General features: G+C 69.8%; 81 protein-coding genes and 5 pseudogenes (1 of these 86 cut by a window edge). 41 read left to right on the top strand and 45 right to left on the bottom strand.

From position 1 onward, the window contains the following. Together ACFY0T_RS38750 and ACFY0T_RS38755 are read right to left on the bottom strand one after the other, a co-directional pair. Window positions 1-90 carry the 5' portion of a GDSL-type esterase/lipase family protein gene (locus ACFY0T_RS38750; protein ID WP_388882207.1) on the bottom strand. The gene continues 1089 nt to the left of window position 1, outside the view, so 90 of the gene's 1179 nt are visible here — the first part of the coding sequence; its start codon is at window positions 88-90; the stop codon falls past the left edge of the window. Window positions 91-315: 225 nt separating this feature from the next. Then, window positions 316-1797 carry an MFS transporter gene (locus ACFY0T_RS38755; protein ID WP_388881968.1) on the bottom strand — a complete coding sequence of 494 codons (1482 nt, stop codon included), beginning with the start codon at window positions 1795-1797 and terminating at the stop codon, window positions 316-318. An 85-nt stretch (window positions 1798-1882) separates the two neighbouring features. Between ACFY0T_RS38755 and ACFY0T_RS38760 the strand changes: the two genes are divergently transcribed. Continuing rightward, a complete protein-coding gene (locus ACFY0T_RS38760) occupies window positions 1883-2296 on the top strand; it encodes a MarR family winged helix-turn-helix transcriptional regulator (protein WP_388881971.1) in 414 nt (137 codons plus the stop codon). 65 nt (window positions 2297-2361) lie between these two features. On the opposite strand, the gene ACFY0T_RS38765 is transcribed toward ACFY0T_RS38760, so the two are convergent. The 9 genes from ACFY0T_RS38765 to ACFY0T_RS38805 form a co-directional block, all read right to left on the bottom strand. Next, complete coding sequence (locus ACFY0T_RS38765; RefSeq protein WP_388881974.1) at window positions 2362-3099, bottom strand: maleylpyruvate isomerase family mycothiol-dependent enzyme; 738 nt, start codon at window positions 3097-3099, stop codon at window positions 2362-2364. Window positions 3100-3327: 228 nt separating this feature from the next. Further along, window positions 3328-3606, bottom strand: coding sequence for a DUF3500 domain-containing protein (locus tag ACFY0T_RS38770; protein ID WP_388881977.1), 279 nt, complete (start codon window positions 3604-3606; stop codon window positions 3328-3330). A gap of 34 nt (window positions 3607-3640) precedes the next feature. Then, window positions 3641-5278, bottom strand: coding sequence for an FAD-binding oxidoreductase (locus ACFY0T_RS38775; RefSeq protein WP_388881980.1), 1638 nt, complete (start codon window positions 5276-5278; stop codon window positions 3641-3643). 180 nt (window positions 5279-5458) lie between these two features. Continuing rightward, window positions 5459-6490, bottom strand: a complete 1032-nt coding sequence (locus ACFY0T_RS38780) for an NAD-dependent epimerase/dehydratase family protein (protein ID WP_388881983.1) — start codon at window positions 6488-6490, stop codon at window positions 5459-5461. Further along, window positions 6481-7521 carry a ScbA/BarX family gamma-butyrolactone biosynthesis protein gene (locus tag ACFY0T_RS38785; RefSeq protein WP_388881986.1) on the bottom strand — a complete coding sequence of 347 codons (1041 nt, stop codon included), beginning with the start codon at window positions 7519-7521 and terminating at the stop codon, window positions 6481-6483. The genes ACFY0T_RS38780 and ACFY0T_RS38785 overlap by 10 nt, the downstream gene beginning before the upstream one ends. A 49-nt stretch (window positions 7522-7570) precedes the next feature. Next, window positions 7571-9205 (bottom strand): FAD-dependent monooxygenase, encoded by a 1635-nt coding sequence (locus tag ACFY0T_RS38790; RefSeq protein WP_388881989.1) that lies wholly within the window; start codon window positions 9203-9205, stop codon window positions 7571-7573. Next, on the bottom strand, window positions 9202-9864 hold the full coding sequence (locus ACFY0T_RS38795) for an HAD family hydrolase (RefSeq protein ID WP_388881992.1): 663 nt from the start codon (window positions 9862-9864) through the stop codon (window positions 9202-9204). Before ACFY0T_RS38795 ends, ACFY0T_RS38790 begins: the two co-directional genes overlap by 4 nt. Further along, window positions 9861-10220: a hypothetical protein gene (locus ACFY0T_RS38800; RefSeq protein ID WP_388881995.1), complete on the bottom strand. Its 360-nt coding sequence runs from the start codon at window positions 10218-10220 to the stop codon at window positions 9861-9863. The genes ACFY0T_RS38795 and ACFY0T_RS38800 overlap by 4 nt, the downstream gene beginning before the upstream one ends. Window positions 10221-10235: 15 nt before the next feature. Beyond that, window positions 10236-11234 (bottom strand): phosphotriesterase, encoded by a 999-nt coding sequence (locus ACFY0T_RS38805; protein ID WP_388881998.1) that lies wholly within the window; start codon window positions 11232-11234, stop codon window positions 10236-10238. Window positions 11235-11453: 219 nt separating this feature from the next. On the opposite strand from ACFY0T_RS38805, the gene ACFY0T_RS38810 reads away from it, so the two are divergent. Both ACFY0T_RS38810 and ACFY0T_RS38815 read left to right on the top strand, forming a co-directional pair. Beyond that, a complete protein-coding gene (locus ACFY0T_RS38810; protein ID WP_388882210.1) occupies window positions 11454-12329 on the top strand; it encodes an SDR family NAD(P)-dependent oxidoreductase in 876 nt (291 codons plus the stop codon). 423 nt (window positions 12330-12752) lie between these two features. After that, the gene (locus ACFY0T_RS38815; protein ID WP_388882221.1) at window positions 12753-12899 is read left to right on the top strand and encodes a hypothetical protein; all 147 of its coding nucleotides are present in this window, start codon (window positions 12753-12755) and stop codon (window positions 12897-12899) included. Here ACFY0T_RS38815 and ACFY0T_RS38820 read toward each other — a convergent pair. Then, complete coding sequence (locus ACFY0T_RS38820; protein ID WP_388882000.1) at window positions 12885-13751, bottom strand: helix-turn-helix transcriptional regulator; 867 nt, start codon at window positions 13749-13751, stop codon at window positions 12885-12887. The two genes, ACFY0T_RS38815 and ACFY0T_RS38820, sit on opposite strands and share 15 nt — an antisense overlap. Window positions 13752-13929: 178 nt before the next feature. Here ACFY0T_RS38820 and ACFY0T_RS38825 point away from each other — a divergent pair, with 178 nt between their 5' ends. The 7 genes and pseudogenes from ACFY0T_RS38825 to ACFY0T_RS38855 form a co-directional block, all read left to right on the top strand. Then, on the top strand, window positions 13930-15180 hold the full coding sequence (locus ACFY0T_RS38825) for a cytochrome P450 (RefSeq protein ID WP_388882003.1): 1251 nt from the start codon (window positions 13930-13932) through the stop codon (window positions 15178-15180). A gap of 14 nt (window positions 15181-15194) precedes the next feature. Further along, on the top strand, window positions 15195-16403 hold the full coding sequence (locus ACFY0T_RS38830; RefSeq protein WP_388882006.1) for an MFS transporter: 1209 nt from the start codon (window positions 15195-15197) through the stop codon (window positions 16401-16403). 112 nt (window positions 16404-16515) lie between these two features. After that, the gene (locus ACFY0T_RS38835; RefSeq protein WP_388882009.1) at window positions 16516-17499 is read left to right on the top strand and encodes an aldo/keto reductase; all 984 of its coding nucleotides are present in this window, start codon (window positions 16516-16518) and stop codon (window positions 17497-17499) included. Window positions 17500-17552: 53 nt separating this feature from the next. After that, window positions 17553-18443: an SDR family NAD(P)-dependent oxidoreductase gene (locus tag ACFY0T_RS38840; protein WP_388882012.1), complete on the top strand. Its 891-nt coding sequence runs from the start codon at window positions 17553-17555 to the stop codon at window positions 18441-18443. A gap of 31 nt (window positions 18444-18474) precedes the next feature. Further along, window positions 18475-20727 (top strand): MMPL family transporter, encoded by a 2253-nt coding sequence (locus tag ACFY0T_RS38845; protein WP_388882015.1) that lies wholly within the window; start codon window positions 18475-18477, stop codon window positions 20725-20727. Next, window positions 20724-20951: a ferredoxin gene (locus ACFY0T_RS38850; RefSeq protein WP_388882018.1), complete on the top strand. Its 228-nt coding sequence runs from the start codon at window positions 20724-20726 to the stop codon at window positions 20949-20951. The genes ACFY0T_RS38845 and ACFY0T_RS38850 overlap by 4 nt, the downstream gene beginning before the upstream one ends. A 279-nt stretch (window positions 20952-21230) precedes the next feature. After that, window positions 21231-21623 (top strand): annotated as a pseudogene (locus ACFY0T_RS38855) (IS1380 family transposase); the annotation flags it as partial. 892 nt (window positions 21624-22515) lie between these two features. Here the strand turns inward: ACFY0T_RS38855 and ACFY0T_RS38860 are convergent. After that, complete coding sequence (locus ACFY0T_RS38860; protein WP_388882021.1) at window positions 22516-23688, bottom strand: MFS transporter; 1173 nt, start codon at window positions 23686-23688, stop codon at window positions 22516-22518. Between the two features lie 440 nt (window positions 23689-24128). Beyond that, a pseudogene (locus ACFY0T_RS38865) lies at window positions 24129-24218 on the bottom strand (IS5/IS1182 family transposase); the annotation flags it as partial. Window positions 24219-24305: 87 nt separating this feature from the next. On the opposite strand from ACFY0T_RS38865, the gene ACFY0T_RS38870 reads away from it, so the two are divergent. After that, on the top strand, window positions 24306-24644 hold the full coding sequence (locus ACFY0T_RS38870) for a hypothetical protein (RefSeq protein ID WP_388882024.1): 339 nt from the start codon (window positions 24306-24308) through the stop codon (window positions 24642-24644). A 209-nt stretch (window positions 24645-24853) separates the two neighbouring features. Continuing rightward, window positions 24854-25144 (top strand): annotated as a pseudogene (locus ACFY0T_RS38875) (GNAT family N-acetyltransferase); the annotation flags it as partial. A 123-nt stretch (window positions 25145-25267) separates the two neighbouring features. On the opposite strand, the pseudogene ACFY0T_RS38880 reads toward ACFY0T_RS38875, so the two are convergent. The 3 genes and pseudogenes from ACFY0T_RS38880 to ACFY0T_RS38890 form a co-directional block, all read right to left on the bottom strand. Further along, a pseudogene (locus ACFY0T_RS38880) lies at window positions 25268-25511 on the bottom strand (IS5/IS1182 family transposase); the annotation flags it as partial. A 21-nt stretch (window positions 25512-25532) separates the two neighbouring features. Then, window positions 25533-25775, bottom strand: a complete 243-nt coding sequence (locus tag ACFY0T_RS38885; RefSeq protein WP_388882224.1) for an ABC transporter permease — start codon at window positions 25773-25775, stop codon at window positions 25533-25535. A 37-nt stretch (window positions 25776-25812) separates the two neighbouring features. Continuing rightward, window positions 25813-28257 carry a WD40/YVTN/BNR-like repeat-containing protein gene (locus ACFY0T_RS38890; RefSeq protein WP_388882027.1) on the bottom strand — a complete coding sequence of 815 codons (2445 nt, stop codon included), beginning with the start codon at window positions 28255-28257 and terminating at the stop codon, window positions 25813-25815. A gap of 774 nt (window positions 28258-29031) precedes the next feature. Between ACFY0T_RS38890 and ACFY0T_RS38895 the strand changes: the two genes are divergently transcribed. From ACFY0T_RS38895 to ACFY0T_RS38925, 7 genes are all read left to right on the top strand, one after another. Next, window positions 29032-29178 carry a hypothetical protein gene (locus ACFY0T_RS38895; RefSeq protein ID WP_388882030.1) on the top strand — a complete coding sequence of 49 codons (147 nt, stop codon included), beginning with the start codon at window positions 29032-29034 and terminating at the stop codon, window positions 29176-29178. A gap of 394 nt (window positions 29179-29572) precedes the next feature. Then, window positions 29573-29821, top strand: a complete 249-nt coding sequence (locus tag ACFY0T_RS38900) for a hypothetical protein (RefSeq protein WP_388882033.1) — start codon at window positions 29573-29575, stop codon at window positions 29819-29821. Then, window positions 29818-30201 carry a hypothetical protein gene (locus tag ACFY0T_RS38905; RefSeq protein WP_388882036.1) on the top strand — a complete coding sequence of 128 codons (384 nt, stop codon included), beginning with the start codon at window positions 29818-29820 and terminating at the stop codon, window positions 30199-30201. Before ACFY0T_RS38900 ends, ACFY0T_RS38905 begins: the two co-directional genes overlap by 4 nt. After that, window positions 30198-32663 carry a thiopeptide-type bacteriocin biosynthesis protein gene (locus tag ACFY0T_RS38910; RefSeq protein WP_388882039.1) on the top strand — a complete coding sequence of 822 codons (2466 nt, stop codon included), beginning with the start codon at window positions 30198-30200 and terminating at the stop codon, window positions 32661-32663. The genes ACFY0T_RS38905 and ACFY0T_RS38910 overlap by 4 nt, the downstream gene beginning before the upstream one ends. Then, complete coding sequence (locus ACFY0T_RS38915) at window positions 32663-33937, top strand: lanthionine synthetase C family protein (protein ID WP_388882042.1); 1275 nt, start codon at window positions 32663-32665, stop codon at window positions 33935-33937. The genes ACFY0T_RS38910 and ACFY0T_RS38915 overlap by 1 nt, the downstream gene beginning before the upstream one ends. A 21-nt stretch (window positions 33938-33958) precedes the next feature. After that, complete coding sequence (gene fxlM / locus ACFY0T_RS38920) at window positions 33959-36040, top strand: methyltransferase, FxLD system (protein ID WP_388882045.1); 2082 nt, start codon at window positions 33959-33961, stop codon at window positions 36038-36040. 87 nt (window positions 36041-36127) lie between these two features. After that, the gene (locus ACFY0T_RS38925; RefSeq protein WP_388882048.1) at window positions 36128-37264 is read left to right on the top strand and encodes a hypothetical protein; all 1137 of its coding nucleotides are present in this window, start codon (window positions 36128-36130) and stop codon (window positions 37262-37264) included. A gap of 69 nt (window positions 37265-37333) precedes the next feature. On the opposite strand, the pseudogene ACFY0T_RS38930 reads toward ACFY0T_RS38925, so the two are convergent. Beyond that, window positions 37334-38749: pseudogene (locus tag ACFY0T_RS38930) on the bottom strand (mobilization protein); the annotation flags it as partial. Here ACFY0T_RS38930 and ACFY0T_RS38935 point away from each other — a divergent pair. The 6 genes from ACFY0T_RS38935 (at window position 38645) to ACFY0T_RS38960 (ending at window position 44618) form a co-directional block, all read left to right on the top strand. After that, window positions 38645-39346, top strand: a complete 702-nt coding sequence (locus tag ACFY0T_RS38935) for a tyrosine-type recombinase/integrase (RefSeq protein ID WP_388882051.1) — start codon at window positions 38645-38647, stop codon at window positions 39344-39346. The pseudogene ACFY0T_RS38930 and the gene ACFY0T_RS38935 sit on opposite strands and share 105 nt — an antisense overlap. 259 nt (window positions 39347-39605) lie before the next feature. Continuing rightward, the gene (locus ACFY0T_RS38940; protein WP_388882054.1) at window positions 39606-40511 is read left to right on the top strand and encodes an SMI1/KNR4 family protein; all 906 of its coding nucleotides are present in this window, start codon (window positions 39606-39608) and stop codon (window positions 40509-40511) included. 719 nt (window positions 40512-41230) lie between these two features. Continuing rightward, on the top strand, window positions 41231-42037 hold the full coding sequence (locus ACFY0T_RS38945) for a hypothetical protein (RefSeq protein ID WP_388882057.1): 807 nt from the start codon (window positions 41231-41233) through the stop codon (window positions 42035-42037). A gap of 691 nt (window positions 42038-42728) precedes the next feature. After that, window positions 42729-43352 carry a DUF6230 family protein gene (locus tag ACFY0T_RS38950; protein WP_388882060.1) on the top strand — a complete coding sequence of 208 codons (624 nt, stop codon included), beginning with the start codon at window positions 42729-42731 and terminating at the stop codon, window positions 43350-43352. Window positions 43353-43429: 77 nt separating this feature from the next. Further along, window positions 43430-43912: a DUF6114 domain-containing protein gene (locus ACFY0T_RS38955; RefSeq protein ID WP_388882063.1), complete on the top strand. Its 483-nt coding sequence runs from the start codon at window positions 43430-43432 to the stop codon at window positions 43910-43912. Further along, window positions 43902-44618: a hypothetical protein gene (locus tag ACFY0T_RS38960; RefSeq protein WP_388882065.1), complete on the top strand. Its 717-nt coding sequence runs from the start codon at window positions 43902-43904 to the stop codon at window positions 44616-44618. The genes ACFY0T_RS38955 and ACFY0T_RS38960 overlap by 11 nt, the downstream gene beginning before the upstream one ends. A gap of 309 nt (window positions 44619-44927) precedes the next feature. Here ACFY0T_RS38960 and ACFY0T_RS38965 read toward each other — a convergent pair whose 3' ends face one another. The 3 genes from ACFY0T_RS38965 to ACFY0T_RS38975 all read right to left on the bottom strand — a co-directional run bounded on the left by ACFY0T_RS38965 (window position 44928) and on the right by ACFY0T_RS38975 (window position 49747). Continuing rightward, window positions 44928-47393, bottom strand: a complete 2466-nt coding sequence (locus ACFY0T_RS38965; RefSeq protein WP_388882068.1) for a GH92 family glycosyl hydrolase — start codon at window positions 47391-47393, stop codon at window positions 44928-44930. A 187-nt stretch (window positions 47394-47580) separates the two neighbouring features. Further along, on the bottom strand, window positions 47581-48714 hold the full coding sequence (locus ACFY0T_RS38970; RefSeq protein WP_388882212.1) for a S1 family peptidase: 1134 nt from the start codon (window positions 48712-48714) through the stop codon (window positions 47581-47583). A 154-nt stretch (window positions 48715-48868) separates the two neighbouring features. Continuing rightward, window positions 48869-49747 (bottom strand): alpha/beta fold hydrolase, encoded by an 879-nt coding sequence (locus ACFY0T_RS38975; RefSeq protein WP_388882071.1) that lies wholly within the window; start codon window positions 49745-49747, stop codon window positions 48869-48871. A 153-nt stretch (window positions 49748-49900) separates the two neighbouring features. On the opposite strand from ACFY0T_RS38975, the gene ACFY0T_RS38980 reads away from it, so the two are divergent. Both ACFY0T_RS38980 and ACFY0T_RS38985 read left to right on the top strand, forming a co-directional pair. Beyond that, window positions 49901-51886 (top strand): BTAD domain-containing putative transcriptional regulator, encoded by a 1986-nt coding sequence (locus ACFY0T_RS38980; protein WP_388882074.1) that lies wholly within the window; start codon window positions 49901-49903, stop codon window positions 51884-51886. A gap of 606 nt (window positions 51887-52492) precedes the next feature. Further along, complete coding sequence (locus tag ACFY0T_RS38985) at window positions 52493-52906, top strand: DUF6069 family protein (RefSeq protein ID WP_388882076.1); 414 nt, start codon at window positions 52493-52495, stop codon at window positions 52904-52906. Between the two features lie 73 nt (window positions 52907-52979). On the opposite strand, the gene ACFY0T_RS38990 is transcribed toward ACFY0T_RS38985, so the two are convergent. From ACFY0T_RS38990 to ACFY0T_RS39030, 9 genes are all read right to left on the bottom strand, one after another. Then, entirely contained in the window at window positions 52980-53627 is a 648-nt protein-coding gene (locus tag ACFY0T_RS38990; protein ID WP_388882079.1) for a CoA transferase subunit B, read from the bottom strand. Next, window positions 53624-54379, bottom strand: coding sequence for a CoA transferase subunit A (locus ACFY0T_RS38995; protein ID WP_388882081.1), 756 nt, complete (start codon window positions 54377-54379; stop codon window positions 53624-53626). The genes ACFY0T_RS38990 and ACFY0T_RS38995 overlap by 4 nt, the downstream gene beginning before the upstream one ends. A 36-nt stretch (window positions 54380-54415) precedes the next feature. Next, window positions 54416-55168, bottom strand: coding sequence for an SDR family oxidoreductase (locus ACFY0T_RS39000; RefSeq protein ID WP_388882084.1), 753 nt, complete (start codon window positions 55166-55168; stop codon window positions 54416-54418). Further along, complete coding sequence (locus ACFY0T_RS39005) at window positions 55165-56136, bottom strand: fumarylacetoacetate hydrolase family protein (protein WP_388882087.1); 972 nt, start codon at window positions 56134-56136, stop codon at window positions 55165-55167. Before ACFY0T_RS39005 ends, ACFY0T_RS39000 begins: the two co-directional genes overlap by 4 nt. 107 nt (window positions 56137-56243) lie before the next feature. After that, a complete protein-coding gene (locus tag ACFY0T_RS39010; RefSeq protein ID WP_388882090.1) occupies window positions 56244-57182 on the bottom strand; it encodes a VOC family protein in 939 nt (312 codons plus the stop codon). A gap of 11 nt (window positions 57183-57193) precedes the next feature. Beyond that, window positions 57194-58201, bottom strand: a complete 1008-nt coding sequence (locus ACFY0T_RS39015) for an amidohydrolase family protein (protein WP_388882093.1) — start codon at window positions 58199-58201, stop codon at window positions 57194-57196. Beyond that, window positions 58198-59382, bottom strand: a complete 1185-nt coding sequence (locus tag ACFY0T_RS39020) for an FAD-dependent oxidoreductase (RefSeq protein ID WP_388882096.1) — start codon at window positions 59380-59382, stop codon at window positions 58198-58200. The genes ACFY0T_RS39015 and ACFY0T_RS39020 overlap by 4 nt, the downstream gene beginning before the upstream one ends. A 193-nt stretch (window positions 59383-59575) precedes the next feature. Continuing rightward, window positions 59576-60538 (bottom strand): cyclase family protein, encoded by a 963-nt coding sequence (locus ACFY0T_RS39025; RefSeq protein ID WP_388882099.1) that lies wholly within the window; start codon window positions 60536-60538, stop codon window positions 59576-59578. Continuing rightward, window positions 60535-61518, bottom strand: coding sequence for a fumarylacetoacetate hydrolase family protein (locus ACFY0T_RS39030; protein WP_388882102.1), 984 nt, complete (start codon window positions 61516-61518; stop codon window positions 60535-60537). The genes ACFY0T_RS39025 and ACFY0T_RS39030 overlap by 4 nt, the downstream gene beginning before the upstream one ends. A 132-nt stretch (window positions 61519-61650) precedes the next feature. Here ACFY0T_RS39030 and ACFY0T_RS39035 point away from each other — a divergent pair, with 132 nt between their 5' ends. Continuing rightward, entirely contained in the window at window positions 61651-62565 is a 915-nt protein-coding gene (locus ACFY0T_RS39035; protein WP_388882105.1) for a LysR family transcriptional regulator, read from the top strand. A 166-nt stretch (window positions 62566-62731) separates the two neighbouring features. On the opposite strand, the gene ACFY0T_RS39040 is transcribed toward ACFY0T_RS39035, so the two are convergent. Both ACFY0T_RS39040 and ACFY0T_RS39045 read right to left on the bottom strand, forming a co-directional pair. Continuing rightward, window positions 62732-64054, bottom strand: coding sequence for an MFS transporter (locus ACFY0T_RS39040; protein ID WP_388882108.1), 1323 nt, complete (start codon window positions 64052-64054; stop codon window positions 62732-62734). Window positions 64055-64371: 317 nt separating this feature from the next. Next, window positions 64372-65505: an ABC transporter substrate-binding protein gene (locus ACFY0T_RS39045; RefSeq protein ID WP_388882111.1), complete on the bottom strand. Its 1134-nt coding sequence runs from the start codon at window positions 65503-65505 to the stop codon at window positions 64372-64374. Window positions 65506-65621: 116 nt separating this feature from the next. Here ACFY0T_RS39045 and ACFY0T_RS39050 point away from each other — a divergent pair, with 116 nt between their 5' ends. After that, complete coding sequence (locus ACFY0T_RS39050) at window positions 65622-66128, top strand: MarR family winged helix-turn-helix transcriptional regulator (protein WP_388882114.1); 507 nt, start codon at window positions 65622-65624, stop codon at window positions 66126-66128. A gap of 159 nt (window positions 66129-66287) precedes the next feature. Here the strand turns inward: ACFY0T_RS39050 and ACFY0T_RS39055 are convergent, their stop codons facing one another. The 3 genes from ACFY0T_RS39055 to ACFY0T_RS39065 all read right to left on the bottom strand — a co-directional run bounded on the left by ACFY0T_RS39055 (window position 66288) and on the right by ACFY0T_RS39065 (window position 69482). Next, window positions 66288-67250, bottom strand: a complete 963-nt coding sequence (locus ACFY0T_RS39055) for a lipoprotein (protein ID WP_388882117.1) — start codon at window positions 67248-67250, stop codon at window positions 66288-66290. Between the two features lie 153 nt (window positions 67251-67403). Next, entirely contained in the window at window positions 67404-67667 is a 264-nt protein-coding gene (locus ACFY0T_RS39060) for a hypothetical protein (protein WP_388882120.1), read from the bottom strand. A gap of 945 nt (window positions 67668-68612) precedes the next feature. Continuing rightward, window positions 68613-69482 (bottom strand): LysR family transcriptional regulator, encoded by an 870-nt coding sequence (locus ACFY0T_RS39065; RefSeq protein WP_388882124.1) that lies wholly within the window; start codon window positions 69480-69482, stop codon window positions 68613-68615. A 126-nt stretch (window positions 69483-69608) separates the two neighbouring features. Between ACFY0T_RS39065 and ACFY0T_RS39070 the strand changes: the two genes are divergently transcribed. Both ACFY0T_RS39070 and ACFY0T_RS39075 read left to right on the top strand, forming a co-directional pair. Further along, entirely contained in the window at window positions 69609-70871 is a 1263-nt protein-coding gene (locus tag ACFY0T_RS39070; RefSeq protein ID WP_388882127.1) for an MFS transporter, read from the top strand. Between the two features lie 125 nt (window positions 70872-70996). Then, window positions 70997-71476, top strand: coding sequence for a hypothetical protein (locus tag ACFY0T_RS39075; protein WP_388882130.1), 480 nt, complete (start codon window positions 70997-70999; stop codon window positions 71474-71476). A gap of 120 nt (window positions 71477-71596) precedes the next feature. Here ACFY0T_RS39075 and ACFY0T_RS39080 read toward each other — a convergent pair whose 3' ends face one another. Continuing rightward, entirely contained in the window at window positions 71597-72787 is a 1191-nt protein-coding gene (locus ACFY0T_RS39080; protein WP_388882133.1) for a CdaR family transcriptional regulator, read from the bottom strand. A gap of 233 nt (window positions 72788-73020) precedes the next feature. Between ACFY0T_RS39080 and ACFY0T_RS39085 the strand changes: the two genes are divergently transcribed. From ACFY0T_RS39085 to ACFY0T_RS39100, 4 genes are read left to right on the top strand one after another with little or no spacing between them, the layout of a single operon-like run. Then, on the top strand, window positions 73021-73941 hold the full coding sequence (locus ACFY0T_RS39085) for a substrate-binding periplasmic protein (protein ID WP_388882136.1): 921 nt from the start codon (window positions 73021-73023) through the stop codon (window positions 73939-73941). 9 nt (window positions 73942-73950) lie between these two features. After that, on the top strand, window positions 73951-74706 hold the full coding sequence (locus tag ACFY0T_RS39090) for an amino acid ABC transporter permease (protein ID WP_388882139.1): 756 nt from the start codon (window positions 73951-73953) through the stop codon (window positions 74704-74706). Then, window positions 74703-75497, top strand: coding sequence for an amino acid ABC transporter ATP-binding protein (locus tag ACFY0T_RS39095; RefSeq protein ID WP_388882142.1), 795 nt, complete (start codon window positions 74703-74705; stop codon window positions 75495-75497). Before ACFY0T_RS39090 ends, ACFY0T_RS39095 begins: the two co-directional genes overlap by 4 nt. Next, complete coding sequence (locus ACFY0T_RS39100; protein WP_388882145.1) at window positions 75494-76783, top strand: NAD(P)/FAD-dependent oxidoreductase; 1290 nt, start codon at window positions 75494-75496, stop codon at window positions 76781-76783. The genes ACFY0T_RS39095 and ACFY0T_RS39100 overlap by 4 nt, the downstream gene beginning before the upstream one ends. Window positions 76784-77005: 222 nt before the next feature. Here the strand turns inward: ACFY0T_RS39100 and ACFY0T_RS39105 are convergent, their stop codons facing one another. Then, complete coding sequence (locus ACFY0T_RS39105) at window positions 77006-77716, bottom strand: hypothetical protein (protein ID WP_388882148.1); 711 nt, start codon at window positions 77714-77716, stop codon at window positions 77006-77008. Between the two features lie 599 nt (window positions 77717-78315). On the opposite strand from ACFY0T_RS39105, the gene ACFY0T_RS39110 reads away from it, so the two are divergent. Then, window positions 78316-80277, top strand: coding sequence for a DUF1996 domain-containing protein (locus tag ACFY0T_RS39110; RefSeq protein ID WP_388882215.1), 1962 nt, complete (start codon window positions 78316-78318; stop codon window positions 80275-80277). Between the two features lie 85 nt (window positions 80278-80362). On the opposite strand, the gene ACFY0T_RS39115 is transcribed toward ACFY0T_RS39110, so the two are convergent. Together ACFY0T_RS39115 and ACFY0T_RS39120 are read right to left on the bottom strand one after the other, a co-directional pair. Next, window positions 80363-80503, bottom strand: a complete 141-nt coding sequence (locus ACFY0T_RS39115; protein ID WP_388882151.1) for a hypothetical protein — start codon at window positions 80501-80503, stop codon at window positions 80363-80365. A gap of 61 nt (window positions 80504-80564) precedes the next feature. Then, window positions 80565-82037: a dihydrolipoyl dehydrogenase family protein gene (locus ACFY0T_RS39120; RefSeq protein ID WP_388882153.1), complete on the bottom strand. Its 1473-nt coding sequence runs from the start codon at window positions 82035-82037 to the stop codon at window positions 80565-80567. Window positions 82038-82299: 262 nt separating this feature from the next. Between ACFY0T_RS39120 and polX the strand changes: the two genes are divergently transcribed. Beyond that, window positions 82300-84060, top strand: a complete 1761-nt coding sequence (polX, locus tag ACFY0T_RS39125) for a DNA polymerase/3'-5' exonuclease PolX (protein ID WP_388882156.1) — start codon at window positions 82300-82302, stop codon at window positions 84058-84060. Between the two features lie 23 nt (window positions 84061-84083). Here the strand turns inward: polX and ACFY0T_RS39130 are convergent, their stop codons facing one another. Further along, window positions 84084-85151, bottom strand: coding sequence for a glycerophosphodiester phosphodiesterase family protein (locus ACFY0T_RS39130; protein ID WP_388882159.1), 1068 nt, complete (start codon window positions 85149-85151; stop codon window positions 84084-84086). 321 nt (window positions 85152-85472) lie between these two features. On the opposite strand from ACFY0T_RS39130, the gene ACFY0T_RS39135 reads away from it, so the two are divergent. Then, window positions 85473-86117 carry a phosphoribosyltransferase gene (locus ACFY0T_RS39135; RefSeq protein WP_388882162.1) on the top strand — a complete coding sequence of 215 codons (645 nt, stop codon included), beginning with the start codon at window positions 85473-85475 and terminating at the stop codon, window positions 86115-86117. 189 nt (window positions 86118-86306) lie between these two features. Here the strand turns inward: ACFY0T_RS39135 and ACFY0T_RS39140 are convergent, their stop codons facing one another. Next, window positions 86307-86942, bottom strand: coding sequence for a hypothetical protein (locus tag ACFY0T_RS39140; RefSeq protein ID WP_388882165.1), 636 nt, complete (start codon window positions 86940-86942; stop codon window positions 86307-86309). Beyond that, window positions 86939-88075, bottom strand: coding sequence for a CapA family protein (locus ACFY0T_RS39145; RefSeq protein ID WP_388882168.1), 1137 nt, complete (start codon window positions 88073-88075; stop codon window positions 86939-86941). Before ACFY0T_RS39145 ends, ACFY0T_RS39140 begins: the two co-directional genes overlap by 4 nt. Before the next feature lie 166 nt (window positions 88076-88241). Between ACFY0T_RS39145 and ACFY0T_RS39150 the strand changes: the two genes are divergently transcribed. Further along, the gene (locus ACFY0T_RS39150; protein ID WP_388882171.1) at window positions 88242-89654 is read left to right on the top strand and encodes an RtcB family protein; all 1413 of its coding nucleotides are present in this window, start codon (window positions 88242-88244) and stop codon (window positions 89652-89654) included. Between the two features lie 156 nt (window positions 89655-89810). Here the strand turns inward: ACFY0T_RS39150 and ACFY0T_RS39155 are convergent, their stop codons facing one another. Together ACFY0T_RS39155 and ACFY0T_RS39160 are read right to left on the bottom strand one after the other, a co-directional pair. Further along, a complete protein-coding gene (locus ACFY0T_RS39155; RefSeq protein ID WP_388882174.1) occupies window positions 89811-90266 on the bottom strand; it encodes an archease in 456 nt (151 codons plus the stop codon). 35 nt (window positions 90267-90301) lie between these two features. Next, the gene (locus ACFY0T_RS39160) at window positions 90302-90595 is read right to left on the bottom strand and encodes a hypothetical protein (RefSeq protein ID WP_388882177.1); all 294 of its coding nucleotides are present in this window, start codon (window positions 90593-90595) and stop codon (window positions 90302-90304) included. Between the two features lie 192 nt (window positions 90596-90787). Here ACFY0T_RS39160 and ACFY0T_RS39165 point away from each other — a divergent pair, with 192 nt between their 5' ends. After that, complete coding sequence (locus tag ACFY0T_RS39165; RefSeq protein WP_388882180.1) at window positions 90788-91498, top strand: dienelactone hydrolase family protein; 711 nt, start codon at window positions 90788-90790, stop codon at window positions 91496-91498. 5 nt (window positions 91499-91503) lie between these two features. On the opposite strand, the gene ACFY0T_RS39170 is transcribed toward ACFY0T_RS39165, so the two are convergent. Continuing rightward, the gene (locus ACFY0T_RS39170; RefSeq protein ID WP_388882218.1) at window positions 91504-92010 is read right to left on the bottom strand and encodes a hypothetical protein; all 507 of its coding nucleotides are present in this window, start codon (window positions 92008-92010) and stop codon (window positions 91504-91506) included. 412 nt (window positions 92011-92422) lie between these two features. On the opposite strand from ACFY0T_RS39170, the gene ACFY0T_RS39175 reads away from it, so the two are divergent. Further along, the gene (locus ACFY0T_RS39175) at window positions 92423-92902 is read left to right on the top strand and encodes a MarR family winged helix-turn-helix transcriptional regulator (RefSeq protein WP_388882183.1); all 480 of its coding nucleotides are present in this window, start codon (window positions 92423-92425) and stop codon (window positions 92900-92902) included. Window positions 92903-93107 lie beyond the last annotated feature (205 nt).

Genomic DNA, 93107 nt, shown 5'->3' on the forward strand with positions numbered 1-93107 from the left:
CGGGAGCACGCCCTGCGCGGTGCGCTCCAGGTCGAGCGCACCGCGCAGGAGGTCCGCGGTGATGGGCGTGGTGACGGGCGTGGTGATCAAGTCCGCAGGCCGGGGCGTGGCGGAGGAGCCGGGGATGTCGGCGTGCTCGTGGTTCACGATCTCAGCCTGTCAACCGGAGCGCCGATCCGCACATGATTTCCGCCCACCACACTCGCGGTTGAGGCGATGACGGTCGCCGTCCGCCGGGCGATCAGCGGGATCCCCCACGGCTCGGCGCCGTCTGCCGTCGTGCAAGCCAACCGCCCCTGATCGAGGGGGCAGCGCCTAGTCGCGGACCGCCACGCGTTCCACTTCCGCCTCCTCCTGAAGGGACTTGGCGACGACGATGGACTGCTGCGTACGCCGAGTGCGCAGTCCGGGCAGAGTGATCAGCAGACCCGCGAGGGCGATGCCGGTCACCACGATCAGGCCGGGCCGGTAGCTGTCGAGGACCGCCTGGGGCGAGGAGCCCTCGGACGAGTTCGCGGTCACGACCGCCGTCACCACGGCCAGGAAGATCGCGCCGCCGACCTGGACCGAGGTGTTGAGCAGACCGGAGACCATGCCCTGCTCGTGGTCGTCGACCCCGTTGGTGGCCTGGATGTTGAGCGAGGGGAAGACCAGCGCGCAGGCCGCGCCGATCAGCAGCATGGTCGGCAGGATGACCGCCGCGTACACGGGGTCGAGGTCGACGCGCAGGAAGAGCGCGTACCCGACGACCATCAAGGCGAAGCCCACCGCGATGAGCCGCGGGGTCCCGAACCGGTCCACGATGGCCCCCACCTTCGTGGAGGAGAGCGCCACCAGCGCCCCGGCGGGCAGGAAGGCGAGCGCGGTGTGCAGGGCCGACCAGCCCAGCAGCGACTGCATGTACAGCGTCACCAGGAACTGGAATCCGACGTACGAGCCGAAGAACGCCATCGCGCCGAGCTGGGCCCGGATCTGGCTGCCCGAGCGCAGGACGCCCAGCCGGATCAGCGGGCTCGGGCTGCGTCGCTCAACGGTCACGAAGACGCTGAGCAGCACGGCGACGGCGAGGAAGGAAAGCAGGGTGCGGGCGGAGCTCCAGCCCACCTCGGGCGCCTGTACGACGGTGAAGACGAGCAGCAGCATCGAGGCGGTGCCGAGGATGGCGCCCGGGATGTCGTAACCGCGGTGGTCCTTCTCGCGCTCGCTGCGCGGGATGAGCTTCAGCCCCGCGAGCAGCGCGATGACCGCTATGGGCGCCGGCAGCAGCATGGTCAGCCGCCAGCTCGCCTCCGTGAGCAGACCGGACAGGACGAGGCCCATGGAGAAACCGGTGGCCGCGCAGGTGGTGTAGATCGAGAGCGCGCGGTTGCGCAGCGGGCCCTCGGCGAAGGTCGTGGTGATGATCGACAGGCCGGCGGGCGCGGTGAACGCCGCGCTCAGGCCCTTGATGAAGCGGCTGGCGATCAGCAGCGGGCCCGAGTCGACGAGTCCGCCGAGCAGCGAGGCGAGCGCGAAGACACCCAGGGCCACCAGGAAGACCTGGCGGCGGCCCAGCAGGTCGGCGGTGCGTCCGCCGAGGAGGAGCAGTCCGCCATATCCCAGGATGTAGCCGCTGACGATCCATTGGAGCGTCGAGGTGGAGAGATCGAGTTCGGAGCCGATGGACGGCAGGGCGACGCCGACCATCGACACGTCCAGCGCGTCCAGGAACATCGCGGCGCAGAGCACCAGCAGGGTGCCCCAGAGCCGAGGGGTCCAGCGTCCCTGGGACGCGGGGTGGGTGAGCGGAGAGGTCATGACCCCGACACTACATGCGCATGCATCCAATGCAAATGCATTTAATTCCGATGCAACAAAGCAGATTTTTTGCTACGGTGCGCCCATGGCGGCGAAGAAGGCCGAGCAAGGGCTCGTGAACCAGTGGCGCGACATCCTCGCGGTGCATGCCCGCACCCTCTGCGAGCTCGACCGCGCACTGCATCGACACGGCCTCGGCGCCAGCGACTTCGAGGTGCTCGACGTCCTGGCCGAGGGCACCGCGTCGGACGGCGGCGCCTCGTACCGCGTCCAGGAGATCTCCGAGCGCGTCCACCTGAGCCAGAGCGCCCTGTCCCGGCTGATCGGCCGCCTGGAGAAGGACGGCCTCGTGACACGCGGGATGTGCGAGGAGGACCGGCGGGGCGTGCGCGTGTGCCTCACGCCGAAGGGGCGCGACCTGCACGGCGAGGTGCTGCCGGTGCAGCGCGCGGTGCTGACCCGGATGCTGGCGGGCGGTCCGGCCACCGCTTGCGAGTGACCGGGCCTGGAGCCGAGTGACCGGGCGCGATTCGCTCAACTCCACTTGCCCCCGGACTTCTCCCGTCAGCTCCAGGTCACTCCCGACCTCTCCCGCCACAGCGCCGCGAGCGAGGCGTCACCCGTCACGCTCGGGAACGGCTGCCGGTTCCAGAGCGCCAGGTAGAGCCGTCCGGCCGGTCCGGTCAGTTCACAGTCCGCGTCTCCTGCCTCGCCCCGGTCGCTGACCGGCGGCTGCGCCGACAGCCGTACGGTCCACACCGCGTCCGAATCGGTCGCCCGCACCCGCAGGACGCGCGGCTCCTCCGTCCGCACGCTGCTCCTCGCGCGCGCGTGGAAGCCGCGCAGCAACTCGTCGATCCCGTCCACCGCGAAATCGGTGGCCACCGCCGTCGGCTCCCCGCCGAGCGCCGACTCGGCGTCGACCCGGTGCACCGTCGTCTCGTGCGCCTGGCGTCGCGCCCAGAAGGCGAGCGGCGAGGGTGCCGGCAGAAAGCTCCAGCACTCCACGTCGGGGGAGGCACCGGCCAGCGTCTCGACGAGCCGCCGGTGGCCCTCCCGGAACCAGGACAGGAGTTCGCCGCCGTCGAGATCCGGCAGGCCGCCGTCGGGGTGGTACGAGGTGTACCCCTCGGCGACGAACGCGGCGGCCCACCGGTGCACCATCCCCGTGTGCCGCACCAGATCCCGCACCTGCCAGCCCGGGCAGGTCGCGACCTTGGCGTCGACCCCCGCCTCCTCGGCCGCCGCGGCCAGCAACCGGCCCTCCCTGTCCAGGTTTCCCACAAACTCCGGAATCTCCATGCGGCGAGTGTGCCGGATGAAGTGCGGTTCAAGGCAAGGGGTGTGGGGCTGCCTCGCGGGTTGGGGCCTCGACTGCCTCTTCCACGCGTCCGGCCGGGCGCTGCGCGACCGTCGTTGCCGTATCGGACGAACAGGGCCGGTCTGCCCGGGCGTGCGCGAGGGCCGCACCCGGACGGGTGCGGCCCTCGCGCTGACTGAAAACCGGGATTGATCGTTACCGCTGCTGTGTCACTGGTGGTGAGGTGACGTCAGGTAGTGCTGGCGAAGGAGCTCCCTTCCGTAGTCGTTGCCGTTGGGCGTGCGGATGATCGAGTGCACGTGCTTCTGGGTCGCGCCGCTGCCCTGTGTGGCGCCGTACGCGCCCGCGAGCGGGCCCGGGGCCTGGCAGTCGACCTCGACCCAGACGACCGGGCTGTGCACCCGGACGTAGAAGGCGGAGTCGTCGGCGATGCCGCCCGCCCACGACCGGCACCGTCGTCTCGGCCGTCCCCTGCGCCGGCAGGTCACGGCCGGCCGAGGGGCGGACGTATCGGGCGGTGGATCAGGCCGGAAGCCTTATCGACTGCGAGTGCCGGAAGAAGTCGGTAGGATCCCAGCGGGCCTTCACCTGTTGCAGGCGCGTGTAGTTCGCCTTCCAGTACAGCGTGAACCAGGGAACGCCGGAGGCGTTCCACACGGGGTCAGTGATGTCGGAATCCGGGTCGTTGATGTAGCAGCCGTCGGTAACGTCGCCGGGCACCGGATATCCGCCAGTGGCCGCGAACGTCTGGCTGTAGATGTCACGCAGCCAGCCGATATGGGTCCCGTCCTCGCGCGGGTCGACCCAGAAATTCTCGTACAGCGCGATGAAGGCGGAATCGCGGTGCGCGAACGCGGTTGCCTCGGTGGCTACTTCATTGGGCCGCCCACCACCGCCGTTGAGGGATATCGCCGCATTGGGATTGGCGTAGTCTGTGCGCGTCATGTTTCGGTGGATGACCGCGATCTGGTCGTCGGTGAAACTCCGCCGCATCCAGGCCGTCTTGACGGCGCTGCGCAGGGTGTGGTCGTACAGCAGGGCCGGGCTGCTGGTGCCGACCAGCTTGGTGGAGGCCAGCCACGGCACCCGCCGGGAGGGGAACGAGGCGGAGATGCCGGTGTCGCGGGTGAGGGCGGCCGCGTAGTCGGCGAGCAGCCGGTCGGCATCCGGGTCAGTTCCGTCCACCTGGGTGAACAGGGCTACGCCGCCGGCCGGACCCTGGCGCATCAGCAGGTAGCCGGCGAGGGAGATGAACGGTGAGGACACCGAGCCGTTGTCCACGTGCCAGTCGGCGAAGTTGTGGACGAGCCGGCCGAAGGTCGGGAGATCCAGCTGGTTCCAGGGGATGTTGAGCAGGCTGACCAGTACCCCCTTGGGCGGCCGCGGGAGTTGCAGGGCCGGATCCGTGCCGGTGGATCCGGCCGCGCGGAACCAGTAGCGGGTGATGATGCCGAAGCTGCCGCCTCCACCGCCCGCGGTGGCCCACCACAGATCGTGGTTCGGGTCGGACGGGTCGCGTGAGGCGACTACGCGCCGCACGGCGCCGGAGCGGTCAACGACCACCATCTCCACGGCCTCGATGTGGTCGGCGACCAGCCCGAATCTTCGGGTCAGCAGCCCGAAGCCGCCGCCGCTGGCATGCCCGCCGATGCCGACGGTCAGGCAGGCGCCGCCGGGGATCGTCACGCCCCAACCCTTGTACAGAGCCTCGTAGATCTGGCCCAGTTGGGCTCCGGCCTGCACCGAGAAGGCCCGGCGTGCGGCGTCGTAGGCCACCTCGTTCATCCCGGAGGTGTCGATGATGACGTCCACGTCCCGGTGGCTCACGAAATCCGCGTAGCAGTGCCCGCCGCTGCGGACGGAAACCCGCTTTCCGGCGCGCACGGCGTCCTGCACCGCCGACACCACCTGTTCCGATGAACCGACCAGCTGGATGGAATCGGGTGCGGCCTCCCATCGTTTGTTGACGCCGACGGACAATTCGGCGTACCGGGCGTCACCTGGGCGCACGGCCACCGGGCCGAACACCGGATCGCATGCGCCCACGGCGTCCACGGTTTCCGCTGCCGCGGCTTTCTGCGAGAGGAGGGACGGGGCGACGGTCGCCGCGGCCACGGCCGTGGCGCCGGTCAGAAGGTGTCGTCTGCCGATTTCTGGCATTGCTGTATCTCCGCCTGGACTGTCTGGGACTTCCGCAAAGGGAATGCGAGGAACGGGAATGAGATGAACGGGAATGCGAGGAGGAGTATCCGGCCGATCCGGTGATCATGGGTGGCGCTGCCACCAGGCTGGGGAAGGGCGGGCGCCGCCGGGTTGAGGGCTCCCGGCGGCACCCGCCGCTCAGAGGTGGTCGTGGGCGCGGTGCCAGGCCGCCTGGTCGTGCAGGGTGCGGTGCAACGGGCGGAAGGTGACGCCCAGTTCGCGGACGGCACGGGAGGAGCTCACATGCCGGCGGTTGCCCTCCAGCAAGGCGCGTACACCGTCCCGGGTCGCGGGAGGAGTGCGACCCCGCAGGCGTGCCGTGGCCTCGAGAACGGCGGCGACGGCGAGCGCGAGACGGGCCGGTACCTCGCGTGGGGGCGCCACACCCGCGGCGCGGGCGGCGAGCCGGCACACCTCCGGCAGCGTCACCCAGCTCCCGGCGACGATGTAACGCCGAGCGTGCTCGCCAACCACCGCGGCACGGACGCACGCGTCGGCGACGTCGCGGGCGTCCACGACATGGTTGCCGGCCCGGGGTACCGCGCGCAGCTCCCCACGTGCCACGGAGGTGAACAGCCGCCCCGCGGACGTGGGCCCGGCGTCTCCCGGGCCCCACATCCACCCCGGCAGCACGATCGGCACCCGCACCCCGTTCCGGGCACCGAAGGCACGTACGACCTCCTCGGAGCTCAGCTTGCTGGCGTAGTAGCCGTTCTCCCGGGTCCGGCGGCCTTCCGGGGTGTCCTCGTCGGAGGGCCGCCCGTCGGGGCGGGTGCCCAGCGTGCCGATAGAGCTGGTGTGCACCACCACCGGCACTCCGGCGTCGGCGGCCGCCCGCAGCAGTTCGCCCACGGCGTCCACGTTCGTCGCGGTCAGCAACGCGTCGTCGCGGCCGCCGGGGGCGTAGTACTCCCGGAAGTACGCCGCGGTGTGGATCACCGCGTCGTGGCCCGGGAGCACGGGGACGATGCTCCGTACGTCGAGCACGTCACCCTGCCACAGGTCCAGCCGCTTGTGGTCCGGGAGCAGGGAGCGGGCCCGTTCGGGGTCCCGGACCACAGCCGTCACCTTGCTGTCCAGGTCGAGCAGGCGCCGTACGGTGTTGCTCCCGAGCAGACCGGTCGCGCCGGTGACGACGACCCGCCGGGGCCGACGGGTGGTCAGGTCCACTGGACCACGTCCAGCCGGATCGACGTCGTCACCGCCCCGTCCTGCTGCACGTCGACGGCGACCGGGACGGTGAGGGTGCGCAGTTCCTCGTGGCGGCGGAAGCCGTCCACCCTCGCCCGCAGCTCCGTCACCTGGTCCAGCTCCGCGTAGTCGGTGAAGTCGGTGGTGATGGACGCGATGGTGAGGGTCTCCGGGGACAGCCCGTGCAACCGCGCGACGGAGGCGATGCCCAGCTGGCGGGCCGCCTCCATCTGCAGATGACCGGGCACATGGTCCAGCGGGTGGTCGAACATGTGCGGATGGCTCGGGTCCATCACCAGCTGTGCCGAGACGTTGCCCGGTCCGGTTGGGACGGGCTCGGTGATGACCACGTTGCGGGCCTCGCGGCGGCCCACCGAGGACGGCGCGGCAGCGGTGAACCGCGGCAGGGTGTGGTCCGCAGCGGCCGTCCGTCGCTTGGCCCGCAGGGTCCTGTATGCGCGCTGGGACACGATCAGCAACGCACCGTCCCCGGCCAGCGCCACCTCTCCGTCGAGCGAGACGTCACCGGTGAAGGTGAACCCCTGGATGCGACCCGCCTTGTTGCGACGGGGGTGCACGGTCATCGACACCAGCACATGGGCCGGGGTGGCGCCGATCCGCAGCTGGGCCAGGCCCACCGTGCGCAGGTTGAGGGCCCGGAAGATGAACGCCGACCCGAGCTCCACGCCCAAGTGACGGTGGGCCACCAGGACGCCCGCCTGCCGTACCACCTCCACCAGCAGGGTGAAGTCGTACAGCGGCGCGTTCTCGCCGATCAGGTGGCCACGGGGTAGCTGCGCGGCCACGACGAACGTGTTCTCGCCGGTCGAGGCGGAGTCGGTGACGAACACCTCGGCGACGGATGTGCGGTGGACCAGTGTGCGGGAGACTGTCGCGTCGTAGCGCAGCGTCGCTCCGGCCGTGGCCGCGGCGGTGGCCACGGCCTCGGTGCTGAGCGGCGCTTCCCCCGGTACGCTGGCCTCGGCAGGTCGTGCTTCGGGTACGGACATGATCGAAGCGGATCCCTTCCAAGGTTCCTGAGAAATGAGTCCGGGGGCCTTATGCCGCGTCGGACGTCGTCTCCGCCGGCCGCGAGGGCAGGCGTTCCAGCAGCTCAAGGACTCCCGAGATGCCGGACCGCGCCCCCACGACGCCGTCCGGGCGGATGTACGCAAGCCACGGCGTGCTCGCCGGGCCGAGACCGGGGCCGTCCGCGCGCGCGGTGTCGCAGCGGGCACCGGCAGCGTCGGCCTGCCCGGCCGCGGAACCGGCGTCGGAGGGCTGGATCCACAGTACGTTCGCCGTGTCGTCCACGCCCCGGCTGCGCAGGGCGACCAGCACCCGCACGGCGATCTCGCCGGCCGCCTGGTCCCCGTACGCGATGAGGCTGTGCCGACCCGCGGTCAGGTACGAGTGCAGTGACTTCGCCTTCGTGCCGCGCAGCGGAACGAGTGCGATGTCCGGTACCCGCCTGCCCAGCCGGACGGCGCGGGGCACGGAGTTGGCGCCGGGCAGGTCGGCCACGGCGGGGCTGGCCGAGTGGTCGAGGTCGAGCTGGGCGAGCTGCGGCAGCATCTGCTTCTCCATCACGCCGCGGCGGGTGAAGGACTGCATGGTGGCGTCCCGCATGGCGCGGGCCATGGGATTGCGTAGCAGCCACATCCGGGTCTGCTGGTCGGCGTTGCGCACCGCCTGAACCGATGCGGGGCGGCGCTCTGTCTCGTAGCTGTCGAGCAGGGCCGGGTCGGCGCCACGGGCGACGGCGGCGAGCTTCCAGCCGAGGTCGTAGCCGTCCTGCACACCGGTGTTGAGGCCCTGGCCGCCCGCGGGACTGTGCGCGTGGGCGGCGTCGCCGGCCAGGAAGACCGGGCCCTGGCGGAAGCGCGGGGCGACCTTGGCGTGCACCCGGAAGCGGTTGGACCACCAGGTGCCCCGCAGCCTCAGGCCCCCCGGACCGCGCTCGTCGAGCAGTTCCTGCAGCAGCTGGTCGGAGGGGGCTCCGGTGCGCTCGTCGGGCTCGATGTCGAAGAAGACCCGGTGTCCGCCCTCCGGCAGGGGCACCAGGACCAGCACCCCGTCCGGAGTGATGTGGTACTGCGCCTCGTCCTTCGGGGCCGGGCCCTCCACCGGGCCGTCGCCCAGCAGGAACACCCGGTCGTAGGTGTGGCCTTCGAAGGGGATGCCGACCGCCTCGCGCACCATGCTGTGCGTGCCGTCGGCACCGACCAGCCAACGGTACGTCTCCTTCTCGACCCGCCCCTGGGCGGTACGCAGGGCGACGGTGACCCCGTCTTCCTCGACGTTGACGCCGACGGCGTCGGTCTGCCACTCCACCGTGCCACCGAGTTCGAGGAGGCGGGCGTGCAGCGCTTCCTCGGTGACGGGCTGCGGGGTGCACAGCGGGTGACGGAAGGCGGTGCCCTCCAGGCCGCCGAAGCGCATGCCGCCGATCTGCTTCTTGCGGGACCAGTAGGTGGCTCCGGCCAGCGGAAGCGCGGTGTCGACGAGTTTGCCGGCGACGCCGATGCGGTCCAGGCACTCCAGCGCACCGCTCCACAGGATCAGCGCCTTGGGCGCGTCACCGGGGCCCTCGCGCCGGTCGACGATCCGGCAGGGCACGCCGAGGCCGAGCAGGGTGCAGGCGGTGGTCAGGCCGGTGGGGCCGGCTCCGACGATCAGAATCTCCGTGGTCATCGCGCAGGACCTCCCGGGTCCGGGTCGCCGGCCTGGAGGAGGGTGAGCACCTCGCGGACGGTGGTGTCGGTGTCGGTGAACCGCACGGATTCGATGCCGAGTTCGCGGGCGGCGACGCAGTTCTCCTCGGTGTCGTCGACGAACAGGCACTGCCCGGGCTCCGCGCCGAGCCGGTCGAGCAGGATCCGGTAGATCTTCGCGTCGGGCTTGCGTACGCCCTCCTTGTGCGAGTCCACGACGAGTGCGAACAGCTCGTCGACCGGCAGCTGAGCCCGCCAGCGCGGCTCCCACTCGCGGACGTTGTTGGTGAGCAGGGCGATCCGGTAGCCGTCGCCGCGCAGTTGGCGCAGGAACTCGACGAAGGGCTCGTTCGGCTTCCGCCCGCGAAACCACAGTTCTCCGAACTCGTGCCCGTCCAGGACTCGTTCGGATCCCGGGGGGAGCTCGGCCAGAATGCGCTCCGCCATCTGCCGCTCGGTGATGGCGCCGATCTCCAGGGCGGCCATGGGGGTCTCGCCGTGCCTGTGGGTGGCGGCCGTGAACGCCTCCGCGAGGGCCGTGACCTCGATCCCCGCCAGCTCGGCGAAGGCGGTGAAGGTCTCGACCAGGGGGTTGGTGAGCACGCCGCCGTAGTCGACGACGACGGTGTCGATGGTCACGGGTCCTCCTGCGGAGCCTCGGTGGCCGGTCCGTACTCCAGTTGCAGACCGACCATGACCAGTTCGGTTTCGCCGACGTTGTGCATCTGGTGGCACAGCGGCTGTTCCGCCGGGTTGAACAGCACCACGCCACTGGGGAGTTCGCCCTCGCGGATGACCTCGCCGTCGGCGCCGAGCGAACGGACCTTGGCTCCGCTGAGCACCACCGTCGCCCAGGGCTTGCGGTGGGTGTGCAACGGGCGGGTGCCGCCGGGGGGTACCTGTTCGACCCAGGCCTTCACCAGGGGGGTGTCAAGGCACAGCGGTGCGCCGAGCTCCTCCCAGGGCCCCGCCGGGCTGGTGGGTTGTGTGGACATGGAGTCTCCGAGAGGTCAGTAGGGGGCGTTGGCGGAGAAGAAGCGGCGAGGATTGTCGACGAGCATGGTGTGGATCGCCTCGTCACTGACGTCCGCCTGGCGCAACGCGGGCAGCACATCGTCGTGGATGTGCGTGTAGTCCCAGGAAGGGGCGACGAGTTCGCGCTGGTCCGGTGTGAGGTAGTCCAGGTAGCACGGGCAGTCGTGGGACAGCACCAGCTGCTCGGCGTAGCCGGCGTGCACCAGTTCGGCCACGGTCTTCACGCGCTGTTCGATCGGGGCGATGAACTCCATGCCGAAGCGGTCCATGCCGAGGAACGAGCCGGCGTCGAGCAGTTCGCGCAGATAGCCGAGGTCGTCGGTGTCGCCGGAATGGCCGATGACGACCCGGCTGAGGTCGACGCCCTCCTCCTTGAAGACCTTCTGCTGCAGCAGCCCGTTGCGCACCAGGGCGTTGCTGTGCGTCTGGATCGGCGCGCCGGTCTCGCGGTGGGCCTGGGCGGTGGCGCGCAGCACGCGCTCCACGCCCTCGGGAAGGTCCTCGGTCTCGGTCGCGCACTTGAGAACGGCCGCCTTGACTCCCGTATCACCGATGCCCTCGGTGATGTCGCGCACGAACAGCTCCACCATCGGGTCGGGTCCCTCGAAGACCCGGCCGGGGCCGCGGAAGGCGAAGTACATCGGTTCGTCGTTGTAGGTGTAGACGCCGGTGGCCACGACGATGTTGAGCGGTATCCTGGCGGCCACCTTCTGAATACGGGGCAGATAGCGCCCCTGGCCGAGGACGGTGAGGTCGACGATCGTGCGCACCCCACGCTCGGCGGCGGCGGTCAGCCGGGCAACGGCACTCTCGACCTGCGCCTCCTCGTCCCAGAGTTGAGGATTGTTCTCCTGTATCTCCGTGCTGAGCACAAAGACATGCTCATGCATCAGAGTTGTTCCGAGCTGTTCAATCGGAATTCCACCTTCCACCGTTTCGACAATGATGGGTTCCAGAGAATCCACTTTCGCCATTTATCCCCCTGATCTTGTTTTCTGCTCCGCTGCTACGGTCTCGATCCCCAAGTTGGTTTGTCAACGAGTATCTGACGGCATGGTGGTGGCATTACCAATAGTGCTGACAGTTACCTTGCCAGCGGCGAATCCAGCGGAGAAAGTGAGGGATTGGGAATGTGCTCGCCGAATGTTAATTCGGCATGACATTGATCTCTGTGAGGAGCGCACGTGGCGCACATGAAAAAGCTCGCACTGGTGACCGGCAGCACCGACGGGCTCGGGCGCGGGGCCGCCAAGCTGCTGGCCGCACAGGGCTGGCACGTCGTCGTGCACGGCCGCGACCCCCGCAAGGTGGCCGACGCCCTGGCCGATGTGCGCAGGGCGGCCAAGGCCGCCGAGGGCTCTGCCGGCCAGATCACTTCCGTGACCGCCGACCTCGCCCGCCTGGAGGAGGTGCACGCCCTGGCCGACGACGTGCTGCGCACGCACGGCCGGCTGGACGCCCTGGTCAACAACGCCGGCGTGGCGACACCCAATCGCAGCGCCCGCACCCGTCGCGTCACCCCGGACGGCTACCAGCTCGAATGGCAGGTGAACTTCCTCGCCGCCTTCGCCCTCACCCTGCGCCTGACAGGTCTGCTGGTCGCCTCCGCGCCCGCCCGAGTGGTCAACGTGAGCTCCGTCGCCCAGGGATGGGGCGCCATCCAGTGGGACGATCTGCAACTGGAGCGGCGCTGGGACCGCATGACCGCGTACGCCCAGTCCAAGCTGGCCCTGACGGCCTTCACCAACGAGTACGCACACCGCCTGCAGAGCCGCGAGGTGCGCGCCAACAGCCTGCATCCGGGCATGTGCTCCACCAAGATGGTCCGCAGCACGTTCGTCTTCGCGCCGCACCGCACCCGATACGGCGCCGAGAACATCGCCCGCCTGGTCACCGACCCCGGACTGCGGTCCACGAGCGGCGCCTACTTCAACGAGAGGCGCCGCGTCGAGCCCAACGGCTTCGCCCACGACCCGGCCGGCCGGCGCAGGCTGTGGGACGTGGCTCTGGCCCAGTCCGGTGTCGCCGACCGCGCGGACACCGTGCTGCCCGAGCTGCTCACCGCCTGACCGCGCCGGTGGCCGAACCGAGACGGGGCAGGCGGCAGGCCCGTGGCGAACGCCGTGTCGAGCAGTTGCTGGACGCCGCCGCGCGCCTGCTGTGCCGTACGGGGGCGACCGTGCCCGGCACCACCGCCATCGCCCGCGAGGCCGGGGTCTTCCCGGGCACCTTCTACCAGTTCTTCCCCGACAAGGAGGCACTGCTCGCCGGGCTGGGCGAGCGGCTGGTGCGCGAGCTGTACGCGGCGCACGGACCCTTGTTCACCGCGGACCACGCGCGCCTGCCGCCAGAGCGGCTGACCGACGCGGTCTTCGCCCCGCTGCTGTCGTTCCAGCCCGAGAACCTCGCCCTGCTGATGCTCATCCGGGCCGAACTGCTGGGAGGCGTAAGAGAGATGCTGACCGTGCGCGCCCGCGGCGGAGCGGGACCGGGTGGCCGCCGTGGTGTGCGCACTGCTCCAGGCCGGCCGGGCCTTGGTGCGCGAGCACCAGGGCCCGGAAGCCGAGGCGTACACCGCCGAGGTCAAGGCCGTGATCGGCCGCTATCTCTCCGCGCGGACCGGATCAGCCCCGCCATGAGGCGGCGAGGTCGCCCAGTCGCTTCTCCTCCTGCGAGCCGGGGAAGGCGAAATGCGTGACGATGCTGAGTCCGGTGGTGTCGCCCTCCACCGCGAACTTGACGTAATTGAGCGACAGCGGCCCGACCACCGGGTGCTGGAAGCGCCGTACGGACGAGGTGAACTGCTCCACGTCGTGCGAGGTCCACCACTCGTGGAAGAGCGGGCTGGACTTCTTCAGATCGTTGACCACCTCGATGAAGCGCGGGCGGCCCAGCTCGTGGGCGGACTCCGTGCGCAGCAGCCCCACCAGCCAGCGCGCATCGCGCTCCCAGTCCGGCAGCAGATCGCGGGCGCGCGGCACGTTGAACATCAGCCACAGGACGTTGCGATGACGCTCCGGCACCTGGGCGACGACGCCGTCCATGAGCGCCGCCTCCGCGCGGTTCCAGGCGACGATGTCGAAGCAACGGGTGATCACGTAGGCCGGGTTGGGGTTGAGCAGGTCAATGAACGCCTGGATGTCCGGGCCGACCGTCGGCGCCGGGTCCATCGAGGTGGTCTGCGGGGCCTCTCCGGCGAGCCGGAAGAGGTGGTCGCGTTCGGGCGCGTCGAGCGCCAGTGCCCTGGCGATCCCGTTGAGCACCTGCCGGGAGACGTTGATGTTCCTCCCCTGCTCCAGCCAGGTGTACCAGGTGAGGCTGACTCCGGACAGCTGGGCCACTTCCTCCCGCCGTAGCCCCTGGATGCGCCGGCGCCCGGACGCCGATCCGGAAACTTGAATTCCCGACTTTTCCGGGTCCGCCTTTCGGCGCCGCGACCTCAGAAAGTCGCCGAGTTCCTTACGACTAAGCTCGTCCTTTGAAGGTCCCATGCGTAATCCCCCGTCGCGATGGCCAGGACTAACTGGTGCAGTTTCCACCAGTATTTACTCCACTCTTCTTCAGTGTCAAACGATGCTTAAAGATGGGGACAGGTGTCGAGTAATGGTCGACATCGAATAGCGCCTACCGCACACGGCATATCCAGCCGATTTACGGAAGGGAAACCGTATGGAAACAGAGACTGAGCAGAAAACCACGGTCGCCGACGAGGCGGACGGAGTGCTGGCCGAGCTGTTCCTCACTCCGGACGGCCTGCGCGACCCGTATCCGCGCTACGAGCGCATCCAGGAGCTGGCCGCCGTTCACCATACCGCGCTCGGTCACTGGGTGGTCACGGGTTACGACGACGTCAACGCCTTCCTGCGCAGCCAGCATGCCCTCAAGGACCCGTACCGGGTCTTCGCCCCCTGGGTCGGCAAGGACGACTGGCAGAACCACGCCGCCCTGCGCCGACTGCCCAACATCATGCTGTGGGCCAACCCGCCGGACCACACCCGGCTGCGCAAGCTCGCCGGCTTCGCGTTCACCCCCCGCGCCGTACAAGCCATGCGCCCGCAGGTGACCGAGATGGTCGAGCGCCTGGCCGACAAGCTCGAACGCGAGGGCTCCCTCGACTACATGAAGGACTTCGCCTTCCCGCTGCCGGCCATGGCCACCGGCCGCATGCTCGGCATCCCCGACGCCGACCTGCCCTCGTTGCAAGGCCCGATGCGCGCCTTCCAGGACATCTACGAACTCGGGCTGACCCCCGAGGACCTCGCCGAGTGCGACAAGGGCGCCCAGTTCACGGACGACTACTTCAGCGCCCTCGTCGAGGAGCGCCGCAAGAACCCCGGCGACGACCTGCTGTCGGCGCTCATCGCCGCCAAGGACGGCGAGGACAAGCTCAGCCAGGGCGAACTCATCGGCATGTGCAACCTGCTGTTCGGCGCCGGTTTCGAGACCACGACCAATCTGCTGGGCAACGGCATGCTGGCCCTGCTGCGCCACCCCGATCAGATGGAGCGGGTGCGGGCCGACCTGAGCCTGGTTCCGGGCGCCGTCGAGGAGATGCTCCGTTACGACAGCCCCACTCAGCTCGGCAACCGGGTCACCGACGGCCCCGTCGAGATCGCCGGCATCGAGATCCCGGTCGGCTCCTCGGTGGTGGCCCTGGTCGGCGCCGCCCACCGCGACCCGCGGCGCTACCCCGACCCCACCCGCTTCGACGTCACCCGCGCCGACGCTCCCGTGCTGTCCTTCAGTTCCGGCATCCACTACTGCCTCGGCGCGTCACTGGCCCGCATGGAGGCGCAGATCGCCTTCACCACCCTGCTGCGCCGCTTTCCCCGGCTGTGCTTCGACGGGGAGGACACCGTGGAGTTTCGGCCCCGGCTCACCCTGCGCGGCGTCGAATCCCTGCCCATCTCCGTCGGCTGACGGGAGATCACCCCGTGGCTTCCCCCGTACGGACCGACCGTGCCCGGGGCCGGTCCGCCGCCCCCGCGCGCGGCCTGGTGCCGTTGTTCGCGATCGCCTGCGGTCTGACCGTGGGCAACCTCTACCTGTCCCTGCCGCTGCTGGACACCCTCGCGGCGGAGCTGCACCATTCGCACTTCGCGGTGAGCCTGGTCGTCGTGGCCACCCAGGCCGCGTACGCGGTCGGTCTGGTGCTGGTCGTACCGCTGGGGGACATGCTCGACCGGCGCAGACTCGTCCTCGCTCTGCTCACCGCCGAGACGGCGGCGCTCCTGCTGGCCGCCACCTCGCCCGGCATCGAGGTGCTCTGCGTGGCCGCGGCTCTCATCGGCCTGACCTCGGTGGTGGTCATGGTGATGGTGCCGTTCGCCGCGTCGCTCGCCACCGAGGCCGAACGCGGCCGGGTGGTGGCCGGCGTGATGAGCGGGGTCCTCATCGGCTCGCTGCTGATCCGCTTTCTGTCCGGCGTCATCGGCGAGCACACCGGCTGGCGGCCCGTCTACTACGGCGCGGCCGGCGTCGCCGGAGTACTTGTCCTCGTCCTGCGCAGCCGCATCCCGGCGGGCACCGGAGCCCCGCCGGACACCGGCCTCGGCTACGTGCGTCTGCTGCGCTCACTGCCGGGCCTGGTGCGCTCGAACCGCGTGCTGCGCCGCCGTTCCCTCTACGGCGCGCTGTGCTTCGCGGCGTTCACCGCCTTCTGGACCCCGCTGCCCTTCCTCCTGGCCGGCCCCCACTACGGATACGGAGCCGACGCGGTCGGGCTGCTCAGCCTGGTCGGCATCGGCGGTGTCGTTGCGGCGGCCCTCGCCGGCCGGGCGGCGGACCGTGATCTCGGCCCCTGGCCGACCGGGGCCTTGCTCGCCGGGGGGTGTCTGTCCTTCCTCCCGGCCGCGTTCGGCGAGCACTCGCTCGCACTGCTCGTCCTGGCCACGTTCCTCCTGGACTTCATGGTCCAAGGGGCTCACATCACCAATCAGAGCGAGATCTACCGACTGCCCCCGGAAATTCGCGGCCGAGTGACATCGGTGTACATGACCGGGTATTTCCTGGGCGGGGCGGTGGGGGCCGTCGGAGCGGCGGCCCTGTATTCCGCATCGGGCTGGCCAGCGGTCTGTGTACTGGGGTCCGCGCTCACCGGCGCCGCCTTCCTGGCCTGGGCGTTCCACCTGGTCAGGGACTGATCTGGTGCTCTGACTGCTATTAGTTCCGCCACCATTGTGCCCATTCAGGCCCAGCCCTAGGGTTGTTGGGCGGGAATTCAATGAATTCCCCGGAGTAAATCGGAGTTGACATATGGACGTGCCCCCGCGCGAACTCGCGGACGGCCTGCAGGTCTCTGCACTCGGACTCGGCTGCATGGGAATGGCTGAATTCTACGGGGACCGCAACGATCCCGAATCGATCGCCACGATCCACCGGGCCATCGACGTCGGCGTGAACTTCCTCGACACCGCCGACATGTACGGCGACGGCGTCTCTGAGGAGATCGTCGGAAAGGCGCTGCGCGGCGGCCACCGCGACCGCGTCGTCCTCGCCACCAAGTGCGGCATGATCAGGACCCCTTCCGGGGTGGAGCTGAACGGATCGCCCGCCCACATCCGCAAGGCCATCGACGCCAGCCTCATGCGGCTCGGCACCGACCGGGTCGATCTGTACTACCTGCACCGCATCGACCCGCAGGTGCCGGTCGAGGACTCGGTCGGGGCTCTGTCGGAGATCGTCGAGGCCGGCAAGGCCCGCTTCATCGGCCTGTCCGAGGCGGGCGCCCAGACCATCCGACGGGCGCACGCCGTGCACCCGATCTCCGTCCTGCAGACCGAGTACTCGCTGGCCAGCCGCGGGGTCGAGGAGAAGATCCTGCCGACCTGCCGTGAACTGGGCATCGGCTTCGTCGCCTGGGCCCCGCTCAGCCGCGGCCTGCTCGGCGGGCAGATCATCAGCGACGCGGACCTGGCCATCTCCGATCTGCGCCGATTCCTGCCGCGCTTCGAACCGGACAAGCTCGCCGTCAACGGGGCGATCGTCACCCGGCTCGGCGAGATCGCCCTCGAAAAGGGCTGCAGCACCGCGCAACTGGCCCTGGCCTGGCTGCTGGCGCAGGGCGTCGTGCCCATCCCCGGCAGTCAGACCCGCCGGGATTTCGACGAGAACGTCGCGGCACTGAGCGTCGAGCTCACCGCGGACGACCTCGCCCGGATCGAAACCGTCGCACCGCCCGGGGCATTCGCGGGCGAGCGCTTCCCCGCCGGGCTGATGCACCTGGTGGAAGACGCGTGAGCGGACACAGCCGCATCGAACCACCGCTCCATTCATTGACGACGGAGGCACCCGTGAGTCAGAACCCTTCCGCACCGACCGTCCTGATCACCGGGGCGTCCGGCGGTCTGGGAACCGCGACGATCAAGAAGCTGTCCAACGCCGGCTGGCATGTGATCGCCGCGGTCCGTACCTCCGGGGCGCTCGCCAAACTGCCCGACGTCGATTCGCTGACACCCGTCGTCCTGGACGTCGCCGACCCCGACTCGATCGCCGCGGCCGCCGAGAACCTTTCCGCCGTCCTCGGCGACCGCGGGCTCCAAGCCCTGGTGAACAACGCCGGTGTCATCGTGCAGGGGCCGGTCGAGATGGTCCCCCCGCACGCGCTGCGCCGCCAGTTCGACATCAACGTCCTCGGCCAGGTCGCCGTCACCCAGGCCTTCCTGCCCGCGCTGCGCCGCGCCGGCGGCCGGGTGGTCAACATCGGCGCGGTCACCGCCCGTGTCTCCGTCCCGTTCTTCGGACCGGTCGCCGCCTCCAAGGCCGCCCTCGCCTCGCTCAACGACGCGCTGCGCATGGAGTTGAGGTTCCAGGGCGTCGACGTCGTTCTGGTCGAACCCGGCGCCCTGGAGACGGAGATCTTCGCCAAGGCCGAGAAGTCCGCCGCCGAGGACGGCTGGACCGGCGGCACCGAGGCACGACGGCGGTACACCAAGGCGGTGGCGGACGCCCAGGCGGCTTCCGCCAAGCAGAGCGCCACCGCCATCGACAAGGCGGCCAACACCCTGGTCAAGGCGATCACGGCGCGCCGCCCGGCCACCCGCTACCTCATCGGCCAGGACGCTCGCGCCCTGTCGTTCCTGCGAGTCCTGCCCGACCGGGTCCGCGACACGATGCTGCTGCGCACGCTCGGACTCAACCGCGCCTCCTTCGAGGCCACCGCGGAATCCGTACCTCACACCTGAGACGCCGAATACACCCCCGGAGAGGACCATCATGTTCGAGCGTCTCGCCCGGCTGACCACAGCACGGCCACGCCTCATCCTGATCCTGGCGCTGCTGTTCGCCGCCGCCGCCGTCGTCCTCGGCGGCGGGGTGGCCGACCGGCTGCAGGGCGGCGGCACCACCGACCCCGCGGCCGAATCCTCACAGGCGTCGGATCTCCTGGAGCGGGACTTCGCCGCTGGGCGCCCCAATGTGGCGCTGCTGCTCAAGGCCGACGGCGGAGTGGACTCCGCACCCGCCGCCGCCGAGGGACGGCGGCTCGCCGAGCGGCTCGCCACCGAGCACCACGTGCAGGGCGTGTCCTCGTACTGGCAGGACAAGTCCCCGGCACTGCGCAGCACCGACGGGCGCTACGCATTGATCGTCGCCCGCATCACGGGAACCGAGACCGAGGCCGACGACACCCTCAAGGCCATCGCGCCTCACTATCGCGGCAGCCACGGCCCGTTGGACGTCAAGATCGGCGGCGCCACCCAGATCCGTACCGAGGTCCAGGACACCAGCCGTGAGGACCTGGGCAGGGCGGAGGTCATCGCGCTGCCTCTTACCCTGTTGATCCTCGTCCTGGTCTTTCGCAGCGCGGTGGCTGCGCTGCTGCCGGTGATCATCGGACTGATCGCGATCGTAGGCACCAACGCCTCTTTGCGGGTCATCACGGGCTTCACCGACGTCTCGGTGTTCGCGCTGAACCTGACCACCGCGCTGGGCCTCGGACTGGCCGTGGACTACGGGCTGTTCATCGTCCGCCGCTACCGCGAGGAGCTGCACGGCGGCCTGCCTCCCAAGGCCGCCATCGGCACCACGCTCGCCACCGCCGGACGCACGGTCGCCTTCTCGGCCCTCACCGTGGCCGTGTCGCTCTCGGCCATGCTCATCTTCCCCATGTACTACCTGCGGTCCTTCGCGTACGCGGGCATCTCGGTGGTGCTCGTCGCCGCGGCCGCGGCCCTGCTGGTGCTGCCCGCACTGCTGCTGGTCCTGGGCCGGCGGATCGACGCCCTGGACCTGGCCCGGCTCTTCCGACGCGGCTCCGGCCCCGCGCACGCCGACGCCTCTGGACGGCGCTGGCGGCGCATCGGCGAGGCGGTCGTCAAGCGCCCGGTGATCTTCCTGGTGACCGCGGTCGCCGCGCTGGTCGCCCTCGGCCTGCCGTTCCTCGGGGCGACCTTCGGCAACATCGACGACCGGCAACTGCCCAAGGAGGCCGAGGCACACCAGGTGCACCAGGTGATCCGGGACGAGTTCACGTCCCGCCCCACCGGTGTGCTGGACGTGGTCGCCGACGGCGTCGACGGCACGCGGCGCACCGCCGAGATCGGTCCCTACGCGGCGCGGCTGTCCGGGCTGCCCGGCGTCGTACGCGTCGACTCCGCGGCCGGTGTCTACCAGAAGGGTCACCTGACCCAGCCCGCCGGACCCGCGCAACAGCGCTACACCGCCGAGGGCGGCAAGGCCACCTATCTGTCCGTGGTGCCCTCCCTGGAGGACGTCTCCCCCGAGAGCCAGCACCTCGTGCGTCAGATCCGTGACGTGGCCGCCCCCTTCCCCGTGCTCGTGGGCGGTGGCGCCGCCGAGTTGGTCGACACCCAGGACACCCTCACCGACCGGCTGCCGTACGCGCTCGTCGCGATGGTCGGCGTCACGATGGTGCTGCTGTTCCTGATGACCGGCAGTGTCGTGATGCCCCTCAAGGCCGTGGTCCTCAACACCCTCAGCCTGAGCGCCACCTTCGGCGCGCTGGTCTGGGTGTTCCAGGACGGCCATCTCAGCGGCCTCCTCGGTGACTTCACCGTCACCGGCTTCCTCCCGGCCACCCTGCCGGTGCTGATGTTCTGCGTGGCCTTCGGACTGTCCATGGACTACGAGGTGTTCGTACTGTCGCGGATCAAGGAGGAGTACGACCGTACCGGTGACACCGTCCGGGCCGTCGTCTTCGGCCTGCAGCGCAGCGGTGGCGTGGTCACCGCGGCGGCCGCAGTGCTGTCCATCGTTCTGGTCGCCATCGGCACGTCGAAGATCACCAACATGAAGATGCTCGGCCTCGGCCTGGCCCTGGCCGTGCTGATGGACGCCATCGTCGTCCGAGGCGTTCTGGTGCCGGCGATGATGCGGCTGCTCGGCCGCGCCAACTGGTGGGCCCCCAGGCCCCTGCGGCGGCTGCACACCAGGTTCGGCATCAGCGAGGGCGGCCCGACGGCACCGGAGCCGGCCCTGACCGTGGCCAAGGCGGGTGAGCCGCTGTGACGGAGCTCTGGACGGTCGAGATCGACTCCTCGGTCTGCGTCGGATCGGGCCTGTGCGCCAGCAGCGCGCCCGAGTGCTTCACCCTGGAGACCTCCGGTCGGGCGCGGCCGCCGCAGGCGCCGGTCGAGGCGGCCGACGAGGTGCTGGAAGCGGCCGAGAACTGCCCTGCCGCGGCGATCACGCTGCGCAAGGTGGCCGGAGGCGAGGAGGTCTTCGCGCCCTGAGCCCCCGCAGCGGCGCGAACCGCCTGTCCCGGCTCAAGTGCACTTGAGCCGGGACAGGCATTTTTCGCTGTGTACGCGCAGCGCCCCCTGCTCGCATGGCAAGTTCGACTTGACGAGGGATCGGACCGCCCTCCGCCTGATCTTCCCGGACACAGCCGCATCGCTTCGACTCTGCGCGCACTGCCATATACGAGCGTGCGTGACGACCTCAGGATGTCTTGACCTCGCCGTTTCGCTTGGGTACGGCGGCTGTTGAGGCGGAAACGCGAAAGTGCCTACGTGCAGGGTATCGGGTTGCGTCCCAAGGTCCATGTCAGCGCCGATGGTTCGGGGGTGGTCGGTCATGCCGGGGCACGGCTGCCGGCCGGTCTCGCCGATGCCACCGGGCTGACTGCCGCGTACTCCGCCGCGCTCGGACCGCTTCGGCCGCGCGGGACCGGACATGACCCGGGCCGGATCGCCACCGACGTGGTGATGCTCGCCGACGTCGGTGGGGCCATCGCGGACCTGGCCGTGCTACGGGACCAGGCAGGGGTGTTCGGCCCGATCGCCTCGACACCGACGGCCTGGCGGTTGCTCGCCGACGTCGACGAGACCGCCCTCGCCTCGCTGGCCTCTGCCCGCGCCCAGGCCCGGGAAGTCGCCTGGCTGCAGGCCGCCGAACATGGTGAGGGCATACCCGCAGTCCGCACCGCGGTTGGAGAACCCGGCCCCCGCGCTGAGACTCCGTCATACCCAAGCAGCGAAAACACTTCGCCCACCCGACAGCTGACGATCAGCGACGTCTCATCACCCCAACCGAAAAGCGAGGCCAGGCGCCCGAGTCCGGATGAGTTGCGCTGGCCGAGATCGCCGGTGTCGGGGGAGGCCGAGGGAGAGCGGGCTGTCGTCGGCCCAGGGTGCTCCGGGGGCCTCGCAGCCTGACGTCCAAAACACTCCCAAAACTCGGCCTTCTGTGGGGACAGCACATCATTCCGCCGTCATCACAGTTCCAGGAGAGTGGGATGACGCGACCACTCCGTTCACATCTCGCCTACGCAGGCCTCGCACAGCCATGCAGACACAGCCGAGCCAGAGATAGATGTCCATGGGAAGGGCAAGCAGCAACGCCCGGTGAGAACCGTGGGGTTGAGGCCCCGACCGTGGAAAGCGCTCAGACAGCCCGCCAGGCCGTGTGCGCTGGCGGGCCCAGGGCGTGGCCGGATGACGACTGCGCCGCCAATCTGCCGCAGGTCGGAGGATGCGTTCTGGGCGGGATACAACGCGCCGTGCGAACACGATGTACTGAACCCGGTTTGCTGTCCGCAGTGTCGACTCACTGATGCGGAGATCGGCCGGCTCGCTGTACTGCACCGCAGATACTGCAGTCGGATGTCGATCAAGGGGCAACTGCATGACGCTCCTGCCGCGACGAGGCGGTCGTGATGCTCTCATCAGCGAAGGCGTCATCGCCTTACGTGGATCATGATTTGAGACTCAGCATTCCTTGGTACGCGATACCAACTCTGCGATTGTTCGGTGAGGTTGTCGAACCGTGGCTTTGTGGTCTCCGTTGGCGGTGGGGTCAGCGCGCTGCCGCACGGCTCGTCATGAACCCGATGACCGCAGCTGACGCGGCCAGTACTGCCACACTGGTGAGGGCGATGGGGAGGGAGTACCAGTCGGCCATGAAGCCGATGGCGGGCGGGCCGAGGAGCATGCCGCCGTAGCCGAGGGTGGATGCGATCGCGACTCCGTCGGGGCCGGCGTGCGTGCCGGCGCGTTCTACGGCGACCGGGAAGAGGTTGGCGAGGCCGAGTCCGGTGATGACGAAGCCGAGGAGTGCTGCCCACAGGGAGGGGGCGAGCGCGCCGAGCATCATGCCGGCGGCGGCGGTCGTGCCGCCGGATACGAGGGTACGGGTCTGGCCCAGACGTTCGAGCAGCCTCGTGCCAGTGACTCGGCCGATGGTCATGGCGAGCGCGAAGCAGGAGTAGCCGACTGCCGCTGCGCCCGGTGTGGCGTCGAGGTCTTGCTCCAGGTGCAGTGCGCTCCAGTCGGCCAGGGCTCCCTCGCCGTAGGCCGTGCAGAGGGCGATCAGGCCGAAGGTGATGACGAGCCCGCGGGTGCGGGTGTCCAGGCGGCGTGGCGTGGTTACATCCTTCGGTGAGCTTTCGGGTGGTGCCGGGGGCTGGAGGTGCAGCAGGGTGCGGCCGGCCAGGGCGGTGACGAGCAGGCCGATCAGGGTGAGGCCGAGCAGGTGCTGTGTCGGGGTCAGTGCTCCGGCGACCAACGCGCCGAGTCCGGCGCCGATCATGCCACCGAGGCTGAACGCGGCGTGGAAGCTGGGCATGATGGGTCGTTGCAGGACTCGTACCAGGTCGACTGCTGCGCTATTAAATGCGACGTTTATTCCTCCGTAGGCTGCGCCGAAGATCAGGAGTACGGCGCCGAGGGTGAGGGCGGAGTGGGTGAGTGGGGGCAGGGCGACGCTGAGGGAAAGCAGGATGCCGCAGATGACGGTGACGGGGTGGCTGCCGTAGCGGCGGCACAGGCGCCCGGTGAGCATCATCGTGATCACCGCGCCGGCGGAGACGCCGAGGAGTGCGAGGCCGAGGGCGCTGGCGGAGGCGCCGGTCTGGTGCTTGATGGCGGGGATGCGGACGACCCAGCCGGCGAAGATGAAGCCGTCGAGGGCGAAGAAGACGGTCAGCGCTGTGCGGAGCCGGGTGAGGTCGCTGCTGTGGTTGCCCGGCACGACGTTGTGCTTTCGGGCTTTGTTTATTAGCGGCACAAAATCAGGCTAGGTGGGTCGCGTGACTGGGGCAAGGGGGTTGGCGGGCGTCAGGTCGCGGGGCGGGTTCGGCCCGGGCGGTGGCGTCGCGCCCGACATCGGGCCGCGAAGCCACACTTGACCGCACTTGTGGTGGGGAACCGGTGCGCGGCGTCACCGAGTGTCGGAGTCGGCGACCGCATGCCGCACGCCTGGTGCACCACCGCGCAGGGGCGAAGCTGCCCGGCGTCGGCCCACACCAGGGTGATCGTGGAGAAACGCACTCGCGCAGCGCGGCGGTGATGCGGAACGCACCGTCGCGGTCCTGTAAGGAGGCGGTCGTGACTACGACGGCCAGCAGCAGCCCGCCGGTGTCGACCGCGACGTGCCGCTTCATGCACCCGAGCGGCGCTGCCGGGGCCGGTCCGTCTGGCCCGCCAGGCGGCGAAGACCGGCTCGATCAAGGCCCGCCGGGCATCGGACACGTCACTGCGATACGGACGACGAGCACTCACGCACTCTGAAACGACCACCAACGCCAGCAGTCAGAAAAACATCCCCAACCACCAACTAGCTAGATCAGATGCCCTCAAGACTCCTGCTTGCAGGACCCGGCCAAGAGGCCTGTCGCGGCCCGGGGAGCCGATACGCTGCAGGGCGGGCATGACCGGGTCATCGAGGTCGACCTCGCGGACCTGGGCCTGAAGGTGGAGAGTCAGCAGCAGGTCGACATGTCGATGACCTGTTCCTCGGCCGGCGAGGGCCGGATCAAGGTGGAGCTCGCCGTCGACGGCACCAGGGTCGCCTCGTACACCGGAGCCGCCTTCGACGAGCGGGGCTGCGGTGTGGCCGCCTTCCACTACAGCGCGACCGACCCGCAGGGCACGGCCTTCCACGCGGGTTTCGAGTGCTTCACCGCGTCCGAGCCGTTGGCGCGCTGACGGCGCGAGCCGCTCGCCAGTCCGGATCCTCACAGTCCCGCGGCACGACAACCTTCGGGCCCCTTGGTCCGTCATGGCGGTCTCAGCCCGTGCCTGCCGTCCGTGCCGCTCAGGCACCTCCCGTCCCAGGAGTTCCGCCGTACGGGTTGCCCCAGAGTTGCCGCTGTGTGCGTCGTCGGGGAACCGGTTGTGCTGGTCGGGCCGCGGCGATGCCGTACCTGCTTCCGCAGAGACGCAATCATGAACAGGCCAGCCGATGGGTCGAGGATGTCCTCCTCAAGAGGTGCCGCGTGTGGGTGGCGGAGCGTGAGATGGAAATCCTCGGCTATGCCGCCCTTGAAGGCGACATGCTCGAACACCTCTATCTGACGCCGGATGTCCGCCGCCAGGGCATCGGCACGCTGCTGCTCGACGAGGTCAGACGGCACAGCCCGGACGGGCTGTCACTGCACGTCTTTCAGCACAACACCGATGCCTGCGTGTTCTACGAGCGCCATGGCGTACTCGACACCAACGACGGCGATCGCAACATGGAGAACTTGCCCGACATGACCCTTCGCTGGACACCGAACCGCGCGCGGTTAAACCGTGCCGCCCAGACGTGCCGAAGGCATTACTCGTCATTTGCGCAGGTCGGGCCGGTGGTAGGTCTTGCCGGCGTGGAGGCGCTGGGGCTTGAAGTGGCGGCCGTGCGGGCGTGTCTCGTTTGGTGACCGGTCACCACCGGCTTGGGTCCCTCGCTGCCAGGGATATTGCCGGCCGAGACGCCGACGACCAAGGGCAGTAGGTCGCGTCCGACAGGATGTGCATCTCGGACCTCGGATTGCCCCGGTCCACGGGGCTCGGACCTGTGTGTGGGCCCCCTTTCGGCTGGGCAGGCCGCTGAGGTCACCTGGTCGACAGGGTCCGGGCCTTGCGGAATTCGCCGCGCGCGAGCAGAGAGAACGTCGCCGTGGCGCACAAGGTCAGGGCGACGATCGCCCACTCGAAGGCCCCGCTGTGCTGGTCGGGGTCCACTCCGAAGACTGCCTCGATCCAGTCGGGCCAGATGAGCGTCACCAGGAAGAGCAGTCCGCACAGACCGGCGGCCACCGCCTCGATCCGGCCTCGCACACGCACATCTTGTGTCATCGCCGTCACCTTCGATGAGTGCCAAGTCGAGGATCGGTCAGACCGTCGACAGGTCGATCCGGAACATGCCGCGGCCGTGCGTGGCGCTGACCAGTGTCTCGTCCATCCAGAACAGTTGGTCGACCGAGCAGTTGGTGGGCCCTTCGTTGGTAGCCGACCAGTTCGCCCCGTCGTCCTCGCTGGCGAAGAGCCCGACCTCTGTTCCGCAGTAGAGGAATTCGGTACGGCGCGGATGTATGGCGACTGCCCGGATCGGAACGTCCGGCAGCGTCTCGGCGAGCTGGGTCCACTGGACGCCGCCGTCGTGGGTCACCCAGAGGTTGTCCGGTTCGAAGCCACCGAAGGCGACGAAGACGGTGTCCGGGTGCGCAGGATCGATGGTGATGCAGGTGAGATAGCGCCGCGGTCGCAGTGGGCTGGGCCCGGTCACCCCGACACGACTCCAGGTCGGCGTCGCCGCCGTGCCGTTGACGGTGCGGAACAGCATGCCGTTGACGTGCCCCACCCAGATCAGGTCGGAGTTGCCGGATGCCACGGCGAGAGCGCTGATCTTCGCTCCGGCGCTGGGTTTGACCGCCTGCCAACTCGGCCCGGACGTGGGCGTGTTGGGCTCCTTGGCATTGTTGGTCCGCCACAGCGACAAGCCGCCGGCGAGCAGTCGGTCGGAATTGTTGGGGTCCAGCGCGAACGGCGCGATGAACAGCGCCTGGTTGGTCATGGCGTCGGGGATACGGAAGGGCAGCGGCTTCCAGTCCCATTCCCTGAGGTCGTTGTTCCAGAACTGGCCGCTGATGTAGCGGTCGCCCTCGGTGTCGTCACTGGTGCCGCCGTCAGTGTTGCGGTGGATGTTCAGGAAGACGTACTCGCCGTAGAACACCTCGGAATCGTTTGGGTCGCAGGCGCACCAGCCTCCGTCGCCGCCGAAGATCTGCTGCCAGCCCTCGGTGCCCTGGCCAGGGTCGAAGCAGATCGTGCCGTTGTCCTGCGCACCGCCAATGATCTTTCCGCTGAGCCGGTTACCGGCACCGGAGTAGAACTGGGTGACCCCATAGTTGTTGTCCAGCTCGGTCCAGCCGTTGACGAACGGTGGTTCCTGCTCGGTGCCGGTCTGCGCCAGGTCGTCCGCCGTGAAGACGCCGCCGTCGTTTCCGAAGAACACTGTCCGGTTGTCGGTCCCGTTGTAGGAGGGGTGCGAGACGATCGCGTGGTGGTCGGCGTGCACCGACCGCGCGTCCCACCAGGTGCTGATCTCAGTGATGTGGTCGCCGCCATCCGTGCTGCGCCACAGGTCGACGCCGCCGAGCACGACGAGGTTCTCGTCTGTTGGGTCGCTGGCCCACACGGCATTGCCGTACCAGCCCTGGTCGCCCAGGTAGTCGGCCACGTGACCGCCGGAGTCGAGAGTCTGGCGGGGATGGTAGGTCTGGCCGCCGTCCGTCGAGCGATAGATGCGGCCGCTGGTCATCTGGACCGAGGCGTAGACGATGCTGGGGTCCTTGGCCGCGTAGGCGAGTTCCACCCGGCCCGACCACGGGTTGCCGCTGTGTGTCGCCGTCTGCCAGGTGCGTCCGCCGTCGGAGCTTACGAAGGCCGCGCCGGCGTCCAACGCGCCCGCGACGGCCCGGCTGTCGTCGGTGGGATCGAACAGGACGATGCCGAGAGGGACGTCGAGGACCTGCGTCCACTTGTTGCGCTCCGCGTCGGAGCAGCGGAACAGGCCGGTCGTGGTGGCCGCGAGGACCACCTCGCCGGTTGGGGAGACTGCGATCCGGGTCACGGCGCGGAAATCCGCGGTCTGGGTGGCGGTGATCGGCGCCCAGTTGACGCCGTCGGTGGTGCTGAAGACGCCGTTGCCCCGCAGGGCGTCGCTGTTGGAGAAGCCCTCACCGGTGCCGACGTAGATCGTCGCCGGGTCAGTGGGGTCCATGGCCAGGCAGGAGCAGGCCAGATTGCCGAGGAAGTCGTCGACGGGCACCCACTGCCCGCCGCCGTCCTGGGTGTGCCACACCCCGCCGCCGGCGCTCGCGGCCCACATCTTTCGCGGCTCCTCGGGGTGGATCACGATACCGCGGGTGCGGCCTCCGATGTTGCCCGGGCCGAGCCATTCCCACTGGGCGAGCTGCATTCCGGCCGTCGGAGTCGGGCCTCCCGCGAAGCCCTCGCCGGTCAGGCCGGTGGGCACACCCGCGGTGTGCGCGGGCGGGGCCTCCCTGGTTGCCAGCAGCGAGCGCATCCGGTCGAGCGCGGTTCCCTGAGCGTGCGCCGGGACGGTGCCGTCGTCGCTGCGCTCCTGTGCGAGCCTGAACAGCCCTCGTGCGTTGGGTAGATCGGGGTAGTTCAGGCGGCGCAGCGCCCGCCGTACCGCCGCGTCGGGCAGCCCTTGGAGGGTCTCGTTCGTCGCACCCCGGCTCCGGCGCAGCAGCGGCACCTGTTCGATCCGGATGTTCTTTGCCCGCGCCAGCTGTTCGTCGGAGATGGCCATGACGCCCCCTGAGGATGCGGTGAAGCTCAACCTGCACAATGCCCGCTTTGCGGATATCCGGCAATTGAATCCAGAAAAGCGAGTAAGGTAACTCCGCTTGTCCTCACGGGAGTTGTCTTGCGTGTCCAGAACCTGCCCTCGGCGGCACACGCGGATCCGCGTTCGGCCCGAGCCGAGGGCTCATCACTATCGTCACCCCTGGTGCCGGGGGACGCCAACTCGAAGCGGGGGCGACGGCGCGTTTTCGGGTCCGCGCGAGTTCGACCACCCGGACAACCGTGAAGCGGTGGCCGCCGCCGGTATAGACGACCTGGTCGTAGCCTGGCGGGCCCGGGCCCAGATCCCGCACAACAAGTTCGTGATCGCAAGCGCGACGGTGCGCCCCGGGCCGCGTGGACCGGGTCGACCAACATCACTGAGACCGGGATCTTCGGTCAGTCGAACGTCGGACACACCGGCACCGAGCCGACCGTCGCCCAGCAGTACCTCGACTACTGGGCGCAGCTCGTCCAAGACCCCACCCCCGGCACCCTCAACAACTGGGTGGACGGCACCAACACGATGCCCGATCCCTGGCCCGTGGACATCTCGGCTGTGTTCAGCCCGCACATGCGGACTACGGCGCTAGACCGCTAGGCCGATCTCTTCGGGTCGTCCCAGGATCTGGTGTGCGTCACGTTTCCGTTCAACTTCGATCCTCGCTTCGTCAGCCAGCTGCCGGGTGACCACGCCGCGTGCTCCGTTGGCTGCAGTTTGAGGACGCCAACATCGCTGATGCTGCACCGGGACTTGGTCATCGATCCCGACACCGAGCGCGTGGCCTGTGGTCTCGTCGAAGAGGGCGGCCTCGCCGGCCAGGCGGCCGAGCACGACAACCCGTTCTCCAACAACATCGAGTACCTGCACACGAAGTACTGCTGATCGACCCGATCGGTGACGATCCGGTCGTGGTCACCGGCTCGGCCAACTTCAGCAACCCTCCGCGAACAAGGCAGTCCAACCAGCCCCCGGCGACAGCGGCATCAACATCTTCCCCAACGCCAAGGCCCTCAAGACGTGGACGGGGATCTCGAAGGGCTTCGGCGAGATCGCCGTCACCGGCGACACTTGGACGGTCAGCCTGCCCCCTACCAACAAGCAGGCGCGCCCCGACAGTCAGCGCCTAGCCTCGAAGGTAGCGAATGCGCTCGACGGTGACGTCCAAGAGTGAGGGCTCGTGTACAGGCCCGGGATATGTAGGCCACGGCGTGGAGCAAGACCAACTGGAGCCTGGACAGCCTGACCAAGCCCGTCTACCAGGCGCCCCCACGAACTGGTGGACCTCTCCAAGTGCTGGCGGGCTACCGAGTTCGCCCAGTTCGCCGACGCGGACATCAACGCCTCCCGCGCCTACGAACTGCCCACGGATGGCGACGGCCGCGTCCGTACCATCGCCGAGGTCATCGCACAGGGCCTGGCCGTCCCTGACGAGGAGGACCGCACGGCCGTCGACCTGCTGGAAAGGCGGCTGAGTTGTCGAAGACGGGACCTGGATGCGCTGGAAGGTACACCATGTTTCCTATGACGGGTTGGCAGAAGGTCTGTTGGTGGGCGTTGGCAGTCGTCGGCGCGTTGTCGGCCGTATTGCTGGTGGTGTGGGTAGCGGCAGCGGACCTGGAACAATCCAGCCAGGTGGCAGGGGTGCTGGGCGCGCTGCTGGCGGCCGCGGCACTGTTGGTGGCGTTGTGGCAGCTCAAAGCCCAGTCCGGGGCGACGGTACCGGAGCCGGTGCGTGCTCAGGCAGGGTCGAACGCGGCCCGCGGCAACATCCGCAACGCCCAGGCCCGCGACACCGCCCCTGGCACAGGCGGGCCTCCACCCGGGGATGCTGGGATCGTGGCGCAGGGCGGGTCAAACGCAGCCGGCGGCGATATCGACGGTTCCACCGCACACAGCGGTCCATGAACAGCAAGCAACCTGACAGCGACCCGCAACGGTCCATCTCCACGCCGGGTGTCGTTGCCTCCCATGGCTCGAACGCCGCGGGCCGGGATGTCATCAACTCCGTTGCCGTGCACGCCGACACGGTTCTGCCGGCCGAGGCCTATGCGCCCATTCCAGATGAGGCGGCAGCCGACGGACTGTCGAACATCCCTCGCATTCGGCTGTTCGTCGGACGCGCCAGGGAACTCGACGCGCTGGATGCCGTATTCGCCGCCCCAGGCGGTGTGGTGCTGCAGGCACTGAGCGGGCTCGGCGGGGTGGGCAAGTCATTCCTCGCGGCCCGCTGGGCGGACACCCGGGCAACGGACCGGGTGCGGTGGTGGATCACGGCGCACAGCCTCGCCGCCGTCGATTCCGGCCTGGCCGCCCTGGCCCGCGCGCTGCAGCCCGGCCTGACCCAACTACCCGCCGAGCTGCAGACCGAACGCGCACTGCAGTGGCTGACCCGCCAGGACGACTGGCTGCTGGTACTCGACAACGTCGACCACCCCGACCACATCCGACCGCTTCTTGACCGGACAGCGAATTCAGGCCGCGTGCTGGTCACGACCCGCCGGGCCACCGGCTGGCACCAGCTGACCAGCACAATTCGCCTGGGCTCGTTCGATCCGGATGAGTCGGTGGAGCTGTTCACTCACATCTTTATGCAGGACGGCCCGAGGGACCCCGACAGTATCGCGGAGGTGTGTGAGGAGCTGGGGCATCTAGCGCTCGCCGTCGAGCAGGCTGCCGCTTTCTGCTACGAATCCGGCACCGCACCAGCCGCCTACCTGGACATGCTGCGTCGGTCACCAGCCGACATGTATAAGCATGGTCCTGAAGGCGATGATGCCAGGACGGTGGCGAGGATTTGGCGCCTAACTCTGGACCGGCTCGCCGATACCCCGCTGGCCGGGCAGATCTTGCGCATCCTGGCCTGGTACGCGCCTGACAACATCCCCCGTTCCCTTCTGGCGGGCCTCGCTGACCCTCCGGCGATCGCGGATGGGATCAAGCGGCTGATCGCCTATAGCATGATCAGCAGTAATCCGGACGGCTCACTCTGTGTCCACCGCCTTGTCCAGGCTCTGTCCCGCGCTCCGCAGCCGGATGACCTTCACCGGGAGCCGGAACACGTCGCTCTCGCCCTGGTCCAGGCGTCCCTCGGCCTTGATCAGGTTTTCCCCGTTGATCCGTCGGCTCCGGCGAGCTGGCCTGCGTGCCGGGTCCTGTTACCCCATATCGAGGCCCTGGCCCGCTATTGCCCGGCCCGGTACGACACTGCCGTAATGGTCAACCTGCTTGACCGGGCTGGCAGGTACCACGTGCTGCAAGGGGCTGCGGGCCGTGCCATTGAGTACCATCGTCGAGCCCTGGCATGCTGCGAACGAGAGTTGCCGGAGAGCCACCTCGACCTCGACGAGGCTGGCCACCGGACGCTCCTGCGCCAGCACCTCGACCGTACGCGCCTGGCCGTGCTGGTCGAGGCCCCGGAACCGGAGGCGTACGGCTGGTGCGGCGGGCGAGCCCACGAGGTCGTGGTTCCGCTCAAGGCGACCCGGCCGCCGACGTGGCCACCGCTGCCGGTCCCCAGCCGGGCCCGTGCCCTGTCTGCGGCCCAGATGCAGACGCCCGCCGCTTCCTCGGTTCTTCTGGCTGCCCTGTACGGCGATCCCCGCCGCCAAGACATGCTGCTTTCCCGGCACTTGCCCGGCCTCCTAGAACAGCTCAGTAACCCGCCGTGGTGGTTCATCCGCTTCCGCGACCCGGACCAGCACCTCCGCGTACGCATCGCCCTCCCCGATCCGGGAGCCTTCGCTGACACAGCCCGAACGGTGAGTGCCTGGGCCGACGAACTGCGGCACGTCGGCCTGCTGTCCGATCTGCGCTATCCCACCTCCTACCGCGAGATGGGCCGCTGGGGATCCGGCACCGCGTGGGAGGCGGCCGAAGAGGTGTTCCGGGCGGACTCGCGCGCCGTCCTGGCCCAGCTCGCGCAGCCACAGCGTCCCGGTCAGCGCACGCTGGTGGCGGCCCACACCGTTGCCATCGCCTCCGCGTTCTTTGGCAGCACCGAGGCCGGAATGCGGTGGCTGATCGAACACATCCCGCCGACAGCCCCCAAACCCGTTCCGCGCCCGCAGTTCACCGAGGCCGTATGGCTCGCCGACCCGAGCGACGACTGGGCGGTGCTACGCCGTGTCCCGGGCGGGGACGCGATCGTGTCGGGATGGGCTGACCGGGATACGGCGCTCGCCACGTACCGGCCGCACCTGCCCGGCCCGGACACCCAGGGCATCGCCGTCGACGACGTCCTGACCTCCCTGTTGCACGTCCATTTCGTGCGCCACGTCGCCGTGAACTTCCCGGAGGAAGAAGTGTGCCTCTACCTGGCGCGTGCCGCCGCCCTGGCCTGGACCGCCCGCACCAGGGGGCGGGCCTAGTGACCGCCCACCCCGCGCTCGACCTGGTCGACGCCATCGCCGCCCAGCTCGCCGACCCCGACACCGTGCCCCTCGCCTCCAGGACGCTGTCCTCAGACCGGCAACACCTCGCTTACGGCCCTCCCGGAATCGCGCTCCTGTACATCGAGCTGGCAGCGAACGGCCTCGGTCCGTGGCACCGCGCCCACAACTGGCTCGCCGCCGCCTCCCGGCAGCCGTTCACCAGCGGCCCGGACAGCCACCCCTTCTACGGAGTGCCCGCCTTCGCCCACGCCCTGATCTGTGCCGCCGATCACCTTCCCGGCTCCTACCAGCGCGCCCTCGACGCGATGGACGGACAGATCGCAGTCGACGTCGGACGCCGTCTCGACACCGCACATCGCCGCATCGACGCCGGACGCCTGCCGCAACTCGCCGAGTTCGACGCCATCCGGGGCCTCACCGGATACGGCGCCTATCTACTGCGCCGAAACCCCGGCAGCTCCACGATGCGTGCCGTTCTCGACTACTGCGTGCGCCTCACCGAACCGATCATCCACCACGGCGAGACCCTGCCGGGCTGGTGGGCGGAGACCGGGCCCTCGGGCAGCCCGGACGACCGATTCCCCGGCGGGCACGCCAACACCGGTATGGCGCACGGCATCGGCGGCGTGCTCGCGCTCCTGGCCCTCGCCGCTCGGAACGGTGCCGTCACCGATGGGCACCACGCAGCACTGCGCACCATTCTGGCCTGGCTGGACCGCTGGAAGGAGAAGGCCGGCGGCGGACCGGTCTGGCCGTACTGGGTCACTCAGGGCGAGCTGCGCAGGGGGCGTCTCGGCTCGTCAGCCCCCAGGCGGCCGTCCTGGTGCTACGGCACCGCCGGCCTCGCCCGCGCCCAGCAACTTGCCGCGCTTGCCCTCGGCGATGCCAGCCGCCAGATTGACGCGGAGAACGCGCTCGTGGCCGCCCTCACCGATCCTGAGCAGCTGAAGGCCACGATGGACAAAGGCCTCTGCCACGGGTTCGCCGGCCTCGCCCACGCTGCCGCGCGTACGGCCGACGACGCCCACCCCTCGACCGCGGGAGAACTACGCGCCGCGATCCCGCCCCTCCTGGCTGCGGTCACTCCGCCGGGCATCGACCCCGAACGCATGGCCACGGCGCTCATTCAGGACGAGGAAGGCGGCCCCGGCCTACTCGACGGCGCGGCTGGCACAGCCCTGGCCCTTCTCTCGCCCAGCACCGCCGCACCACCCCGGTCCGCCTGGGACGCATGCCTCCTCATCGCTTGATCCACCGACCGAAGGACCTCCATGCCTCCCGACCGCTGGCAGCAGCACAACATCACCTTCGTTGACCGCGAGAGTGCCCGGCGCGCCATCGCCGAACGCATCGGCCCCGCCCTGATCGAGGCCGAGGCCGATGGCCAGCTCACCGGCTGGTGGTTCATGAACAAGCAGCCCTGGCCGCTGCGGTACCGCGCCGACAAGCCCTCACCAGCCATTGAGTTGCTCCTGAGCGATCTCATCGGCGACGGCGTGGCCGTGTCGTGCCTGCCCTGCGTCTACGAGCCCGAGACCGACACGTTCGGCGGCCCGAAGGCCATGGACGCAGCCCACGAACTGTTCCACAGCGACTCCCGCCACCTGCTCACCTACCAGCTGAGCCCGATGCACTTGGGACGCCGGGAGACCGCCGTCCTGCTGGCGAGCGTCATGGTGCGCGGTGCTGGACTCGATTGGTTCGAACAGGGTGACGTATGGGCGAAGGTCGCGGCCCTTCGACCGGCCACCAATCCACCACCACCTGAACGAGCCGCCGAACTGGCTCCGGCCATGCGGAAGCTCATGACCGCCGACGCCCACAGCCTCTGCCGCCTGGGTGGCCCACTCCACGCGCACGAGGAATGGGTGACCGCCTTCGAACGGGCCGGAGCCACGCTCGCCGACCTCGCAGCCCGCGGCGCCCTCACCCGCGGCCTGCGAGCCGTCATCGCCCACCACGTGATCTTCCACGCCAACCGCGCCGGTCTCCTCCGGGACGACCAGAGCACCCTGTCCCACATCGCACGAGAGGCAGTCATGGGAACGAGTGACCACACCGCATTGCCCACCGAGGCAACGGCCGACATCGATAGCGTCAGCGCGGTGAACACCGACACGATCACCACCCCCGCGGCGGACGCCGAGCGCCTCCGCAACGCCCTGGTCGACCAGCTCCGCGCGGACGGGCACGCCCGCACACCCGCCGTCGAGACCGCGTTGCGGACCGTGCCCCGCCATGTGTTCGTGCCCGAGGCGTCACTCGAAGACGCCTATGCCAACGCACCGGTGCACATCAAGTACGACACCGACGGCACGTCCATCTCCTGCGCCTCCCAGCCGGGCGTCGTCGCCCTCATGCTGGACCAGCTCGAAGCCCAGCCCGGCGAGCGCATCCTCGAACTCGGCGCCGGCACCGGCTACAACGCCGGTCTCCTCGCCCACTTGGTCGGCGAGGGCGGGCATGTGACCACCCTCGACGTTGACGACGACCTCGTGGAAGGCGCCCGCGTCCACCTCGCCAGCGCGGGAATCACCAACGTCCAGGCCGTGACCCGCGACGGGGCTCTCGGCTACGCCGAGGGAGCACCGTACGACCGGATCATCGCCACCGTCGGCGCGCACGGCGTGCCGCACGCCTGGCTGCAGCAGCTCGCCCCCGGCGGCCGGCTTCTCGTCCCCCAGCGCCTCAAGGGCACGGTGTCCCGCTCCATCGCCTACGAGCGGCGTGACGGCCGGTGGGTGTCCCTCGGCAGCGAGATGAACACCTTCATGCCGCTTCGGCGGGGCATCGCTGACGATGACCGCCGAGTGATCCCGCTCAGTACTGACGGTGCCGTACGACTCCAGGCCCCCGCCGGGCTCAGCATCGACGCCGATGCCCTCGCAGGTGTACTTGACCAGCCGCGCACCGAGGAGTGGACCGGCATGACGGTCCGCGCCATGGAGTCGCCGGAGTGGATGGAACTGTTCGTCACCTGCTCCCTCCCCTCTGGCCTGATCCGGATGCTGTTCCCCCAGAGCGCCAAGGGCACTCTGCTCACCGAGGACCCCTACCCCTCGTCGACCGCGGCCGTCGACAAGGGCGCCGTCACTTACCTCGCCCGGCGCCTGTCGAAGGAGAAGACCCCCGAGGGCGACAAGCTCTGGGAGTTCGGCGTCATCGGCCACGGCCCCGGCAGCGACGAACTGGCCGCGAAGGTCGCCGACGCCATCCGCACCTGGGACAGGCAGTACCGAGGCGGTGAGGCCACGTTCGAGATCCAGCCCCTCGACGCCCCCGAGATCGAGCAGCGCCCCGGTCTCTTCTCTCTCGACACCCCGCTGAACCGCATCGTCGTCGACTGGCGATGACGCCCCACGCGTAGCTGACGGTGCCCGCGGCACGCGGCCAGCGGGCACCGTCACTCCACCAGCCCTCACCCACACCCTGGGGGACACATGGATCCGCACGGACCCACAGCCCAGCGCTTCCCGCTCGTCGCCCGATTCCGGCCCGCCTGCCTGCCCCTGCCCGAGCGTGTGCGGAGCCTCGTCGAACTCGCCGACTCTGCTGTGAAGCAGAGCGACCAAGGGCTCGCATCGGCCGTCTACAACCAGGCCGCGCTCATCGCCTCCGACCTCGGCCTTCCCGACCTCGCCCGCGAGATGTGCCACCAGCACGCCGCCGCTTATCTCCACGCCTGCCCGTTGCCCGGCATGAGCGCGATCCGGGGATTGGAACCGGTCGTCAACCTGGCCCGCCTCCAGATCCGCGCTGGCCGCGCAGATGAAGGGCGTCAGCGACTGCTCGACCTGTATGAGGCCGTCGAAGCCGGAGCAGCCGCCCAGTTCGAAGGCGTCGAGGTACCGGTGGACATCGCCGTGACCCACGAAGACCGTCACGAGGTCCGCGCGTGGCTGTGGCGCGTCCTCCTCGCTGACGGCACTCGCACCCTCACCACCGGAGGCCGTTGGGCCGAGGCCCTGACGCACATCGAAACCCACCGCGGCGTGGGCAAACGGATGCTCGACGGACGCCAAGTCGCGGTACTCGCCAACCTCGTTGCAGGTGACACGACATCGGCCGCTGCCCTCCTCGCCGACACCACGCCCGGCGACCCGTGGGAGCAGGCTGTAACGGCATGCCTGACCGTCCTGTGCTACCGAGACGCCGGGCAGCCGGCCGACAGCCACCTGGAGGACCTGGCAGACGCCTATCTTGAGCGGCAAGCCGAACCTGGGATGACCGTCTTCGATATCCGGCTCGGGCTTACCGTCCTCGACTCGATCGGTTCCGCCGATTTGCCTGCCGCGTACGGCATCGTCGAGGACCTCCACCGCAGGACGACAGACAGCGAAGACGGCTACGCGGCCCGCGAGAACCTGGCGCACCCCCTGTTCACAACGCTCGCCACGGAGCGGCAAGCACAGGACTGCCGTGCGCTGGTGCGTGCCTGCGCCCTCGGCTCAGGGATCCTCCCGGACGAACTGCGAGGAGAACTGACAGAGGCTCTGTGTGCCAGCGACAGCGTGATCCGGGAAAGCCTCGCACGCTCCTCTGGTCCCGGATGCACATCCACTATGGAGAGAGCCTGACGGACGCGCGGACCTGGGGGCTCGACGAGAGGCTGGAGCTGCTTGCCCCTGGTTGTCTGCGTGTGGTGGTCAGCGTCGCCGTGTGCTCGATGGCTGCGGGGTTGGGACGGCAGCCGCCGCGTGGACCGGTGCGTTGGAGAGCCGTGTTGCGCTGCGGGCCTGTGCTGCGCGGGCCCGCGCGCTCGGTGCTGACCTTGCGCTGAGTCGCTGTACGCGCCAGGTCAGTACCCGCGCGGGGTGGCGGGCGTCGTCCAGCCCACGATGGTCTACGGCCTGCTGGAGGAGTTGCTCCGGGTTGTGGCCTGCGGCCTCGGCTTCGGCGAGGACAGCGGTGAGGGAACCAAACGCGGGGCTTCGATGATCTGCTCCAGGTGATCGGGCACGGCCTGGCGTAGGTGGAGCATGTGCCGGTCCACGGTCTCCTGGGGAGGTCGGCGGCTGGCGAGGGCAGTCAGGGGCGTGGCTGCTGCGTGGTCCTACGCGGACTGGAGGTGGAGCAGGGTTTGGTGGGCGGCGGCGACTTGCTGGTCATGGTGGCGGACCTGGTGCCAGCGGGCGGCGGCGATGACGACGAGGATCGCGGCGTCGAGGAGCATCGCCAGGGCGGCACCGTCCTTGGGAGCGGGCTCGCGAAGCATGGCCCGTACGGTGCCGCGTAGTGCTCGGCCGTGGTGACGCTCGGCACGGATGCGAGAGCGAGTGGCGCGTTCGAACACCGACGCTGCTTCTTGAAGTTGGAAACGAAGAGATCGGGGTGCGAGGAGGGGGAGGGCGTCGAGGGCTTCGCCGAAGGCGGCGAGGTGGGCCTGGGAGGCTTGGTCGTCGGTCTGGTCCAGGTGGTGGGGGATGCGTTCCGTGGACGCGGTGGCCTGGTGCCAGGGGTTGGGCCTGCGTCGGCCCGGCTGGTCAGCCGGCTGCGGGTCGATGCTCTCCAGGCGCCTACGGATTTTGGGGAAGAACAGGTCGGGAGCGAGTTCGGAACCGGAGAACCAGACAGGCTTCTGGCCGGTGGTGGTGGTGTCTTCGGTGGCGACCTTGTACCCGCGGACGTCTCCCGAGGGGAAGTGCACGCACGCCGTCGATGTGGCTGAGCAAGTGGACGAACTCCTCCATGCTGGAGGCGGCGGCTACGGCGGTGCGGACGGTAGTACGCAGGCGTTCTCTGGCTGGCTTGTCGTGACCGGAACGGCGGGCCTTCTCCTGTTCGGCGCGGGTGGGCCGTTTGGCGGCGGTGCGGTCGCCGCGGATGACTTGGAAGAGGCCGTATTCCTTCTCGATGATGGCGAGTTCGCGGTCGGCGGTGAGGTAGTCGTTCCAGTGGCGTGCGGTGCGCAGGTCGGCGCGGACCTTGGTGGCGGCGATGTGGATGTGGTCCGGTGCGTGGCGGACGGCGACCCACCGGCAGCCGTCCGGGTCGCCTTCCGGTGCGATGCCGGTCGCCGCGACCACGCGGCGGGCGATGTCGGCCCACTCCTCATCGCTTACGAGGACGACCCCAAGACTGACGCCGGCGCGCGGACCATCGCACTGGACTCCGACACGGTCCGGGCCCTGCGACGGCACCACGCCCAGCAAGACAAGGACCGTAAGGAGTGGGAGAGCGCCTGGGTGGAGACCGGCCGGGTCTTCACCAAGGAAAACGGCGAGATGCTCCACCCCGCCAACGTCACACCCCGCTTCATCGAGCTGTACGAGGGGATCGGCCTCCCGCCGGTCCGGTTCCACGACCTCCGCCACGGTGCCGCGACCCTCGCCCACGCGGCCGGGGCCGACCTGAAGGACATCCAGGAGATGCTCGGCCACTCCTCGATCACCATCACGGCCGACACGTACACGAGCCTGCTCCCCGAAGCGGACCTGGCGATCGCCGAGGCCGCAGCCCGGCTCGTCCCGCGCGCCCGCGCCACCTCCGAAAACACCGCCCCCGAAGCGGAGGCCGAGCCCGACGACGCGGAGTATCCCGGCCCGGAGTCCGTGCCGGATGATGCTGATCCGTTGGGAGATATTTCGGAGATCAACTCTCCGTCCGCTCACGCACCGCTCACGCAAACGGCCCCGGACGAGCAGTCCGAGGCCGAATAGAGTGCCTCCCTGGTGGAGAAACCCCAGGTCAGCGGCGTAATGCGTTGTGCCCCCGGCAGGATTCGAACCTGCGACACCCGCTTTAGGAGTTCCATCCGCAGTGCGGCCCGGCCCTGCTCGGCGGGCTCTGGCGAGCCTTCTCGACTTTGAGGAAGGACGTTTGTGTCCGGCGCCCTTGTCCTCGTTGATGTCAGTCGTGGATGTCAGCTGGGTCGCGGTCCCGGGTCGTTGTCTGTGGCATGTGTTTCACTCTCTGGCCATGGACGAACAGGAACTGCTCGCGGCTGTTACCTCCTTGCTCCGGCCGGGCGGGCAGGAGTTGGTGTGCAGCCAGTCTGGGCACCCGGCGGGGCACGTGTGCATGACGGCTTCCGGCGCAATCAACCTATCCACTCTCCTCAAGGAGTTCAGCCGTTGGTACGGGCGGCCGCGCAACCTCGCCATGGGCGGCTACGTCGATCCGACGGTGACCGAGCGGACCGGGCTGCCGCTCCTTGCTCCCTTCGCTGGGGAACTGGTCGAGATGCGCGGGTGGGCGTCCGGCAGTCGGTGGATCGGCTGCGGTGCGGTCCGTGCCGGTGACGGCGAACAGCTGGTGGTGCTCGTGGCGGAGCGGGCTGCACCGTCGCCAGATGCACTGCCGGAGGGAACTTCCTGGGTGGACTCTCTTCTCCGTGTCACAGGTTGGGACGCGCGGGACGCCGCGCAGCCCTGGGCGGAGATCGAAGCGGCGCTGGGGACCGAACTGCCCAGTGACTACAAGCAGTTGTGCCAGGCGTTCGGTGTCGGCGAGTTCTCGCAGGTGGTGTCGGTGCTGTGCTCTGATGAGACCCGCGTGGCGGATCTGCTGAGGATGTGGCGCGTTCTGCTGGAGGGCGACGACCCCTCGGACGGGCCGTTCGCGCCCTACCCGATCCATGTGCCCGGGACGACGGGAGGGCTGATCCCCTGGGGAACCTCGCGTGCGGCCGACATGTTCTTCTGGCAGGTCACGGACGGCGCGGTGGACGCATGGCCGGTCCTCGCCAAGATGGAGGACGCCGAGGACTGGGACCGTTACGAGATGACCGCCACGGAGTTCCTCTACCGGATCCTCACCGATCCCAGATTCTGGCCCTATTCCGTGGCCGACTCCGTGCCCGAGCCGTTCTTCGAGCCTGTCTGAACGGCCGGTGAGCGGACAGGAGGGTCTTGCCGTGACGGACAGGTGGGGGCGTCGAACTACGACGACAACTGGCGGCTGTCGGTCGGCAACACCACCACTGGCAGCGCGCGGGCCCTGCTGAGGTTTCCTCCGACCGGCGTGCCGGCAGGCACCAGCTGGACTCGGCCGACCAGTTCATGGCGTCCCCTCGCCGCGCACTGTACAGAGCGGTCGGCGTAGCGACTTTGGCCGGGAGTTCCAATGACCCAGTCAAGCGCCGCCGCGCTTGGATCCTGGAGCACCAGTTTGGAAGACGCCGTATGCAGACTGCGGCTGACCTGCCAAGTTTCTGACCTGGTCCGGAGAGCGACTGTCGCCGCCGTCCCCGTGAGTCTCCGGAAGATCCCGCCGGACCGGGCATGGAACGGGCACGCCAGCCACAACCCCCTCCGCGGGGCTCAGTAGCCGAAGAAGTGACCAGCGGTCGCGTTGGCGTCGGGCATTGCAATCCTCTCGTGTGCTGACCTGAGATCGAACCGTCGACGCTTGTCAGCATTGGTCTACGTTGAGCACCCTTTCACGGCCCACAGACGGCCCTGAGCGCCGCGGTTATGTTGCGAGTTCCGTGCGGCAAGATCTAGGGGGTGTGATGAGGCGGCCGTTGCTGTATGGGGTTGTCGGTGGCACGTACTAACGTGCCCGCAGCGTCCCGTCGATCTTTGTACGCTTGAGGAGCCACGATGCCCGGAGACACACCCGAGCCGCCCGCGAAGGATCTGCGCACCCTGATACCGGAGTACGCGAGCCTTGCCCGGGAAACCACCCTCCTCAACCCGGAGCCCGGCGACCCTGACGTGCGGGAGAGCTCGCTGGGAGGCGAGCTGCTGTGGCCCGCGGACGAGCCGTGGCCGTACTGCGCGCAGGAAGACCACTGGACGTACGGGTCCGACTGGCGCAACCGCACCGAGATTGTCCCGGGCGCGGTGCCGATGGTGCCGATCCTCCAGCTGTTCGCCCGGGATGTGCCGGGGTTGGAGTTCCCGGAGGGGAAGGATCTGCTACAGCTGGTGTGGTGCGCGCTGATACATGAGCAGGATCCCGGGCCGGTTATGCCGCAGCTGTACTGGCGCAACGAGGCGGAGGTCGTGGCTGGCGGGCTGCTGTCCGAGATCCCCGGGGTGAGCGAGGGGGAGTACGACGAGGACCACATGCCGGAACCGTCCACGTTGTCCCCGAATACCGCGGAGGACTGTCCGAGGTGGCTTGATCTACCCAAGGACATGTGGGAGACCTGGGAACCTCGTCTCCGGTTGCCGACGGGCGGCTCCATGTGGCCACCCGACTCCAACATCATCGGGACGAAGGTCGGCGGCTGGCCCGCCTGGACGCAGCCTGCCGACTGGCCGAACTGCGAGAGCGGACACCGCATGGAACACCTTCTGACCATCACCGGCGACATACAGTTGGGCGACTGCGGCGGCGTCTACTTCTTCCATTGCCGCCAGTGCCCCGGCCTCCCGTGGGACTGGCGCTTCGACTGCCACTGACAGCTGAGGTCGGTGGAGTCTTAATGGCCGAGTCAAGGCTCTGCTGACTGTCGGTGCTGTCAGGCTTCGGTGTCGTCGACCGCGGCGAGCCAGTGATGAGTTTTGCCGGCGTCGATCCCAACCCAGAGGTGGGTCAACTGCTCGGCCATGTACGTCCGTGACCGACCGCACGATGTGGCACGGCGGCGGCACGCTGCACAACTTGCGCTGGCCAGGCTGCCCACCGTCCTGGCGCACGTCACCGGTGTCCGCCGTCCCTACCGCCGTAGACCTGGCCAGGCAACCGGTACTTGCCGAAAGACGCAGGCCCGCTGGACCTCGTGGGTCTACTCGCCAGTTCCTTCCCCCTCCCCGCTGCTGACCTGATGACTCAGGAGCGAGGTGGGACCCGACGTATCACCGTCCCAGCGAGGGATTGCGACCCCGCAGTGCGGGGTCGAAGCGGCACGGCATCCGCCGCAGAAACCTGACGTGCGTCCAATCGGTGATTGTCGGCAGATCGCAGACATCGACCGTGTCACTGCACCGCGTGTCATCCGGATGCCGCAACGGAAACTGCATCACCCATCTGGCCGACCTGACATGCCGTCGGCTGCCGCACCGGGAAGCCTAGGATCCGCCACTAGAGAGAGGGACGTCGCCTACCCCTGTCTGCCATCGGCGGGCCCACCTCATGACCGGAGGAGACGGGATGCTGCACCGCGCCAGCAGGACCTCTTGGAAGCGCTTTGCCGCCGTTCTCGTCCCGAGTGTCATGGCCGCCGCGGCCCTCGGTATCGGCATGGGGCAAGGAGCACTGGCCGCGTCGTTCTTGATCTCCGGCCAGAAGTTCCAGGTGGCCCTGGACACTCTGGACGTCCGTGGTCTGAGCCTTTACGGCACAGTGGACGTGACGAGGAAGGGCACCCTCGTGCCGGTCGTGGTCACCGGGGCCAGCCGTGCGGAGATCAGCGGACTGTGCCAGTCCGTGGTGGTCCCGATCCCGGTCCTGGGCTCGTACACGCTGAGGATCACCGGCGGCGAACGGAGCCGGGTCGAGGCGAAGAACTTGTTCCTCGACGCGACATCCTTGTCGAGCGAACAGGCGAATTTCGACGACCTCGACATCGGTGTGGCGACGGGAGCGGTCAGCAAGGGCCCGATCAGTCCGGGGGACAGGAGCTCCCGGTTCTTCGATCCCAACGGCTTTGCTCAGCAGGCGGATTCGGCCTCCCTGAGCGACGTGCGCTTCACCACGGTCGCAGTCTCGGCCGCCACGTTCAACGTTCCGGACCTCGATGTGCGGCTCAAGCAAGGCCACCACGAGTGCTTCTGACCTATCGGCACGGAGCACGCACCTTTCGCGCCCGCTCGCCGCACACTCCCGCCCGCCGCACATCATGGAAAGCCCACGTGTCCTTCGAACTGTTCGACAGATGCCGGAACTTGCGTGTCGCTGCCGCCGACGCCCGACGGGGATTCAGGACCTGGCGGGACGAACGTCCCTTCTGGGCCGGACTGTTCACCTTCGCGGCAGGCTTGCCCATCATCTACTTTCCGTACGCGCACTTGAACTTCGGCGCCATCCCACTGGCACTGTCGACCTCCGCCGGCGCGGGGTCGCTGATCATCGGGGTTCTACTCTTGGCCCTGGGCATCTCCCTCTGGGTCCACCAGCAGGTGCGCGTGTTCGCAGGGATCACGGTCATTCTGCTTGCCCTCGTCTCGTTTCCCGTCGCCAATCTCGGGGGCCTCTTCATCGGGATGATGTCCGGCCTGATCGGCGGATCCCTCGCCTGCGCCTGGGTTCCTCCGACGGTCGTCGCCGAGTCGCAGCCCGCAGCGAACCGTGCATCAACGACCATCCCCGCGGGTGAGGACCACGGTGGCAAGTGACGACCTGACCGGTTGTGCGGCAAGCGGGCCGGAGTCCGAGCCCTGCCATCTGCGCAGTGTGGCGAAGAGCCGCTTGGCCGGCCAGCTGCTGCGGCCCCTCGCCTGCGCGCTGGCAGTGGCCGCCCTGTCCTTGGTCCTACAGCTCGCCACACCAGCGGTCTCGAAGGCGTTGCTCGCGCCTGGCGGCATCCGCACCTCCAAGGCACCAGCAGGTGCCGGCACGCCGGTCGACCAGCTGCCTGCCCGCCCGGCGAACGTCCCCTGGGTGCTGCGCGCCGACAGACTCGTGCTCCACGGCAGTGCCTTCCGCGGCGTGGTCACCGTCCGGACCGCGGCCGGGTCCGAGCGGGTGCTGAAGTTCACCGCACGGTCGATGGACTTCGGCGACCTCGACCTGACGGCGGGCCGCGGCCGCGCGGCGATGCGTCTGCGGGCCAAGCCCGCGACCACATCCACGGTCAAGGGCAAGGACGTGGTGACGCTGTACACCCAGAAGCTGTCCGGCACGCTCGTCGGACTGGGCGGCGCTCCGCTCCCGGCGGACCGCAGCGTCACCGTCACACCCGACGCGCTGCCCCCGTGGCTCTCCCACCCCGCTGTTCCCACCCGCACAGTCACCTTCGAGAACGTGACCGTTTCACAGGTCGCCCAGTTCAGCGGCGACCTGTCCATCACCGGGCCGGCCCTCAGCGCCGCGGCTGGGTGACCAGCGTAAATCCGCTGCCTGCGGAATATGGAAGCATGGCGGGACGAAGCTCAGCACGTACGACAAGTACGAGGCACACGTCCGGCGCTACCTGATGCTGATCCTCGGTGCCAAGCGGCTCGAATCCCTCGGTGTCGCGGATGTACGCGGCCACGGGCCTGTCCATTCACCCACGGGCGTTCGTTGACATCCCCGACGCTCTGACTGATTGTCATGTGCCTTACAGCACAACCGCGTCGTGCGCGCGAAACGCCCTGGCTCCCCTCGCGGGACGCGGAAGGAACCAGGGCATTGCCCAAACGTGCCGCGTCAGTCGGGCAGGTCGGAGGGCGAGGTCGCCCAGCTGGTGTTCGGCTGGGACGTGAGGCGGTAGGTGAGCGTGCCGCCGTTCCGGAGCAGGCCCGGGTCGGTCCAAGAGCGGTCGTGTGGACGGCCGTTGAGCTGGACGGCGCCCACGTACGGGTGGTCGGCGTCGGCGTCGGGTGCGTCGATGACGATGTCGGCGCGGCCGGGTCGGTCGACGACGGCGTGCGGGAACAGCGGGGTGCCGAGCAGCATCGAGGCGCTGCCCGGGCTCTGCGGATACAGGCCGAGCGCGGAGAAGACGTACCAGGCGGACATCGTGCCGAGGTCGTCGTTGCCGGGCAGGCCGGCGGGTCCGGTGCCGTAGACGGTGTTGAGGATTTGGCGGACGGTTGCCTGTGTCTTCCAGGGCTGGCCGAGCGCGTTGTAGAGCCAAGGGGCGTGGATGCCCGGCTCGTTGGTCGGGTCGTAGCGCAGCGCGTCGCCGCCCTTGACGGACCAGGAGCCGTCGGGCTTGTGGAAGAAGCCGTCGAGCCGCTGCGCCGCCCTCTCGCGGCCGCCCATCGCCTCGGCCAGGCCCTGGACGTCTTGCGGGACCATCCACGTGTACGTCGCACTCGTCCCCTGGGCGAAACCGCGCTCGCTGCCGGGGCTGAAGGGGGAGAGCCAGGAGCCGTCGAGGTCGCGGGCCTGGATGTAGCCGGTGGTGCCCGCGCCGTCGGTGGCCTGGGGGTTGAAGACGTTGCGCCACCAGCCGCCGCGCTCGGTGAACTCGGCGGCCTGCTCGTCACGGCCCAGGAGCTTCGCCCAGCGGCCGAGTGCCGCATCCGCGACCGAGTCCTCGAGGGTCTCTGCGGCACCGCCCCAGCAGTGGCACACGTCCTGCGCGGCGTAATGCGAGGTCAAGTACTGTGCCAGATTGGGCCGTTGACCGGTGCACTGACCGGGACAGCCGGCGTCCGACAGTCCGTCCGGGTTCGGTACGGTGGCCTGGCGGGCCAGGGAATCGAAGGCGCCCCGGTAGTCGAAGGTGCGGACGCCCATCGCGTAGAAGGTCGCCAGGGTGGCGGCCGAGGGGTCGCCGGTCATGACATGCGTCGCCCCGTTGATGTGCACCCAGCGGTCCCAGACGCCGCCGTTCTGCTGCGCGAAGTTGTACAGGGACTGGGCGAAGTCTCCTGCGATACGGGGCTTCAGCAGGGCGAGCAGCTGCACCTGGGCCCGGTACTGGTCCCAGCCCGAGAAGTTGCTGTACTGCGCCCCCTGCCCGCGTGCCAGGCGATGCGGCTCGCCGTCCATCCCTGGGTAGCGGCCGTCGGTGTCGCTGACCAGGTTGGGCTGCATCAGCGCGTGGTAGAGCGCCGTGTAGAACGTGGTGCGCTGCGCGTCCGTACCGCCGTCGATGCGGACGGAGCGCAGTTCGCGGTCCCAGGCGACGGTGGCGGCCGCGGCGACGTCGTCGACACTCGAGTCCGGGGCGATCTCGTGACGCAGGTTGGCCTCCGCGCCGGCGAGGCTCACGTAGGAGATGCCGAGCCGCATGCGGACATCGTTGTCAGACCGTGTGTCGAAGCCGACCCAGCCGCCGGAGCCGCGTCCCGCGCGGTCCGCGCCGGTGGCGTATCCCTCACCGCCCCCGCCCGAGGCGGAGCCGGGGGAGAGGGTGCTGTCCTGCCACGTACCCGTGGTGGAGAAGGCGCGGTCGAAGGAGGCGCTGAAGTAGAGCCGGTAGTAGCTCTTGCGGTTGTTGGTCCCGCCGTTGGCGCGACGTCCGCAGAACGCACCGGTCAGCACCCATCCGGTCACTTTGCGGTGGGCCCGGTCGATCTCGATGTGCGCGTCCTCGCTGCCGTTGAGGGAGTTGGAGACACGGAAGAGCAGGCTGGCGGGCTTGTCCGCCGGGAAGGTGAAGTCGGCGACGCCCGCGCGCCGGGTCACGGCGAGATCGGCGCGGGCACCGGAGTCGAGCCCGACGGTGTAGCGGCCCGGCACGGCCCGCTCGTCGTCGTGCGAGAAGCCGGCGGCGTACACGGCGTCCTTGGTGTCGGCCGAGGGCGACGACGTGACGTCTCCGACGAACGGCATGATCGGTACGTCGCCCGCGGCTCCCGGGTTGCAGCCGGCGCCGTTGACATGGGTGAGGCTCAGACCGCGCATCCGGCGCACGTTGTACTCGTAGCCGTTCGCGGCGCCGGTGCTGGTCTGGTCGCCGGTGGTGCTGGTCGGGGACCAGGCGATCATGCCGTACGGGAGGGTGGCACCGGGGTAGGTGTTGCCCCCGTTCGTCGTGCCGATGAGGGGATCGACGTACGCGGTGGGGTCGGCCACCGCACCGGACGGGTCGGCAGCGGACGCGCCGGGGGCGGGCAGTGCTGCGAGGAGTGCGGTGGTGAGCGTGAGAGCGGCGGCTCTCACGCTCAACCGTCGTACGACGGCCGTGGATCTGAGGACCATGTCGACCATATCGACCATGTCGCGGAACCTTCCGTAGGAACGGACAGTCGTGCCCGGAAGCGGCCGGACGATACGTCTGCGTCCGGCCGCCAAGGCGCCGCCGAGCGTAGGCCGTTGGTGCACGACACGAACCGACGTTGACGCCAGCTTCGGTGAACGGCCGGTGAATCCGCGGCCCTTGCGTGTCGTGCACCTGGGTGGAGGGTCAGGCCGTGTGCAGCGTCAGTCCGTACCGGTTGAGGATTTCGTTGACGGGCTGATACCACGTCTCGCCGCCGGAGCTGCAGTTGCCCCAGCCGCCTGAGGTGACGCCCTGTGCCTGATCGCCGCTGATGAAGGAACCGCCGGAGTCACCCGGCTCGGCGCAGACGCTCGTCTTCGTCATCTGGTGGACGGCGCCCTGGCTGTAGTTGACCGTCTCGTTCTTGGCCAGGACGGCGCCGCAGTGCCAGTGCGAGGTGGAACCGGAGCGACAGATGGACGCACCGATCGGGGCTTCGGCGGAGCCACGGACGAGCTGGTCGGAGACGGTGCCCCAGCCGAGCACCACCGGTACGGTCCACCAGCCGCTGCCGACGTTCACCCAGGCGTAGTCGTTGTCCGGGAACGACGACCCCTGGAAGTTGCCGATGTACGAGTGGTCCCAGCCGTACACCGCGGCACTGGGCCGGCCGCAGTGCCCGGCGGTGACGAAGCCGCCGTACACCGAGAAGCCGATGGAGCAGCGGACGTTGCCGGTGTAGTACGGGTCGCCGCCCACGGTCCCGGCGGCGAAGGTCCGCGGTGCGTGGGTGGTCTGCCGCACCGTGACGGGGCCCGCCTTGCGCGCTCGTGCCAGGAAGGTCTGGACATCGTTGTCAGGCCGGTGCGCGGTGACAATGTTCACGACGACCTTGTTGGCCTTGGGGTCGACGTACCAACTGCTCACGCCGGCGGGCGCGGACAGCGCGTCGATGCGCGCCTTCGCCGCGTCGAGCCGCTTCGCGCTGTGCTTGACGAGGCGTACGGTCGCACCGGTCGCGCGTATGGCATCGACGTTCGCGCCACGGGTGACCGCGACGGTCAGCTTGCCGCTGCCCGCGTCGAACCAGGAGCCGCTGTACGACGACCCGGCCGCCCGCTTCGCTTTCCCTTCCACGGCCGTTGCGGTCTTCTCGGCGGCCAGGCGTGCCTCGGCCTGACTCCTGGTCAGGCCCAGATCGTGCTGCATCGCGGTGAGGAGCTGGGTGGAGGCCGGTGCTTCGGTGGAGCGTGCGCGCGTGTCCGCGGCGGAGGCCGGCAGGGCGCTCGCGGTTGCCCAGGTGCCGACCAGGAGGAGTGCGGACAGTGCGGTGCGCATGACTGTTGTGCGTCTCAAGGGAGTGCCCCTTCGTTGTTCCAGCAGGGTGGGGGTGGAACAGCAGAACTTTGAGAGCGCTCTCACTCCATGCGCGGCAGAGCTTAGCCGGTGATCATGAGCAGGTCCATGCCAATCCCGCGGCAGGCCGGTGAGTTCAGCGCGCCAGGAGCTTCCGGAGTTCCGCGATGACCCGCTCGGGGGCTTCCTCGGCCATGAAGTGACCGCAGTTGACGGTGGTGTGAGCCAACTCCGGTGCCCAGGCGGACCAGAGGGCCTGGGCGTCGAAGCCGAGGGCGGCGCCCCAGTCCTGCTGGAGCACGGTCACCGGCATGTCCAGGAGGTTGCCCGCGTCCCTGTCGGCCTGGTCGTGCTCGACGTCGATGCCGGCGGAGGCGCGGTAGTCGGCCACGATCGACGGCACCGCCTCTCGGCAGGCGTCCAGGTAAGCGGCGCGGATGTGGGCGGGAATGGCTGTGGGGTGGTGTGCCCACAGGTCGAGGAAATGGCCGAAGAAGACGTCCGGGGCGGCCGCGATCAGCTGCTCGGGCAGGCCCGGCGGCTGGGCCATCAGGTAGAGGTGGAACCCGATGGCGGCGCTCGTGCCGCGCATCACCTCCCACATGTCCAGGGTCGGGAGGACGTCCAGGCAGGCCAGGTGGGTGATGGCGGCGGGGTGGTCGAGTCCGGTGCGGAAGGCGACCAGGGCACCGCGGTCGTGCCCGGCCAGCGCGAACCGCTCGTGGCCGAGTGCGCGGGCCAGGGCGACGATGTCGGCGGCCATGGTGCGCTTGGCATACGTGGCCCGGTCGGTGTCGGCGGGCTTGTCGCTGGCTCCGTAGCCGCGCAGGTCGGGGCAGATCACGGTGTGGTCCGCCGCGAGGTCGGCGGCGACGTGCCGCCACATCAGGTGGGTCTGCGGGAATCCGTGCAGGAGCACGATCGGGCTGCCCGAGCCGCCGACGGCGGTGTGGAGGGCGACGCCGTCGGCGACCTGGATGCGCTGGTGGTCGAAGCCGGGAATGGTCGGTGTCATGGTGTGCTGCTTTCGTCGGGGCGGTAGGCGCCTGCCGGTGGGCGGACACGAGTGAGCCTCCCGCGGGCGAATCAGCATCCGATCAGCACGTACTGTGGCGGGCGAGGCGGGCGAGGCGGGCGAGGCGGGCGCGGCGGGCGCGGGGAGGTGAGGATGGGACCGATCATCTTCGGTGTGCTCGGGCCGGTGGTGGCCTGGGACGGCGCCGGTGACGCTCTGGCGTTGAAGGGCCCGCGGCACCGCGCGGTGCTGGCCCGGCTCATCACGGCGCGTCGACGCGTGGTCCCGGTCGCCGTTCTCGTGGAGGACCTGTGGGACGAGCCCGGGGCGGGCGCCGTGGGGGCCGTACAGACCTTTGTCGCCGCACTGCGCCGGGTCCTGGAGCCGGACCGGCCGGTCCGGGCCCCGGCCCGTCTGCTGGTGACGGAAGGCCCCGGGTACGCGCTGCGGGCGGTGCCGGACACGGTGGACGCCTGGCGGTTCGAGGCGGCCGTCGTGGCCGCCGCGAAGCTGTCGCCCGCGCAGGCACTGGAACAGCTCAAGGGGGCAGTGGAGTTGTGGCGCGGCCCGGCCTACGCCGAGTTCACCCACGAGGACTGGGCCCGCGGCGAGCGTTCCCGCCTGGCCGAGCTGCGGCTGCGGGCGGTGGAACAACAGGCCTGGGCCCGGCTGGACTTGGGGCTGGCGGCCGAGGCCGTGCCCGACCTCGATGCCCACCTGGCCGAGCATCCCTGGCGTGAGGATGCCTGGCGGCTGTTGGCCCTTGCGCTCTACCGCACGGGCCGCCAGGCGGACGCGCTCGCCGTGCTGCGCCGAGCCCGGAGCATGCTGGCCGAGCAGCTGGGCGTGGACCCCGGGCCCGAGCTGCGCCGTCTGGAGACGGACATCCTCACCCAGGATCCACGCCTCGGCCTCCCGGCCGAACCGTCGACCGCGGCGGCCCGGCTCTGGACGCGGGTGGCCACGGATTACGACCGTACGGTCGCGGCGGGCGCCCGGGCCCGGCTGGAGTCGACGATCGAACTGGTCCGCAACCTCGCGGTGACCGGAGGCGGCGGGCTGCGGGCGGCGCAGGAGCACCGCCTGGCGGCCATCACCGCGGCTGAGGAGTTCGGTGACCCGGACCTGACCGCCCGGGTGATCGGTGCCTACGACGTTCCCGCGATCTGGACCCGCAACGACGACCCCGAGCAGGCGCGGCACATCGTCGCGGCCGCCGAGCGCACCCTGGCCGCACTGCCGGGCGGCGGCTCGCACGAGGCGGTGCGCTGCCGCTTGCTGGCCACGGTCGCACTGGAGATGCGCGGCACCCGCTCCCCGCGCGGTCCGGGGGCCGCACGCGAGGCGGAGAAGATCGCCCGCCGCCTGGACGATCCCACGCTGCTGGCGTTCGCCCTCAACGGGACGTTCATGCAGTCCTGCACCCGGGCCGGTCTCGCGGCGCGGCGGGACGCGATCGGCGCGGAGCTGGTCGAGCTGGCCGCCCGGCACGGTCTGGCGAACTGCGAGGTGCTCGGCCACCTGATCCGGATGCAGGCGCGCAGCGCGCTCGGCGACTTTCCGGCGGCGGACGAGCACGCCGCCGCAGCGGATCGTCTGGCCGAGCGCCACGAGCGGCCGCTGGTGAGTGTCTTCACCCAGTGGTACGGCGCGCTGCGGCTGGCCGCCTCCGGGCGGAGCCCACGGGCCGAGGCCGCATACGAGACTGCTGCGGCACGGCTGCCGGGCGCCGGCATGCCCGGTGTCGAGCACGGTCTGCTGCCTCTCACCCGGCTGTGCCTGCGCCTGGCCGACGGAACAACGTCCGCACGGGAGGCAGCCGAGCACGTCGACCCGGACGCGGACTGGGGCCCCTACCGCCCTTGGGCCGAGCCCTACGTCCTGTTGCGCACCGGCAGGCGCACCGACGCTCTGGACATGCTGCGCGCCGTGCCGGAGCCGCCCGCGGACCTTCTCTACGAGGCGCTGTGCTGTGTGCAAGCCGCAGTCGCGCTGGAACTCGGCGACCGGGCGGTGCTGGATCGGCTGCATATCCGCCTGTCCCCGGCTGCCGGTGAACTCGCAGGTGCGGGCAGCGGCTTGATCAGCCTCGGCTCTGTGAACCGGTGGCTCGCCGCCATCACCGAGGCCCTCGGCTGACGTTGGGACAACGCTGCTCTGCGCGGCACAAAGGGATGCCTACCCAGTAGCTCACGCAGCTGTGTAGCGGACTTCGACCAGGCGGTACGTGAGACCGGTGACGATGGGGTCCAGGTATTCCCTGTACTCGCGATCTTGCCGTCGGTGTCGAACTTGAACGCAGATGTAGGTGTTCCGGTACTTCTGGGCGCCGCCGGTCATGACGTGGTCGGATTCGAGCCGGGCGATGACGGTGTCCGAATCACGGTTGGTCCAGATCTCGTGAATGGGAAACCGTAGTCCCAAGTGCGCCCCGGATGTGGTCGTTGCCGCGACGCGATCACGAGGGCAGGGGCGAGGGCGAGGTAGGGGATAGCCGAGGCGTCGGAGGGCTTGACTGCGAAGTTGGCATGGGCCGCGCCGGGGAGCCTGGAGAACCACAAGTTTGCCCCGCGCCTGGTCCCCACCATCGAAAGTGGGCCTCGATCAGGCCGTCGGTGGGGCCCGGCGACTGCGGCCGGTTCGGGTTCACGCTTGAAGTTTCAAACGGATTCGGCCAGACTGTCGTTTGACGCTTCAAACGTTCCCTTGTGGAGCTCTTCCCGTAGTCGCCTCCCTGGAGTTGCCATGTCTGTTGCCTCTGACGCAGTCGCCGTCCGCCGTGGTCCGCTCGCTGTGGCGGGAGGTGTGCTCGCCGCGATCGTGGTGGCCTCCGTGGCTGAAGCGGTGCTCGCCCTTCTCGCCCTGGCCGCGGGCGCGCCCGACGACTTCCGGCCGCTGAAGGCGTCCTCGTACATCTTCCTGACGGCGGTCGGGGTGGTGGCGGGTGCCGTCGGCTGGGCCATGGTGCGCAAGATGTCGAAGGACCCCGAGGCGCTGGTGCGGTGGCTGGTGCCGACCCTCGTCGTGGTGTCCTTCGTTCCCGACTTCCTGCTCTTCGGTGACGGCGGTGCGACCGGCGTCGGGGCGCTGCTCCTGATGCACGTGGTGGTCGCGGCGGCCGCGGTGTTCACGTACCGCAAGGTCATGCCCCTGTCGTAGGGACGCTGACAACAGACGGAAAACGTCGGGCGGGCAGAGATCACGGTCCCTGCCCGCCCGACGCGTGCACGGCTCAATGCCTCCGGATCAGAGGCGCGTCGGTGCGGTCGGCGATGTCCTCGGCGGTCATACCCGGCGCGCATTCCACGAGGGCGAGGCCCTCGGGCGTGACGTCGAGGACGCCGAGGTCGGTGATGACGCGGTGGACGCACCGTTCGCCGGTGAGCGGGAGGGTGCACTCCTTGACGATCTTCGGGCTGCCGTCCTTGGCAGTGTGCTCCATCAGGACGACGACCCGGCGGGCGCCGTGAACGAGGTCCATCGCGCCGCCCATGCCCTTGACCATCTTGCCGGGGATCATCCAGTTGGCCAGGTCGCCGGCGGCGGACACCTGCATGGCGCCGAGCACGGCGGTGTCGATGTGGCCGCCCCGGATCATGCCGAACGACAGGGCGGAGTCGAAGAAGGAGGCGCCGGGCAGGACGGTGACCGTCTCCTTGCCCGCGTTGATGAGATCCGGGTCGACCTCGCCCTCGTACGGGTACGGGCCGGTGCCCATGATGCCGTTCTCCGAGTGCAGGACCACCTGAACGCCCGGCGGGAGATGGCCGGGGATGCGGGTGGGCAGGCCGATGCCGAGATTGACGTAGGAGCCGTCGGTGAGTTCGGCGGCGGCGCGGGCGGCCATCTGGTCGCGGGTCCAGCCGGTGGGCGTACTCATGCGCGTACGGTCCTCTTCTCTATCTGCTTTTCGGCGGCCTGAGCAGTCGTCAGCTCCACCACTCGTTGCACGAAGACGCCCGGCAGGTGCACCTCGTCGGGGCTCAACTCGCCTGGTTCCACGAGTTCTTCGACCTCGGCGACGGTGATGCGACCGGCCATCGCCGCCAGCGGGTTGAAGTTGGCGGCCGACTTGCGGAAGACCAGGTTCCCGTGATGGTCGCCGCGCCAGGCCCGCACGAGGGCGAAGTCGGTGGTGATCCCGTGTTCCAGGACGTACGTGCGGTCGGCGAAGTCGCGGGTCTCCTTGGGCGGGGAGGCCAGGGCGACCGTGCCGTCGGCCGCGTAGCGCCAGGGCAGTCCGCCGCGGGCGACCTGTGTGCCCACCCCCGCGGGGGTGTAGAAGGCGGGGATGCCCGCTCCGCCGGCGCGCAGCCGTTCGGCCAGCGTGCCCTGCGGCACCAGCTCCACCTCCAGTTCGCCCGACAGGTACTGGCGGGCGAACTCCTTGTTCTCGCCCACGTAGCTGCCCGTGACGCGGGCGATCCGGCCGTCAGCCAGCAGGACTCCCAGTCCGCGCCCGTCCACACCGCAGTTGTTCGACACGACCTCCAGGCCGGTGGCGCCCTGGGCGTGGAGGGCCTGGATGAGTACGTCGGGGATGCCGCTGAGACCGAAGCCGCCGACGGCCAGCGACGCGCCGTCGGGGATGTCGGCGATCGCCTCCGCGGCGCTCGCGCGGACCTTGTCCATGGGTGAGAGGGCCTTTCTGTCGTGCGTTGCTGCTGCTCAGGCGTCTGCGCGCAGGGCGTCCGAGATCGACTTGGCGCCGCCGTGCGCGGTGAGGCCGCCGTCGACCGGGATCTCCGCTCCGGTGATGAAGGACGCGTCGTCGGACAACAGGAACACCACGAGCGGGGTGATGTCTTCGACGGTCCCGGTGCGGCCGAGCGGTGTCTCGCGGAGGTTCGCCTCGCGGAACGCGGGCGCGGCGGAGGCGGTCATGTCGGTCTCGACGAAGCCGGGGTGGATGGTGTTCACGCGGATGCCGCGGTGCCCCAGTTCCATGGCGGCGGTCCTCGACAGCCCGCGCAGCGCCCACTTGCTGGCCGTGTACGCGACGGGGTAATGGGCGGTCAACGCCGCCGACGACCCGACGTTCACGATCGACGCCCCCGCGCGCATCAGCGGCACCAGGTGCTGGATGCCCAGAAGCGGACCGGTCACGTTGACCGCGTGGACCCGGGCCATGTCCTCGGGGCGTACGTCGTCGATGCGGGCACGCCAGGTGACGCCCGCGTTGTTGACCAGGCCGTGCACCTGCCCGTATGCCTCGCGCAGTTCGGCGGCGAGTTCCCTCCAGTCCTTCTCACTGGTGACGTCGAGGCGGCGGCAGCCGGGTGCCTCCGCCACGTCGGTGGCGATGACCCGGGCACCCTCGCGGGCCAGTGCCTCGGCCTCCGCGGCACCCTGGCCGCCAGCCGCGCCCGTCACCACGACGACCTTGCCGAGCAGCCGCTTGGGACGGAGGTCGCTGGTCACGGCCGCTCCCGGGAGCGACGCCGGGCGGCCGCGACCGGCACCGGATCCGAGCCGGTCACCACGGTGTTGGAGACGGAGCCGATGCCCTCCACGGTGAGCGTGACCGTGTCGCCGGGCTTCAACGGTGCCGGGTCCTGCCGGCCTCGTATGCCCCACAGCTCGGCGAGGCAGCCGCCGTTGCCGCAGGTGCCCGAGCCGAGGACGTCGCCAGGGCGCACCCAGGTCCCGCGCGAGGCGTAGGCGACCATCTCCTCGAAGGTCCAGCTCATGTTGGACAGCAGGTCCTTGCCGACCACCTCGCCGTTGATCTCGGCGGTCAGCGCCAGCCGCAGGAAGCCGTCCTTGTCGCGGTACTTCTCCAGTTCGTCGGCGGTGACGAGGTAGGGGCCCAGGGTGGTGGCGGTGTCCTTGCCCTTGCATGGGCCCAGGCCCACCCTCATCTCGGCGGACTGCAGGTCGCGGGCGGACCAGTCGTTGAGGACGGTGTAGCCGACGATGTGGTAGCGGGCCTGCTCGGGGGTGAGGTCGCGGCCCTCCCTGCCGATCACCGCGGCGACCTCCAGCTCGAAGTCGAGCACGCTCGACCCCGGCGGCACGGGGACGTCGTCGTGAGGGCCGTACACCGCGTACGGGTTGGTGAAGTAGAACGTCGGCGCCGCGTACCACTGCTCGGGCACACCGGCTGCCCCGTCCACGGACCGCCGTACGCCCTCGACGTGTTCCTCGAAGGTGACGAAGTCCCGCACGGTGGGCGGCTGGAGCGGCGGCAGCAGTCGTACGTCGGAGACGTGGGGACCGGCCGGGACGTCGAGCATCGCGGAGCCCGCGTCGAGCAGCTCGGGCAGGCCGCCCCCCTCGGCAAGCAGGCCGGTCAGTGAGCTGACGCCGGGCAGGGGGTAGAGCGTGCCGTCCGCTTCGACGACGGCCACTCGGCGTCGGTTGCGGTACTCGTATGTGGCGAAACGCATGGGAGGGGTCCTGTCGGCGGGAGGGCGGGTTGAACGAGACCGGGGACGCGGGGGAGTCAGGGCATGACAGGGCTGCCGCGCCCCCGGCGAACGGGGGGCCTGGCAGGTCAGACCGGCGGGGCCACGAAGCAGCCGTGGTCGGGGTCGTTGAAGGACTCCTTGGCGACCAGTTCGTTCATGGGGTTCGCGGTGCCCCACTGGTCGGTGACCTCGGGCTGGGAGAAGTCGTAGACGTGGGGGTGCCAGGTGTCCTCGTCCAGCAGCTCCAGCTCCGTCGTGTACTCGACGGTGTTGCCGTGCGGGTCGAGGAAGTAGGTGAAGGTGTTGTCGCCCGCCATGTGCCGGCCCGGGCCCCAGACCTTCTGGAAGCCGGCCCGCATCACGCGGCCGGAGCCGCGCATGTACTCGTCCAGGCCGCGCATCTCGAAGGAGACGTGGTGCAGCGAGGTGTGCGGGCCCTTGGCGATGGCCATGGAGTGATGCTGGTTGCTGATCCGCATGAAGTGCATGACGTCACCGACGTGGGGTGAGCTGAGCGTGTCGGAGTGGCGGAAGCCGAGGTGGCGCTCGTACCACTCGCGGGTCTTGTCGAGGTCCGGCGAGTTGAGGACGACGTGCGACAGCTTGACCGGGATCGACTCCTTCTCCTCGATCCTGCGGTGCTGCCTGACCTCGACGTCGGCGGAGACCTCGATGGTGCGGCCGTCGACGTCGAAGAAGCGGAAGCCGTAGCCGCCGCCGGGGGTGTCGACCTTGCCCGGCTGGGAGATCAACTGGACACCACCGGCGAGCAGTTGCTCGGCCAGAGTGTCCACGTCCGCCGCGCTCGCGGCACCGTAGGAGACCAGGTCGAGGCGCTTCTCGTCGGCCTTGCGCAGCCGTACAACGTACTGCTCGGGGCTGCCCTCGGCGGCCAGGAAGGAGATGCCGGAGTCCTCGGCGACCTGGGTCAGGCCCCAGACGCCGGCGTAGAAGTCGAGCTGCTTGTCGTAGTCGGGCACGGCGAGGTCCACGTGCCGCAAGTGAGTGAGCAGGCGATTGCTCATGGGGGTCCTCCTCAGGCGAGGTTGAGCAGGGCAGCGGCGTTTCCGCCGCGGACGGAGTGGAAGTCGTGGTCGGGCAGGTCCGCTGCGCGCAGGGTGCCCAGCGGGTCGTCCGTGCCCATGTCGAAGGGGAAGTCGGAGCCGAGCAGCACCCGTTCCGGGCCTGCGGCGCGGATCAACTCCCGCAGTACGTGGGGGTCGTGGACGAGGGAGTCGAAGTACAGCTGCCTCAGATAGCTGCTCGGCTCGCGTGAGCAGCTCTGGGCGTCGGGGCGGACCCGCCAGGCGTGGTCGGACCGGCCGATGTGGGTGGGCAGGTAGCCGCCGCCGTGCGCCGCGATCAGCTTCAGGCCCGGATGGCGGTCCAGGACGCCGGAGAAGATCAGGTGGGAGAGCGCGACCGCGTTCTCGGTGGGCTGGCCGACGGTGTTGGACAGGTACCACTGGTCCAGGCGCTCGTCGAGCGTGCAGCCGAACGGGTGCAGGAAGACCAAGGCGCCCGTCTCCTCCGCCCGGGACCAGAGAGGTTCGTACGCGGGATCCGACAGCTCGTGGCCGGGTGCGTGCGAGGAGATCTCCACGCCCTTCAGCCCCTGGTCCAGCGCGTGGTCGAGCAACTCGACCGCGAGGCCGGGATGCTGGAGCGGGACCAGGCCCAGGCCGTGCAGCCGGTCGGGGGCCTTGGCGCAGTGTGCGGCGGTGCCCTCGTTCGCCAACCGGCAGATCTGCACGGCCAGTTGCGGCTTGGCCCAGTAGTGGTAGTGCGACGGGGACGGGCTGACCAGCTGGATGTCCACGGCCTGCGCGTCCATGGCCGCCAGGCGCACGGCGGCATCCGTGAGCTTCGGCACGCGCGCGCCGACCATCGGACCGTTCACGGTCAGGGCTGCCGGGCCGTTGCGGCGGGTATCCAGGCCCTGGGCCTTGGCGAGGCCGGGGTGACCGGCGACGGCCTCCTCGACCTCCGGGAGCAGGAGGTGGGCGTGGACGTCGATCGTCGGAAGCGACTGGGGGTCGGTCACGGAAGTTCCTTCAGCGCGCTCAGGGTACGGCCCATCAGCCCGGGCACATCCGCGTCGCGCACCCCGTCGAGCAGCCACTGGCCGAGCTGCACGGAGGCGTCGACGACCATGCGCACGCGGGGCAGCCGTCGGGCGTGGTAGTCGGAGAGGAGCCGGTCGAGGGACTCGGCGTCCCAGTCGTCCCGGCCGGTCAGCAGTTCGGCGAGGACCAGGACGTCCTCCAGGGACATCGCGGCGCCCTGGGCGAAGGTGGGCGGGCAGGCGTGGGCGGCGTCCCCGACCAGCACGATGCGGCCGCGGTGCCACGGGCCCTCCACCAAGTGCCGGTCGAACCAGGTGTAGTTGACGACCTTCGGGTCGGTGAACGCGGAGCGCAGCTCCTCCCACGCGCCGCCGTAGCTCTCGCTGAGCGCCCGCATCTCGTCGGCGTACGCGTCCGGGTTCAGCGTGGCCCGGTCGCGGGCCCTTTCGACGAGGTACGTGTAGACCGTGTCCTCGCTGGTCGGGCAGTACCCGGCGATGAAACATCGGCCGCCGTAGATCATCTCGGTGCGGCGGACCCCGGCCGGGCGGGGCGCGGGGGCGCGCCAGATGCCCATGCCGGTGGGTTCGGGCTTGTCGGTGATGCCGATCATCTCGCGGGTGGCGGAGTGCAGCCCGTCGGCGCCGACCACCAGGCCGTAGCGGCGGCTCGTGCCGTCCGAGAAGGTGACGTCCACGCCCTCGCCGTCCTGCTCGAACGCGGTGGCCGTGGTGCCGAGTCGGACGTCGGCGCCCGAGGCGCGCACCTCGTCGATGAGGAGCTGCTGGAGCCTGGGCCGCTGCATACCTATGTGTGCGGGCAGGTCGTCGCCGCCGGTACGGAGTTCCTCGTGGGCGTGCAGCACGGTGCCGTCGGGGGCGAGGACGGCGACGCCCTCGGCGGCGTAACCGTCCTTCTCGATGCCGTCGAGGACTCCGACCTCGCGCAGCACGCGCAGGGCGTTGCCCTGGAGGGTGATGCCGGAGCCTGCGGAGGCCTTCCAGTCGGGGCTGGCCTCGACGAGGTCGACGGCGAGGCCGGCCCGGCGCAGCAGGACGGTCAGGGCGTTTCCGGAGGTGCCTCCGCCGACGACGAGGACGATGGGGGTCCCCCCGGCCTGAGGCTGGGGGAGGGTGGGGCTGGTGGGGTTGTCAGCCATGTCGGGGATACCTCCCGAGGTTGGGCCGCGCGACTTCGGGCGGCGGGGGTGCGGCTCGCCCGCTGGGAGTGCGGGCCAGGGGTGGGGACGGGGTGCGGCTCGCCCGCTGGGAGTGCGGGCCAGGGGTGCTGCGAGGTACGGGCCGGATGCGCCGCTGCTGTCCGAGGAAGGGCGCATCCGGCGGCTGAGCGGGTTACTTGACGGCGATGGGGTTGACCGGGGAGCCGACGGCGCCGGTGATGGGCAGCGGTGCGGCGGTGAGCCAGAACTCGTATACGCCGTCGGCCGTGCAGTCGGCGGCGAGGGTGTCGAGGTCCCACATCTCGCCGATCAGCAGGCCCACGTTGGGGATGACGACCTGGTGCAGCGGCTGGAAGGCGTTCTCGAACTCGTTGGGCCGCACCTCGAAACCCCAGGTGTCGGTGGCGATCGCGGCGATCTCGGTGCCGTGCAGCCAGCCGGCGGTGGTGAACGACAGCCCCGGCGCGGGCCCGCCCGCGTAGTCGCCCCAGCCGTCGCGCCGGGCGCGGGCGAGGTGGCCGGTGCGGACGAGGACGATGTCGCCGCGGCCGAGGGTCACCCCGTGCGCCTCGGCGGTCGCTGTCAGGTGCTCCTCGGTGATCGCGAACCCGTCGGGCAACTCGCCCTCGGTGCCGATGACTTGGCCGACGTCGAGGAGCACCCCGCGCCCGGCGACGTACGGCGCCATGTGCTCGATGCCGGTGATGAGGTCGCCGTCGGAGGTGACGACCTTCTCGGCCGCCCGTCCGTTCCACGCCTTGCCGTGGTCGAAGATGTGGCCGAGCCCGTCCCACTGGGTGGAGCACTGCAACGGCATCGCGATCACGTCGTCGGCGCCGCCGATGCCGTGCGGGAAGCCCTGGTTGCCCAGGGCGGCGTCGGTGCCGGTGTCGAGCATGGTGTGCACGGGGTTCGTCCGCCGACGCCAGCCCTTCTGCGGGCCGTTCATGTCGAACCGCTGCGAGAGCGAGAAGCTGACGCCCCGGCGGACCAGTGCGGCTCCCTCGCGGCGCTTGGCCTCGTCGAGGAAGTTGAGAGTGCCGAGCACGTCGTCCTCGCCCCAACGCCCCCAGTTGGAGTACGCCTTGGCGGCCTCGACGATCGTGCCCTCCGGGTCGTGGCGGTCCAGGCTCATGCCGACGTCTCCGCCACACAACGGGTGCGCTGCACGCCCAGACCGGTGATGGACCCCTCCATGACGTCACCGTCGCGCAGCAGCCGTCCCCAATGGATGCCGTTGCCGGCCGGGCTGCCGGTCAACACCAGGTCGCCGGGGAGGAGTTGAGCCGTCTGCGAGGCGTACGACACCAGCCGTGCCACGCCGAAGAGCATGTCCTTGGTGGACTCGTCCTGCATGGTCTCGCCGTTCAGCTTGAGGGTGACCCGCAGGTCGCCGGGGTCCGCGATCGACCCGGCCGGGACGAGCCACGGGCCGAGCGGGGTGAAGCCGGGGGCGTTCTTGCAGCGCAGCCAGTCGGTGCCGATGGCCGGCATGTCCCGTCGGAAGACGGTGGCGCGGTCGGTGAGATCGTTGGCGATCGTGTACCCGGCGACGTACTCCAGAGCCTCCTTGACGGACACCCGGTGGGCCGGCTTGGCGATGACAGCCGCCAGCTCCAGCTCCCAGTCCGGTTTTTCGGCCCATGCGGGGAGTACGACGTCGTCGTACGGGCCGGCGATGGTGCTGGGCAGGCCGATGAACACGTACGGCAGGTCCTCGGCGGCCCGGCGGTCCATGACCGCGGCGATCTCCGCGCGCGCCTCGTCCACGGTGCGCGGGTCGTCGGGGGAGCGGTGGGCGACCTCGAGGTCGATCACGTGCTGCCGGTAGTTGGCGCCGGACTGGAAGATCTGGCGGGGCTCCAGGGGGGCGTGCACCCGCAGGCCCTCCAGTGGCCGCCAGTCGAGGGTGTCGTCGCCCGCAAGGGAGTGCAGGACGGGGAGGATCTCCTCCCACCGCTCCAGCACGGCACGCACGTCGGACGGCGCCCAGTCCAGGGCTCTGGTCAGATCGAGTACCCGGTCGTTCGCCAAGAGGCCGGGGAACGGCTCTCCGTCCGGAGTCGAGAACGTGCCGAGCGCGAACGGGCCGGCAGGTTGCACGAGTGTTGCCATGAGATGTCCTCCTGCTGGGATGCGGTCTACTCTGGCCGCGATCGGCGAATCACGGAAATCAATCCTGTGGATGCGCCGAATCCATGGCATGGATGGTGCGTGGATGGCTCGTGCTTGCATTGGTGGTGCCTGGTGAACCTGTCCCGACTCGACCTCAATCTGGTCCTCGCCCTGCGTGCGCTGTTGGAGGAGCGCAACGTCACCCGGGCCGGCGAGCGCGTCGGGCTGAGCCAGCCCGCGATGAGCGCGGCGCTGTCCCGGCTGCGCCGCCATTTCGACGACGAATTGCTCGCCCGCACCGGCAACAGCTACGAACTGACACCGCTCGGTGTCGCCCTGCGGGATCGCAGCGCCACCGCGTGCGACCTGCTGGAGCGCGTCTTCTCCAGCCAGGCCGACTTCGACCCGGCCGCCGAGGCCCGCGAGTTCACGCTGCTCGCCTCCGACTACGGCGCGGCCGTGTTCGGCGCCGCGCTCGCCCGCGCCCTGCACGAGGAGGCCCCCGGCATCCGGCTCACCTTCCGGCACCCGGCGCCCTCCATCGAGGAGAACACCGCCGCCCTGCTGAGCACCGTCGACGGACTGCTGATGCCGCACGGCGTCATCGACGGCTTCCCCGCCGTCGACCTCTTCCAGGACCGCTGGCTGTGCATGATCGCCGACGACCACCCCGAGGTGGGCGACGCACTCACCCTCGACCAGCTGGCCCGCCTGCCCTGGGCCGTCTACCAGCGTCCCTACGACGCCCCGGTCGCCCGCCAGCTCAGCATGATCGGCATCAGCCCCCGGGTGGAGGTGTCCGTGCAGACCTTCCAGCTGTTGCCCTACATGGTCGAGGGCACTCGCCGGATCGCGATGATCCAGGAACGTCTGGCGCGTGGAGCGGTCCGCTCCGCCGCGGTACGCGTCCTGCCCTGCCCCTTCGAGGCGGTACCGGTGCGGGAGGCGATGTGGTGGCACCCGCTGCACGCCCAGGACGCGGCCCACATCTGGCTGCGGCAGAAGGCGGCGGAGTTGGGGGCGAAGCTCACGAAGAACTGTCCGTGAGCATCGCACGGTGCTGCGGGCTGGGCAGCCGGTCTGCACCGCCGTGGGCAGTCGTTCCGCAGGGCGGAACGGGTGGGCAACGGACTGCAGCGCCGGGCAACCGCGCATCACGCGCCGACGGCAGCCGACGTTGCTTTGGCGTAGCCAGCGCAGCGCACCCGCGTCCTCAGGCCAACTGCTCCGGCAGCGGCCGGGGATCGACGGCGCCCACCCGGCGCCGGGCCGCCCACAGCCCCGCCGCGACGACCGTGGCAGCGAGCCCCAGCACGCCCACCGCACCCGCAAGACTCCCGACCGCCGACTCCCCGGCGAGCAGCACGAGCGGGCAGACGAACTCGCCGCCGAAGAAGGCCGCCATCCACAGCCCCGTGCCGCGGCCGCGGTCCTCGAAGGCCAGGCGGGACATGGCACTGGTGAGGAGGGCGGGCAGCAGCATGCCGGTGCCCACGCAGTTGACGACCGCCCCGATGACCAGCAGCGGGGCGTTGCCCGCGAGGAACATCACCCCGAATCCGACCGCGCACACCGCGAGAACGGCGGGCAGCATCGGGTCGGGGGAGCGCCTCAGCCGGGCGAAGGTGACCGCTCCGCCCACGGTGGCGGCACTGGCGATCGCGGTGGCCAGACCGATCACTCCGGAGTTCTCCACCCCGAGGTCGTCGAGCAGGTACGACATCTCCACCGGCACGGTGTAGAAGACCATCGCCCCGAAGAAGGTGAGGGCACAGATGCCCGCCAACTGCCGCCAGGGGAACGGACGGCGGGTCTCTCTTTCGGCCCGGGTCTCCCCTCCGACCCTGATCTCCTCTCCGGCCCGGGTCTCCGCCTTGGCCAAGGCCTCGTCGGCGGCCGCGCGGGGCGCCGGGTTGGGCAGGGCGGTGGCCATCAGCGGGGCGAGCACCAGGCTCACGGCGTACACCCAGAAGGGCACACGCCAGCCCGCCGAGCCGGCGGCGCCGCCGAGCACGAAGAAAACGGTGGCCGACGCGGAGGCGCACATGGTCTGCAGAGCGAGGTACTTCACCCGCCGCTGACCGGTGTAGTAGTCGGCGATCAGAGTGGTGCAGCACGTCATGATCGCGGCCTCGGTGACCCCGACCAGGGCGCGGCTTGCGATGATCGCGCCGAGCGAGTCCAGCCAGAGCGGCGCCGTTCCGAACACGGAGTACAGGACGGTCGCCACGATCAGCAGGCGCTTGCGGCCCAGCCGGTCCACGATCACCCCGGCGAACGGGGCCAGCAGCGCCAGCGCCAGCGCCGGAACGGTCAGCGCGAGGGGCACCAACGCCTTGGCCCCGGGGACCGAAGCGAAGTGGTCCTGCATCTTCGGCAGCACCGGGGCGATCAGCACCGCCCCCAGGATCGGCAGACAGCTGCCTGCCATCAGCAGGGTCACGCGCAGCAGATGGGCCGGGCCCGAGACGGCCACGGGTGACGGAGCAGCGTCGTCGACCGCGGTGGGAGACGGCGGCGGAACGGAACCGGGCATGGCGACTCCAGGGACGGTGTACGGGAGCGGGCATGCCTTTCACGGGCGCCTACGGCGCACGGCATGCTGAGGACGGCCGCACGTCAGCGGCTGATCCGGACAGCGGCGTGCGGGTAGGGACGACTATGGGTCGTCGGGCACCCGGTCGCCATCCTCCGCGCGATCCGAATCCCGTATCCGGCTCATCCACGCCGTGGATGAGCTTGACCCGCGCTCTCGGGACCACGTTCTCTCGGGAACCAACCACGTGGCATGCCGCGGAGCGGGTCCGCCGTCGGTGTTCCGGCGGACCCGCTCCCTGATGTTCTGAGCAGCGGTCAGAAGGCTCCGGGTGTGCGGCCGAGGGTGCCCGAGGGGTCGCCGGGGTCGGCACCCTTGACCTGGCCGAAGTAGAGCTCGACCTGGGAGCGGAAGCGTTCGACGGCGCCGCGGTTCCTCATGAACTTCGCGAAGGCGTCGGGGTCGGTGTTCTTGTACGAGGCCAGCGGCTCGAGTCCGGTCGGCGGAGCGATGTCCTTGCGGACGGACCAGGTCCAGGTGGCGATGGCGTCCTTCTGTGTGGCCTGGGAGTCGAGCCAGCTTAGGAAGAGCTTGGCGCCGGCCTTGTGCGGGGCCTGCTTGAAGATGGCGCCGCGCTGGGCCCAGGAGTTGAAGCGTTCGGTGTTCGAGAAGACCTGGGTGCCCTTGGGCCGGGCGTCGCCGCCGACGGCGACGGAGGCGAGGTAGTCGCCGCTCGCCACACCGGCGGCGGACCCGGGCACGCCGCGGATCAGCTTGGGGTTCTGCTCGACCAGCTGCGCCAGGTAGTTCCACCCGTACTTGTCGACGATCTGCTTGTAGCCGAACAGGACGGCGTCGTCGTCATTGGGGTAGGTCAGGATCAGCTTGTTCTTGTACGCGGGCTTGAGCAGGTCGGTGCCCTTGAAGTCGCCCGGCTTCGCGGGAAGCTGCTGGGTGTTGACGACGTAGGAGAAGGCGCCGTAGAAGACGCCGGTGTAGTAGCCGTCCTCGTCCTTGGCGTTGGCGAAGATCTCGTCCCAGCCCACCGGCTTGTACTTCAGCAGGTCGCCCTGCTTCTTCCAGCGGTCGAAGTCCTGGGTGGTCTGCAGGATCGCGGCGTCGGCGACGAGGTGGCCGGTGGCGAGCTGGTTGTCGATGCGGGCGTCGTGGTACTTGCTCAGGTCGGTGACCAGGTGCAGCTCGACGTCCGGGAACTGCTGCCGGAACGCGGCGGCCAGGCTGTCCCATTGGCCGGGGGCGTCGCCGCCCATGTAGACGGTGACCTTGCCGCCCTCCGCCTTGGCCGCTTTGTAGAGGGCCTGGAGCTGGTCCTGCTCGCTCATGGCGGTGTGCCGGTGCGCGGTGGTGTCGGCCATGGCGGTCGTGGCGACGGCTGTCAGGGCCAGGGTGGTGGCGATGGCCGCGCCGATCAGCTTGTTCCTGTGCTTCATGGCGATGTGCTGCCTCTCTTATGCGAGCAATCGTTTGAGTTTTCAAACGTTGCGTTGCGGTGCACGCTACGCCTGAAGGTTTGAAGATTCAAACAGTGGCTGGCTAAAGTGTGACCATGCCCACGACGCCACGCTGGCTGGATACCGAGGAACGACGAGCCTGGCTCGCCTACGTCGAGTTCTCCACCCTGCTGTCCGACTACCTGAACCGCCAACTGCGCAAGGACGCGGGGATGACGCACGCTGACTACACGCTGCTCGCCCACCTCTCTTCCGTGCCGGACCAGACCCTCACCATGTCCGAGCTGGCCGAGCGTCTGAAGATCACTCGCAGTCGGCTCACCCACGCCGTGACCCGCCTTCAGCAGGTCGGCTACGTGGACCGCCGCGACGACCCCGCAAACCGGCGCAACCAACTCGCCGTGCTCACCGCGCAGGGGCGTCAGCTTCTGGAGGAGGCGGCCCCCGGCCACGTCGAGGCCGTGCGCCGCGCGGTCTTCGACGCGCTGACCCCCGACCAGGTGCGCCAGTTCGCGGAGATCGGCGCGGCGATCAACGCCGCACTTCAGCGCGTGGACGCCGCCCAGGACGATCAGGAGGTGCTGCCCTGGCGTCGGCGTTAGGGAAAGGGGACCAGGAGCGGCGAGCCCTCTCAAGGTCAGTGGGGTCGCCGAGTGGCGTCCGGGTCGACTCGGCCGCAGCGCTCGACAAACCGCCGCGCTCTACTGCTCTCGCGGTGAGGACAAGGCCGCGGGCGAGCGCGGTCGCGGCCAGGCCTGTTTTCACGACCGGTCCTCGAGGATGTCGTGGGCTTTACGGGCCGCGTCGCGGTTCCAGCGGCGCTGTTCCTCCAGCTTGGGCCGGTTCTTGGCGATGAGCTGGTTCTGGATGCGTACGTCGATTGCGTGCACCGTGCGGACGTAGCCGGTCCGCTGCTTGCAGCGGGCGTCGGCGGTCGCGGTCTCCTTCTCGAGGGCGGACGGCTCGTCGGGGTCGTGCCGCCGCTCGGACAGCCTTTCCTCGAGCTCTTGGCGTTCACGGTCTTGACCGATCTCGGCGTCCTTGGGAGTGGCGTAGTGGTAGCCCGCTTTCCGCATGCAGGCCGACCACGCCTTGGCCGCCTTGTTCCAGGCGGGGTCCCGCATGCCCTGCTGGAGGCTCTTGGACTCCAGGTCCAGTACCGGATCCTTCCGGTCCTGGCGATTCGTCCCGTAGATCGTGCGATCCGCTTCACCGAGGCAGCCGCGCTTCGGAATGCGGTGGCCGTGGACCGTCTTCGGATCGTCCCCAACGAACTCGCCGGTGAGCGCGAGGTATTGAGGGAGGGTCCACTTCTTCTCCGGGTAGCGGCGCTGATAGTCGGCCTGCACCGCGTGATAGCCGTACCGCGCGGCCTGCTCGGGGTCCTGAATGCCGTAGCGGAAGTCGTCCGAGGCGTACAGAACGGCCGTCACCACGCCCGTGCCGGCGGGGCGTTGGGGCCAGGCGGGCATGGGGTCGATGACGAGGTTCTTCAGGCCGTCGAACCCGAGACGGACCATGCACTCCTTGGCGAGCGTCCACCGGGCCTTACCGACCGTACGACCGTCGTCGTCGGGCATGTCGTACGCGGCCAGCGGCAGGAACTTCGGGTCGTCCGACGAGGTGGGCCGCGCAGGGGACGCGGGCAGGTCGGCGTGCTGCCCACACGCCGCGAGGGCGATGGCTGAAGCGAGGACCAGGGAAAGGGGGACGGTTCTGCGCATCGGGCCAGCTCATCAGGGCCGGGGACCCCCGACTGTGGTGGAGGCCATAGTTCCGGGTCACAGCCGCGTCACAGGTACGGCACCGATGACCGAGGTGCGCACCGACGAGTCAGGCCCGCCCCTCGGTCTGCCCTGTCCGGCTCGCTCGGGCCCTCACCGGGGGAGGCCGTTCCGCGGATGGTGCGACTGCTGGACCGCAGGACCTTGCTGGAAGAGACCCGCACCAACCCGGACGACGGCCTCGTACGCCTGCGGGACGACGTCACGAGCAAGATCACGCTGCGCATCGACGACGACCCGGTCGCGGATGTGGCGGCCCTGCTGGACAAGGCCTACGCCGAACTCGAAGCGTTCGTCGGGCCGTTCATGGACTGGGCGCGGCAGCGGCTCGCCCGGCGTGCGACGACCGGCGGCCACTGGCGAGCGTGCCTCGCGTGCGCGGCGATGAGGCCTACTGCGAGGACGACGACGAGGACTTCGACCCCGAGTTCCCGGCCCGGAACCCGCCGCGCGAGCCGCGGCAGCATGGGCGACCGCGGCGGCCCGCACCCCGGCTTTGCCGGGCCTCGTCGAGGTCTTCTCGGAGGAGGAGGCGGACTTTGCGGAGGAGCTGTTCTTCCGGCTGCTGGACCGGCTGGGAATCTGAGGGTTGCCGCGAGCAGCGGGTGGGCCGGCCTGCGATGGTCGCGCGGAGGCTGTGGTGCCGTTCCGGACCGGCGGGCAGGTGCAGCAGTCCGGCCAGAGGTCCGCCATCCCGATCGCGCAGCGCTGCGACCCCTCTCGGCCCCAACTGCCCCCGAATTCGGGCTTGCCGTCGTGTTCCCGGGTCTGGCACGATCGCTGCTCCCGTCACTCATTGCAACGGGTGGCGGCCCCAAGGAGGTCCGGTTCACAGACGCTGGCTGTTCATATCGGCGGCCGCGGCGCTCATCACTGACCCCGGCCCGCGTGTCCACGGCCGGTGGCCGGGTGCCTGGCCCTGCCAAACCCCCGGCTACGGAAGGGCTTGACGACATCGGCCTGCCCGGTGGCCCTGCGGAGCTGCGTGAGGGCCGGTCGGGTCCGTCCGCAGGGCGTTCAGGCCGTGGGTTGCGGATCTGTCGTTCGGCGACCGGGTGCTGCCGGGCGGTGGCTCCCAGCCCGTCTTCGACAACACCGTGGTGGCCAAGACCGAGTACCGCAATCCCGGCCACGGCGGCCCGGTGTACGTCTTCGCCACCAGACCCTTCCAGGCGCCGGACGCAAGCACATCGCGTCGGTGACATTGCCGGAGTACGCGAACCTGCACCTGTTCGGCGCCGGAGTCGACTGAGCGGGGTGGCGGGGCGGCGGCGTTGAGGCAGGCTGTCACGCGCGGCGCCGTCAGGGGATGTGCCGCAGTAGGGCGGCGACTGCCGGCGGCGCCTCGCCCCGGGGCCGTACGACCATGACGTTCCAGTGCGGCGCGTGGCGTTCGATCCGGTGCGCGGTCAGGTCGGGGAAGCGCGCGGCGATCGACTTGGGCATGATGCAGACGCCCAGATCGTGGCGGACGAGTTCGGCCGCCGCCACGATGTCGTTGACCTCGAAGGTCGTGTCGCGCTCGACGAGAGCGGCACGGAACGCGCGGTCGACGGCATGACGGACCGCCCAGCCGGGAGCGAAGTCCACCAGGGGAAGCCGTGCCACCTCCTCGAGTGCGACCTTCCCCTCGTCCCCCGTTGCGGTGAGGTCCCGCCGGGGAGAGGCCACCAGCACCATCTCCTCCCGGGCAAGCCGGCGGGTGACCAGCCCCCGTTGCTGCAGCCGGTCGAGGGCGACCACGGCCAGGTCCACTGCCCCGTCGCGCAGCGCCTGACGAATGTCGACCACCGCGGCCTGCCGGAGCCGGACCACCACTCCGGGGTGCTCCGCCCGCAACGCGGCCAGGGCGTGGGGGAGGCCGGCCCAGACGCCCTGCATCGTGCCGACCGTCACCGTGCCCCGCAGTTGCCCCTGAACGGCGTCCACCGCCGTCCGCGCCTGTTCCGCCGCGCGCAGCGCCGTACGCGCGGCCGGTACGAAAGCCTCGCCGGCCGGCGTCAGGGCCACTCGGTGCGTGGTGCGGTCGAACAGCCGCGAGCCCAGCTCCCGCTCCAGCGCGCGCACCGTGCTCGACACGGCGGACTGGACGACGTGGAGCCGCTGCGCCGCGGCCGTGAATCCGCCCTCTTCGGCGACGGCGACAACGACTTCCATCTGTCGCAGGTCCATGGCGGATCATCTCCTAGAGAGATAACAGTCTTCGTCCATTATCGCTCCGAGTGCGGAAGGTCGGCCTCTCGGTCGGGGTTGACCTGGTCACGTAGCCACCTGCGGGATCCGTCGAAGGAGAGGCTCATGACCGTGTTTCCCACCAGGACAACCCCGGCGCAGGGAGGGAGCGCCCGAGCGACGGGGGCCGGGGGAGGCGTCACACGGCGTCACTCGGCCGCCCGTCATCAAGCGGGCTTCTGGCTCGTCGCCGCGACCTTCACCCTGACCATGGCCTTCTCCACCGTGCCCACCCCGCTCTACCCGCTGTACCAGCGGGCTGACGGGTTCGGTCCGTTCGTTGTCACCATCGTCTTCGCCACCTACGCCGTCGGCGTGCTGACGGCACTCTTCCTCGCCGGACACCTGTCGGACTGGTTCGGGCGCAGAAAGGTCCTGCTTCCGGCGATCGTGCTCAGCATCGGCTCCGCCGCGATCTTCGTGAGCTGGTCCTCCGTCCCCGCCCTGCTCGTGGCCCGCCTGCTGTCGGGACTGAGCGTGGGACTGCTGACGGCGACGGCCACCGCCCACCTGGACGACCTGCACCGGCTGGCCCGGCCCGGCGCCTCGCCCCTTCGCGCCAACGTGGTGGCCACGGGTGCCAACCTGGGCGGGCTGGGGCTCGGGACACTGATCTCCGGGGTCCTGGCGGAGCACGTTCCGGCCCCGCTGCACACGCCGTACCTGATCTTCCTCGGGCTGTTCGTCCTCGGAGCGCTGGCGGTGGTCCTGGCGCCGGAGACCGTGGAGCGGCCCGAGCCCCGGCCGCGTTACCGCCCCCAGCGCGTCAGCGTTCCCGATCACGCCCGCCCCGCGTTCTTCGCCGCGGCCGGCGCGGCTCTGATCGCCTTCGCGGTCTTCGGTCTGTTCACCTCGTTGACGCCGGTCGTCCTCAGGGATCTGAACGTCGCTTCCCCGACCGTCACCGGACTCGCGGCCTTCCTGGTCTTCGCCTCGGCCGCGCTGGCCCAGATCCTGCTCGCCCGCCTGGGCACCCGCACCCAGCTGCTCGTGGGCCTGGGGTCCCTCGCGGTCGGCATGGTCGTCCTGACCACGGCGGTCTGGGCCGCCGACCTCCCGCTGTTCCTCGTCGGTGGCGTGGTCTCCGGTGCGGCGGCCGGTACGGCCTTCAAGGGCAGCGTCAGTAGGGTGCTCTCGCTGGCCGTGCCCGAGCGCCGCGGAGAGACGCTCACCGGACTCTTCCTCGCCGCCTATCTGGGGCTGTCCCTGCCGGTACTGGGCCTGGGACTGGCCGTACAGACCGTGCCGGTCCGTGACGCCGTGCTGGTCTTCGCCGGCCTCGTCACCGTCCTGGCAGTCCTGCTGGCACGCCGGTTCGCCCGTCGATGAAGAATGTCGAGCCCGTCGATGGAGACGTCAAGAGGGGGGCGTCGGGACCCGGTTGCCGGAGGTTACAACCGGTAGGCAGCGAAAGGCCTGGTGTAGGCCGCGTTGGTTCAGACAAGCTGCCGCGCATGAACTGGATACCCCTGCTCTCCACACTCACCGGCGCCGTTATCGGTATCGCTGCGACTCTGATCGCCGATCGCAACCGGTGGCGGCGCGAGGAGACCCGGCATGCCCTGGAAGTGCGACGCGAGGTGTACACGGAGTTCGTCTCCGCGCTCAAGGCAGCCGGTGAGGACATGCGTGCCGTCGCACTGGGCGATCACATGTCCGAGTCGGCGCGTGAGGCGGCGGTGCGGGAAGCCTTCCGCGGCACCGGCCTGTACACGGCGAGCGAACGCCTTTGGCTCGTGGGTCCGCAGCAGGTCGTGACAGCTGGGAATGAGGCGTTTCACAGCCTGCGCCGGATGCGCGATGCCTACGCCCGGGGAGTCGCTGTCGACTCCGCTGAGGGCGTGCCCCTGATCGCACAACGTCGAACGGCCATGGCCCGGATGCGCGAACTCATGCGTAAGGACCTGGGAGTCGGGCCCCTGGGGATCGAATGACCGCCGATCGCCCCCAACGCTGATTGAGTGGACTTTCAACGGCACGAAGTGAGTTGATTCGTGTGTTCGCGGGCGGCAGTACGTCACGCGCGATGAGAGCGATGGCCGGGGCGGGCCGGCTCAATCCTCATCGACGCCACCGGCCAGTTGATCCGCCAGGCAGGCGAGGTACAGAGCCATGGTGGTTCGGTGCTCACGCAGCGGGCGGCCGGTGATCTGCTCGATCTTGTTCATTCGGTAGATGACCGTGTTGCGGTGGATGTGCAGGGCTGCCGAGGCCCGGACGAGGTTGAAGCCGTTCTCGCACCAGGCGGTGATCGTGTCGCGGAGCGCCGGCCAGTCCGTCTGGGCGCGCAGGTCGGCTGTGGTGAGCTCGAGCAGGCGGTTGCGTGCGGGCTGCCCCACCGCCGCCAGGAGTTGGTGGACCCGTAGATCGGTGATGACGTGGACGGAGGAACCGCCCGTCAGGCGGGCGCCCAGGCGGAGTCCGTCGCATGCGTCCTGGTAGGAGTCGTGCAGACCACCGACGGAGGTGGCCGGCTCGCCGATGCCCGCGCGAGCGGTGAGACCGTCCTGTGCGGCGATGACGTCAGTGAGCCGCTGGCAGGCGCCGACCAAGGACGCTGTCGGGTGCTGGGCGGGGAGCCGGTGCAGGACGCCGATCCAGCCGGGAGCCGTGGAAGCGACGATGTCCTGGGGGTCGGCGAACACCTCGCGGACGGTTCGGAGCAGTTCCGAGCGGACCAGTGCCATGTCCTGCGTACGGGCGCTGCGGCGTCGGGCGGCCGCGCTGGGCACGGTCACCTCGATGGCCACCGCGGCCCGTTGCAGTCGCAGGTCGAAGCCGAGTTCGGCGGCACGGAACATCAGGAACTCGCCCTCGACGACTTGTGGGTCGTACGAAGCGATGTCGGCGAGCAGTGTCTCCGAGGCCCGCTCGGCGAGCAGGCGGGAGCGCAGCATCACGGACTCCCGGAGCAGGATCTCCGTCTGACGCTTCACCAGGAGGCCGAAGCGGCGCACCTGGGCGGGTGTTCCGGTGATCCCGACCGTCCCCACGGCCCGTCCACCCGTGACCAGGGGCAGGGTGACTCCGGGCCGCACGCCGCGCAGTTTGTGAGCCTGCGAGGCGCTGTGGGTGGCGGGCTCCTGGGTGCGGACGACCTCGACGGACGCCTCGTGGAAGGAGCCGACCCGGCTGCTGTCACCGCTGCCGATGACCATGCCCTCCGCATCGGTGATCAGCACGTTGAAGCCGATGACGGCCGAGGTGTCCGCGGCGATCTCCTGGGCGAGTGACGGGCTCAGCACGGGTGTTCCTCCCGCCGGGGGATGGGCCGGGTTTGGGCGCACCGTACAGGGGACCGCGCGATTTCGGCCACAACTTCATACGGAGTGACCGGTGACGCGCGCCGAGCCGGTCTCTAGCGTATGGGCCCAATCAACATCCCCGCCGGGGGCACAGTGCGGTGAACGGCGGGTTCCTTCAGCGCCCGGACGGAAGGCCCAAGCCGATGACCCGTGCACGTCCCCTCGCATCCGCTTTGTTCGCAATACTGCTGCTTTCATCCGTCGCCTCCTGCGGTTCCGGCAGCGACGACGCCCCGAAGAACGTGTCCGCGAAGACCGCCGCGCTGGGCACCCTCACACCCGGCGTCATCAAGGTGGCCGTCCAGCCGTACGCGCCCTACACCAGCGTCCAGGGCGGCAAGATCGTCGGCCTGGACGGCGACATCCTCACCTACGTCGCCAAGAAGCTGGGCCTCCAAGTCAAGCCCCAGGTAACCGACTTCGCCGGCATGCTCGCCGGGGTGCAGTCGCGCCGGGTGGACATCACCATCGGGGGCGTCGCCTGGTCCGCCGACCGGCAGAAGCAGGGACTGTTCACCGACCCGCCCTACTACTCGCCGCCGGCGATGGCCGTGCGCAGCGGTAAGACGTACAAGACGGTCGACGACCTGAAGGGCCGGAGTCTGGGCACGGTCGAGGGCTATGTCTGGGTCAAGTCGATCCAGTCCGTCCCCGGGGCCAAGCTGCACGCCTACCCGGATGCCAACGGCGTCTTCGACGACCTCGGCGCCGGCCGCGTCGACGTCGGCTTCCTCGACCCGCTGATCATCATCGCGGCGCAGAAGCAGCGCCCGGACCTGAAGATCAGCACGGAGTACCTGACACCGCCGACCGCCGCCGAGGTCAAGGCGAAGCCCGCCTACCAGTACTTCCTGCCGTATCAGACCGGCTTCTACCTCCCCAAGAAGGCCACCAAGTTGGAGAAGGCGATCTCCGCACAGATCGACGCCATGTACACCAACGGCGAGATGGCAAAACTCGTCAAGAAGTACGGCGGTGATCCCGAGCAGTTCCTCAAGCCGGTCGCCGATGTGGCCACCGCTCGGCGCGGCGTGGACCGGCCCAGCGACTGGACGCCGCCGTCCATAGGACAGCTCGGACAGCTCGGTCAGTGAGGGGATGACATGTCCGGTCTCTTCCAAGTCCCCTGGTCCGACTACCGCTCCGACCTGCTCGACGCGCTCGGACGCACCGTCTCCTACACAGTGGTCAGCTTCGTCGGCGCGGTGCTGCTCGGCCTGGCGGTGGCGCTGCTCCGGCTGAGTAGGACGTGGCCCGCGCGCATGGTCGCCGCCGTGTACACCGAGGTGTTCAAGAACGTCCCGCTCCTGGCCATCATCTTCTTGACCTACTTCGGACTGGCCTCGGCCGGGATCCGGCTGGACGTGTTCACCGCGGGCTGTCTCAGCCTGATCGTCTTCTACGCCGCCTATCTGTCCGAGATCTTCCGCTCCGCGATCAGCGGGGTACACGCCGGGCAGACAGAGGCCGGTGAGGCGCTCGGCCTGGGCAGGGTGGGCATCTTCGCCCATGTCGTCCTGCCGCAGGCCGTCCGGCAGGCGCTGCCCGGCACCAACACCATGCTGGTCGACCTGCTGAAGTCCACCTCGCTGCTCGTCACCGTCTCCGCCGCCGAGTTGATGTCGGAGGGGCGGCTCATCACCTCGGCCACCTTCCGTGCGCTGGAGGTGTATCTGGTCATCTCCGCCGTCTACTTCGCCCTGTGCTATCCGCTCTCCCAGCTGCTCCTGCTCCTGGAGAGGAAGGTACGGGCGGGCGTTCCGCTGTCCCCGTGGCGACGGCGGCGCGTGCGAGCGGCTCGTGCGCTGCTCGCCGCCGATCTCGGCGCGGGAGCCGACCGGAAGGAGGCGGCGGTATGACCGAGCCCGTCACCACGGCGAAATCCGTTCCACCCCTCTCCAGCGAGGCGGTCGTACGGATCGAGGGGCTGAGCAAGTCCTTCGACGGCCGTCTGGTGCTCGACAACGTGAACCTGGAGGTCGACGGCGGCCGCATCGTCAGCGTCATCGGACAGAGCGGCGGCGGCAAGACGACCCTGATGCGCTGCGTCAACCTGCTGGAACGACCCGACCGGGGCACGGTCGAGGTCGTCGGCGAAGTGGTGCACAGCGGCGGCCGGACCGTCTGCCGGGACCTGCCCCGGCTGCGTCGCACCGTCGGCATGGTCTTCCAGAAGTTCCACCTCTTCCCGCACCTCACGGCCGTGGAGAACATCGTCCTCGCCCAGCGCAAGGCGGGCGTCGCGGAGCAGGAGGCACTGGAGCGGGCCGTCGCCCTGCTGCGGCGGGTCGGCGTCGCGCACCGCGGTCTCGCCCAGCCGGACCAGCTCTCCGGCGGAGAGCAGCAGCGGGTCGCCATCGCACGGGCGCTCGCGCTCAGGCCCGAAGTGCTGCTCTTCGACGAACCCACCTCTTCCCTGGATCCGGAGGCCACCCGCGAGGTACTGAGCGTGATGCGGGAGCTGGCCGCGGACGGCATGACGATGCTGCTGGTCACCCACGAACTGCCCTTCGCCCGCGAGGTGTCCGACCATGTTGTCTTCGTCGACGGCGGCCGGATCGTGGAAGAGGGCCGGCCCCAGGACGTCCTCGACCACCCCGCCCAGGCCCGGACCCGGGAGTTCCTTGCCGCGTACGGATCCACGTCGTGAGCGGCACACCCGGTCTGGCCGGCGACGGCCCCGTGGTGGTGGTCGGCGGCGGCGTCGTGGGACTGTGCGCCGCGTACTACCTGGCCCAGGCGGGCCTTCCGGTCGAGGTCGTCGAGCGGCGTGGCCTGGGCTCCGGGGCGTCCCGGGGCAACGCCGGCTGGATCTGCCTCAGCCATTCGACACCCGTCCCGGCCCCGGGAGTTGTGCGCTACGCGCTCCGCTCACTGGGCCGACCCGACTCGCCCCTGTATCTGCGGCCCCTTCCCGATCCGGCGTTCGTACGCTGGCTGTGGCGGTTCTGGCGCAGCAGCACACCGACCGCCTTCCGGCGCGGCTACGCGGCGATCGCCGAGCTGAACCGCACCACCTTCGAGCTCTTCGACGGCCTGCGCGGGGCCGGTGTCGAAACGACCCTGACCCGTCCCGGCATGGTGCACGCCTTCCTGTCACCGGCCGCGGCCCGTCACCACCTCGCGCTCCAACGGGAGATGGCGGACGGCCGCTACCCGATGCCCGACGAGGTCGTCACGGGTGACGCGGCCCGCCTCCTGGACGAGGCGCTGTCCCCGCGGGTGCGCGCGGCGTACCTGGTCGAGGGAGAGGGCGTGGTCGACCCCGAGGCGTTCGCCCGCGGGCTCGGCGAGGCACTGGCCGCATCAGGGGTGAAGATCCACGAGGATACGGAGGTCATCGGGTTCCGTACCACCGAGGGGCGCGTCACCGCGCTGCGCACCGCACAGGGCGAGATTCCCTGCGCGGCCGCCGTCATCGCGGCCGGCATGCGCTCCGCACGCCTGCTCAGCTCGCTGGGACAGCCGCTGCCGCTCCAGGCCGGCAAGGGCTACAGCTTCTCGGTGGCCCTGGACCCGGCGCCCCGGCACACGCTGTACTTCGGCGAACGCCGGGCCGTCGCCTCACCGATCGGCAACACCACACGGATCGGCGGCACGATGGAGCTGAGCGGCAACAACAACCGCCTCGACTGGCGCCGCGTCGTCGCCGTCGCGCTCGCCAGCCGGCACTACCTGGGCCACTGGTTCGACGACCCGGACGACCTCGTCGGCCTGATCCGCGATCCCTGGGTCGCAGGACGGCCCTTCCTGCCCGACGGGCTCCCGGTCATCGACCGCGTACCGGGATACGGCAACGCCTTCGCGGCCACCGGCCACGGCATGCTCGGCGTCACTCTGGGCCCTGTCACCGGCCACCAGCTCACCGAATACGTCCGCACCGGCCGCCGCCCGGAGGCCCTTACACCGTTCCGCTTCGACCGACAACGCCGGTGATCGGGAGGTCTCCAGCAGCGAACCCGCCCGCGAACTGAGGCCGTCGGCCTGCGACGGGTTTCCCGAGCTCCGCTCGCTCACGGCTGCCGAAGATCAACAGTACGGCGCGCAGTGCCGGTGCCGAGTGCCTCAGCGGCGGCAGGGCGCCAACACGGCTCCGGGCCAAAGTCGTTCCGGCGACCTCGGCGCCGTACGCCAAAGCCAACGGCACCGGGGCCGACGTCATGGTGCGGACTCCTCGATCGGCTCCGTCGGTGGCGTAGCCGGCAGTTCGGCCTCCGGGCCGCAACCCAGCTCCTCACTGAACTTCAGGGCCACGGAGTGGACCACGGTGACCATGTCGACAGCCTGCCGGCGGGCATCGCCGCGGAAGGGCCAGTGGACCTTGAGTGCCATCCGTACCGAGCTCCTCCCCATGCCCTGACAGTGGAAGTCGAGCCATGCGCTACGCCCAAACCCGCCGGGCCTGGCCCCCGCGACGGCGAAGGTTTCGGTGGTCTCTCCCATACCGAAATACAGGTAGCCCTCTTCGCTCGATCTCTGCGTCACGGGGTACGAGGCAGTGCCGACCCAGATGTCGGCGGCCATCTTCAACTCTGCCGGAGCGAGCGGTGCCGGGGTGTAGAGCGTGCAGAAATCCTCGCCGTCGTCATCCCATCCCCGCACGCTGTCAGCAGCCTCCACGAGCGAGGCGTGCACCCCCCGGTACTCCTGCACGTGCCTGCGTCCGGTGAGGCGTACCAGAGCTTCAGCGGCAGGCCCGTTCAGCGAAGAGTCGCAGAGCCGGGCCCATCCCGGCGGCCTGGGACCCTGCTCGGCGCTCGTTGCCCGCACAGAACCGGTCGTGGCCAGACTCAGGATCAAGACAAGGCCGCACGCCACCGGCGCCCGATGGCGCAAGCTGCCGACGCGGCTCCGCGCATCATCGTTCATGCCCCAGCACCCTCCGGACGTCGTAGTGATGCCCCACCCGCTCACATCCCCGAAGCGGGCCCCAACCGCAACGTGGATCAACGGCCACAGCGTAATCACTACTTGACTCTCACGCCGCTTCAGTCCGCCGCAGACCTGGCGCATCCTCCGACAGATCGGCTGGACGGTGCAGGGCTGGTCGCGCCGGGCCGCCGGGCGCAAGGACTTCGCCCTCGTGCCGACAGGTGGCCGTGATCGGGCCGGCCGCCGACTGCCAACCGGGGCCGATGGTAAAGACGTTGGCGGTCCCGTCGGCCCGGGAGCATCGCCGGCGAGTGCTGCGGTGCTCCGGCCGCTCCCGCCCCCGCCAGGCTGAACGACGGGTGCGCCGAGCTGCGGGCGACCATCCGGCTGACGTTGCCCTGGCAGTGCGTACGGCGCGGTTGCTATCAGGTTGCTGTGAATTCGTGAGGCGATTGAACACTGCCGGGCTGGTTTCCGTATGGGGCGGGGGATTTTCATGCCAGTCGACCACTAGGCGTAGGGGTACTTCCTTGAGACGCAGCAGGCGCAGACGCCCAACGGGCGCACGGCGCGCGACCTTTGCAGCGGTCGCGCTGATGTTGGGCGGCGGGGGGCTGGTGGCGGCGAACGTCTACGCTTCCGCGACCGAAGGCGGCTTCGGCGAGTCGGCCCAGCAGTCGAACCCGAGCGGAAGCGATCAGCTTCCGGCGTCGGGAACAGTCACGATCGACTGCCCCGACGTCGGCCAGAAACTGACCAACGTGCCCAGCGCGGCGAAGTCGCAGGTGGACGCGGAGCTGGCGACGCTCGACCAGCAGATCACCGAGGCGTACACCCGGCTGGCCGCGACGCGGCAGGCGCAGGCGAATGACGGGAACTACGTCCAGAACGCGATCCTCGGGCCGCTCAAGGACAAGCGGACCGACGTCATGGGCCGGATCAAGGCCGATTACCAGCAGGTGGGCGGCACTGCCCCGGACTCGATCGACGGCCTTGCGAACTGCACCGCAATGACGGCCGATCCGGCCCAGAACGCCTCAGGTAGCCAGGGCGACAACGGCCAGCAGAGCACTGGTGGTCAGGCCACCGGCGGTCAGGCCAGCGGCGGTCAAGCCACCGGTGGTCCCGTTGCTTCGGACTTCGTCGACATCACGACGGTCGCGCCGAACGTCCCGGCGAAGCCCGACACGACCCGCGACGCCTCGACCGGTACGTTCACCACGCTGTGCGGTGCGAACGCGAACGGGAACCACAACACCGACAACGTGATCGTGGCGCCCGGCGTGGCCAACGGCGCGCACCACCTGCACGACTACGTCGGCAACCAGAAGGTCGACGCGTTCTCCAGCAACGACACGTTCCTCCAGGGCGGAACCAGCTGCGAGAACAAGGACGACCTGTCGGCGTACTACTGGCCGGTGGTCCGTGTCCAGGACGGTACGCAGGACTTCGACCAGAACGCCGACGGCGGTGGCAAGGAAGGCAACGTCGGCAAGATCCTCGTGGCCAAGCAGGCGCAGATCGAGTACGTCGGCAGCCCGACCGGCAAGGTCGTCGCGATGCCGCAGTTCCTGCGCATCATCACCGGTGACGCGAAGGCCTTCACCAACGGCCCGGGCAACGCCAACGCGCACTGGAGCTGCACCGGCTTCGAGAACAAGGTGCAGCTGACGGACAAGTACCCGATCTGCCCGCAGGGCAGCGACGTGGTCCGGACCTTCGCCTTCCAGAGCTGCTGGGACGGTCAGAACATCGACAGCGCCAACCACCGCACGCACGTCGCGTTCGCCGACGCCAACGGCAACTGCGCAGGCGGCTTCAAGGCGATCCCGCAGCTGACGATGCGCCTGGTGTACAGCGTGCCGCAGCCGGTCATCCAGAACGGCCAGGTGAAGAACGCCTACGCGGTCGACGGCTTCCCGGAGCAGCTGCACAAACCGATCACCGACCACGACGACTTCATCAGCGTCATGACCGGGAACCTGATGAACCAGGTGGTCGACTGCATCAACTCCGGTCGTGACTGCGGCGCCGGTGCCGGTGAGCAGCCGCAGGACACGCCGTCCCCGTCTCCTGACGCCTCGTCCGGCGGCAGCGCCGGGGCCGACCCCGGTAACTCCGGGGGCGAGCAGTCGGCGCAGCCCCCCACCACGTCGCCGGGCACGGCACCTTCGGGCGACGGCGGCGGCGTGGGCGGCGACTACGACGACCACGAGAGTGCGACTCCCAAGGTCTCTGCCAGCCCTAAGGTCTCTGCCAGCCCTAAGGTCTCTGCCAGTCCTAAGGCCTATGCGACGCCCTCTTCCGCCGGGACCGATGCGGCCGTTCAGCCGCAGAACGGCTCGGACGACGAACCCAGCAGCGGGAGCGGGGCAGCCGTCGGCACTCAGACGCCGTCCGCGGGCGGGGACGCTCCGTCAGCCGGGTCGCAGACGGAGCCTCAGGCGGTCACGGGCGGGCTGGCCGAGACCGGCACGCACCTTTGGCCGGCCGCGGCCGGAACGGTTCTCATGATCCTGGGCTTGGTGTTCTTGCTCCGTACCAGGCGACGTTTCTGACGCCCAGATCCGTCCAGGATCCGGGAGATGACGGAAGCGGGCTGAGGGGCGGCGCCGTACCTCGCCGGGTGCGGCGCCTGCCAGGTCAGCCCGCAGTTACGTCGACGTAGTCACCAGCGGCGTTGGCCGCTCCGGTCGCGCTGGTTCCGGCGAAGCTCCAGCGCCAGTAGCCGTCCGCGACGGCGGTCGTGGTGGTGTTGAGGGTGCCGACGTTACCGCTGGTCACTGTCACCGCGATCGGGAAGCCGGCGGTCGCCAGGGAGTGAGCCCCTCGGACCGGGGGCGTCTCAGCCGCCGGGTGCCGCATGGCGCTGCGAGCGCACTGTCTCCAGGAGGCGTAGCCAGATCTCGCTGGCTGTGGGATAGCTGGGCACGACGTGCCACAGGGTGGCCAGGGGGATGCGTCCCACGATCGCCGTGGTCGCCGAGTGCACGAGTTCGGCGATGCCGGCGCCGACGAACGTCGCCCCCACCACCAGATCGCCCGCACGGTCGATCACGAGTTTGGCCCGGCCGTGGTAGTCGGAGCGCATGACGTAGGTTCCGGCGAGCGCGCCGAGGTCGTACTCGACGACCTCGACATCGACCCCCGCCTCCCGCGCCTGCTGCTCGGTTGCGCCCGCGCTGCCGACCTCGGGGGTGGTGAAGACGACTTGGGGCAACCCGATGTGTCCCGCCGCGGCGGACGGCAGGTCGGCCGAGCCGTCGGCTCGTGCCGCGATGACCTCTCCGGCGATACGTGCCTGGTATTTGCCCATGTGGGTGAGGAGCGCGCGGCCGCATACGTCGCCGATGGCGTACAGCCAGCTGCCGGGCGCTCCTTGCACACCCTGGTGGTCATCGACGTCCAGATACCCACCAGGAGACAGGCCGACGGTTTCCAGGCCGATGTCGTCGGTGTTCGGGGTGCGCCCGGCAGCCACGACGACCTCGTCGGCCACGATGACCGTACCGTCGTCGAGGGTCACACTCACCTCACCGCCGTGTACGCGGCCTTGGCCCGTGTCACGGGCGTCGGAGCGCTGCACGTGGGACATGCTGCGTCCGGTGCGCAGCTGCACCCCTCCGTCCGTCAGCTCCGCACCGACGAGCGTCCCCGCGAACGGTTCGTACCGGGCGAGCAGCCGTTCGCCGCGATGGACGACCGTCACCTCGGCTCCCAGCCCGCGCAGCCAGGTGGCGGCCTCGCAGGCGACCACGCCGCCGCCCAGGATGACCACCCGACGTGGCACTTCACGCATCGTGGTCACATCGCGTGAGGTCCACGGCAGCGCCGCGCGCAGGCCCGGAACATCCGGTACGGCCGGCGAGGAACCGGTGTCGAGGACCACGGCATGCCTGGCCGTCAGCGTCGTGGCCGAACCGTCCGGACGGCTCACCGCGACCGTGCGCTCACCGGCCAGCCGCCCATAGCCGCGCACCACGTCGATCCCGGTGTTCAGAGCCCAAGTCACCTGGGAGGTGTCGTCCAGCTCGTTGATCACGGTGTCGCGCCGGGCAAGTACCCCGGCGGGGTCCAGCTGGGTCGATACGCCTGACAGGTGGGCGGCCGCGTCCACCACCTCCACCGGCCGGAGCAATGCCTTGCTGGGCATGCACGCCCAATACGAGCACTCGCCGCCGAGCAGACTGTTCTCCACGAGCACCGAGGACAGGCCGGAGAACTGGCTTGCGTACTGGGCGGCGTTCTCACCAGCGGCAGCGCCGCCGAGCACGATCACATCCCACTCGGAGCGGTTCGGGTCCACGGTTGCGGTCATGAGATCCTCCCCAATCGCCCGTCCGCTGAGACGGCGGTGTGCGGAATGTGGTGAAAGCGGGTGCCGCGGGGGACGGCGACGTGCGGGCGCAGGCGGATGGTGAGGCGCCGCGACCTGAAGCCAGCCTATGGGCCACGGCGCTTTGTTGCTCGACGGTGTGTGCCCGTGGCCTCGGCCTTCCGACGCAGGCTCCTATGACGGACAGAATGGGGGCGCGGCGGTCGGCGGGAGGCGTCGGCCGGACTGTGCCTACTCTGGAGGTGTGGCTCGGTCCAACGACGAGGTCGCCGCACTGTTCCACGAATACGCGGACCTGATCTCGATCACCGGAGGAGACGCGTTCAAGGCACGTGTCTATGAGAAGGCTGCCCGGGCGATCGGCGGCCATCACGCCGACGTGTCCACGCTCGACGTCAAGGGCCTCCAGCAGATCCCCGGTGTCGGCAAGTCGATCGCCGAGAAGATCGTCGAGTACTTCTCCACCGGCAGCGTGTCCGCGATCGAGAAGGTGCGGGCGAGAATCCCCGCCGGCGTCCGGCAGCTGACGGCCATCCCCACGCTCGGCCCGAAGAAGGCGTTGGTGGTGTACGAGGAGCTGGGCATCTCCTCGATCGACGAGCTGGTCGACGCCATCCACGAAGAGCGACTGCGCGACCTGAAGGGCTTCGGGCCCAAGACCGAGGAGAACATCCTCCACGGCGTCGAACTCCTCAAGTCTTCCGGGGACCGCGTCGGGCTCGACGTCGGCATGGACCTCGCGGAGGACATCGCCGCCGAGCTGTCCGGGGTGACCGACTGCCGGCAGTGCGCGTACGCCGGGTCGCTGCGGCGCTTCCGCGAGACGATCGGCGACATCGACGTGCTCGCCGCGGCCAAGAAGTCGGCGCCGCTCATGGCGGCGTTCACCGAGCTGCCGTTCGTCACGGAGGTCATCGCGCACGGCGAGACCAAGACCTCCATCCGCACCACCAAGGGCCTCGCCGTCGACCTGCGCGTCGTACCGCCGGAGTCCTGGGGAGCCGCGCTGCAGTACTTCACCGGCGCGAAGGCGCACAACATCCGCACCCGCGAGCTGGCCGTGCACCAGAAGCTCAAGCTGTCCGAGTACGGGCTGTTCGACGTCGAGAGCGGCAAGAAGATCGTCTCCGAGACGGAGGAGGAGGTGTACGCCCGGCTCGGCCTGCCGTGGATCCCGCCGACGCTGCGCGAGGACCGCGGCGAGATCGAGGCCGGACTGCGCGGCGAGCTGCCCGACCTGGTGGCGGAGGCGGACATCCGGGGCGACCTGCACACGCACACCGACCTCACCGACGGCCTCGCCCCGCTGGAGGAGATGGTGGAAGCGGCCGCCGAGCGCGGCTATGCCTACTACGCGATCACCGACCACGGCCCGAACCTCTACATGCAGCGGATGACCGACGAGCGCATGCTGGAACAGCGCGGGCGCGTACGGGAACTCGACGGGGAGTACGGCAGGCGTGGCAAGCGCGGGGGGATGCGGCTGCTGCACGGCGCGGAGCTGAACATCGACCCCGACGGCGAGGTGGACTGGCCGGAGGAGTTCCTGGCCGCCTTCGACCTGTGCGTGGCCTCGGTGCACTCGCACTTCAACCAGGGGCGGGCGGAGCTGACCCGCCGGATCGTACGGGCCTGCGAGAACCCGTACGTCAACATCATCGGCCACCCCACCACCCGCATCATCGGCAAGCGTCCGGGCATCGACGCCGACCTCGACGCGATCTTCGCCGCCTGTGCGCGCACCGGCACCGCCCTGGAGATCAACGCCCATCCGGACCGGCTCGACCTGCGCGACGAGGACATCCTGCGGGCCGGGCGACACGGTGTGAAGTTCGCGATCGACAGCGACGCCCACGCCGCCCTCCACCTGGCCAACATGCGTTACGGCGTGGGCACGGCGCAGCGCGGCTGGCTCACCAAGGAGGACGTGATCAACACCTGGCCGTTGACGCGGCTGCGCCGCTTCCTGGACAAAGGGCGGACGAAGCGGCGCTCCGCGGCGTAACGGCTGCAGCCTCTCGTCCGGGGTCAGCGAGGCTGGTACGCCTTGGGGAGGCGCATGCCGCGCTCGGCCATGATCTGCCGGACGCGGTTGGGGTAGTTGGTGATGATGCCGTCGACGCCCATGTCCATGAGCGCCTCGACGGTGGCCGGATCGTCGCAGGTCCACGGGACGACCTTCAGGCCCCTGGCGTGTGCCTCGGAGATCATCGTCCGGTCGGAGTAGAAGCGGAAGCCGGGATCGCCGACCTTGCCGCTCTGCGGGAAGCCGTAGTTGGGGGAGAGGGCCCTGACACCGGGAATCGTGGCGGCCGCCTTCACGAAGTCGCCGCCGTAGTCGTCGGCGTCGATCCCGCCGAGCCACGGGGAGGCACCGGGCTTGCCGACCTGGAGGAAGTCGTAGTTCGTGAGCGCGACCAGCGGCCACTTCGGCGCCAGTTTGTGCATCGCCTTCAACGCGCCCCAGTCGAAGGACTGGATGGTGACCTGGTCCTCGATGCCCGAGGCGTGGATCTCCTCGTAGACCCGACGCACGAACAGCTCGCGCGGCGCGGTCTGTTCGGGCGCGCCCGCCTCGACCTTCGTCTCGATGTTCAGCGTGACCTGCTGGGCGTGGTAGCTCTTGACCAGGTTCAGGACGTCCTTCAACTCGACCATCCGGAAGCCCTTGACCACCTCCTGCTCGGGGAAACCGGGCAGCTGCTGGTAACCGCAGTCCATCGTCTTGATCTGAGCCAGCGTCAAGTCCTTGATGTATTTCCCGACGTACGGGAACATCGGGTCGCCCGGCGTGACCGGCGCCGTGTCACGGCACTTCACGGCGCTGACCTGCCGGTCGTGGTTGACGACGACCTTCTCGTCCTTGGTGATCTGGGTGTCCAGCTCCAGGGTGGACACGCCGAGGCGCAGCGCCTTGCCGAATCCCTCCAGCGACTCTTCGGTCGTCATGCCGATGCCGCCGCGGTGGGCCTGCAGATCGAAGTGGGTCTTCTGAGGCGGCACGCCCGAACTGTCGTACGTCATCGCATGGGCGGCCACCGGAGAGGCGAGCACCGGTACCAGCAGCAGGCCGGCGAGGAAGTGTCTTGAGGACATCGAAACCTCACTGTGTTGGGTTGGGGGGCCAGAAGACGCTAGTTCGGTCCCCCGCGAGCTCAACGGCCTGGACATGATGGCGGCGTGAATGCTGTGAGAACGCCATGGCCCGGTCCCCCGGCACGCCCAGTCCCCTTCGGCAGAGTCCACGGCGATTCGATTCAGCTGGGGTGATCGAGCGGTGCGTGGGATGTCGGCGAGGTGAGCGGTGTGGATGATGACTCGTGGGGTACGCGGTGACAGGTGAGAAGCACGTCGCACCGTGATCTGCCGATGCTGTGAGAAGCGTGATCTGCCGGTGCTGTGAGAAAGAAGAAGCAGATGCAGTTCCGTGACCGCAGACAGGCGGGACAGGAGCTGGCGGAACGGCTGCGCATCCTGCAGGAGAAGGGGGCCCTTCCGCATCCCGTGGTGCTCGCCCTGCCCCGCGGCGGGGTCCCGGTCGCACGCGAGGTCGCGCGAGAGCTTCAGGCCCCACTGGACGTGCTCGTCGTACGCAAGATCGGCGCCCCGTTCCAGGAGGAGCTCGGCGTCGGCGCCATCGCCGGTGACGATCCTCCCCTCTTCGACACATGGATCCTGGACCGGCTGGGGCTGACCGAGGCCGGCCTCGCAGGAGTGGTCGAGCGGGAACGGAAGGAACTGCGCCGCCGCGAGGAGCGCTACCGGCAGGGCCGCCCGGCCCCCGAGTTGCGCGGCCGGACTGTGATCGTCATCGACGACGGACTGGCGACCGGTTCGACGGCGCGCGCCGCGTTGCGCGCCGTACGGCGCCAGGAACCCGAGCGCCTGGTCCTGGCCGTACCCGTCTCCTCACAGGAAGCGGCCGACCTGATGCGGCAGGAGGCCGACGACGTGGTCTGCCTCTACCGGCCGAGCGCGTTCATGGCCGTCGGCGAGTGGTACGAGGATTTCGGGCAGCTGACGGACGACGATGTGCTCGAGGCGCTGCAGAGCGCTCAATGAGCGGGGCGAGCAGCGGAGCCGCGTGGCGGCACGCCGGGACTCGTCAACGGCGTCGGCCTCGGTGTCGTGTCGCTGCCGGAGTTGTCCACGGCGTGCCCCGGAGTCGCGGCCCCGTCGCCCCGTCGGCCCCGGTGTCGCGGCCGGCGAGGCGCTGACCGCGGGCCGTCGCCGTTCATCCGTCCTCCCGGTTCACCCCGGCCCGCCGGCCTGTGTCAGCCGCAGTGAGTATGTACGGCCCTCGACACCCCACTCGCCCACCGGAGGCTTCAGACCGGCGTCGATCGCGCGCAGGCTGGGTCGCCCGATGTGGGCGTGGACCAGCCGCCGCACGCCGTGCCGTACGGACTCCTCGGCGACGGTCTGCACGCTCGCGTGGCCACCTACGCCGCCCCGGAACCGTATCGGCCGCCCCCAGGCAGCGGCCTCGGCGAACATCAGGTCCGCCCGCGCGGCCCAGGCCGGAAACTCCCAGAACTCCGGCGCCCACACCACGACCAGGTCGCCCGCCTCGATGCGATAGCCGTACGTGGCATGGGACGTGTGGGCCACCGGGTGGCAGCGCACCCGCACCTCGCCGAGATCGAGGTCACCGGCCCGGATCGAGACGTCTCGCGCGGCCGCGCTCCGACGCAGCGCGGACCTCAGTTCCGACCGCTCGTCGGTGACCAGCCAGCCCGCGAGCGGCCCGGGCGGCGGTTCGGCGCCGGGGCCGCCGTCGAAGGCCGCACGACGTCCGCCGTAGCGGAGCAGCAGACCCGCGGGAGCGAACCGCGGCGAGTTCATCGCGCCCGCGCCGAGCAGGGTGAGCCGCAGCCACCGGTTCACGGGCCGGTTCCCGTCGCGCGTACGGTGGCGGACGGCGCCGCCGAGAGCGTGCCGTCGGGCTCCAGGGTGACGCCCACACCGTCGCTGATGCGGTCGAGGGTGGCGCGCAGCCAGGCGCGGTCCTCGTCCGGCGCGGGCTCCAGCCGCATGCGCCGGGCCCGCAGGGGCACCATGCGCAGGCCGGTCAGTCGGCCCGTGTCCGCCGCCACTGTGACGAGGTAGGCGATCCGCAGGTCGTCGCGGTACTCCTCGTACCCGGAGATGCCCTCGTAGTCGTCGACGAAGTCGCCACAGCCATGGAGGATCAGCCGGTCGCGGTACATCTCGATGGCGCGGGGGTGGTGCGAGGAGTGTCCGTGGACGACGTCGACGCCGCCGTCCACGAGGGCGTGCGCGAAGCGGATCTGCCCCGGGGAAACGCGGTAGCCCCAGTTGGACCCCCAGTGCACGGACACGACCGCGATGTCGCCCGCCAGCTTCACCTGCCGCACGCGCCGGACCACCGCGGCGGCCGCGCCGGCCGACAGGTCGGGAACGTAGGCGACGCCGGGCAGATCGGCGCCCGCCGCCCAGCCGTGCGGGATGCCGCTGGACGAGGTCCCGACGGCGAGGACGAGCACGCGATGGCCGGCCGAGACGGGCACCGCCACCGGTGCCCACGCCTCGTCGGCGTTGCGCCCCGCGCCCGCCGCCCGCAGACCCGCGCGGGCCAGCGAGTCCAGCGTCTCCTCCAGTCCCTCGCGGCCGAAGTCCAGCACGTGGTTGTTGGCCAGGACACAGACGTCGGGCCGGGCCACCGCGAGAGCGGGCAGGTTGGCCGGGTGCATGCGGTAGTGGACCGCCTTGCCGGGCGCGAACGCGTCACCGCGCGTCACGGCCGTCTCCAGATTGACGATCCGGACATCCGGGGCGGCCTCGTCCAGCAACCGCAGCACATCTCCCCACGGCCAGGACGGATCGACCGGGACCGGAATCGGACCGTTGACCAACTCCGCCATGTCCACGTACGACCGGGCGTCGCGGACGTAGTCCTCCCGCAGCGCCGGATCACCGGGCCGCGCCAGGATCTGATCGACGCCGCGTCCGAGCATCACGTCACCGCAGACGAACAGCGTCACCTCGCCGTCGGCCATGCCTCCAGCCTAGGAGCCGTCCCTCCAGCGCGAGACCGAGTACGCGCGCGGTGTGCTCAGCAGGCCGGCCGAAGCCCCCGAGGGCTGGATCTCCGTGCGCCGGGGCGGTAGGGAGCGTCTGATGCGGGTACCGCGGACGTGGGGGTTCCGGACACGGGAGGCTGCCGTGGAACTCGTCGAGGAACGTCCGCACCGCTTCCGTATGGACCCGCACGGGCAGATGCGGGTGCCCGGGGTGGTGTTCGCTTCCCGGAAGCTGCTGCGGGACGCCGAGAAATCGCTCGAGCAGGTCGCCAACGTGGCCACGCTGCCGGGCATCGTCGGCGCCTCGTACGCCATGCCGGACATCCACTGGGGCTATGGCTTCCCGATCGGCGGAGTGGCCGCGACCGACGTGGACGACGGCGGTGTCGTCTCGCCCGGCGGGGTCGGTTTCGACATCTCCTGCGGGGTGCGGCTGCTGACCGCGGACTCCGACCGCCGGGCGTTCGAGCCAGCGCTGCACGCGGTCATGGACGGCCTGGACCGGTCGATCCCGCGCGGCGCGGGACCCGGTGGGGTGTGGCGGTCGATCGGACGCTCACAGCTGGAGCGGATCCTGCGGGGCGGCTCCCGGTACGCCGTGGAGCAGGGATACGGCGAGGAGCGTGACCTGCGGCGGTGCGAGGACGGCGGGGCGGTCGCCGACGCAGATGTGGCACAGGTCAGCGAGCGGGCGCGGGAGCGGGGGCTGGGGCAGGTGGGCAGCCTGGGGTCGGCCAATCACTTCCTCGAGGTGCAGATGGTCGACGAGGTGTACGACGAGACGGCCGCCGCCGCGTTCGGGCTCGCCGTCGGCCAGGTGTGCGTGATGATCCACTGCGGTTCGCGCGGCCTCGGCCACCAGATCTGCACCGATCACGTCAGGGCGATGGACCGCGCCATGTCCCGCTACGGCATCACCGTCCCCGACCGGCAGCTGGCCTGCACCCCGGTCGACTCGCCGGAGGGGCAGGACTACCTGGGCGCGATGGCCGCCGCGGCCAACTACGGTCGCGCCAACCGCCAGTTGCTGTCGGACGCGGCCCGCCGGGTCTTCCGCCGCGCCGCGGGCGTCCGGCTGGCGCTGGTGTACGACGTGTCCCACAACCTCGCCAAGATCGAGACCCATGCGGTGGCCGGAACGCGACGCCGACTGTGCGTGCACCGCAAGGGCGCCACCCGCGCCTTCCCGCCCGGGCATCCCGACCTCCCGGAGGACCTGCGCGAGGTAGGCCAGCCGGTGCTGATCCCCGGGACCATGGGCACGGCCTCGTACGTCCTGACCGGCGTGCCCGGCGGTGACGCGTTCCACTCCACCTGCCACGGCGCGGGCAGGGTCATGAGCCGGCACCAGGCCGCGCGTGCGATCGGCGGGAAGGAACTGCGGGCCCGGCTGGAGGCGGAAGGCATCGCGGTGCGCCCGCGGTCGTTGCGCGGCCTGGCGGAGGAGACCCCCGAGGCCTACAAGGACGTGGCCGAGGTGGTGGCGGCGAGCGAGGGCGCGGGGCTGTGCCGCACGGTCGCCCGGCTGGTCCCGCTGGGCGTGGTGAAGGGCTGAGGCGTCCGCCCGTCGTACGGCTGAGCCCCGTCGTGCCGTACGCGTCCGTCCGCCGTCCCCTGAGCCCCGTCGAACGCGTCGCGTCCCGTCGTACGCCTCCGCCTGACCGCACGCCTCACATGTCGACTGTCACCTCACACGCCGACAGTCATTGCGTCACACGTCGACGGTCACCGCGCACGACCAGCCGTACGGGTCCGGCCCGATGCGCAGTCCGTGCCAGGAGACGCCCTTGGGCACGGCACCGATGATCTCCACGTCTGCCAGTTCGGTCAATGCCAGTCGTACGTCGAGGCCGTCGTCGGCCGTGTCCGCCTCCACGTCGACGGCCACCCTGCCGTCCACCTCGAGCCGGAAGACGACCTCGTCCAGCAGCGCGGTCAGCAGGTCGTCGTCGCTGTTCTCCGCCAGCCGGACGTGTTCCACGGAGGTGGGCCGCACCGCCGTGACGTCGGCGAAGCACTCCACCATCCCCAGCACCGCCTCGACCAGACAGCGCTCGCGGCTCGCTCCCCACGCCTCGATCCGCACGTCAGCCGTGTGCGGCAGAGCCCGGTGGCCGCTGCCGCCCTGGCGCCGCAGCCGGATGTCGTCGTCCGTGTCACCGACCATGCCCACCGCCTGCCCTTCCGCCGCTCCAGGGCATGTCAGGCCCGGTGGCCCGGATCGATCGTGTGGAGGCCGGTGGTGTCATCGGGCTCGTACGCCCGTGGCTTCCGGTGGTGACGGTGCGTCGCACCGTTCACGGCCGCGACCAGGCCCAGGCAGAAGAGGAGCGCCAAGGCGAGGCCGGAGCTGAAGACGGCCAGCGCGTTCATGGTGGCGATGTCGTGGTCCAGTACCGACACGGTGTACTCGGGGCCGCCGGACAGGTTGTCGGCGATGGCCAGGGCGGTGAAGGCGCCGGTGGCCGCGAGGAGCAGCAGGCCGATGAGCAGCATCCGAGTCATCTCCTCAGAGGGGGTCCTTCGTCGGTACGGGTACCCGTGACCCGCCAGGTCATACGGCGGCGGGCGGCGCCGAGTCCGCCCGGCTCATTGACCGGCCGATCCGGACGATCGATGACCGGCACACGGGGTACGCGAAGGGAAGGAACTGGACACATCGACCACAGGATCGTACGGACCGGGGAAATGGACCGTACGGCCGCGAGGAAGAAGACGACGGCGATGATCTCCCCGATCTCCCAGCCGGTCATGGTGCCCGTCGACGGCGAGGCGCTCGCGGGCGATGTCGTGGTGCCGGCGTCGGCCCGTGCGGTGGTGCTGTTCGCCCACGGCAGCGGCAGCTCCCGGCACAGCCCCCGCAACCGTATGGTCGCCGAACAACTGCGCACCGCCGGACTCGGCACCGTGCTGATGGACCTGCTCACCGAGCGCGAAGACCGCGAAGACGAGTGGACGGCCGAGCACCGCTTCGACATCCCGCTCCTGGGCAGCCGCGTGGTTGCCGTGATCGACTGGCTGGAAGCGCAGCCGGCCACCAAGGGGCTTCCCGTGGCCCTGTTCGGCGCCAGCACCGGAGCGGCAGCGGCTCTGGTGGCCGCCGCGGAGCGGCCGGACCGGGTCCTGACCGTGATCTCGCGCGGCGGCCGGCCGGATCTGGCGGGCGATGCCCTGCACCGCGTACGGGCCCCTGTCCTGTTCATCGTCGGTGGCCGGGACCTCGAGGTACTGGAGCTGAACCAGCACGCGGCCGCGCAGTTGCGGGTCGCGCACTCGCTGCGTGTGGTGCCGGGTGCCACCCACCTGTTCGAGGAGCCCGGCACGCTGGAGCAGGTCGCCGACACGGCCAAGGAGTGGTGCCAGGCGCGCCTCGCGTCCCTGACGGCGCCCGAGGACTGATCCGGTCACGAGACCGGCGCCAGCCCGTTCCTGGAGAGCCCGGAACAGCCGGCGCTCCTGAGTGCGACGGACGATCCGCAGGTCATCGCGATCGAGGTCGCCATGCTCTTCGCCCGCGCCGTGGTCCGGTTCCGGCCGCCGGCGAAGACGAACAGGCGCAGCACCAGGAAGCGCCCGATTCCGGCGAGCCCGGCGGCGCCGAGGTAAACGACCTGCTCCCAGAGCATGCCGGGCGACGGCTGCACCACGTGCAGTACGAGCATCGCCGCGGAGGTCACCGCGTAGGCGGCCGTGGCCGATCCCGCGGACTGCAGGTGCCGGCGCCATCCGGCGCGCCGCCCCGTCCCGAAGGTGAAGAGCGCGTGGAGCTCCGTGCAGAGGATGGTCGAGGCGACGGTGATCAGGGCGTTCGCCACCGCCCAGGGCATCAGGGCGGCGAGCAATGCCACCGCGCCGCTGGAGGCGATCCCGACACCGCCACCGCAGAGTACGAACCGGGCGAAGGAGGCCAGCGGACCTGGGGCGGCGGGGGTGCGGGCCGGGGTGCGGCGTGCGGTGTCCGTGGCGGCCCCCGTCGGCAGCGTGTCGGCCTTCGTCGGCTCCGTGTTGGCGCTCGTCCGCTCCGTGTCGGCGCTCGTCCGCTCCATGTGTCGCGCCTCGTGCGCCGTTCCCGGCTTCGACGACGAGAGCAGCGACTTCATGGGGGTTTCCTTCCGGATGGGGAGCCGTGAACCTCTGGGATCAGCTGCGGTCAACGATGTCGCGGTCTGTTCCCCCTCACCAGGAAGTACGCCCCCGAACCTGGGGTGCAGCTGGCTGCAGCATGAGTTCGGGGGGAGACCCCCCGATCCCTCCCGAGCTCTGGTCGTGAGCGCCGTGGTGAGCGCTTTGACATACCTATGAGGTCATACCTGTTCTCGGGGCATGCCCTCCGCCCGCGTGTCCGTTCAGGACATCGGCCGTGTGGCCTCCGTGCTCGCGGCGTGCCTGCCCGCGCTGAACCGGGCTCTCGACCGCCAGGTCGCCCGGGATTTCCCGGGCCCCAAGCCGCCCGAGGGGCAGCTCGCGCTGCTGCGGTTCGTCTCGCAGCAGGAGGGCGCGACGGTGCGCGAAGCCGCCGACGCACTGCCGATGCGGCCGAACAATGTCAGCGTCCTGGTCTCCCAACTCGTCGAGCAGGGACTGCTGGAGCGTCGGCAGGACACCGGCGACAAGCGGATCGCCCATCTGTATCCGACCTCCAGGGCCCGCCGGGAACTGGCCGAGGTCCAGCGTCTTGAGGGCGCCCACATCGCCCGCGCTCTGCAGCACCTCACCGAAGGCGAGCGGGGCGCTCTGGGCTCGGCCGCCGACGCGTTGATGTCGTTGACGCGGCATCTGCATCCGCTGCCCGCGGCCGAGTAGACCTACCCGAGGTCCCCACCGGGGACCGCCGACCGAGCGCACGGCTGTCTCCCCGTACCCGCGGAGCTCTTTCCTGCCCGGGTTCCTCCTAGGGCACTTCCGGGTCCTAGTACTCCAGCAGCGTTTCGCTATCTGGCCTGGTCAGAGGCGTCGTCCGGAGTGTAGTTGGCTGATGGCGTGTCAGGGGCGGTCTTGGCGGACCGCC

The sequence above is a fragment of the Streptomyces sp. NPDC001530 genome, from assembly GCF_042894545.1.
Classification (GTDB): domain Bacteria; phylum Actinomycetota; class Actinomycetes; order Streptomycetales; family Streptomycetaceae; genus Streptomyces.

Excerpts from the sequence above, each read along its gene's own strand:
- ACFY0T_RS39020 (WP_388882096.1), bottom strand. The coding sequence starts at position 59,382 with ATGGCTGACAACCCCACCAGCCCCACCCTCCCCCAGCCTCAGGCCGGG.
- ACFY0T_RS39105 (WP_388882148.1), bottom strand. The coding sequence starts at position 77,716 with ATGAACGATGATGCGCGGAGCCGCGTCGGCAGCTTGCGCCATCGGGCG.
- ACFY0T_RS38895 (WP_388882030.1), top strand. The coding sequence starts at position 29,032 with ATGCTGCACCGGGACTTGGTCATCGATCCCGACACCGAGCGCGTGGCC.
- ACFY0T_RS39050 (WP_388882114.1), top strand. The coding sequence starts at position 65,622 with ATGCCCACGACGCCACGCTGGCTGGATACCGAGGAACGACGAGCCTGG.
- ACFY0T_RS38810 (WP_388882210.1), top strand. The coding sequence starts at position 11,454 with ATGAAAAAGCTCGCACTGGTGACCGGCAGCACCGACGGGCTCGGGCGC.
- ACFY0T_RS39045 (WP_388882111.1), bottom strand. The coding sequence starts at position 65,505 with ATGAAGCACAGGAACAAGCTGATCGGCGCGGCCATCGCCACCACCCTG.
- ACFY0T_RS38995 (WP_388882081.1), bottom strand. The coding sequence starts at position 54,379 with ATGGACAAGGTCCGCGCGAGCGCCGCGGAGGCGATCGCCGACATCCCC.
- ACFY0T_RS39155 (WP_388882174.1), bottom strand. The coding sequence starts at position 90,266 with ATGGTCGGTGACACGGACGACGACATCCGGCTGCGGCGCCAGGGCGGC.
- fxlM (WP_388882045.1), top strand. The coding sequence starts at position 33,959 with ATGCCTCCCGACCGCTGGCAGCAGCACAACATCACCTTCGTTGACCGC.
- ACFY0T_RS39175 (WP_388882183.1), top strand. The coding sequence starts at position 92,423 with ATGCCCTCCGCCCGCGTGTCCGTTCAGGACATCGGCCGTGTGGCCTCC.
- ACFY0T_RS38835 (WP_388882009.1), top strand. The coding sequence starts at position 16,516 with ATGGACGTGCCCCCGCGCGAACTCGCGGACGGCCTGCAGGTCTCTGCA.
- ACFY0T_RS38890 (WP_388882027.1), bottom strand. The coding sequence starts at position 28,257 with ATGGCCATCTCCGACGAACAGCTGGCGCGGGCAAAGAACATCCGGATC.
- ACFY0T_RS38975 (WP_388882071.1), bottom strand. The coding sequence starts at position 49,747 with ATGACACCGACCATTCCCGGCTTCGACCACCAGCGCATCCAGGTCGCC.
- ACFY0T_RS38925 (WP_388882048.1), top strand. The coding sequence starts at position 36,128 with ATGGATCCGCACGGACCCACAGCCCAGCGCTTCCCGCTCGTCGCCCGA.
- ACFY0T_RS38825 (WP_388882003.1), top strand. The coding sequence starts at position 13,930 with ATGGAAACAGAGACTGAGCAGAAAACCACGGTCGCCGACGAGGCGGAC.
- ACFY0T_RS39120 (WP_388882153.1), bottom strand. The coding sequence starts at position 82,037 with ATGACCGCAACCGTGGACCCGAACCGCTCCGAGTGGGATGTGATCGTG.
- ACFY0T_RS38820 (WP_388882000.1), bottom strand. The coding sequence starts at position 13,751 with ATGGGACCTTCAAAGGACGAGCTTAGTCGTAAGGAACTCGGCGACTTT.
- ACFY0T_RS39165 (WP_388882180.1), top strand. The coding sequence starts at position 90,788 with ATGGACCGTACGGCCGCGAGGAAGAAGACGACGGCGATGATCTCCCCG.
- ACFY0T_RS38950 (WP_388882060.1), top strand. The coding sequence starts at position 42,729 with ATGCTGCACCGCGCCAGCAGGACCTCTTGGAAGCGCTTTGCCGCCGTT.
- ACFY0T_RS39030 (WP_388882102.1), bottom strand. The coding sequence starts at position 61,518 with ATGGCAACACTCGTGCAACCTGCCGGCCCGTTCGCGCTCGGCACGTTC.
- ACFY0T_RS39135 (WP_388882162.1), top strand. The coding sequence starts at position 85,473 with ATGCAGTTCCGTGACCGCAGACAGGCGGGACAGGAGCTGGCGGAACGG.
- ACFY0T_RS39090 (WP_388882139.1), top strand. The coding sequence starts at position 73,951 with ATGTCCGGTCTCTTCCAAGTCCCCTGGTCCGACTACCGCTCCGACCTG.
- ACFY0T_RS38845 (WP_388882015.1), top strand. The coding sequence starts at position 18,475 with ATGTTCGAGCGTCTCGCCCGGCTGACCACAGCACGGCCACGCCTCATC.
- ACFY0T_RS39055 (WP_388882117.1), bottom strand. The coding sequence starts at position 67,250 with ATGCGCAGAACCGTCCCCCTTTCCCTGGTCCTCGCTTCAGCCATCGCC.
- ACFY0T_RS39110 (WP_388882215.1), top strand. The coding sequence starts at position 78,316 with ATGTTGGGCGGCGGGGGGCTGGTGGCGGCGAACGTCTACGCTTCCGCG.
- ACFY0T_RS38755 (WP_388881968.1), bottom strand. The coding sequence starts at position 1,797 with ATGACCTCTCCGCTCACCCACCCCGCGTCCCAGGGACGCTGGACCCCT.
- ACFY0T_RS38765 (WP_388881974.1), bottom strand. The coding sequence starts at position 3,099 with ATGGAGATTCCGGAGTTTGTGGGAAACCTGGACAGGGAGGGCCGGTTG.
- ACFY0T_RS39025 (WP_388882099.1), bottom strand. The coding sequence starts at position 60,538 with ATGAGCCTGGACCGCCACGACCCGGAGGGCACGATCGTCGAGGCCGCC.
- ACFY0T_RS38905 (WP_388882036.1), top strand. The coding sequence starts at position 29,818 with ATGACGGGTTGGCAGAAGGTCTGTTGGTGGGCGTTGGCAGTCGTCGGC.
- ACFY0T_RS39095 (WP_388882142.1), top strand. The coding sequence starts at position 74,703 with ATGACCGAGCCCGTCACCACGGCGAAATCCGTTCCACCCCTCTCCAGC.
- ACFY0T_RS38970 (WP_388882212.1), bottom strand. The coding sequence starts at position 48,714 with ATGCGCACCGCACTGTCCGCACTCCTCCTGGTCGGCACCTGGGCAACC.
- ACFY0T_RS38910 (WP_388882039.1), top strand. The coding sequence starts at position 30,198 with ATGAACAGCAAGCAACCTGACAGCGACCCGCAACGGTCCATCTCCACG.
- ACFY0T_RS38945 (WP_388882057.1), top strand. The coding sequence starts at position 41,231 with ATGCCCGGAGACACACCCGAGCCGCCCGCGAAGGATCTGCGCACCCTG.
- ACFY0T_RS39070 (WP_388882127.1), top strand. The coding sequence starts at position 69,609 with ATGACCGTGTTTCCCACCAGGACAACCCCGGCGCAGGGAGGGAGCGCC.
- ACFY0T_RS38775 (WP_388881980.1), bottom strand. The coding sequence starts at position 5,278 with ATGCCAGAAATCGGCAGACGACACCTTCTGACCGGCGCCACGGCCGTG.
- ACFY0T_RS39145 (WP_388882168.1), bottom strand. The coding sequence starts at position 88,075 with ATGGCCGACGGCGAGGTGACGCTGTTCGTCTGCGGTGACGTGATGCTC.
- ACFY0T_RS38980 (WP_388882074.1), top strand. The coding sequence starts at position 49,901 with ATGGGACCGATCATCTTCGGTGTGCTCGGGCCGGTGGTGGCCTGGGAC.
- ACFY0T_RS38965 (WP_388882068.1), bottom strand. The coding sequence starts at position 47,393 with ATGGTCGATATGGTCGACATGGTCCTCAGATCCACGGCCGTCGTACGA.
- ACFY0T_RS39160 (WP_388882177.1), bottom strand. The coding sequence starts at position 90,595 with ATGCTGCTCATCGGCCTGCTGCTCCTCGCGGCCACCGGCGCCTTCACC.
- ACFY0T_RS39005 (WP_388882087.1), bottom strand. The coding sequence starts at position 56,136 with ATGCGTTTCGCCACATACGAGTACCGCAACCGACGCCGAGTGGCCGTC.
- ACFY0T_RS39130 (WP_388882159.1), bottom strand. The coding sequence starts at position 85,151 with ATGTCCTCAAGACACTTCCTCGCCGGCCTGCTGCTGGTACCGGTGCTC.
- ACFY0T_RS38990 (WP_388882079.1), bottom strand. The coding sequence starts at position 53,627 with ATGAGTACGCCCACCGGCTGGACCCGCGACCAGATGGCCGCCCGCGCC.
- ACFY0T_RS39040 (WP_388882108.1), bottom strand. The coding sequence starts at position 64,054 with ATGCCCGGTTCCGTTCCGCCGCCGTCTCCCACCGCGGTCGACGACGCT.
- ACFY0T_RS38805 (WP_388881998.1), bottom strand. The coding sequence starts at position 11,234 with ATGGCGAAAGTGGATTCTCTGGAACCCATCATTGTCGAAACGGTGGAA.
- ACFY0T_RS38785 (WP_388881986.1), bottom strand. The coding sequence starts at position 7,521 with ATGTCCGTACCCGAAGCACGACCTGCCGAGGCCAGCGTACCGGGGGAA.
- ACFY0T_RS38790 (WP_388881989.1), bottom strand. The coding sequence starts at position 9,205 with ATGACCACGGAGATTCTGATCGTCGGAGCCGGCCCCACCGGCCTGACC.
- ACFY0T_RS39010 (WP_388882090.1), bottom strand. The coding sequence starts at position 57,182 with ATGAGCAATCGCCTGCTCACTCACTTGCGGCACGTGGACCTCGCCGTG.
- ACFY0T_RS38885 (WP_388882224.1), bottom strand. The coding sequence starts at position 25,775 with ATGACACAAGATGTGCGTGTGCGAGGCCGGATCGAGGCGGTGGCCGCC.
- ACFY0T_RS38940 (WP_388882054.1), top strand. The coding sequence starts at position 39,606 with ATGGACGAACAGGAACTGCTCGCGGCTGTTACCTCCTTGCTCCGGCCG.
- ACFY0T_RS38800 (WP_388881995.1), bottom strand. The coding sequence starts at position 10,220 with ATGTCCACACAACCCACCAGCCCGGCGGGGCCCTGGGAGGAGCTCGGC.
- ACFY0T_RS38985 (WP_388882076.1), top strand. The coding sequence starts at position 52,493 with ATGTCTGTTGCCTCTGACGCAGTCGCCGTCCGCCGTGGTCCGCTCGCT.
- ACFY0T_RS38760 (WP_388881971.1), top strand. The coding sequence starts at position 1,883 with ATGGCGGCGAAGAAGGCCGAGCAAGGGCTCGTGAACCAGTGGCGCGAC.
- ACFY0T_RS39075 (WP_388882130.1), top strand. The coding sequence starts at position 70,997 with ATGAACTGGATACCCCTGCTCTCCACACTCACCGGCGCCGTTATCGGT.
- ACFY0T_RS39065 (WP_388882124.1), bottom strand. The coding sequence starts at position 69,482 with ATGGACCTGCGACAGATGGAAGTCGTTGTCGCCGTCGCCGAAGAGGGC.